Genomic DNA, 109,927 nt, shown 5'->3' on the forward strand with positions numbered 1-109,927 from the left:
AAGACGAAAAAGCGACCGTGCTCAGGCTGGTGTCATCCCTTGCCTCGCCCGAACTCGTGGCTCATGCACACAGCGAAGGGCTCATCCCACGAGCTGATGCGACCCTTCTGTCCACGTCGCTCTATGAGTTTCGCAACTCAATCGTGCACGCCAAGCAGGACCAGCGCGTGTCGGTAACAGTGGACTCCATCCTCACCACACCCAGTGCCACCATCGCTTGGCGAAACGTCCTTCGGCAGCTCGCCGGCAAGGCGCTCGAAGTTCACGCCTCGGTGCGTCAGGTCGGCCAAACAACGTAGCGTGCATGCCCGTCGTGTCTCGCCCAACACAAGACCTTCAGCACCCCGGCGATTCGGTCATGTACGTGTTCCTAGACACCGAATTCATCCCCGCGGATGCAGCCGAGCCTGCGTGGCTACTCAGCATTGCTCTCTGCTCCGAAGCGGGCCACGAGTTCTACCGGGAGGTCGTAGCGACCTCGAAAGTGCTCTGCCGTGCGAAGGCGAACGGGGTGATTCGGGCCGAGGTGCTGTCCCAGATGGGTAGGCAGCTGGGTTGCACTGCCGAACCGAAATGCATCGCTCGCGACTTGGTGGTTTGGCTGGACGGACTGGGCGTGTCAGCGATTGAGGTCTGCTACGACTTCCACGTCGACTACGACCTCCTTGAGGCGTTGCTGGCGCTGGCCGCATCGCCTACCGCGGCGACCCTCTATCCCACGCACGTCGGCTACCTGAATGAGGACGAGGAGTTGGAGGCAGCCGCGGCGGCGTGCTTCGCGTCACTTGAACTGGAACGCGGCCTACGGCGCCATCACGCGCTGGCCGACGCCCTCGCGTTGCGCGCGAAGTTCTGGGCGGCACACGGTCAGTAGCCGAACCCAATGCCGCCAGTGAGCCGCCTAATGCGCATTGGCGGTGTCGGTCGTTCCGAAAAGCCAACTAGTGGCATCGCCCAGTACTCTCGCGTCCCAATCTGCGGTCAGTCGGAGGAGAACAGCAGCGGCAAGGTCCGCCCGGCACGGTTCCCCCAACAGGGCGTAAACGCGGCCTGTCTCGGTCACGACGCACGGCGTAGAAGCGTTAACTCGGGTGATGGCGGATGAAACGCGGGACCGCCCTGTTTGGAGGTTTACTCCGACCACATGGAGCGAGGGTTCGCGCCCCGGCAATCTCAAGAGGAATGCAGCCCAGAGGCCAAGCGGGACGCGGTTTTCCCCCACGTGGGTCGCCGACATGGATTCGCCTCTCACACGGCTACAAGACTTCGGGACGCCTTGGCGCTCCGGCCGGCGCGGCACCGCGGGACATGACCCTTCAGATTCCTACCGGCGCTCCACCAGCTCCGCCCGCAGCACTACTGAGAGCCGTGAGAGGACGAGGCACCTGTAGACTTGCCCTTCCTCGAAAGCGATGAGGCCTCGCGATACCGGCGTCCTGCGATTGAAGGTCAGCATGGTCCCGCCAAGAGTGGTCAGCGAAACCAGGTCGCGGTCTGGATTAACCTCAAAGACTGTCGCTTCTGTCCATGCCGCCCGAGGTTCCGCGCGCCCTGAGTCGTCTCCCGGGTCTTTCGCGAGCGCCTTCCGCACCTTGCGGACCAAAGGCTGGTAGGCAACCTCTCGGTCTGGAGCCACCGAGACCATTAGCCGCATGATTTCGCCATCAGAAAGCAGGCTCTTGGTCGTCGTCTCGACCAAGTTATCGAGCAAGGTATTCGGGTCGTTGATGTCCACAAAGATGGCATTTGGGAGGCGACGCCGAACATCGTCGACCGCGAGCTCAACGGCTTCGCGACGCGAGGCCGCAGCGCGATAGAACTCGACGACAAGAATCGATTGCGGAAGCTCATACGTCGTCGCTTCGATGCAGCCGTCAGTTCCAATCCATTCCGCAAGCGCCTCGCGAGACATGCGCTCATCAATCGTCGCAACGAGGGTCACGTGGATAGGGCAGACATCAGACTCCGCGACATGCCTCGCCTCCTCGGCCATCCGGTCCACCAGCTCGGCCGATGCGAAGGGCCTATCCCTCCCATCGGTCCTCGCACGGGCAATAGCCTCGTCGATAAGCTGCTGCTGACGCTCGTCTGGTTCGAAGGGCTTCACCAAGTTGGGCTCCTCTTGCTCACCACCAGAGCGGTTTCACATAGGGCCTTCTCAGCGCCTGAATCGCCTTCGGCAGCAGACCGGCATGGAAGCCTCGGTCGACTTCACAAAGAATCTGGTGACCAGCCGCATCCCAGACCGACTCGATGAGGCTCTCGCCACTAGCTGGGTCATCCAGAATCAGCAGCGGCTCGGTGCTGTGGTGAACCTCGAGCCATCTGGCGATAGCGTCGCGTCTGGGCACGCCGAGGTTCTGCGGAATGTCCCAATGCTCGTGGAAGGACTCGGCTACGACGCCAAGGCCCGTCCGCTCGAAGACCTCGACGAATTGCTGCCGGTCCATGATGGCCAGCCAACTCGTGCTCAACGCAACTCTGGGCCTGGTCGCCAACATCAATTCCCGAAGAGCCTCCACAGCGTCGCGGCTGAAGAGCTTCTCCCAGATGTCCTTCGGCTCTTCCGCGGGACGCCAGAGGGCCGAGCGAGCCTGATAGCCGCCGTACGGATTCGACAGGCACAACGTGTCGTCCAAGTCGAGAATAAGGACCCCTTGCTGCGATGGCGCGTCCTGCGCAGCAACGTCTACGGCTTGCATGCGACAAGCGCTCCCTCTAGTCGCCTCACGGTGACTGGGTCCGTCACACCCACCTCGCCATCGCAAATCACCAAGTGCCGCCGGATTTCCGGAGCCTGGGGCCATCCGTCCTCGTCGTCAGCTAGCGCGACCCAATGCGTCAACACGTTGGCCTTCACGTAATTCTTGATGACCCCATAGCTTGTGTTGGACTTGCGAATCCAGTCGAGGGTTATTGGCACGTGCGTCGGTTGCGTGAAGCCTCTTAGACGCTGTCGCAGCCACGCTGGCATCTGCGACAGCAGGATGTCCTCGCGAACGAACGTTGTTGCGGAACTTCTGAGCACGATGTCCAGATTCCACTCCTCGATGACCGGCCGCAAGTGCTCCGACCAACAGAAGGGGCGAGGCTCGTCCGGAAGCTTGGCGTTGTAGATGTACCCAACATCCCAAGGGTGCACCGTCCCTTCCAGGTTCAAGAAGAGGGCCGGAGGCGTCAACACGCCTGGCAACGTCGGCCCTGCAAGAGCCGAGGTAGGTGTACTCAGTTCGTCCGCCATGCGTCAGCGCGGTAGAGAGGTTCGAAGTTGGTGGGGGTGAGTTGTTCGTCGTCGCCTGTTCGGCTCACCATGACGGAGAACCCATTTCCATATCGGACAAAGAAGCCGCCAGACGGCACAGAGCGAAGCACCTCAGTAACCTCGCCGAACACGAAACCGCTCGCTGCGTTAGGCGTGAAGACGCCAACGAACAGGCTGAAGTCAGAAACGTTCTCGCCACGGCCATAGCGCAAGGCTTCGTAGAAATCGCAGGTGAGCCACTGTCTTTGCTCAAGGTGTCCCAGTCCGGAAGTCTCCGTCCGCTTCGCCTGTATCCAGTACTTGCCTGGAAGCTCGACGGCGTTCCATGCGCGGACCCCACGACTTTCGGACGCGCCCGGGTCCGGGAGTTTGACTTCGTCTCTGAGAGACGTGCGGAGGACGTGACTTTGCATGGCGGCAGCTTCTAGGTCTGCGGAGGTTGGATGAAGCAGCGCGGGAGTGCCGGCAACGCCGGCTAGGAGTGCGCTGAGGGTGTCGGTGCAGTCTACGGCCTCGCCGGCTTTAGGGCAATATATTGGGTAGTTTGATGAATTGCGCGTCTAGACACTGGCGGGTTACTCGAATCCTGCCCGCATGAACTTCATCGCTGCCCTTGGTAAGACCCTGTTTGCCCTTCGCCAGGAGGCCAAGTTGTCTCAAGAGCAGCTTGCCCACGAGGCCGGCGTCTACCGGAACACGATTGGCCTCATTGAGCGGGGCGAGATGTCGGTGAGCGCCCAGACGCTCGACCAGATTTCTGATGCGCTGGGCTATCGGCCCTGGCAGCTGATGCTTGAGGCAGAGTTCCTCATGGAAGCAGCCGAGGCGCACGGCACGGCTAAGGCGAAGCGTCAGGTGGAAGTGACGGCGGTCGCTGTGAAGCAGGCTGCGATTAAGCTCAAGCGAACGGCGTCGCCCAATACGAAGCAGCAGGCCTCTGAACGCTGAGCGGCGCCGAGCTAATCAGCCGGTAGCTAGACGCTTACTGGTAGTGCCGCCGCGGGCTTTGCGTACACCTCAGCAGCCCTGCCGGACATGGGTTCCCGCATTTGCGGGCAACTACATTTCCCAGATTTTTGCCCCCGGACTCGGAGTTTGCGGGCAACTCAATTACCCAAGTTTTTTCTGAGCTGGGACGTTTTGAGGCCGTTTTCAGAGGAGAAACGCTCTTCTGGGTTCGCGGCTGACTTCATTACCCAGATACATCACCGCGCCCTGGTCGCCCAGGCTCAACGCGGCGAGCACGCCGGCACCGCGCCGGTCGCGGGTCTCGCCCAGCCGCCGGTCGATCGCATCGCGCAGCGCTTGGCGCAGCGCGTCGACGCCCCATCCGCCCTCGTCCAGGCGCCGCTGTCCCTTCGCCCGGCAGCCGCCGGCGGCTGGCAGATCCTGCTCCAGCATCCACAGCGCCTGATCGAAGCCATGCGGATTCGTGAGCCCATGCGGCCGGCGCAGCTTCGCCGCCAGCTCCCAGCGCTCACCCGCGCGCGGAGCGGAGGACATCTGGAAGCAGGACAGCAGCACGCGCGGCGGCGCGCCGTCCTCGCTCGCCGCCGCATCGACCTCGAGCACGAAGCGCCAGCCCTCGATGCCGCCCAGCCCCGCGGTCCGCTGCGGCAGGCTGGCGACGCGTCCCGTCAGGCGCATGACCTGGCCCTCGAGCGCGGCCGGAAGGACCTCGGCCATGCGCGCGTCCGCGCGGACGGCGGTGAGCCCGAAGCCCGCCAGCGCGGCCAGCAAGGCGCAGGCGAACCAGGCTGCCCGGCGGCGGACGCGGGTCCAGGCGGCCAGCGCGAGGGTCACGAGCAGCAGCGCCAGCCAGGCGGCCCACGCCCTGGACCCGGGCAGCGCGGGCATCGCCTGCACCAGCCCCATGCCCAGCAGGGCCGCCAGCGGCACCGTGGTCCAGCGCCAGGCCGGGGTGTAGGATTCGCGGCGATTTTTTCCACTTCCGTGCAGACCCTCATGAGCACTTCCGTCTACGACCGCCTGAAGCAACTGGGCATCGAACTCCCGCCCGTGGCGGTGCCCGCCGCGGCCTATGTCCCGTTCGTGCGCACCGGCAACCTGGTGTTCCTGTCCGGTCATATCGCGAAGAAGGACGGCAAGCCCTGGGTGGGCCAGTTGGGCAGGGACACCGACACGGCCACCGGCCAGCAGGCCGCGCGCGCGATCGCGATCGACCTGCTGGGCACGCTGCACGCGGCGGTGGGCGACCTGGACAAGGTCACGCGCGTCGTGAAGCTGATGAGCCTGGTCAACAGCACCGGCGATTTCACCGAACAGCACCTGGTGACCAACGGCGCGTCCGAGCTGATCGGCCAGGTCTTCGGCCCCGAGAAGGGCGCGCATGCGCGCAGCGCCTTCGGCGTCGCCCAGATTCCGCTCGGCGCCTGCGTCGAGATCGAGCTGATCGCCGAGATCGCCGGCTGATGCGCGCCCTGACCGCCTCGCGCGTGCTGGCCTTCAGCGCGCTGGCGTCGCTCGCCGCCGTGGCGGCGGCCCTTGTGGCGCAGTACCAGTTCGGGGTCAAGCCTTGCCCCTGGTGCGTGATGCAGCGCGGCCTCTTCCTGTTGATCGCGGCGGTGAGCGCGCTGGGCTGGCTGCTGCAGCGCGCGGGCTTCGCGCGCGTGCTGGCGCTGCTGCTGGCGGCGGCGCTGGGCGTGGCCGGGCTGATCGCGGCGGGCTACCAGCATGAGGTCGCCTCCAAGCTGGCCACCTGCGACATGACCTTCGCCGACCGCGTGCTGACGGCCCTGCAGCTGGAGGAGCGGTTCCCGAGCATCTTCATGGTCACGGCCAATTGCAGCGAGGCCTCCGCCTATGCGCTGCTCGGCCTGCCTTATGAGATCTGGAGCGGCGCGCTGTACACCCTGATCGCGCTGCTGTGCCTGCTGGCGCTCAAGCGCGGAGCCGTGCATCGTCGGTGAGCTGGCTCGCCGATGTCCTTGAGATCCATCAACCGCGTGAAGGAACCTTCATGAAGCGAGTCACAGGCATCGGCGGCATCTTCTTCAACGCCAAGGATCCGGCCGCGCTGCGGGCGTGGTACCAGAAGCACCTGGGCATCGACGTGCAGAACTGGGGCGGCGCGGCCTTCCCCTGGACCGGCGACGACGGCCAGCCCAGCGGCGGCACGACGGTCTGGTCGATCGGGTCGGCGGACCCGGACGGGTTTGGTCCGGCCAATCCGCCTTTCATGATCAATTACCGGGTGGCCGATCTCGCGTCGCTGCTGAAGGCGCTGCGCGAGGAAGGCTGCAACGTGCTCGACAAGACCGACGACTCGGAATACGGCAAGTTCGGCTGGGTCATCGATCCGGAAGGCCACAAGGTCGAGCTGTGGGAGCCGCCGGCGGGGCAATAAGCCCGGCGCGGCCCCGCGGTCAGTCCTGTCAGAAGTTCAATTGCCCGGGCCGGATGCCCAGGGCCTTCGCGATCCGCTCGCGCGACGAGCGTCGCGGCCTTCCGCTCGCCTCCAGCTGCGCATAGGCCCCCTGCGTGATTCCGAGCCGGTCGGCCACGACCTGCTGCGTGAGCCCGAGGTGCGTGCGCCACGCCTTCGCGCCAGTCATGTTCTCGTTGAACACGAGTTGCGCGACCGCGTCCGGGATCAGGTCACCCACGGCCTCGAAATGCCGCACGAACTCGTCGTAGGGCAAGACCACGAATGCCGGTGTGCCGTCGGCGCCCAGGATGGTCTGAAAGTCAATACGTTTGTTCATCGCGCTTCCTCACTTCCTCGATGGAGACGATCCGCACCTCGGCGGCGAAATCGAAGAACACCCGGTAGTCCCCCACCCGCAGCCGATAGGCATAGGGATGATTGAACAGTCGCTTCACGTTGCGGGCGTTCTTGAGGTCTGCGAGCTCGAGGACGACGGCGCCGGCAATCGCCTTCACCGCCTCGCGAGGCAACCTCAACATCTGCCGCATCGCCTTCTCGGTCCAATTGATGCGATTCATGAATGCTATACGGTTTGATTAGCTTCTGCGACGCTAATCTGATACCCGATCAGCAAGGTTGACCGCGATCAACATTGGATTTCAGTTCCCTCTCCGGCGGGAGGAGATGGGGGATGCGACGCGTTGCAAACGCGCCGACTGTCAGCTTGGGAGAAGGCGGTCACCACGCCGTCACGCCCTCCCGGCAGCATCGCGGACTTCGTCGACTCGCCGGGAGAACCCGCATGGACCGCCGCCGCTTCCTCCACGCCAGCGCCTTGTTCGGAGGCGCCTCGCTGCTGGCGCCGCATGGCGCGCACGCGCAGGCGCCCGCGGTCATCACCCGCGACGCGATGCGCCCGCAGATGCCGCACGGCATCCAGTCCGGCGACCCGGTGGCCGACGCCGCCGTCATCTGGACCCGCAGCGACCGCCCCGCCCGCCTCTGGCTCGAGTGGTCCACCACCGCCAGCTTCGCGGGCGCGCAGCGCGTGCGCGGCCCCCATCTGCTCGAGGACTCCGACTTCACCGGCCGCGTCGACCTGCGCGGCCTGCCCCCGGGACAGGAGGTCTTCTACCGCGTGCTGCTGCAGGACCTGCACAACGAACGCGTGATGTCCGAGCCGATGGCCGGCCATCTGCGCCTGCCGCCCGCGCCCGGCGCCAAGGGACTGCGCGACGTGCGCTTCGCGTGGAGCGGCGATACCTGCGGCCAGGGCTGGGGCATCAACGAGCAATGGGGCGGCATGAAGATCTACGAACAGATCCGCCGCATCAACCCCGACTTCTTCCTGCACTCCGGCGACACCATCTACGCCGACAGCCCCATCCCCGCCGAGATCAAGCTCCCCGACGGCTCGATCTGGCGCAACGTCATCACCGAGCAGACCAGCAAGGTCGCCGAGACGCTCGACGAATACCGCGGCCGCTACCGCTACAACCTGATGGACGCCAACATCCGCCGCATGGCCGCGGACGTGCCCCAGATCTGGCAGTGGGACGACCACGAGGTCAGCAACAACTATTCGGACTCGAAGGACGTCAGCGGCGACCCGCGCTACACCGAGAAGAACATCCCGCTGCTGGTCGCCCGCGCCACCAAGGCCTTCCAGGAATACGCGCCGATGCGCCGCTTCGGCGACGCCGAGGGCGAGCGCATCTACCGCCACCTGCCGCAGGGTCCGCTGCTGGACCTGTTCGTCGTCGACATGCGCAGCTACCGCGGCCCCAACAGCGCCAACCTGCAGACCGAGGAGACCGCCGAGAGCGCCTTCATGGGCCGCCCGCAGATCGCGTGGCTGCTCGAGGGCCTGAAGCGCTCGAAGGCGGTCTGGAAGGTCATCGCCGCGGACATGCCGATCGGCCTGCACGTCAATGACGGCAAGGACGCCGAGGGCCGCGACAAGTGGGAGGCCATCGCCAATGGCGACGACGGCCCGCCGCGCGGCCGCGAGATCGAGATCGCCCGCCTGCTCAGCGAGATCAAGAAGCACCGGCTGCACAACATCGTCTGGCTCACCGCCGACGTGCACTACACCGCCGCCCACTTCTTCGACCCCGCCAAGGCCAGGCACACGGACTTCCTGCCGTTCTGGGAATTCGTGTCCGGCCCGCTGCACGCCGGCGGTTTCGGCCCGAACCAGGCCGACGCCACCTTCGGCATGCAGGTCGTCTACCAGAAGGCGCCCGGCATCGCCAACGCGGCGCCGGCCGTGGGCACGCAGTTCTTCGGCCAGGTCGACATCGACGCCCGGACGCGCGCGATGACGGTCACGCTGAAGGACCTGGACGGCAACAGCCTGTTCGCCAAGACGCTGGAGCCCCAGCGCGCCTGACGCGCCCGCGCGGCCGCCCTACTTGGCGACCAGCACGCCCTTGTTGGCGAGCGCGTCGGCCCGTTCGTTGCCGGGATCGCCGGCATGGCCCTTGACCCAGCGCCATTCCACCGTGTGCAGCTTGCGCAGCGCGTCCAGGCGCTGCCACAGCTCGGCGTTCTTCACCGGCTTGCCGTCGGCGGTCTTCCAGCCGCGGCGCTGCCAGCCCGAGATCCACTCGGTCATGCCCTTGCGCACGTACTCGCTGTCCGTGTAGATCACGATGTTGCAGCTGCGCTTGAGCGAGGTCAGCGCCTCGATGACCGCCGTCAGCTCCATGCGGTTGTTGGTGGTGTTGCGCTCGCCGCCGAACAGCTCCTTCTCGTGGTCGCCGCTCTTGAGCCATGCGCCCCAGCCGCCCGGTCCCGGGTTGCCCTTGCAGGCGCCGTCGGTGTAGATGACGACGGGGGGCTTGGCGATCTTTGGCGCGGGAGTGGGAGTGGAAGAAGCAGTGGTATCGGTCATGAACGGAATGGGAGTCCAGGAAGGGCCAAGGTCAATCGACCTCGGCATCGTCAAGCTGATGGTGGTGATGGTGCACGGCCGCGACGGCCGGGGCCGGCTTGGCGACACGCTTGGCGCCGCGCGCCAGGCCGATCAGCCGCATGCCGTGCACGCGCTTGACCGCGATCACGCCGTACAGCGCGCCCAGCACCGTCCACCACTTGCCGCCGGGCTTCTCGATCCACTGCCAGCGCGCCAGCCAGGGATCGCTCAGCAGCGGCGGCCGGTAGCAGCCGAACTGCGCCCGCTCGACCTCGAAGGACAGCAGCCGCAGCCAGTCGCGCAGCCGCCAGTAGCCGATGTATTCGCGTTCGGCCGGCAGGTACAGCCGCGGCGCGCGGCCCAGCAGGCGGCCGTTGACGCGGGCCAGATTCTGCCTCACCGCCCAGAGGCTGGCCGGGTTCAGGCCCAGGATCACCACCCGGCCCTCCGGCCGCAGCACGCGCTCGACCTCGCGCAGACAGCGGTGCGGGTCCGCCGACTGCTCCAGCGTGTGCGGCAGCAGCACCAGGTCCAGGCTGTTGGCCTCGAAGGGCAGCGCGTCGAACTCGCAATAGACCGCCGTGCGCGCCGCGCCGTTCTGGCCGGGCGCGAACTCGGCGCGCGGCTCGGGCTGGTACTCGAGCGGATGGGCGGCCAGGCCAGGCACCGGCGGGCCGCTCATTTCCTCGAAGGGCCGGTGGTCGAGCGCCAGCCAGCGGTTCGTCATGCGGTTGGTGCGCAGCCCGTGCAGCTGCGGGAAGCCGAGCTGCAGCGCGTGATAGCCGAACCAGTCGATGACGGCGGCGTCGATGAAGCGTTGCTCCCAGGCCAGCAGGTAGCGCCCGGCGGGCGTGCGCAGCCAGTGGGCGAGCTCCGCCGCGGCGATGTCCGGCTGGAAGGGCGCCTCTACAATCGGCGCCTTTCGCCCGTCCATGCCGCCGGCCCGCTGGCCGCGGTCGTCGCGCCCGTCATCCTGACCCGGAGTCTTCATCGCTGGGACCCGATCCCCTTGCCTGCATGAACCTCGTCGCCGTCCCCGCCTTCACAGACAACTACCTCTGGCTGCTGCATGACGGCCGATCGGCGCTCGTCGTGGATCCGGGCGACGCGGCGCCGGTGAAGGATGCCCTTCGCTCGCTCGGCCTGGACCTGCGAGGCATTCTAGTGACCCACCACCATGCCGATCACGTCGGCGGACTGCGGGAATTGATACCCCTGCTGACGGACGGCGCGAAGGTCTGGGGACCAGCCACCGAAACGATGCCGGTGCCCGTGGTGCCGCTGCGCGAAGGCGACCGCGCCGAGCTGCTCGGCCAGGTCTTCGAGGTGCTGGATGTCCCTGGGCACACGGCCGGTCACATCGCTTTCGTGTTGAAGCATCCGAGCGATGGCGGCGCGCCGATCCTGTTCTGCGGCGACACGCTGTTCTCGGCCGGCTGCGGCCGGCTCTTCGAGGGCACGCCGGCGCAGATGCACGGCTCGCTGTCCAAGCTCGCGGCGCTCCCCGGGGAAACCCGCATCTGCTGTGCGCACGAGTACACCTTGTCGAATCTGCGATTTGCTCGCACAGTCGAGCCCCAGAACGAGGCGGTCGCGCGCCACGAGGCCTGGTGTCTGGCCCGGCGCGAGCAGTCGCTGCCCACCCTGCCCTCCACGATCGCCGTGGAGCTCCAGATCAACCCCTTCCTGCGCTGCGAGCACGCCGACGTCCGCGCGGCCGCGCAGCGCCACGATCCGAGCGTCACCGCGCAACCGGTCTCGGTCCTGGCCGGGCTGCGCCAATGGAAGAACGAATTTCGCTGAGCCTCCGATGCATCGACACCCGACCCTGACCGCCCCGCTCCTGTCTTCCTCCCGCGCCGCGCCGGCCGCGGACGCCGCCTCCTCCCCCTCGAAACGCCCTGCCCTGACGCTGCTGGCCGCGCTGCTGCCGCTGGTGCTGGCCGCCTGCGCCAACCGGCCAGTCGCCAGCGGCGACAACGACGCGGCGCAGGCCGTCGCGCAGCAGACCGTGCAGGCGGTGGAAGCCGCCGCGTCGGCCGTGCCTTCGCCGGCCACGCCGGTGGCGCGCGTCGCCACCGCGCCGGAGGACAAGCTGGACGTGCTGCTCGAGGACAACCTCAATCCCGGCGAGAAGGTCGACCTCGACGCCCCCAAGACCCATGTCGACCTGTGGGCGCGGATGCGCGCCGGCATGGCGATGCCCGAGCTCGACAACGAGTTGGTGCGCAAGGCCGAGGACTGGTACAGCAGCCGGCCCGACTACGTCGCGCGCATGACGGGCCGCGGCAGCCTGTACCTCTATCACGTGGTCGAGGAAGTGCACAAACGCGGCATGCCGATGGAGCTGGCGCTGCTGCCCTTCGTCGAGAGCGCGTTCCGCAACGACGCGCAGTCCAGCGCCAAGGCGGTGGGCATGTGGCAGTTCATGCCGGCCACGGGCCGCGACTTCGACCTGAAGCAGAACATCTTCCGCGACGACCGCCGCGACGTGCTGGCCTCGACCAAGGCGGCGCTGGACTACCTGCAGCGCCTGAACAAGATGTTCGACGGCGACTGGCAGCTGGCGCTGGCCGCCTACAACTGGGGCCAGGGCAATGTCAGCAAGGCGGTGGCGCGCAACCAGAAGGCCGGCCTGCCGATCGACTACGACAGCCTGCGCATGCCCGACGAGACGCGCTACTACCTGCCCAAGCTGCAGGCGGTGAAGAACATCGTGATGCGTCCCGAGGCCTTCGGCATCGAACTGCCGGCGGTGGCGAACCACCCGTACTTCCTGTCGGTCAACATCGACCGCGACATCGACGTCGCCCGCGCGGCGCAGTTGGCGGAGCTGGACGAGGAGACCTTCCGCCAGTTCAACCCGTCGATGAACAAGCCGGTGATCCTGGCCGCCAGCAGCGGCCAGCTGCTGCTGCCGTACGACAACGCCAGCACCTTCGTCGCCAACCTGGAGCGCCATCAAGGTCCGCTGGCATCGTGGACGGCCTGGGTGGTGCCGCGCACGATGAAGCCGGCGGAGGCCGCCAAGCAGGTGGGCATGAGCGAGACCGGCCTGCGCGAGATCAACCGCATCCCGGCGCGGATGCTGGTGACCAAGGGCTCGACGCTGCTGGTGCCGCGCACCGCGGGCCGGGACCGCGATGTCTCGGAGCATCTGGCCGACAACGCCAGCATCGGCTTCGCGCCCGACGTGCCGCCGATGCGCCGGGTGACGCTGAAGGCCGGCAAGGGCGACACGGTGGCGAGCGTCGCGCGCCGCTATCGCCTGGGCACCACGCAGGTGGCGCAGTGGAACCGCGTGAGCACCAAGGCCGCGTTCAAGCCGGGCCAGCAGATCGTGGCCTATGTGCGCGAGGGCCAGACGCTGGCGGCCGCGGAGCCGGCCGGCCAGGCGGCGAAGGCGGCGGCGGCGAAGCCGGCGCGCCCGGTCAAGACGACCAAGGTCGCGTCGAGCGCGACCAACAAGAAGTCCGGCGCGAAGACCCGCTCGGCCAAGGTCGCCGCCAGCGACGGCAAGCCCGTCCGCACCGTGGCCACCAAGACCGCGATGCGCTGACCTGGCCTGGCCTGGATCTGACCGGACTTCATCCGGCCGGACCTCCTTCGGCCGAACCTCATTCGGCCGACCTCATTCGGTGGCTTCGCCAAGGAACTCCCTCGCCCCAAGGGGGAGAGGGCGGGGGAGAGGGGGCGCTGCGCAGGGCAGCAGCGGTGTGGCACGAGCCCCCTCTCCCCTCCCTCTCCCCGAAGGGGCGAGGGGGTAATACCGGCCAGCGCGCCTTTCTTTCACCCTCTCCCGCGAAGTGGGAGAGGGAGGGGTGAGGGCCAGCGGCGGTGGCAGTGCAGAAGCACTGGACACGGTTGCTCTCCCCGAAGGGGCGAGGGGGAAGAGAGCCTCAAGCAAAGAACAGCGCGATCGACAGCGCGGTGCCGAGGGCCCAGACCCCGCTGCGCAGGGTCGGCCGGTCGGTGACATACAGCGCGATATAGACCAGCCGGGCGGCGATGAAGGCCATTGCCAGCGCGTCGATGCGTCCCTGGTCGTGCTGCATCTGCTGCGCCGCCAGCACGCCGGCGATGAACAGCGGCAGCGCCTCGAAGCTGTTCGCCTGCGCCGCGTTCGCGCGCGCCTGCCAGCCCGTCTGGCGGCCGAGCCAGCCACGCGGATCGTGGTTGTCGAAGCCGCCATCGCGGCGGCGCTTGCCGATGCCCTGGGACTTCGCCAGCCACGCGCACAGCAGCGGCAGCAGGCAGGCGGCGATCAGGCAGGTGTTGGCGATGGTCATCGAGGGCCCTTCCCGGCCAGCTCCGCGCTCAGGTCGAGCGCCGGTCCACCAGCGCGTGCGCGATGGTGCCCAGGTCCACGTATTCGAGCTCGCTGCCCACCGGCACGCCGCGCGCCAATCGCGTGCTGCGCAGGCCGCGCGCGCGCAGCGCCTCGGCCAGCACATGCGCCGTGGCCTCGCCCTCGGCGGTGAAGCTGGTGGCCAGGATCACCTCCTCGACCTGCCCGTCCGAGGCCCGCTCGAGCAGTTGCTCGACGCCGATCTCGCGCGTGGACACGCCATCCAGCGGGCTGATGCGCCCCTGCAGGACGAAGTAGAAGCCGAAGTACGAGGCGGTGCGCTCCATCGCCGCCTGGTCGGCCGGCGACTCGACGACGCACAGCAGCCGCGCGTCGCGGTGCCGGTCGGCGCAGATCGCGCACAGCGGCGTCTCGCTGAAGGTGTGGCAGCGCTCGCAATGGCGCACGTTGCGCGCCGCGTCCTGCAGCGCGCGGGCCAGCGCGTCGGCGCCGGCGCGGTCGTGCTGCAGCAGGTGGTAGGCCATGCGCTGGGCCGACTTCTGGCCCACGCCGGGCAGGCGCCGCAGGGCCTCGATCAACTGGTCGAGCGCGGTCACCGTCGTCCGATCAGAACGGGAACTTCATGCCCGGGGGCAGCGGCATGCCGGCGGTCAGCTTGGACATCTTCTCGGAGCTGACCTGCTCGGCGCGGCGCACGGCGTCGTTGAACGCGGCGGCGACGAGGTCCTCCAGCATGTCCTTGTCATCGGCCAGCAGGCTGGGATCGATGGCGACGCGCTTGACGTCATGCTTGCAGGTCATCGTGACCTTCACCAGGCCGGCGCCGGACTGGCCTTCGACCTCGATGTTGCCGAGTTCGTCCTGCGCCTTCTTCAGGTTGTCCTGCATCGCTTGCGCCTGCTTCATCAGGCCGGCGAGTTGACCCTTCATCATGATCGTGATTCCTTGTTCAGAGATTCAAAAACCGCGGGGAAGTGCGACCCGGAGGTCGATGCGATGGGCGCGATTGTCGCCGAGCGCGGGCGCGCGGTCCCGCCTGGCCACGCCCGCCCTCGCTTGCACGGGAGTCAGTCAGCAGGGCTTGATCGAGCCCGGCAGGATCCGCGCCGTCTTGAACTGCGCGAGCAGTTGCCGGACCTCGGGATCCTCCTGGATGATCGATTCGGCGCGCTGCTGGCGCAGCCGGGCCGCCATCGAGTCGCGCAGCGCCGGCGAATCGGTGGCGCGGCCGGCCTCGATCTCGACCCGCGCCGGCTTGCCCGACAGCGCTGTCAGCGCGGCCTGCAGCTTCTCCAGCAGGCCGGCCTGGCGCAGCGACTCCCGCTCGACGCGGAAGCGCCAGCGCTGCGGCTCGGTGGATTCGTCGATCTCCAGGCATTCGGCCTGCAGCGCCAGCTCGCGCGTCAGCGCGTTCAGGCCCAGTTGCGGCGCGATCGCGTACCAGCGCTCGCCCAGCGGCGTCGGCACCAGCGTGACCTCCTCGGCGGCGGTCGAGACATAAATGCCGTCGACGGCGGTGTCGGGCGCCGGATCGTCCATGTCCGGCATGGACATGCCGAGCGAGGCTTCCTCGTCCGAGGGCGGCGGCACATCCATCCAGGGCGGCGGACCGTCGTCATCGTGCGGCGGGGACAGGTCTTCCGGCTCCTCGGCATCGGCATTCGCGGCCGCCGGCGGCGCGGCACGCGGACGCAGCCGGTCGCTGAAGCGGGTCGCCGGGGCGCCGGCTGGTGCGGCACGCAACGGGCCGGAGGGCGCTGGCGCGCGAGGCGTTTCGTGCACGGGGGCAGCCATCGGCACGGGCGCGGGCGCGGGCGCGGGCTCTGGCGCCGGTGCGGCGGCGATGGGTTCGGGAGCCGCGGTGACCGGCTCTGGCGCCGGTTCCGGTTCCGGTTCGGGCGCCGATGCGAGTTCGGGCGCTGGCGCTGACGCCGGCTCGGGCTCGGGCTCAGGTTCGGGCGCGGCGGCTTCCGCCACGCGCGGCACGGCGGGCGCCGGGGCCGGCATCGCCGGCGCGGGCGCCGGTTCCACCTCGACCGGTGGCGCCATGCTCACCGGCGGGCGGGCGGGCGGCGCGGCGCTCGCCACCGGCGCTGGCACGGTCCGCGCCGCGGTGCCTTCCGGCGCGGACGGCTGACGCGCGCCCTGCCCGTTCGGCCGGAACGCCATCATCCGCAGCAGGACCATCGTCAGGCCGGCGTATTCGTCCGGCGCGAGCGGCAGTTCCTGCCGGCCATGCAGCGCCATGCTGTACATCAGCTGGATCTCGTCCGCGGGCAGTTGGCTCGCGAGGGGCAGCAACTCGGCCAGATCGGGATCGCCCGCGTCGAGCGCGCCCGGCGCCGCCTGCGCGACGGCCAGGTGCTGCAACGCGACGGCCAGGTCCTCCAGCGTGCCGCCGGCGGACAGGCCCATGTCGCGCAGCCGGTCCGACGCCGCGACCAGCGCGGCACCGTCGCCGGCGATCAGCGCGTTCAGGATGCCCAGCACATGGCCGCGATCCACGCTGCCCAGCATCTGGCGCACGCCGGCTTCCTTGAGCTCGCCCGAGCCGAAGGCGATCGCCTGGTCGGTCAGCGACAGCGCGTCGCGCATCGAGCCGCGCGCCGCGCGCGCCAGCAGGCGCAGCGCGCCGGGCTCGTTGGGCACGCGCTCGTTGGCGAGGACGCGGGTCAGGTGCTCCAGCACCGTCTGCGGGGCCATCGGCCGCAGGTTGAACTGCAGGCAGCGCGACAGCACGGTCACGGGCACCTTCTGCGGATCGGTGGTCGCGAGGACGAACTTCAGGTACTCGGGCGGCTCCTCCAGCGTCTTGAGCATCGCGTTGAAGGCGGTGTTCGAGAGCATGTGCACTTCGTCGATCATGTAGACCTTGAAGCGCCCGACGACCGGCTTGTAGACGGCCTGGTCCAGCAGCTGGGAGATCTCCTCGACACCGCGGTTGGAGGCGGCATCGAGTTCGACGTAGTCGACGAAGCGGCCGGCGTCGATGTCGCGGCAGACGTCGCAGACATTGCAGGGATGGGCGGTGATGCCGCCGGTGCCGTCCGGGCCGATGCAGTTCAGCGACTTGGCCAGGATCCGCGACACCGAGGTCTTGCCCACGCCGCGCGTGCCGGTGAACAGGTAGGCGTGATGCAGGCGCTGCTGCGTCAGCGCGTTGGCCAGGGCCTGCACGACGTGTTCCTGACCCATCAGCTCCTCGAACGTGCGGGAGCGGTACTTGCGTGCGAGGACCTGGTAACTCATGGCGGGGCATTCTACGGGGGCTGGCTCCGCCGCCGGGGCGGCCGGGCGGGGGCTGGCGTCCGGGTTTGTCAGGAGGGTCCGGTGGCGCTGAAGGATAATCCGCGCCCATGAGCACCCACGCCCCGCACGATCCTTCCTCCGGCACGCTGAGCTACGAACAGGCCGGCGTCAATTACGACCTGATCGACCCGCTGAAGATCAGCGCCCAGCGCGCCGCGGCCGCCACGGCCGTCCACATGAGCGCGCATGGTTTCACCGAGGTGAAGGCGTCGCGCGGCGAATCGGCGTACGTGGTGGACGTGGGTCCCTTCTACATCGCCTCGATCGTGGAATGCCTGGGGACGAAGACGCTGGTGGCCGACGAGATGGCGACGCTGACCGGTAAGAGCTACTACGACGGCATCGCGCAGGACACGATCGCGATGGCGGTGAACGACCTGATCACGGTGGGCGCGACGCCGCTGGTGGTGCAGGCCTACTGGGCCGCGGGCGGCTCGGACTGGTTCGGCGACGCGCAGCGCGCGCAGGCGCTGGTGGCGGGCTGGAAGAAGGCCTGCGACGTGTGCCAGGTGGCCTGGGGCGGCGGCGAGACGCCGGCGCTGGCGGGCATCGTCGAGGGTGGCCGCATCGACCTGGCGGCTTCGTGCACCGGCCTGATCAACCCGAAGGAACGCCTGTCGGTGGGCGACAAGCTGGGCGCGGGCGACGCGATCGTGCTGCTGGCCTCGTCGGGCATCCATGCCAACGGCCTGAGCCTGGCGCGCAAGCTGACCGAGCGCCTGCCCAAGGGCTACCTGACGGAAGTCCAGCCGGGCCTGACCTACGGTGACGCGCTGCTGGCGCCGACGACGCTGTACTCGCCGGTGACCGAGGCGCTGTACAAGGCCGGCATCACGCCGCACTACTGCGCGAACATCACCGGTCACGGCTGGCGCAAGCTGCTGCGGCATCCGGGCAAGTTCACGTACCGCATCCACACGGTGCCGCCGGTGACGCCGGTGCTGAAGTTCATGCAGGAGCATGCGCAGCAGGATGACCGCGAGGCGTATTCGACGCTGAACATGGGCGCGGGTTTCGCGATCTTCGTGAAGGCGGATCAGGCGGCGAAGGTGGTGGAAATCGCCAAGGGATGCGGCATCGAGGCCTGGGATGCCGGCCGCGTCGAGGACGGCGAGAAGCAGCTGTTGATCGAGCCGCTGAACATCCGCTTCGGGGATGACGACCTGCAGCTGCGCTGAGCGGGGCCAGGTCTTGAGGGAATGAAGGGCGCTGAGGCGCCCTTTTCCCATTCCGGGCCCATCAACTGGTTCGCGCCACCGTGGTCGCACGCGCCCTGTAACGCACGCGCCCCGCAGCCTGCTTGAGAGCTGCTCGAGTCTGCCGGCATTTCCGCAGGGCGCTCACGCATTGCCCGCGTGATACCGAGAGATTGGTTTTGTAGTCAGCGCGATTCCTGGTACGGCGCAGTTCCCAAAGACTGTCGGCGATATCCCGCTCCCCGTTGTCCTCGAAGTACCGCAGGGTCTGCGCGTGTACGGAAGGGCTCTCGTCATCGATCCCGGCAAGATCCCGTGCTATCAGGAACACACAGTAATACGCGCGTGAGATCGCACTGCGAGCGCTCGCCTCTCCATCCCGCATCAGGAGATGTTCTGCGACCTCCAGAAGGTCGTCCGGATCGAAGATGGGCGCCGGCATGGTGTCACCTCCAATCGCACGCGTGCCGGTCTTCAAAAATGCCAGATCGGGGAGACACCTCGACGACAAATCGGAGGTGACGCAGGTCCGCCCTGTCGCGCCACCACTGCCTGAACGCCTCCATCATGGCCTCTTCTTCGTCGGTTGGAAGACTCGCAAAGCCCCAGACGAGGAAGGTTGGAGATCGCTCCTGCGTGTCGATGTCGTGATAGATCTCGACGCTGATCTGACGTGGACCGACGCGGCGGATCAACTCGCCGATCAAGAGCTCAAGGTCATCTCGAGACACCTTCGGATGCCTCGCGCAGAACCAGGAAAGAATGTCGGCGTAGTCCTCAGTTCCACGCAGTGCCTGAAGGTTGTAAGGCCACTCCCGCGGCGAGCAGGGATCCGCCCACGGACGGAACTCGTACGGCGCCTGCGACTTGCTATAGACCCAAATCGACCTGGATCGGTTCGGCACTAGCGATCCCTTGGGCGGCGTCGTCGTCTCGGACCACAGGCCTTCATCGCACTCGACTTGATTCAACATCGCAACCGCCTTTCAGGATCACCGACCCACGTCGATGGAAGGCGCCCATTCTCGAAATCGTGACGCGTCCTGCCATGACTCAAAGTGGTTCCCGTCGGGGGGTTTGAAGTGGGACCTCTTTCGAGGGAAATCGCTGGGCCCCTGGAGGGCCCTGCCCCGCGTTCCCCGGATTGACATCCCCCGGCCGGGTGACGAAGCTCCGCGTTCATGGACTGGTTCTATGTCCCGATGGTCAAGATGCATGCGCTGCTCGCCTGGTGCAGCGTCGGGCTGTTCCTGGTCCGGGGACTGGCGCATCAGTTCGGCGCGGCGTGGGTGATGGACGAGCGGCTGCGCACGCTCGTGTTCAGCAGCCATGTGCTGATCGTGGTGTCCGGGCTGAGCCTCTGGGGCGCGATGCACTACGACCCGCGCTACGAGCCCTGGATGACGGCGAAGTTCATCGCGCTCGGCGCCTACTTCGCGCTCGGGCACTGGGGCATCGGACGCGGGGAATTCCGCGTGATCGGCTATCTGCTGGCGCTCATCGCGCTGGCCTATGTCGTGGCGGTGTCGATGACGCGCCAGGTCTTGCTCGGACTCTGAGCCACCGCGCGCACGCGGCGCCGACATGGCCTTGACGCCCGCCGGCCGGACCGGGCGTAGCATGGACCGATGACCTCGCCCCGCCCCATCCACGACGCCGCGCAGCGCGGCTACACCAGCGCCTCGGACAGCTACCAGCGTGGCCGCCCCGAGTACCCGGAAGCGCTCGCCGGATGGCTGGGCGCGACGCTCGGCGCCCGGGAGGGAGCGCGCGTCGTCGATCTCGGCGCGGGGACCGGGAAATTCACCAAGTTGCTGGCGCGCACGGGCGCGGAGGTCACGGCGGTCGAGCCGGTCGACGCGATGCGGGCGCGGCTCGCGGAAAGCCTGCCTGGCGTACGCGCGCTGGGCGGCACGGCGGAGGCGATCCCTCTAAAGGATGGCGTGGCGGACATCGTCGTCTGCGCACAGGCCTTCCATTGGTTCGCGAACGCGCAGGCGCTGCGCGAGATGCATCGCGTGCTGCGGCCGGGTGGGCGGCTGGGACTCGTGTGGAACGTCAGGGACGAATCCCGTGACTGGGTCGCCGCGATCACGGAAATCATCACCCCCTATGAGGGCGATGCGCCGCGCTTCTACAAGGGGACATGGAAGCAGCCTTTCGAGGGGCAATCGCTGTTTGGCCCGCTGCAGCGGACGGTGCTGCCGCACAGCCACGTCGGCACCTTCGAGCAGGTCGTGATCGACCGGATCCTGTCGGTGAGCTTCATCGCGGCACTGCCGGAGGCGGAGCGGCACGCGGTCGCCGAGCGGCTGCGCGCGCTGCGGGACCGGTTCGCCGAACTGAGAGCGCCGACGATCGCCTTCCCTTACGCGACGCAGGCCTGGCTGGCGGAGCGGCTCGCGTCGGTCTGACGGCGCGGGCGAGCGCTCCGCACGCGTTGGCGGATCAGCCGACCAGCTTCCAGCCCGATTGCCAGAGCTGACGGACGGCCGCGGCCTGGAGCGCGCGGCGCAGTTCGGCGGGACGCTCGCCCGGGCGCGCGGCGTGAGGCGCGCTGATCCACTGGGGGCCGACGTCGCGCGACACGCGGGCCTGGCCGTGGCGGTCGGCGCGCAGCAGCGCGAGGCGCCAGACGGCATTCAGGCGCTGGGCGTGGGCGTCGTCGGCGAGCGGGCCAATCCAGTCGTCGCCTTGCAGGCGATGGGCGGCCTTGAGCAGCTCGAGATCGGAGGGGAAGCGGGAGAACTCGGCGACCGGCTCGCCCCAGGGATCGCGCAGGGTGCGCAGGGGCTGGGCGGGCGCGGTGGTGGCGCGAGCGGCGCGGCGGCGGGTCAGCAGCGAGTCGAACTGAGCCAGACGAGCGGACATGAAAAAACTCCGAGAGCCCACAGAGATCACCGGCGTTTGCCGGCCCGGGGGCAGTCGGAGCCGCAACGCTTTAGCCGCATTTGTGAATCGCCCGCAAGTAGTTGGTAAATCGGCGATGGACTTGGAGGGGTGGCCCTCGAAGCGTGGGGCGGATTTAACCACAGGCGCGGACGGTGAGTCCACGGCGGGGCGGCGGTGTTCGCACGCGAGAGCGTGTGGAGAGGTGAGAGAGGGGGCGGCATGCCCGGAGGGCCTCGAAAGCTCGGCTAGAATCCGCCCCCGACGGGCCTCCTCGCATGGAAGCGCGGCCAACCGGGTCAGGTGGGGAACCAAGCAGCCCTAACCGTTGTGACCAGTGCCGAGGGTAAGGCTCGTCAACCTCATACCCAGAAAGAAACCGCCCGAGTGGCGGTTTTTTCGTTTCTGGAGCCCGCAGCGAGAGTTGCGGTTGGGCGCCTCGCTCGCTTCCGCCTGCCACGTGATCACCGCAGCGACGAGTGCCGCTGCGATAGCTGCAGGACGTAGAACAACTCCCCCTCTGGAAGACCGCCAAGCACCCCACCGCGACCAAGCCCGCCAGAGCCAGCGTCATGTCCGCTGCCGCCAAGACGAGGCCGTACATGCCAACCGACGTGTGCGCTGCGCATTCCTCGTTACATCGAGGCGTTCAGAACAACAGCAGCCAGCGCAGCCCAGCTGAGGAACTCGCCAGCATCACGCAGGCGAGGAGCAGGCGCTGAATCACTTGACCTCCCGGAACCATATCGTGTTCGCCTTGCCGAGATCGGAGAAGCCGGGCAGCGATGCTATGCCAAGGCGGAATCGGAGGAAGGTCACTGCAGCGCCCTCCAACCCGGAATCAGTCAAACGGCCCCAGCCTGAATCTTGGTGATCCGCAGGAATAGAGGCCAATCAGCCCATGGCCTACAGCGCGTCAACGTGCTTCGCGCCAACGATCAGACAGCGTCTGACTACTGGCTTTCAACGTAGAACTTTCGTTCTGCGCAAGATTGGATACATTTCGCGACATCGCCACCATCGCTATCTACTGCAATGAGCAGCCATCACAGCCGCATGGCCCACATTGGCTTTTGGACCGCTCCAAAAGAAGGCACCAGGGCTAGGAGGGAGCTAGAAGCGCATATGGAGGCGATGAAAGATGATCCTCGTTACCAACGAGCGCTACGTGAGAACTTTCAAAAAGCCGTCGCACTAGTGGAAGTGCAGAGCAAGAACGGCGCAGGCCTCGCGGCGGACGCGCAATTGCGCGAATACAACCGCGAATACAACGGCCGAGTTTTCAACGGATCTTTGCGCGATATGCCAAGCTCCTTTAATGTGGCCGAAGCATTTAACATATTTTTGCCTCCGACAGCCACGTTCAAACTGCGGGACGAACGGGACCATCTATTTTGTTTTCCGGACTTCATCGAGTGGGTCACCGACATTGACACGGACATCTCAGAACCCAACCTCACGCACCTCCTTCCCGAAGCGGAAATCCACTCATACAATTCCTTCTCAATCCCCTCTGATCTACTTTTCAGAATATCAGATGGGCTGGAATTTGGCATATCGTCTCTGTCGATGATCCGGCACGGCGACGAAGTGAGTGTAATGGTTTTGGCCGGGCGACGATGTGACCTAGACGAGAAAACAAAAGAAATCCTCGATTCAGCGGAGGAGGAAAGAATATTCTCACATCGCGAACACATAGTGGCCGCGCCCGAGTGGCCAAAAAGGGCAGAGCCGCTTTCCACGGATTCAACCCTGTGGAAGACGGTTTTACTTGCGCGATTTGACCTATCCGCCAAGACAATCGATGTTCGCTATGTCTTTGAAGATTGGGGCAACAGCTACGCTTGCAAATCGGATGACGTGTCGGCCTTTCTCGACGATGATGGAGAGTTTCTCTATCCGGATCTAAAAGAGCACTATGCGCAAGCGGTCGAGGGATTGAAGGACTACGACAGCCTGTTCGAGCTTTGCAAGACTTGTCTCCTCCTTCCTCGATTCATTTCAGAGCACGACGACGACATTCAGATCGAGCGTCACCCGACCGATTTTCGCGATTATCGAAAAGATCTAAAGAACAAGAAAACCATCGAGAAGGTCGAACCGAAACAATGGCTCACACATCGAGAGGTAAGAAAGCTCACTTCGAAGAAAGGAAATTTCCCGGATCAAAGAACGTTCGCGCCACCAAACTACCGCGTTGAAACGTCCGGATTTTGGAAAAAGCTTCCGATTGACAGTGAAGGATGCGATAAACACGGACGATCCATCCAAGGAAGAACTTGGGTGAACCAGACACACTCTTGGAGAGAATTTACCGATCAGACCCATTCATTGACCGCTAGCAATAACAAGCCTCCGCAGGCCGGAACCAATCCGGGGTTTATTTATGTAATGCGCTCGGCAGCCCATGCAAAGGACATTTTCAAAGTGGGACTCACACGCCGCTCCTCGGAGGAGCGCTCCTTGGAGTTAACAAGAACTACGAGTTCGCCGGATCACTTCTTGGTGGTGGAAGAGTGGAATACGAAAGATTGCGTCTTGGCTGAGAGATTGATTCACCAACGGCTGGGTGCCTTTAGGATGAATCAAGGACGCGAATTCTTTCACGCGCCTTATAGATCAATCCGGCAAGTAGTGGAGTCGGTTATCGAAGAGCTAAACGGCTCATCAGATTGAAAATACCGTTTAAAAGAACAAATGGAACGCTTTAGGTCCCATTCTTGAGCTCCGCGAGGATACGATTGTCTGCCGAGGCAACTGAGAGTGGCGTAAAGCTTGAAAATTTCCAAATAGCAGTACCTAACCTTCATGCACAACTTCTCTGAACTGATCAACCATTGCACAGCATTCACTTTACGCGCTCTCACAGAGGCGGAAATTCAGTCGGTTCAAGCTTTGAACGAGAGCGCGTCCACAGTACACGTCAAGACCCTTCAAATGGTACAACTCCAGAGGGTTGTTTCGGCAGTTGGAATGTTTTCCATTTTTGAAGCAATGCTCCAGGATGAACTCCAGTGCTCCAATGGATTCAAAGAGGCGAATGCACGACTGGAGGCAGCAAACGCGCCTGCTCTTCGGGCAAGATTCAACGACTTTTATTTCGCCATCAATGTGCTAAAACATGGTCGAGGCAGCAGCTATAACGCGTTAACAGCCCGCGCCGACGAGCTTCCATTTCGCGTCAAGCATGATGGTGAAGAGTTCTTTGATGAGGGCGATATATCAGAGGTCAGGACGCTGATTCAGGTGGATGACGCCTTTGTTTTGAACTGCGCAAAGACCATTCACGAAGTATCTGCGGTTATCGGTCTATGAAGGAGGCCACCGCTCCTGATACAAACTCGCGTACAGAGTCGAATGTGAGCCAATAACCCCAACCAAAATCCGATGAAGACTGGGGTCTCACCGCCACCTAGCAGGTTGCTGAAATACTGATTCCAGGACGTGGTGCCAAGAAATTGACCTCATAGAACAGCCTGCACGTGATTTGTTTGTACCTGCCAAGGGGTGAGGCACCCCTGCATGGACAACCTTCGAGGCGTCCGGCGAGGTATTTCAACAGCCTGCTAGGAGGAAAGGGAAGGTTCATCAGAACGAAACTGCCCGCGTGCCGGTTTCTCGCCTCTGAAGCGACTGAGACTTAGAACCACTGCTCACCGCATGAAATGCCAAATAGCGTCGCCTTGGGTTCCTAAAGAGTTGGAGCGCAAAGGCGAGGTGTGGCCGTCGCGCGCCCCAGAAGGGGCCTCGAAAGCTCGGCTAGAATCCGCCCCCCAACGGGCCTCCTCGCATGGAAGCGCGGCCAACCGGGTCAGGTGGGGAACCAAGCAGCCTTAACCGTTGTGACCAGTGCCGAGGGTAAGGCTCGTCAACCTCATACCCAGAAAGAAACCGCCCGAGTGGCGGTTTTTTCGTTTCTGCGGCCTGCCGCGAGAATTCGCAGCAGGCAAATTTCGGTGAGTCCAACCGAAAGAATTACTTCTTCCACCCGGGACATTTCCCGTTCTTATCGCGAGGCCCTCCCGGTCCTCCGCGCGAGCCGCAATCTCCGCCTCCACCGCCACTGCCCCCACGGCCACCGCGGCTACCGCCTCGTCCTCCCCCGCCTCGCCGTCCTTTCGCTTCCGCTGATCCAACGCCGAGCGCGAGCAATCCGCCGAGTACGAGCAAACGCCGAGAAATGATCTGCGCCATATGGGTCTCCTCCCTTTGAAAACTTCAGTCTGAAAGAGGCGCTACCCCGGGCGCATCGGAGGAACCCTCAAAAGACTGCGGAGTCTCATCAATCGTGAGGAGAACCACCGCCATTGGCGGAATACCTTCCACCAGATGGGTTCCCTCCGATTCAGGTGTCCCCCTTGCTAGAGTCCACGGAACCCACGCCCGTCCGGAACCGCCATGTCGGCCCCCTTCGACCTCGACCGCTTCCTCACCGCCCAATCCCCCCAGCTCGCCGACGTCCTCGACGAGCTGAAGCGCGGCCGCAAGGTCAGCCACTGGATGTGGTACTTCTTCCCTCAGCTCCGCGGCCTTGGTTTCAGCAGCACCGCCCAGTTCTACGGCATCGAATCCCTCGACGAAGCCGTCGCCTACCTGAACCACCCCATCCTCGGCTCACGCCTTCGCGAATGCGTGACGCTGATGAACTCCCACCGCACCCGATCCGCCGAACAGATCCTCGGCCACGTCGACGCCTTGAAGTTCCGCTCCTCGCTGACGCTCTTCGCGCGCGCCTCCGGCAGCGAGGCCGTCTTCCTCGAAGCCCTCGACCGCTTCTACGATGGCCAGCCCGATCCACGCACGCTGGAACTCCTCGATGGCCGCTGACTCCGCCCCTCGCGGCGGCGCCTTCACCCGCCTCCCCTGCCCGCTCCCCGGCGTCGACATCGTCCGCGCCGACACCGCGCGCGCCTTCTCCCGCCACATCCACGACGAGTTCGGCATCGGCCTGATCGATCGCGGCGCGCAGAAGTCCGCCAGCGGCCGCGGCATCGTCGAGGCCGGCCCCGGCGACCTCATCACCGTCAACCCGGGCGAGGTCCACGACGGCCTGCCCCTCGGCGACCACGGGCGCGCCTGGCGCATGCTCTACCTCGCGCCGGAGCTCGTGCTCGATCTCCTCGCCGACATCGCCGAGGACCATCCCGGCCGCGATGTCGAGTTCCACCACCCCACCCTTCACGACGCCCGCATCACCGTCCGCTTCGAGGCGCTCTTCCGCGCGGCGACCTCGGCCCCCGCCGCCACCGCCGACACGCTGCGCGCCGACTCCGCGCTCCTGCTGCTGCTCCAGGGCCTGCTCCACCCTCGAGCACCCGAGCCGGCCGTGATCCCTTCCAGCATCGCCTCCGCCCGTGCCCGCCTCGATGACGACCTCGCCTCCCCGGCGACCCTCGCCGACCTCGCCCGCGAGGCCGGCCTGAGCCGCTTCCAGTTCCTGCGCGCCTTCACCCGCGCGACCGGCCTGCCCCCGCATGCCTACCTCGTCCAGCGCCGCCTGCAGCGCGCGCGCCGGCTCATCGGCCTGGGCACCCCGCTCGCCGAGGCCGCCGCCGCCAGCGGCTTCTGCGACCAGAGCCACCTCACCCGCCACTTCGTCCGCTGCTTCGGCATCCCGCCCGGCGTCTACGCGGCCGCGCTGCGCTGAGCCTCGCGGCCCTGCAATTTCGTCCAAGACGCGCCGCTCCTCGCGGCCCGACCATGACCTCTCCGCAGCCAACGCACCGAGGTCCGCCGTGCCCTTCGCCTCCCTCTCCAATCCCGAGTTCCTGATCACTTCGCTGATCGTCGTCGCCTCGCCGGGCACCGGCGCGCTCGTGACGCTCGCCGCCGGCCTGTCCAGCGGCGCCCGCGCCTCGCTCGTCGCCGCCCTGGGCTGCACGCTCGGCATCGTTCCCCACATGCTCGCGGCCATCACCGGCCTGGCCGCGCTGCTGCACGCCAGCGCCGTCGCCTTCGACGCGGTCAAGTACGCCGGCGTCGCCTACCTGCTCTACATGGCCTGGATGTCGCTCCAGGAGCGCGGCGCCCTCGCCATCGACGCCACCAGCCCGCCCCGCACCGCGCGCGAGATCGTTGTCCACGCGGTGCTCGTGAACCTGCTCAACCCCAAGCTCTCGATCTTCTTCCTGGCCTTCCTGCCGCAGTTCATCGCCCGCGACGAGCCCCGCCCGACACACCTGATGCTCGAGCTCTCCCTCGTCTTCATGGCCATGACCTTCGCCGTCTTCGCGATCTACGGCGTCTTCGCCGCCGCGGTACGCGACCGTGTGCTCGCCCGCCCGCCCGTGCTGCGCTGGATGCGCCGCGGCTTCGCCGCCGCTTTCGTCGGCCTGGGCGCGAAGCTCGCGCTGGTGCAGCGCTGAGCCCTCCGCCATCGGGCCCGCACACCCCGCACCGGACGCTTGACCCTCACGTCACGTGAGGCTTCATCATCGCGTCCTTCTCCACGACCTCCGGCCGGATGCCCATCCCGGCCGGCCCTCCATGGACCACACCGTCGGCGATCTCGCCAAGCGCAGCGGACTGACCGTCCGGACCCTCCACCATTACGAGGAACTCGGCCTGCTCGTGCCCTCGGCGCGCACCGACAGCGGCTACCGCCTCTACACGGACGCCGACGTGCACACGCTGCATCGCATCCTCGCCTACCGCCACATGGGCCTGCCGCTGAAGGACATCGGCCCGCTCCTCGCGCCCGGCGCGCAGGCGCCGCTCGCGGAGCTGCTCGCACGCCAGATCACGGTCGTCGAGGCCCGGATCGCCGAGCAGCAGCGCCTGCTCTCGCTGCTGCAGCGCGTCGCCCGCCGCGCCCGCGCAGGCGACAACGTCGACGTCGAGGAACTGCTGCGCCTGATCACCGCGCAGCGCGTCATCGAGCAGCATTACTCCGACGACGAGATCGCCCGCATGCGCGCCATGCAGGACGCGATTCCGCCGGACACGCTCCGTCACCTGAAGGCCGAGATGCCGCAACTGCTGGCGGGTTTCCGCGCCGCGCATGACGCGGGCACCCCGGCGGGCGATGGCGAGGTCCTCGAGCTGTCACGCCGCTGGCTCGCGATGGAGCGCCTCGTCCCCATCGACGAAGACCTGCGATTGAAGGGCCGCCGCATGCTGGCCAGCGATGCCGGCTTCCAGCAGGTGAGCGGCATCGATGCCGCGCTGGCGCGCTACATCGACGCGGCCCTCGACGCCGCCAAGGCCGACGACGCCGCGAAGGCCGCGCCCGGGAGCCGCGCATGAACGGCGTGCCGTCCGCGATCAAGGCGGCCCCGGCCGCCGGCGCTTCCGAAGCGCCCATCCGGCTCTGGGACAACCGCAACCTGCGCTGGCTCGCGGGCGGCGGCCTGATCTCGATGCTCGGCGACCAGTTCACGCTGCTGGCGCTGCCCTGGCTCGTGCTGCGGCTCACCGGCGATCCGCTCGCCCTGGGCACCGTCATGGCTGCGATGGGATTGCCCCGCGCGCTGCTGATGCTCGTGGGCGGCGCCATCGTCGACCGGCATGCCCCCGCTCGGGTGCTGCAGGCCTCCCGCCTGGCCTGCGCGGCGCTGCTCGCCGCGCTTGCGTTCCTCGTGGCCACCGGCGCCGCGACGCTCCCCTGGATCCAGGCCTTCGCCGTGGCCATCGGCATCGCGACCGCCTTCGCCCATCCCGCCAGCAGCGCCATCCTCCCCCGCTGCGTGCCGCCAGCGCTGATCCGCCCCGCCAACGCGCTGCTGATGTCGATGCGCCAGGCGACCATGCTCGCCGGCCCGCTCCTGGGCGCCGCGCTGATCGCGGGAAGCGCCACGCGCGCCGGCCCCGGACCGGCCGGCCTCGTCGACGGTCCCGGCCTGGCCGCGGCTTTCGCGCTGGACGCGGCGAGCTTCATCGCCGCGGCGCTCGCGCTGCTGCCGGTGAAGGCCGTTGACGCCGCCCTCGCGCCCCGGCCGCAGTCGATCACGGCCTCGATCGCCGAAGGCCTGCGCGCGCTCTGGAACGATCCGCTGCTGCGCGCGCTGTGCCTCTACGTGACCGCGATCGGGCTGCTCGTCGGCGGGCCGCTGCAGGTGGCGCTGCCGGTGCTCGCCGCGCGCCAGCTGCACGGTGACGCGGCGACGCTCGGCCTGCTCACCGCTGGGCATGGCACCGGCATCCTGGCGGGCCTCGTGCTCGCCGGCCGCCTGGCGGGGCGACGCGCCGGCGCGCTGGGAACGCTCGGCACCGCGGTGCTCGTGATCGACGGTCTCGCCGGCCTCGTGTTCATCGCCTTGGGCCAGGCCACGAGCACCTGGCAGGCCATCGCGCTGCTGGCCCCCATCGGCGCCATGGCGGGCTTCGTCCAGGTCGCGGTGATGAGCTGGATCCAGGGCCGCGTGCCGCCCCAGATGCTGGGACGCGCGATGTCCGTGCTGATGGTCCTGATCCTCGGACTCGCGCCGCTGTCGTCCGCCGCGGCGGGATGGCTGCTGCGCTTCGTCCCGACGTCCGTCGTCTTCGCCGGCTGCGGTCTCGCCATGCTCGGTGTCGCCGCCGCGGGCGCGGCGCTCCTCCCGATCCGCCACATCGACGACGCGCCGTCTTCGACCTGAGCGCCCCGGACCGGCACGACGGACCTCGCGCCCGTCCGCGCTACCCGTCCGCGCCGTCCTTCACTTCGCCATCGAAGTCGAACAGCTCGACGCGCCGGGGCGCGGCTGAGCGCCGCTCCACCTTGTGCTGCGGCCCGATCGCCTTGCCCGTCCTGGCATCGATCAGCTGCAGTTCCACCGGCTCGCCGGTCTCCGTGTCGATGAGCCGCACCGGCTTGCCCTTCAGCGACGCGTGCCGGTTGCCCCAGTTCAGCAGCGCCAGCATCACCGGCCGCAGCTCGCGGCCCTTGGGCGTCAACACGTACTCGAAGCGCGGCGGCTTCTCGCTGTAGGGCCGCTTCTCCAGCAGCCCGCGATCCACCAGCTCCGCCAGCCGCCGCGTCAAGGTGTTAGACGGAATGCCGAGCTCCGTCACGAACTCGTCGAAGCGGTGATGTCCATAGAACACCTCCCGCAGGATCAGCACGCTCCAGCTGTCGCCCAGCATGTCGGCCGTGCGCGCCACCGGGCAGGCCATCTCCTCAAAGCTCGTGCGACGCATCCGGGTCTCCTTGGGTTGCCCCGCGATTCTCCATGACTTCCATCATGGAAGTCAGTTGACGAATCCGCAACAGTGCATTCCACCGCCACTCACTTCCATGATGAAAGTGACATTCCTATAGTCCGCTCCATCGCCCGCCACCCCGGCGGGCCCTCGATGCCGGAGCTCCGCCATGACCGCCCCTTCCCCCGACGCCACCACGACGGCCGCCACCACGGCCGCCACCCCGGCACCGGTTGCTCCCGCCGCCTCCCGCCGGCCGTTCGGCCGCGCGGCGCTGTCGTGGGCCGCCTTGACCGCCGCCGTGCTCGCGGCCGGCGCCTACGGCGCGCACTGGTGGACCACCGGCCGCTTCCACGAGGAAACCGACGACGCCTACGTCGGCGGCGACGTCACCGTGGTCGGCGCGAAGGTCGGCGGCTACATCGCCGAGCTGCCGGTCACCGACAACCAGTTCGTGCACGCCGGCGAGCTGCTGGCCCGCATCGACCCCCGCGACTACGAGGCCGCGCTGCAGCGCGCGGCCGGCGCCGTCCAGGCGCAGGAGGCCGCCATCGCCAACCTGGCCGCGAACGCCGCGCTGCAGCAGGCGGTGATCGCCAAGGCGAGCGCCGGCATCGCCGCCGCCGCCGCCGAGGAACAACGCGCCCGCGACGACTTCGCCCGCTACGAGGACCTGGTGCGGCGCTCGGCCGTCTCGGTCGAAAGCAGCCAGCGCGCCGAGGCCGCCTTCAAGACGGCGCAGGCCGGCTCCGCCCGCGCCCGTGCCGAGCAGCTCGCCGCGGAGCGCCAGCTCGACGTCATCGCGACGCAGAAGCGCCAGGCGCAGGCCGCGCTCGACCAGGCCCGCGCCGAGCACGAGCTCGCGCGGCTCAACGTCGGCTACACGGAACTGCGTGCGCCGCGCGACGGCTACGTCGGCAACCGCAAGGCGCGGCTGGGCACCTATGTCGGCGTCGGCACGCCGCTGATGTCGGTGGTCCCCGCGCAGGGACTCTGGGTCGACGCCAACTTCAAGGAAGACCAGCTCGCCCGCATGCAGGCCGGTCAGCCCGTGCGCATCCGCGCCGACGCCTGGCCCGGCGTCGTGATGCATGGCCGGCTCGGCAGCCTGGCGCCGGCGACGGGCGCGCAGTTCAGCGTGCTGCCGGCCGAGAACGCCACCGGCAACTTCACCAAGATCGTCCAGCGCGTGCCGGTGCGCATCCAGCTCGACGCCGCCGATGACCGCCTCGGCCGGCTGCGCCCCGGACTGTCCGTCGTGGTCGAGGTCGACACCGCCGCAGACACTGCCGCCGATGGCGCCTCCCCGGCCACCAAGACCGCGAGCCTGCCATGAACGCCGCGCTCGCCACCCCGCCGTCCACGCCGACGCCGGCGCCACCGCGGGCGCGTCCCGCCTTCTGGTCCAACGACGTCATCCCCATCGGCCAGCTGACGACGCGCGACAAGGTGCTGGCCTTCGCGACGATGTGCATCGGCATGTTCATCGCGCTGCTGGACATCCAGATCGTCTCGGCCTCGCTGCGCGACATCGGCGGCGGGCTCTCCGCCGGCGCCGACGACACGACCTGGGTCCAGACCAGCTACCTGATCGCGGAGATCATCGTCATCCCGCTGTCGGGCTGGCTGGCCAGCGTGATGTCCACGCGCTGGCTGTTCGCGGCCTCGGCGCTGGGCTTCACGCTGACCAGCCTGCTGTGCGGCCTGGCCTGGAACATCCAGAGCATGATCGCCTTCCGCGCGCTGCAGGGCTTCCTCGGCGGCTCCATGATCCCGATGGTCTTCACCACCGCCTTCATGTACTTCGACGGGAAGCAGCGCGTCGTGGCCGCGGCCACCATCGGCGCCATCGCCTCGCTCGCGCCGACGCTCGGGCCGGTGGTCGGCGGCTGGATCACCGATGTGCTGTCGTGGCAGTGGCTCTTCTACATCAACCTCCTGCCCGGCCTCGTCGTCACCGTCGTCGTGCCGCTGATGGTGCGCGTGGACAAGCCCGACCTCTCGCTGCTCAAGGGCGCCGACTACCTCTCCATGGCGCTGCTCGCCGCGTTCCTCGGCTGCCTCGAGTACACGCTCGAGGAAGGCCCGCGCTGGAACTGGTTCAGCGACACCACCATCACCGTCACCGCCTGGACCGCCGCGCTGACCGGCATCGCCTTCATCGCGCGCAGCCTGACCGTCGCGCGGCCGATCGTGGACCTGCGCGCGCTCAAGGACCGCAACTTCGCGCTGGGCAGCCTGTTCTCGTTCATCACCGGCATCGGCATCTTCGCCACCATCTACCTCACGCCGCTGTTCCTCGGCCGCGTGCGCGGCTACGGCGCGCTGGACATCGGCTTGGCCGTGTTCTCGACCGGCGTGTTCCAGGTGATGAGCATCCCGCTCTACGCCTTCCTCGCCAGCCGCTTCGACCTGCGCTGGATCCTCTTCGCCGGCCTCGCGCTGTTCGCGCTCTCGATGTGGGAGTTCATGCCGATCACCCACGACTGGGGCGCCCATCAGCTGCTGCTGCCGCAGGCGCTGCGCGGCATGGCGCAGCAGCTCAGCGTGCCGCCGGTGGTGACGCTGGCGCTCGGCGCGCTGCCGCCGGCGCGGCTCAAGCTCGCGTCGGGGCTGTTCAACCTGATGCGCAACCTGGGTGGCGCCATCGGCATCGCGGCTTGCGCGACCGTGCTCAACGACCGCACCAACCTGCACTTCCAGCGCCTGGCCGAGCGCCTGCACGGCGGCAACGAGGCGATGAACGGCTTCCTCGCCTCGGCCGGCGCGTCGCTGTCGTCGCTGCCCTCGGGCGAGGCGGCCACCGCGGCGCTGCGCCAGCTCTGGTCGCTAACCTACCGCGAGGCCCTGACGATGACCTTCTCCGATGCCTTCCTCCTCGTGATGGCCTGCTTCGTCGCGGCGCTGCTGTTCGTGCCGCTGCTGCGCAAGATCGCGCCGCCGTCCGCGCCGTCCGCCGATGCCCATTGAGATCCCGCGCCCTCCCCTTCCTTCGCGCCGCCCTTCCTGGAGTTCCGCCATGACGCTCCCCCTTTCCTCCACCGCCCGCCCATCGAGGCGCTCCGCCTCGCTGAACCTCGCGCTGGGCACGGTGCTCGCGGCGGCGCTCGCCGCCTGCGCGCCGATGACCGATCCCGCGGGACGCCCGCGCGCGCTCGACGAGCAGTTCGCCGGCCAGGCCCTGATCGCCCAGCATCAGACCGGCGACTCGCCCGCGGCGCTGGCCGCCTGGTGGCTGGCCTTCGACGATCCGGCGCTGAGCGCCATCGTCCAGCGCGCGCTGGACCAGAACCTGGACCTCGCGATCGCGCTCGCTCGCGCCCAGCAGGCGCGCGCCGCGGCGCAAGGCGCCGGGGCGAATCGGCTGCCACAGGGCGAGTTGCAGGGCCAGCTGCTGCATCAGCGCCAATCGCTGAAGGGTCCCGAAGGCAGGCTGGCGCGTGGCTTTCCCGGCTATGAACGCGAGCAGACGCTGCAGACGCTCGGCCTGGGCGCGAGCTGGGAAGCAGACCTGGCCGGCGGACTGCGCCAGGGCGAGGCAGCCGCCGTCGCCGAATGGCAGGCCGCCGAGGCCGCGCGGATGGGCGCGCGGGTGACCGTCGCCGCCGAAGCAGCCGATGCCTACTTCCGCGTGCGCGGCGCGCAGGCCCGCATCGCCGTCGCCGAGGCGCATCTGCGCAACCAGTCGCAGTTGCTGCGGCTGATCCAGGACCGCTTCAACGGCGGCCTGGCGGCGCAGCGCGAGGTCGCTGAAGCCCAGGCCCTGCAGTTGCAGGCGCGCGGCACGCTGCCGCCGCTGCGCACGGAGCTGTCGCAGCAACTGCATCGCCTGGACGTGCTGATGGGCGAGCAGGCCGGCACCTACGCGGCGAAGCTGATCGCGGACACGCCCGAGGCGCCGCGCGCGGCGGCGCTCTCCGCCACGCGCTCCTCCACCTACGTCGTGCCGTCGCTGCCCGGCGACCTCACGCCCGCGGCGCTGATGCGCCGCCGCCCCGATGTGATCGCCGCCGAACGCCAGCTCGACGCGAGCCAGGCGCGCATCGGCATCGCCACGGCCGAGTACTACCCGCGCCTGACGCTCGGCGGGGTGCTGGGCGCCTCGAGCCTCAATGGCGGGCTGTTCTCGGCGGCGGCCTTCCAGCCGCAGGCGCTGCTCGGCCTGCACTGGCGGCTGTTCGACTTCGGCCGCGTCGATGCCGAGGTCGCGCAGGCCCGCGGCGCGCGCGCCGAGGCGCTCGCCCAGGTGCGCCTGCGCATGCTGCGCGCCACCGAGGACGTCGAGAACGCGATCGTCAGCCTGTCCGAGCTGGAGCAGCAGCGCGGCGATCTGACGGAGGAAGTGCGCGCCCATCAGGTCGCGCGGGACGCGGCCGAGGACGCCTACAAGGGCGGCGCCGCCAGCCTGATCGAGGTGCTCCAGGAGGACCGGCTGCTGCTCGGCGCGCGCGACCAGTTGGCGCAGCTCGACGCGGCGCACGCGCGGGCGGCGGTCGCCGCCTTCCGGGCGTTTGGCGGCGGTTGGGACGCGCCCGCCACCATCGCGGCTCGGTAGCATCGGGGCCCTATGAGCCCGCCCGCCGCATCGCCCCCGCCCTCGCCCTCGCCCTCCGCCGCGCCCGGCGCGCCCGGCGCCGCGCGCGCCCCGTCCGTCAACGGGCTGCTGCCGCTGCTCTTCGTGGCCGTCTGGAGCACCGGCTTCATCGGCGCGAAGTTCGGCCTGCCCGATGCCGAGCCGCTGACCTTCCTCGCCTGGCGCTATGCCGCGGTCATCGTGCTGATGCTGCCGGTGGTCCTGCTGCTTCGCGCGCCCTGGCCGCGCTCGCCCGCGGCCTTCGGCCACATCGCGGTCACCGGGCTGCTGGTCCACGGCGTGTACCTGGGCGGCGTGTTCACCGCGATTGGCCATGGCCTGCCGGCGGGCATCACCGCGCTGGTCGTCGGCCTGCAGCCGCTGGTCACGGCACTCGGCGCGCGGGCCTTCCTCGGCGAACGCATCCAGCCGATGCAGTGGCTGGGCCTGGCGCTGGGCTTCGCGGGCGTGGGACTCGTCGTCGCGCAGAAGGTCGCGGCCGTCCCCGGCGGCGCCCTGATGGCGATGCTGGCGCCCGCGGTGATCGCGCTGATCGGCATTACCGCCGGCACGCTCTACCAGAAGAGGTTCTGCCCCTCCTTCGACCTGCGCACCGGCTCGGTCATCCAGTTCGTGCCCAGCCTCGTCGTCACCGGCGCCGCCGCCGCGATGACCGAGACGATGCAGGTGCACTGGAGCAGCCAGTTCGTCTTCGCGCTGGCCTGGCTGGTGCTCGTGCTGTCGCTGGGCGCGGTCAGCCTGCTGAACCTGCTGATCCGCCGCGGCAGCGCGGTCAACGTCGCCAGCCTCTTCTACCTGACGCCGCCCGCCACCGCACTGATCGCCTGGGCGCTGTTCGGCGAGACGCTGACCGGACTCGCCATGGCGGGCATGGCGCTGGTCGCGGTCGGCGTCTGGCTGGCGCGGCGGACGGCGGCGCGCTGAGCGGACCGGTCAGGTCCGACGCGGACGCCGCCTGAAGGCGGTTAGTCGCGGTCAGTCGCGGTCAGTTACGGTCGGCGCGCGCCGGCAGCGTGCTGTCGCGATTGGCGTTGTCGCTGCTGATCGACGAATCGCTCGAGGTGCCGTTGTTCATCGAGGACGAGTTGTCCTGAGGCATCGGCGCGGCCGGCGTGCGGACGCTGGGATCCTGGCGCTGCTCGGTCGTGGTGTTGTTGCCGTTGTATTGACTGCTGGTCGCGGGCTGCGTGTTCTGCATGTCCTGCGCGTTGGCGGGCTGGCCGGTGCTCGGATTGGCGGCGGGCGTCGCGGTGGACGGGCTGTTGGTCTGCGGCGGGTTGTTCTGGTTGTTGTTGTTGGACAGCGGATCGTTGGTCTGGTCGCGCGCGCCCACCGAGCCCGAGCTGCCGCCCTGCCCGCCGCTCTGGGCATGCAGGAAGCCGACGCCGGAAGCCAGTGCAATCGCCATCGCCACGGTGGTGATCTTGGAACGGGGGTTCATGTGGATCTCCTGAAAGCTGAGGATTGAGGTCGTGCCGGGAGCGGCCGCGGGTCGCGTCACATCGCGTCGAGCGGATCGCCCTGCGGGAAAGTACGGGCAAACCCGATACCCGCCTGCGCGCGGGCTCAGCCCCGGCGCGTCACGTTCGACGGGCGGGACGGCTCGAGTTCATCGAGCTCCGCGCGGATCGCCACCGGCGTCACCGGCGTCACCGGCGTGAAGGGCGCGCGCGATGCCGCCGGCGCCGCAGGCGGCCGCGCCAGCGCGCGCAGGCGTTCTCCCAAGGCATCGAGGCTGTCCGCCTGGGCGCTGGCCTCGCCGGCGGCATCGAAGGGCTCCAGGCTGATGCGCTCCGCGGCGATGCCCAGGCCCACGGCATGGAAGTACGCCGCCTCGCTGACGACGCTGAGCTGGCTCGCGACCAGGCGATGCACCTCCAGATCCGGCATGTCCAACTGCACGCCTTGCACCGTGCTCAGCACCGGCGTGCGCGTGATGCTGCCGGCCAGCCCGGCGAGCCGGTGCGCATTGGGCAGGTGCGCATGCAGCACATCCGCATGCCGATTGCGGATGAGCCCGACCAGCACCTGGATCGCGTGCCAGGCGGGGTCGTCGGGCATCGGCACCACGACGGTCTCCGCGCCCAGCGCGCGCAGCTGTTCCGCATAGGGGCCGTCGGCCGGACACAGCACGGTGAAGCGGAAGTCGTCGCCGGCGCCCAGGCGCTCGACCAGACGCTCCACCAGCAGCGAGGCCCCCTCGCCGTCCGGCGGCAGCGCGCCGACGATCTCCACGACGTGAAGCGCCTGCATCGGCGCTGGCGTGGCGGCGGCGGGTCGTGGACCGGGACGGATCATGGGGCGCCTTTCGCGGCCGCCCGGCGGGCGGTCACCGCGTTCGGCAAGCCCCATACCCGCGGCGGCGCCGATCAGGCGGGGTCACCTGGGATCACGCGGGATCACGCGGGATCACGCGGCATCAAGCGGCTTGAGCGATTGCAGGACCGTCGGCAGCAGTTCACTGACCGTCGGATGGATGCGCACGCCGCCGGCCAGCACCTCGGGATAGGGCCGCTTCAACGCGATCGCATCGAGCAGCGACTGCACCGCCTCGTCGCCATCGACGCCCAGCACCGTCGCGCCGAGGATCGCCTTGGACCCGGCATCGACCAGGATCTTGATGAAGCCTTCGGCCTCGCCCTTCTCGACCGCGCGGCCCACGCGCGTCATCGGCCGCGTGCCGATCAGCGCGGGCCGGCCGCTGGCGCGCACCTCGCGCTCGCCCAGGCCGATGCGCGCCAGCGGCGGGTCGGTGTACAGCGCATAGGTCACGACGCGGTCGCCGACGCCGCGATCGGCGCCGTCGAAGAGATTCGCCGCGGTGACCTCGAAGTCGTTCCACGCGGTGTGCGTGAACGCGCCGCGGCCGTTGCAATCGCCGAGCGCCCAGATGTGCGCCGCGCTGCTGCGCAGGCGGTCGTCGACGGCGACGTTGCCGCGTTCATCGAGCCGCACGCCCGCGCGGTCCAGGCCCAGGTCGTCGGTGTTGGGCCGGCGGCCGGTGGCGATCAGCACGTGGCTGCCGCGCACCTCGGGCTCGCCCGTCTGGCAGTTCACCCCCACCGCCACGCCCTCCGGCGCCGGCGCGAGGCGCACGCATTCGGCGCCGGTGCGGATCGTCAGGCCCTCGCGCTCGAGCAGGCCGCGCAGCGCCTCGGCGACGTCGGGATCCTCGCGCGGCACCAGCTGCGCGCCGCGCTGCACGACGGTCACCTCGGCGCCGAAGCGCCGGAACATCTGCGCGAACTCCAGTCCGATGTAGCTGCCGCCGACGACGACCAGGTGCCGGGGCAGCTCGCCCAACCGCATGATGGACGCGTTGGTGAGCCAGGGCACGGCGTCCAGCCCCTCGACGCCGGGCTGCGCCGGCCGGCCGCCGACGTTCAGGAAGAAGCGCTCGGCCCGCAGCTTGCGGCCGCCGACGTCGATGGTGTGCGGGTCCTCGAAGCGCGCATGGCCCAGGACCAGCTCGACCCCGGGCATGCCGCGCAGCCATTGCTCGACGCCCTGGCGCGACTGGCCGGAGATGCGGTCCTTGCGCGCGACGATCGCGGGGAAGTCGACGCCAAAGCGCTCGGGAGGCCGCACGCCCCAGCGCGCGGCCTCGCGCACGACCCAGGCCGCATGGGCGCTGGCGACCATCGCCTTGGTCGGGATGCAGCCGGTGTTGACGCAGGTGCCGCCCACGCGCGAGCGCTCGACGACCGCGACGCGCCAGCCCTCGCGCGACATGCGGTCGGCGAGCGCGGGACCCGCCTGTCCCGCGCCGATCACGATGGCATCGAAGGAATCGCTCATCGCCGCTCCTGGAATGGAATGAGCGCCGAGTCTGCCACCGGCGCATGACGCGGCTCAAGCCGGATCACCGCGGGTCGCTGCGCGTTAATGCGCGTCAATGCGCCTGGACGAGCGCGCGCAGCCGCGCGTCGCGGATCTCGAGGACATCGAAGAGGCCCAATTCCCGCAACGCGGGGATCGCTTCGACGATGTCCCGCTCCGCGTCGCCGCGGCGAGCGGCCTCGGCGGCCGGGTCGCTCCAGAGCCTGGCGTTGACGAGGAAAGCGCCGACGGTGCCCTTGCGGATCACGGTGCCGTTGCGTTCGATCTGGTTTTGCCCGTCGGGCAGCATGTCTTGAGCCTTCATGGAGGTGCTCCTGGTGGTGAATCGATGACTGAATCCTAGGAGCCGCGTCGTGGCTTCAGTACGCCATTCACGACATAAGATAGCTCGATCACGCCACGCCGGCATTTGTCCTGTTTGTCCCGTCCCCATGGCCAGACGCCTTCCAAAGACCTTCGAAACCGCGGCCGTCTCGCAGGATCCGCTGATCCGCGTCGTCGAGCAGGCGTCCACCGCCGGGCGCGTCACCCGGCGGCACAGCCACGCGAGCGGGCAGTTGCTCGGCGCGTCGCAGGGGCTGCTGACGGTCGAGGTCCACGATGGCCGCTGGGTGGTCCCGGCCACGCATGCGGTGTGGCTGCCGCCGCACACGCCGCATGGCCTGCGCTCACACGGTCCCTTCGCCGGCTGGAGCGTGTACGTGGACGAGCAGGCCTGCGCGGCCTTGCCGGCGGAGCCGCGCATCGCGGCCATCTCGAGCCTGCTGCGCGAGGCCGTCGCGCGCGCCGCAGGCTGGGACGACGATGGCGAGCCGCTGGACGCGGCGCGGAGCCGCCTGGCGGGCGTGATCCTCGATGAGATCGCGGCGGCGGAACCGGTGGCGCTCGGGCTGCCCATGCCCGCCGACGCACGCCTGCTCAAGATCGCCCGCGCGCTGTCGGAGCGGCCCAGCGACGAGCGCCGTCTGGAGGAATGGGCCGACTGGGCCGGCATCGCGCCGCGCACGCTGACGCGCCGCTTCGCCAGCGAAACCGGCTTCAGCTTCACCGAGTGGCGCCAGCGCGTGCGGCTGCTGCGCGGACTCGAATTGCTCGCGGCGGGCCAGCCGGTCACGGCCATCGCGCTCGAACTGGGCTATGACAACGTCAGCGCCTTCATCGCGCTGTTCAAACGGACCTTCGGCGTCACGCCCGGCAAGTACGGCGACGACCACCCGCGCGCGTGAGGGGCGGCGGGCCGTGACGCCGCGTCAGGCCGCGCCGTAGCGGCGGCGGATCGCCGCCAGCGCGCCGCGCTGCTCGAGCGCATGGATCGCCTGATCCAGGCGCGCGACGTCGGCCTCGTCGAGGCGGCGCCGGCTCAGCATCAGGCTCACCGGCTGCACGCTGTAGCCGAAGGGCTGACGGTTCAGCCGCTGGCCGGACAGCTTCGCCTGCGCCATCAGCTCGAGCTCGTCGCCCAGGATCAGCGGCGCGCGGCCGAGCCGCATCATGTCCAGGCCCTGGCGCGCGGTCTGATAGGGAATCAGCAGACCGGCTTCGGCCAGACGGGGCCGCCAGGTCTCGAAGTCCGCGCCCAGGCGCAACGCGTCGACGTGCAGCAGCGGGACATGACGCCGCAGCACATCCTCGAAACCATGCAGTCGATCGAGGCGGGCATCCCGCCGGTCCGCCGCCGCGACCAGGAAGGTCTCGCTGCGGTAGGGGCGGCTGTACAACACCACCCGCTCATGCGCGGGTGCCGGCGTGGCCGAGAAGATCACGTCGAACTGGTCATTCAGCAGTTCGCGAAAGCGCCGGCGCCGCCATTGCTGCGGACCGCGGACCCAATTGAGGTGGAAACCCGCCTGCTTGCAGATCGCCTGGAGCAGGTCGGCGTCGAGGCCCCGCATCGTGCCGTCCGCGCCGGGGATCAGGTAGGGCGCCCAGGATTCCACCAGGGCGCGGATCACGCGCGGCCGGTCCGCCGCCTGGAGGGCGCCCGCGCCCGTCGCCGCGGCTCCCAGCATGCCCAGCGCGAGGCGACGCGTGATCCGGCACGTGACGCGGTGTCTGGCGACCGACGAGCCGACGGAGCGGCGTGCCTCTTTGAAAGCGTTTGCGGGGGGCATCCGGATCAGTGTGCGTCACCCCTCGAAGGGCGGCAAGGCGGAGATTCGGGAGGCGCACGCGCTCCCCTTGAATGAGGGCGTCCCGCGGCCTCAAGCCAGGGCCGCCGTGCCGTCCTCGGGACGGGCCACCACCATCCGCAGTCCGGGCGACTCGCGCTCGGCGCGCAGTGTCCAGCCGTGGGCATCCGCGATCTCCTGGCAGATCGCCAGCCCCAGCCCCGCGCCATGGTCGCGCCGGTGCGCGCCGCGCCAGAAGCGCCCGAACATCCGCGACAACTGCTCCGGCGTCACGCCTGGACCGCGGTCGCGCACCGACACCGCCCGCGCGCCCACCTCGACGCTCAGCCGGCTGCCCGCCGGCGCATGCTGCAGCGCGTTCTCAAGCAGGTTCTTCAGCAGCGTGAACACCGCGCCGCGGTCCGCGTGCCAGGCCGTTCCTTCACCGGTCGCGCGGAGTTCGACCTCGACGCCCAGCGCATCGGCCATCCGGCGCAGGTAGCCGATCGCCTCCTGCGCGGCCGCCGCCATGTCGGTCGGCTGGAACTGGTAGTTCCGCACCTCGCTGGCCTCGGCCAGCAGCAGCAGTTGCTGCACCTGCCGCGTCATGTGCTCGACGTCCTGCAGCAGCGAGTCGTCGACCAGACCCTTCTCCATGAACTCGACCTGCGCCCGGATCAGCGACAGCGGCGTCTTCAGTTCATGCGCGGCCATCGCCAGGAACTCCTGCTGCACGCGGTACCCGCGCTCGAGCCGCTCCAGCACCCGGTTGAAGCTCTCCACCAGCGGCACGATCTCCGACGGGACGCGATCCGCCTGCAGCCGCGCGTGCAGCGAGCGCGGCGAGATCGCCGCCGCTGTCGCCGACACCTCGCGCAGCGGCTTGAGCACCCGCTTGAGCATCACGAACACGCACACGCCGAACAGCAGCAGCATCACCGAGCTGAACAGCACCATCCCCATGCCCATGAACGGCAGCGCGAAGTCCAGGCGGAAGAGCTCGAACACCCGCGCGCTGCCGGCCAGTTGCAGGTACCAGGTGCGGCCTTTGTGCCGCACCGCCTCGGTCGCGCCTTGCATGCGCTGGCCGCCGTAGGCGAACTCGAACTTGCCCGGGCGCAGCGCGCGGGCGCCCTCGCCGGCCGCCACCCAGATCGGGTTGGCCGGCGTGGGTTCGATCACGACGCGGCCCGACGCGTCGAGCAGCCGGTAGGCCAGGTCGTCCTTGAGCAGGTGGTAGAGCCATTCGCGGCGCAACTCGTCCTCGGCGAAGCCGACCGGCGCGCCCGAAGCGTCGAAGCGCAACTGCTCGCTGAACTCCTCGGCGAACTCGGTGATGTCCTCGTCGAAGAACAGCGGCCCGCGCAGCGTGGTCAGGCCGTTGAAGATCAGCGCCAGCGTGGCGATGGTCAGCAGCACGCCCGCCACGTAGGCCAGCATCACCTTCAGGGTCAGGCTACTCAGCCACGTGGGCATCGTGAAGGGCATATCCAAGGTTTCTCACGTTGACGATGCGCTGATTCGACCCGATCAGGGCCGTGCCGTTGCCCGCGCCGCGCAGGCGCTGCAGGCCGGCATCGTGCCGCCAGTCGACTTTCCTGACCCTTACCGCCGTCCTCACACCAAACATGGGGAACGGGATTTCGCGGCAATGAAAAAAGCCCCTGGCGATTCGCCAGGGGCTTGTTTCTTTGGAGGAGAGGGGGGGATTCGAACCCCCGAGACGTTTCCGTCCGCCTGATTTCGAGTCAGGTACATTCAACCACTCTGCCACCTCTCCGAATTCGGTGCTCGCTGTGGTTGTTAGCGAGTAAGCCTAAGAGTATAGCGAGCTTTTTGTCTTCAGCACAAGAAGTTCTTGCGCGACCGCCAAAGCCGTGCGTCAGGCGCGCAAAACGTCCTGGCCACCCAGGTACGGCCGCAGCGCCTGCGGCACCGTGATGCTGCCGTCGGCCTGCTGGTAGTTCTCCAGCACCGCCACCAGCGTCCGCCCCACCGCCAGGCCCGAGCCGTTGAGCGTGTGCACCAGCTCGTTCTTCCCTTCGGCGTTCTTGAAGCGCGCCAGCATGCGGCGCGCCTGGAAGGCGCCCATGTTCGAGCAGGAGCTGATCTCGCGGTAGGTGTTCTGCGCCGGCAGCCAGACCTCCAGGTCATAGGTCTTGGTCGAGCCGAAGCCCATGTCGCCCGCGCACAGCAGCATCGTGCGGTACGGCAGGCCCAGCTTCTGCAGCACGGCCTCGGCGTGGCCGGTCATCTCCTCCAGCGCGGCCATGCTGTGCTCGGGCTGCTCGATGCGGACCATCTCCACCTTGTCGAACTGATGCTGGCGAATCAGGCCACGGGTGTCACGGCCCGCCGATCCGGCCTCCGAGCGGAAGCACGGGCTGTGCGCCGTCAGCTTGATGGGCAGGTCCTCGGCCTTGAGCACGCTCTCGCGCACGGTGTTGGTCAGCGAGATCTCCGAGGTCGAGATCAGGTACTGCTCCTGCGCCTCGTCGTCGCCGCCGCGCAGCACCCAGAACATGTCTTCCTTGAACTTGGGCAACTGGCCCGTGCCCTCGAGGATCTCGCGGTTGACGATGTAGGGGGTGTAGCACTCGGTGTAGCCGTGCTGCTGCGTCTGCATGTCCAGCATGAACTGCGCCAGCGCCCGGTGCAGGCGCGCGGCCGGCCCCTTCAGGAAGGCGAAGCGCGAGCCCGACAGCCTGGCGCCCATCTCGAAGTCCAGGCCCAGCGGCGCGCCGAGGTCGACGTGGTCCTTGATCGCGAAGTCGAACGCGCGCGGCTGGCCCCAGCGGCGCACCTCGACGTTGCCGGTCTCGTCCGCGCCGGCCGGGACGCTGGCGTCCGGCAGGTTGGGCACGCCCATCAGCATCGCGTTGAGTTCCACCTGGATCGCGTCCAGCTGCTCGGCGCCGGCCTTCAGCTCATCGGCGATGCCGGCGACCTCGGCCATCACGGCGCTGGCGTCCTCGCCCTTGCCCTTCAACATGCCGATCTGCTTGGAGAGCTGGTTGCGACGAGCCTGCAGCTCCTCGGTACGGGTCTGCAGGCGCTTGCGATCGGCCTCCAGCGTCTTGAAGCGCTCCACGTCCAGGAACGGTTGCGGGTTCTTGCGCAGTTGCAGGCGCTCGATGACGGCGTCCAGGTCCTTGCGCAGCAGGGTGATGTCCAGCATGGGGGTGTCTTTCGTGTTCTGCGCCGGCAGCCTCCCCTTTCCGGGGGGCGCGTCGGCGATCGCATGGGGGGTCGGTCAGCGGGAGTTCAGCGGCCGGCCCGACCGTGACCGGGACCGGACCGCGCGGCGATCAAGATCGATCGCTGGTGACCTCGGCCATCGACTTGTCGCCCAGGCCCATCGGCAGCGGGAAGCGCACGTGCTCCTCGACGCCGGGCAGCGTGCGCACCGTCGTCGCGCCCAGCTCGCGCAATCGGGCGATGACGGCCTGCACCAGCACGTCGGGCGCCGAGGCGCCGGCGGTCAGGCCCACCCGCGAGCGGCCGTCCAGCCATTGGGCCTTCACGTCCTCGGCGGCGTCCACCATGTAGGCCGGCGTGCCCAGCCGCTCGGCCAGTTCGCGCAGGCGGTTGCTGTTGGAGCTGGTCGGGCTGCCGACCACGATCACCACCTCGACCTGCGGCGCCAGCACCTTCACCGCGTCCTGGCGGTTCTGCGTGGCGTAGCAGATGTCCTGCTTCTTGGGCTCGCGGATCTGCGGGAAGTGCCGCTTCACCGCGGCCAGGATCTCGGCCGCGTCGTCGACGCTCAGCGTGGTCTGCGTCACCACCGCCAGCTTGGCCGGGTTGTTGACCCGCACGTGCGGCACGTCCGACGCCTCCTCGACCAGGTAGATCCCGTCGCTGAGCTGGCCCATCGTGCCTTCGACCTCGGGGTGGCCCTTGTGGCCGATCATGATGAACTCGTAGCCCTCGCGATGCAGCTTGGCCACCTCGACATGCACCTTGGTCACCAGCGGGCAGGTCGCGTCGAAGATCTGGAAGCCGCGCGCCTGGGCCTCCTTGCGCACCGCCTGGCTGACGCCGTGCGCCGAGAACACCAGCGTCGCGCCGGCGGGCACCTCGGCCAGGTCCTCGATGAAGATCGCGCCCTTGGCCTTCAGGTCGTTGACGACGTAGGTGTTGTGCACGATCTCGTGCCGCACGTAGATCGGGGCGCCGAATTTCTTCAGCGCGCGCTCGACGATCTCGATCGCCCGGTCCACGCCGGCGCAGAAGCCGCGCGGCTCCGCCAGCACGATGTCCTTGTCCATGGTCATGTCCGTCATCACAGCACACCGATCAGCTGCACCTCGAAGCTGACGGGCTGTCCCGCCAACGGGTGATTGAAGTCGAACAGCAGCCAGTCCTCGCCCAGCTCGCGGACCACGCCGGCGTACTGGCCCTGGCCGTCCGGCGTGGGGAACTGCACCACGTCGCCGACGTGGTATTCCTCGTCCGGGTCGCCCAGCTCGCGCATCAGGCTGCGCTTCACGCGCTGCAGCAGCTCGGGATTGCGCTCGCCGAAGGCCTCGCCGGGCGCCAGCTCGAGGCGGGTGTGCGTGCCTTCGTCCAGGCCGATCAGGCGCGCCTCGATCGCGGGCGCCAGCTCGCCGGCGCCCAGCGTCAGCGTGGCCGGCAGCTTGTCGGCGAAGGTGTTGATCAGGTCCTGGCCGTCCGGCCCGCTGAGCCGGTAATGCAGGGTCAGGAAGGATCCTGGTTGAACGAGGTTCACTAGTCAGGGGGATTTTGGGAATCGAGGCGCGATTTTAGGCTGGAGCGCCGTGGTCCTTCCGCCGAAAGCCGCCATGACCGTCCTGACCGCCGCCTTCTCCCCGTCCGCCGACGCCCTTCCGCCCCCGCTCCGTCCGCGCGAGAAGCTGCGCGACCTCGGCCCCGGCGCCCTGGCCGACGCCGAGCTGCTGGCCATCCTGCTGCGCACCGGCCTGCCCGGCCGGCCGGTGCTGCGCCTGGCCTGCGAGCTGCTCGACGAGTTCGGCGGCCTGGACGGCCTGATGCGCGCCGGCCAGGGCGAGCTGGAAAGGGTCAAGGGCCTGGGGCCGTCCAAGCGCACCACGGTCCAGGCGGTTCTGGAGATCTCTCGCCGCGTGTTCCGCCGGCCCCTGTCCCGGGCAGCGGTCTTCGAGTCCGCCGCGGACGTGCGCGATTACCTCAGGGTCGCGTACGGCGGCCTTGAATCCGAGTGTTTCGCCGTGATGTTCCTCGACATCCGCCATCGGCTGATCGCCCTGGAGACCCTGTTCCAGGGCACCGTATCCCATACCATTGCCTACCCCCGCGAGGTGGTGAAGCGCGCGCTGGCCCTGAACGCCACGGCGGCCGTGCTGGTCCACAACCACCCTTCCGGCCACACCGACCCGTCGCCGCAGGACCTCACGCTGACACGCGTGCTGGCCCAGGCGCTGGCGCTGGTGGACGTGAAGGTGCTGGACCACTTCATCGTCGGCGCGGGCGATCCCGTATCGATGACCGACCTGGGCCTGCTGTGACCGACCGACTGCGCAGCCTGCAAGACCTGCAGACGCTGCATCGAGAACTGAAGCTCCGCCAGCGCGCGGAGGAAGAGCGGCGCGAGCGGGAAGCCGCGCTCGCGCGGCTGCGCGAGCATGAGGCGCGCATCTTCGAGCGCACCGTCGGCGACGTCATTCCGCTGCCCGACGCCAACCGCGTGCTCCTGCATGCCGGCCGCCCGGAGCCGGAGCCGCGTCAGCGCGAGCTCGACGAGCAGCGCGCCTGGCGGCAGGCGCTGTCGGATGATTTCGACGTCGACTCGCTGCTGGAGACCGACGAGACGCTGTCCTTCCGCCGCCCGGAGATCTCGGCGGAATCGGTGCGCAAGCTCAGACGCGGCCACTGGTCGCTGCAGGCGCAGATCGATCTGCACGGGCTGCGCCGCGATCAGGCGCGCGAGGCGCTCGGCCAGTTCATCCACGACAGCGCCCGGCGCGGGCTGCGCTGCGTGCGGGTGGTCCACGGCAAGGGGAATGGCTCGCCCGGCAAGGAGCCGGTGCTCAAGGCCCGCGTGCGGCGCTGGCTGGTGCAGAAGCAGGAAGTCCTGGCCTTCGTCCAGGCCCGCGCCAGCGATGGCGGCAGCGGCGCGCTGATGGTGCTGCTGAACGCGACCTGACGGTCGCGCCCTTCAATGCAGCATCAGGCTGCCGAAGGGGGAGGCCGGCGTCGTGAACGCCATCAGCAGGCGCTCCGGACGGAATTCGCCGACGGTGTCGGCGCCCTGCCAGTGGGTCTCGATCGCATGCTCCAGGCCCTTGAGCACGCAGAACGACATGAAGGCGTGCTCGGCCTCGTCGCCGTCCATGTCCACGTGCTGCAGCCGCACGCAGGCCGCGCGCAGGAAGTTCAGCATCTGGATCGGGCTGTCGGTGTCGGGGCAGTAGCCAGCGCAGACCTCGATGTCCTCGCGGGCATCCTCGGACAGCCAGAGGCGGCCGTCGTCGATCCTCACGTGCAGCAGGTCGGGATTGGCATCGATGCCGACCACATCGTCGTCGAGCAGGGTTTCCATCATGGATGCGACAGTAGACGAAGGCCCCCGGCCCGTGTTCACCGCGCCGGGAACGCGGCGGGCACCGGTGTCAGATATGCACGCTGCCCGCGCCGTTTACATCATTTCGGCCCGCCGGGAAGCGAACCGGAACCCGCGAGCCGCCACGCGGCGCGGGCCGGCGCGGCCTCAGACGTTGCGCATCCAGTCCGCCGTATGGGCGAAGGACGCGGCCAGGCGCCGCTGCAGCTCGACGTCGAGCTCGCACTCCGCCATCGCCTGCGTCATCGCCGACATCCACTGGTCGCGCTCGGCGATGCCGATGCGGTACGGCAGGTGCCGCGCGCGCAGGCGCGGGTGGCCGAAGCGCTCGACGAAGTGGTCCGGCCCGCCCAGCCAGCCGCACAGGAACCAGAACAGCTTGTCGCGCGAGCCGTCCAGCGTCGTCGGGTGGATCGCCCGCAGCTGCTCGAAACGCGGCTCCAGGTCCATCAGGTCATAGAAGCGGTCGACCAGGCGGCGCACCGCCGCCTCGCCGCCGACCCACTCGAAAGGGGTGGCGGGCGCGGCACCCGTCGGGGTGCCCTCGGCGCCGTCGGCGGCGCCGGTTTCAGGGGAATCGGACATCGGAAGGGGAATGCGGCCTGAGCGGCGCGCGGATCAAGGATGACCCGCGGATTGTTCCAGCACCTTGGCGGCCAGGCCGCGGATGCCCTGGGCGGCGTCGCTGCCCGGGTAGTGCTCCAGCAGCAGCTGGCGCTTGAGCACCGCCTGCCGGACCATCGCGTCGTTCTTGACCTCGCCCAGCAGCTCGAGCTTGAAGCTCTGTCCCGGCGTCGGTCCGACGAAGCGCTGCAGCACCTGCTGCAGCTGGCCGCAGATCAGCTTGCCCTCGCCCGGCCGGTTGGCCTGGTTGATGATCAGGTGCACCTGGCGGCGCTCCTGCTGGGTCGCCAGGACCTTGATCGTCGCGTACGCGTCCGTCAGCGAGGTGGGTTCCGGGGTCGCCACGACCAGCACGTCATGCGCCATCGAGACGGCGAACAGCACCACGTCCGAGATGCCCGCGCCGGTGTCCAGCAGCACGTAGTCGAAGCGCGGCCGCACCACCTCGAGGATGTGCAGCAGCTTGTCGCGCACGTCCGGGGTCAGGCGCGAATACTCCACCATGCCCGAACCCGCCAGCAGCACGTGGAAGCCGCCCGGCGCCGGCAGGATCGCCTGGTCCAGCGTGCAGCGCTCGGTGAAGACGTCATGCAGTGTCAGCTTGGGGTGCAGGTTCAGCACCACGTCCAGGTTGGCCAGGCCGAGGTCGGCATCCAGCACCAGCACGCGCTCGCCGCGCGCGGCCAGGGCCGCCGCCAGATTGGCGGTGACGAAGGTCTTGCCCACGCCGCCCTTGCCGCTCGTGACGGCCAAGGTGCGAGCGCCTGCGCGGGCTTTCGGTGCAGCAGGAGCTGTTGTCATGCTCATTCACTATCCTGTTGCGTTACGGCGAACAACATGCCTTTTTCCTCGGCGCTGACCAGCGAGTCGACATGGCTCTCCAGACAGGCGCGATTGCGGCCCTCGGCCTTCGCGCGGTAGAGCTGGCGGTCGGCCCGCTCGGTCCAGATCAGCGTCGACGACCGCACCCACTGCGGCGCGAAGGCCCCGCCGATGCTGATCGTGCAGGTCAGCGGCGGCTGGCCGCTGCCCATGCTCACGGCCAGCCCCTGCACCCGCTGCCGGATGCGCTCGGCCACCGTCACGCCATAGGAGGTCGGGCAGTTGGGCAGGATGATGGCGAATTCCTCCCCCCCGATCCGCGCCACCGTGTCCATCGGCCGCACCGTCTGGCCGATCGCCTGCGAGACCGCGCGGATCACCAGATCCCCGGCGGCATGCCCGTAGGTGTCGTTGACCGCCTTGAAGTGGTCGATGTCCAGGACCAGCAGCAGCGCCGGCTCCCCGGACCGCGCCACCCGGTCCACCTCGCGCCCCAGCGCCATCTCGAAGCTGCGGCGGTTGACCAGCCCGGTCAGCGCGTCCTTGCTCGAGAGGTCGCACAGGGCGTCGAGGATGCCTTGCAGCCAGGCCTCGGAGTAGGGCTCCGCGTCGGGCAGCATCGCCCCGGCCTGCTGCAGCAGTTGCAGGGCCAGGTCCAGGCGCAGCTTGTGCGCGGCAATGAGGCTGTGGGGAGCGTCCAAGATCGGATGGGGCAATTTCGGGCGGAGTCTAGCGGCTTCCCCCCCGAATGAGCGCGCAGAAAAGAGGGCTTCCCCCCACCTCTTTCACACATCATTCCGACCGAACACAATCAAACTAGCGATTGCCGACAATGGCGGCCATCCGGTGCTACGGCATCCCACCTTCGAAGAAGTCCAATACAGCCCCATGCGCCAAGGTCAACCGGTCTCGCCCGCGACTCCGTCGCACGTCGAGGCGATCGATCATGAGTTCAGCTTCAGCCGCGCGGACTTCGACCGCGTCCGCCAGCTGATCTATCAACACGCCGGCATCTCGCTGCACGACGGCAAGCATGCGATGGTCTACAGCCGGCTCTCGCGCCGGCTGCGCGACACCGGCCACAAGAGCTTCGCCGACTACCTCAACTGGCTGGAAGGCGTCAGCGGCCCGCAGGGCGACCAGGAGTGGCAGGAGTTCGTCAACTGCCTGACCACCAACCTGACCTCGTTCTTCCGCGAGGACCACCACTTCCTCTCGCTCAACGACGACCTGAAGGCGCTGACCGGCAAGCCGATCCGGATCTGGTGCTGCGCGGCCTCGACCGGCGAGGAGCCCTACTCCATCGCGATGACCTGCCAGGAGTCGCTGGGCAGCGGCTCCGGCGTGCAGATCGTCTCCAGCGACATCGACACCAACGTGCTGAACACGGCGCGGCGCGGCGTCTACGCGGCCGAGTCGCGCGGCCTGTCGCCGCAGCGGCTCAAGCAGTTCTTCCTGCGCGGCACCGGCGCCAACGAGGGCCGCATCCGCGTCAAGCCCGAGCTGGCGAAGATGATCGAGTTCAGGACGCTGAACCTGATGCACACCTCGTGGTCGCTGGGCGATCCCTTCCACATCGTGTTCTGCCGCAACGTGATGATCTATTTCGACGCGCCGACGCAGCGCAAGGTCCTGGAGCGCATCCACAAGGTGATGCGCCCGGGCGGGCTGCTGTTCGTCGGGCATTCCGAGAACTTCACCGATTCCCGCGATCTCTTCCGCCTGCGCGGCAAGACGATCTACGAGCGCGTTTAACGGAACCACCTCATGACCCTGCCTTCCGCCTCCTCCGCCCTGCAGCAAAGCGCGGCGATGGCCAGCGCCGGCGCGCAGCGCGTGGCCCAGTTGAAGTCGGTGTCCCGCAAGAACGGCGAGGCCTCGTTCTTCTTCTACGACGCCCACTTCAAGAACGCCGCCGTCAAGGTGCTGCCGGGCGAGTACTTCGTCGACAACGACGACCTGCTCGTCATGACGACGCTGGGCTCGTGCATCGCTGCCTGCCTGTGGGACCGCCACGCGCAGATCGGCGGCATGAACCACTTCATGCTGCCCGAGGGGCATGGCGACTCGGGCCGCTACGGCTCGTTCGCGATGGAACTGCTGATCAACGAGATGATGAAGCGCGGCGCCGCCAAGAGCCGCATGGAGGCCAAGATCTTCGGCGGCGGCGCGGTGATCTCCGGCATGAACACGATCAACGTGGGCGAGCGCAACACCAACTTCGTCATCGATTTCCTGAAGCTGGAGCGCATTCCCATCGTGTCCAAGGACGTGATGGACGTGTATCCGCGCAAGGTGTGCTTCCTGCCCAGGAGCGGCAAGGCCATGGTCAAGCGCCTGGCGCCGACCAACACCGACGCGCTGGTCCAGCAGGACAAGGCGGCCGCGCAGCGCGCGCAGCCGGTGGCGAGCAGCGGCGGCTCGATCGATCTGTTCTGAGACGGCCAGACGTCCCGAAGTTCCGAGGAGTAAGAAGAAATGGCCAAGACCACCGTCGTCGTCGTCGACGATTCCGCGCTGGTGCGCAGCATCCTGACCGAGATCATCAACCGGCAGCCCGACATGCAGTGCGTCGGCGCGGCCAGCGACCCGCTCGCGGCGCGCGAGATGATCCGCAACCTCAACCCCGACGTGATCACGCTGGACGTCGAGATGCCGAAGATGGACGGCCTGGACTTCCTGCAGCGGCTGATGCGGCTGCGGCCCATGCCGGTGGTGATGGTGTCGACGCTGACCGAGCGCGGCGCCGAGGTCACGCTCAAGGCGCTGGAGCTGGGCGCGGTGGACTTCGTCGCCAAGCCCAAGATCGGCGTGGCCGACGGCATCCGCGCGCTGGCGCAGGACATCACGGACAAGATCCGCATCGCGTCGAAGGCGCACATCCGCCGCCTCAACGCGCCGGGTCCGGCCGCGGCCCCCGGCGCCCCGGCGTCCGCCGGCGGCGCGACGCCGCCGCTCAAGCCGGCCGCGCCGATCGCGAGCCTGGGCCGGCTCTCGACCGAGAAGCTGATCTTCATCGGCGCCTCCACCGGCGGCACCGAGGCGACCAAGGACGTGCTGATCAACCTGCCGGCCGACTGCCCCGCGGTCTGCATCACGCAGCACATGCCGCCGGGCTTCACGCGCAGCTACGCGGCGCGGCTGGACGGCCTGTGCAAGATCCGCGTCAAGGAGGCCCAGGATGGCGAGCGCCTCCTGCCGGGCCACGGCTACATCGCGCCAGGGGGCATGCATTTCAGCGTCGAGCGCTCGGGCGCCAACTACATCGCGCGGGTGCAGGACGGCGAGCCGGTGAACCGGCACAAGCCCTCGGTCGAGGTGCTGTTCAATTCCGCCGCGCGCGTCGTCGGCCCGAACGCGCTGGGCATCATGCTGACCGGCATGGGCGCCGACGGCGCCAAGGCGATGAAGGCGATGAAGGACGCGGGCGCCTACAACCTCGTGCAGGACGAGGCCACCTGCGTCGTCTTCGGCATGCCGCGCGAGGCGATCAACGCCGGCGCGGCCGACGAGGTGCTGCCGCTGCACCAGATCGCCACGCGGCTGATCGAGCGCCTGCGCAGCACGGTGGGCGCGTCGCTGAACCGCGTCTGAAGCGGCGGGCGCGCCGCAGAGCGGCCCGCCCGCCAGGACCGCCTCATTGGGGACGCGCGTCCTTCTTGGCGGGCTCGGGCCGGGCGCGCAGGGCCGCCGCGGCCGCCTTGGTCTCCGCCGCGCTCGCCAGCAGCGCGGCCTGGCGCGCCGCCTGCGCGCGGGCGACGCGCTCCGCCTCCGCCTTCGCCAGGCGCTGCTCGCGCGCCGCGATCTGCAGCTCGGCATTGACGTCGTTGAAGGCGTTGGCATTCGAGACCAGGGCCAGCGCCCCCAGGATCGCGACCAGCACCATCAGCGCCGGACCGATCACGGGGAAGCGCTCCCAGGGCGAATACGCGTAGCAGGCCGTCGCGGGCAACAGGCCGGCGTCGGGACGGCAGGTGATGACGGGCTCGTTCATGGTCGTTCCTTCTGGCATCCGGGGACAGGGATCGATTCAGCGGAACAGGTCGTTTGAATCAGTGCTGGTAATGCTAGGTGCCCAACGAAGCGCTTCCAAACGCTATATCCTTGCCTCCTTGTGCAGACAGCCTTTCCAAGGACTCCCCACCGATGCGCAGCCCCCGCCTCCCGCTCCAGTACCTGGCCGCCTTTCGCGCCGCCGCGCTGCATCAGAACCTGCGCGCCGCGTCGGAGGAGCTGAACCTCACCCACAGCGCGGTCAGCCAGCAGATTCGCGCGCTGGAATTGCAGCTCGGCTTTCCGGTCTTCGATCGCCAGGGACGGCGCGTGGTGCTGAACGCGGCCGGCTCCGCGCTGCTGCGCGGCGTGGAGCGCGCCTACCAGGAGCTCGATCAGGGCCTGCGCGCCGCGACGGCCGCGCATGGCGTCGAGCAGCGCAGCCTGCGGGTCACGATGCTGCCCTCGTTCGCGCAGCGCTGGCTGCTGCCGCGGCTGGGCCGCTGGCACGCGCTGCATCCGGAGGTCACCATCGAGATCGAGTCCTCGCCGCGCGTCGTCGACCTGGAGCGCGAGGGCTTCGACATCGGCCTGCGCCAGGGCTTGGGTCCGTGGCCCGGACTGGCCAGCGAGCCGCTGTTCGACCTGTCCATGCTGCCGGTGGCCTCGCCGGCGCTGGCGCATCAGCTCATCGGGCAGCCGCTGGAGGCGCTCGCGCAGGCGCCGCTGCTCGGCGATGCCGAGCAATGGGAAGACTGGTTCGCGCAGGCGGGCCTGCGGCGCCAGGTGGTGCCGGTGGCGATCTTCAACGACTTCGGCATCCTGCTGCAGGCGGCCGAGCAAGGGATCGGCGTGGGCCTGACGCGCGAGCTGCTGGCCGCCGACGCGCTGCTGGACGGCCGGCTGGTGCGCGTCGCGCCGCGGCAGGCGATGCTCAAGGAGCCGCAGCGCTACCACATCGTCTATCCGCCGAAGGTGCGTGACGAGCCCGCCGTGCGTGCCTTCATCGCCTGGCTGCACGCGGAGATCGCGGAGTCGCGCGCCGCGCTCGACGGCGCGCGGACCTGCCTGTCCACCGGGATGGTGACCCCGATGGCGCGCGGCGACGCGCTCACGGCGCCAGGAACAGCTCCTGCAGATCGCTGAGGAAATCGAAGCCGCGCGGCGTCGCGCGGATCAGCGCCGGATCCGGATCGAGCAGGCCCTTGGCGCGGCCCTGCGCCATGGCCTTCGCGATCGCGGACGGCGGCAGGCCGGTGCGCTCCAGGAAGCTCTGCATCGTCACGCCCTCGCGCAGGCGCAGCGCGTTCAGCATGAACTCGAACGGCAGCTCGCCGCGCGCGACCTCGTGCTCGTTGGACACCGCCTGGCCTTCGGCGGCCTTCTGCATGAAGGTGGCCGGATCGCGCCAGCGCACCTGACGCAGCAGGCGGTGCGCGAAGCTCAGCTTGGTGTGCGCGCCGGCGCCGATGCCCAGGTAGTCGCCGAACTGCCAGTAGTTGGTGTTGTGCGTGCAGCGATGACCGTCGCGCGCGTAGGCCGACACTTCGTAGCGCGACATGCCCTTGGCGCCGGTGCGCGCGGTGATCAGGTCCAGCATCTCGCTGGCGAGATCGGGATCGGGCAGGTGCTCCGGCGGCGAATTCGCGAAGCGCGTGTTGGGCTCGATCGTCAGGTGATAGACCGACAGGTGCGGCGGCTCGAAGGACAGCGCCAGGCGCAGGTCCTCGTCCAGCTCCGCCAGCGTCTGCCCGGGCAGCGCGTACATCAGGTCGATGTTGAAGGTCGGGAAGGCGCGAGCCGCCTCCTCGATCGCGGCGCGCGCCTGCGTGCCGCTGTGGATGCGCCCCAGCGCCTGCAGCTTGTGATCGTCGAAGCTCTGCACCCCGATCGACAGCCGCGTCACGCCCGCCTGCGCGAAGCCGGCGAAACGCTCCTTCTCGAAGGTGCCGGGGTTGGCTTCCATCGTGATCTCGCAGCCGGGCTCCAGCGGCAGCCGTGCGCGCAGGTCGGAGATCAGCTCGGCGATCTGCTCCGGCGCGAACAGGCTGGGCGTGCCGCCGCCGATGAAGACCGACACGATGGGTCGGCCCCAGATCAGCGGCAGCGCCGCCTCCAGGTCCGATCGCAGCGCGGCCAGGTAGGCGCGCGCGGTGTCGGCGTCCAGTTCGCGGCCGTCACGGTATTCATGCGAGTTGAAGTCGCAGTACGGGCATTTGCGCAGGCACCACGGCAGGTGCACGTACAGCGACAGCGGCGGCAGCGCCGGCAGCGTCAGCGTGCCGGGCCGCATCATGCGGATGATGTCGGCCACGGGATCAGCCCAGGTGCCAGCTCTGGCGCATCTGGCGCAGCAGATCCTGCGACGCGAGCGCGCGATGGCTCAGACGGTTCTTGAGCTCGGGACCGAGCGCCGCGACGCTCTTGCCCAGCTCGGGAATGAACAGCAGCGGGTCGTAGCCGAAGCCGCCCTCGCCTTCCCCGGCGCGCAGGATCTCGCCCTGCCAGCGGCCCATCGCGATCAGCGGCTCGGGATCGTCGGCCGAGCGCACCGCGACCAGCGCGCAGACGAAGCGGCCGCGCCTATCCTCGATGCCATCGAGCTTCTCGAGCAGCACGCGGTTGTTCTCGGCATCGCTCTTCTCGCGGCCGAACAGCGTCGCGTAGCGCGCCGACAGCACGCCCGGCATGCCGCCGAGCGCCTCGACCGCCAGCCCCGAATCGTCGGCCAGCGCCGGCAGGCCGCTGGCCTTGGCGGCGTGGCGGGCCTTGGTCAGCGCGTTCTCGACGAAGGTGTGGAAGGGCTCTTCCGCTTCCGGGATGCCCAGGCTGCCCTGCGTGACGAGCTCGATGCCCAGCGGCTCGAACAGCGCCTGCAGTTCCTTCAGCTTCTTCGCGTTGTTGGAGGCCAGGACCAACTTCATCGCTTGCTCCACGCCGAACGGCGATTACTTGAGGCCGAGCGCTTCGCGCTGCGCCGCGAGCAGCTCGCGGATGCCCTTCTCGGCCAGGTCCAGCAGCACGTCGACCTCGGCTCGCGTGAAGGCGACGCCCTCGGCGGTGCCCTGCAGCTCGACGAAGTGTCCCGCGCCGGTCATGACCACGTTCATGTCGGTGTCGCAGGCGGAGTCCTCGACGTACTCGAGGTCCAGCAGCGCGCAGCCCTCATGGATGCCGACCGAGATCGCGGCGACCGCGTCCTTCAGCGGCGACGCGGCGATCTTGCCCTGCGACATCAGCCAGCTCACCGCGTCGTGCGCGGCCACGTAGGCGCCGGTGATGGCCGCGGTGCGGGTGCCGCCGTCGGCCTGGATCACGTCGCAATCGAGCTGGATGGTGCGCTCGCCCAGCCTGGACAGATCGAAGACGGCGCGCAGCGCGCGGCCGATCAGGCGCTGGATCTCCTGCGTGCGGCCGGTCTGCTTGCCGCGCGCGGCCTCGCGGTCGCTGCGGGTGTGGGTGGCGCGCGGCAGCATGCCGTACTCGGCGGTGACCCAGCCTTCGCCGCTGCCCTTCTTGTGCGGCGGCACCTTCTCCTCGACGGAGGCGGTGCACAGCACCTTGGTCTCGCCGAACTCGATCAGCACCGCGCCTTCGGCATGCCGGGTGTACTGGCGGGTGATGCGCACCGGACGCAGGGCGTCGGCCGCGCGCCCGTTCGGGCGGCTGGCATTGCTGCTCATGGGAACTTCCTTCAGTGGGGCTTCTTGCCGGCCTTGCGGATCGCGTCCTGGATCTCGCGCACGGCGGAATCGATCTCGGCTTCGTCGAGCTGCACGTCCTGGGTCGCGCCGTGGATCGTGGAGGCGAAGCCCTGGTCGTCGAGGTCCTGCGTGGAGATGGAATCGGGGGCATCGCCCTCGCCTTCCCATTCCACCGCCAGGGCGGTGACGTTGTCGCTGCGCGCGCCGGCCTGGCGCAGCGCCAGCTCGACCAGCTCCGGCACCGCGTCGCCGACCGAGCGGCTGTCCGACAGGTGGCGCAGGATGTCGGCGTCGCTGACCGAGCTCCACAGCCCGTCCGAGCACAGCAGCATGCGGTCGCCGTTCTGCAGCAGCACCGGGCCGTTGACGTCGATCATCGGCTTGCCGGGACTGCCCAGGCAGGTGAACAGCACGTGGCGGTTGAAGCGTTCGGCGCCGGTCGCGTGGCGGCCCAGCGCTTCCTGCAGCTCGCTGTAGGAGTGGTCGCGGGTGCGGGCGATCAACTCGGCGTCGCGCAGCAGGTACATGCGCGAGTCGCCGCAGTGGGCCCACCAGATCTGGCCCTGCTGCATCACGCCGACGACGATGGTCGTGCGCGGCGTGTCGTTCATGTTGCGCTCGGCGGCGTAGGCCAGCAGCTGCTGGTGCGCGAGCAGGACCGCCGTCTCGAGGAAGCGCGCCGGCTCCTTCAGCACGGGCTGCGCGTCGCGCTGGAACAGCGCGGCCACGTTCTGCAGCGCGAGGTGCGCGGCGACCTCCCCGTCGGGGTGGCCGCCCATGCCGTCGGCGAGCGCGAAGAGGCCGGCCTCGCGGGTATAGCAATACCCCATGCGGTCCTCGTTCTTCTCACGGCCGCCACGGCGGCTCACCTGGTAGACGGAGAACTTCACGCCTTCGCCCCGGTCTTCAGGTTCTCCAGCTGCAGCTTGAGGCGCTCGCTGAAGCTGAGCTTCGTGTAGCGGCGCTCGGTCTCGCGCGAGAGCTCCTTCTGCAGCGCGAAGACGCTCTGCGGCCGGGTCAGCGGGTCCAGCGACATGCACCACTCGGTGACCTCCAGGAGGTTGTCCGAGTAGACGTTGCGCAGCCGCGAGAGCGACAGCCCGAGGCGGTCCTTCTCCAGGCGCTGCGGCGCGTCGTTGGGCGGGTAGCCCTGCATGCAGGCGTAGATGCAGGCGCCGATCGCGTAGATGTCGGTCCACGGGCCCAGCGAGCCGTCGCGGCGGTACATCTCGGGCGCGGCGAAGCCGGGCGTGTACATCGGCCGGATGAAGTTGCCTTCCTTGGACAGCACTTCGCGCGCCGCGCCGAAATCGAGCAGCACCGCCTTGTTGTCGTTGGTGATGAAGATATTGGCCGGCTTGATGTCCAGGTGCAGCATCTTGTGCTGATGCACGATGCGCAGGCCTTTGAGAATTTCGTCGAACAGCGACCGGATGGTCGATTCGCGGAAGACCTTGTCGCGTTTCAAATCACGCGCGGTCACGATGAAATCCTGCAAGGTATCGCCTTGCAGGTAATTCATGACCATATAGACGGTCTCGTTCTCGCGCAGGAAATTCAGCACCGAGACGACGCTCGGATGCGAAATCTGCGCGAGGGAGCGGCCTTCCTCGAAAAAGCTCCGCAGCCCCAGGCGGTACAGGGGCTGCTTCTCTGGCTTCACTCGAGGCGTGAGTTCGCCTGGGGATCGTTCTGCAAGGGACGAGGGGAGGTATTCCTTCAGAGCCACCAAATGATGGTCGGGGTCTTCGGCGAGATAAACGACGCCGAATCCACCCGCAGCCAGCTTCTTGATGATCTGATAGCCCCCCACCACCGTGCCTGCGGGCAAGGGCGCCGGTTTCGGCTTTGACATAATCGCGGTTCGATTGTTCTACCGATAGCTGATGCCAGTTTACAGCATGACCGGTTATGCCAGCGCCACGGCACAAGCCGTGCACTCCGGCGAAACCCCTAGCCCGGCGTCCGCGCCGTCCGTCACGGTGGAGGCGCGCTCGGTGAACGGACGCTTCCTGGACCTGAGTTTCCGCATGCCGGACGAGCTGCGCGCGCTGGAGCCGGCGCTGCGCGAGCTGGTGGCGGGCAACGTCAAGCGCGGCAAGATCGAGTTGCGCATCAGCGCGCAGCGCGATGCCGACAGTTCGTGGCCGAACCCGCAGCCAGAGCAGCTGAACCGGCTCGCGCGGCTGGAATCGCAGGTGCAGACGTGGCTGCCGAAGGCGCAGGGATTGAGCGTCCAGGAGGCGCTGAACTGGTGCAAGACCGGCGCGACGGGCAGCAGCGCGAACGACGAGACGGTGCTCGAGGCGGCGCGCCAGTGCATCAAGGGATTCCTGGAAGCGCGCGAGCGCGAAGGCGGCAAATTGGTGACGATGCTCAAGCAGCGCGTCGCCACTTTGCGGGACCTCGCCACACAGGCCGAGCCGCTGATCCCGGCGGCGGTGCAGCGGCAGCGGGAGCGTTTCCTGGAGCGCTGGCAGGAGGCGCTGAGCGCCACCGGCGCGGCGCAGACGATCTCCGAGCAGACGCTGCAGGAGCGCGCGATCAACGAGGCGGCGGCCTATGCGCTGCGCATCGACGTGGCCGAGGAACTGACGCGGCTGCGCGCGCACCTGGACGAGGTCGAGCGGCTGCTGAAGAAGGGCGGCGAGATCGGCAAGCGGCTGGACTTCCTGATGCAGGAGCTGCACCGCGAGGCCAACACGCTGGGCTCCAAGGCGGTGGCGATCGAGCTGACCAACATCTCGGTGGAGATGAAGGTGGCGATCGAGCAGCTGCGGGAGCAGGTGCAGAACATCGAGTAGGCCCCTCCCGGGGTCCAAGCCGCGTCGAGAGGCGCGATGGGGATCCCTTCATCGCGCCATCGCCGAGCCCGCGTACCGCCGCAGATGCTCGGCCGTGTGGCCGGAGCCGGTGGCCACCATGTCCGCCACGGTGCCCTCGAACATCACGCGCCCGCCCCGCCGGCCCGCTTCCGGCCCCATGTCGATCAGCCAGTCCGCCCGGGCGATCACGTCGAGCTGGTGCTCGATCACGACGACCGTCGCGCCGCGTTCAATGAGCCGGTCGAACAAGCGGAGCAGGCGGTCGATGTCGGAGAGGTGCAGGCCCGAGGTGGGCTCGTCGAACACATGGATGCGGCCCGACCGGCCCAGCTCCGTGGCCAGCTTCAAGCGTTGACGCTCCCCGCCGGAAAGGCTGGACAAGGGCTGTCCGAGCGACAGGTAGGCGAGCCCCACCTCTTCGAGCCGCGCCAGCGCGGGCGCTATCTCCGGTTCACCGAAGAAGGCCTTCGCTTCGGCGACGCGCATCGCCAGGACCTCTCCGATGTTCCTGCCGCGCAGCCGGTACCGAAGGACGTCGTCGGTGAACCGCCGCCCTCGGCATCGCTCGCAGGTGCTGACGATCGGTTCCATGAACGCGAGGTCCGTCTCCGTGGTGCCCAGCCCCTTGCACACGGGGCATGCGCCTCCCGAGTTGGCGCTGAACAGCGAGGCGCTCGCGGCATTGGCCTGCGCGAACAGACTGCGGATGGGGTCGAGGATGCCGGTGTAGGTGGCGATGTTGGAGCGGCGCGAGCCGCCGATCGCCCCCTGGTCGATGCACACGGCCTCGGGATAGGCGCGCACGAAGACGCCGTTGATCAGGCTGCTCTTGCCCGAACCGGCCACGCCGGTCACGACCGTCATCACGCCGCTTGGAATCGACACGCTCACGTCCTTCAGGTTGTGCAGGGTCGCATGCGCGATCGGCAACCAGCCCGAAGGGCGGCGCGGCGCGGCGTTGATGCGCGCGGGCCGGGACAGGCAGCGCCCGGTCGGCGTGTCGGCCTGCCGCAGGGCCGCGACGCTGCCCTCGAAGACCACGCGGCCGCCTGCGTCGCCGGCTCCCGGGCCGATGTCGATGACGTGATCCGCCGCGACGATGATGTCCGGATCGTGCTCCACCACCAGCACGGTGTTGCCCTTGTCGCGAAGATGGCGCAGCAGCCCGGCCAGGCGCGCGACGTCGCGGGGATGCAGGCCGGCGCTGGGCTCGTCGAAGATGTAGCTCATGTCGCTGAGGCTGCTGCCCAGGTGGCGGACCATCTTCACGCGCTGGGATTCGCCGCCTGACAGGCTCGTCGTCTCGCGGCCGAGATTCAGATAGCCCAGGCCGATGTCCACGAGGTGCCGCACCCGGTCAGCCAGCGCCGGCACCATCGTGGCGGCCAGCGGCGCATCGACCTGGCCGATGACGCCCAGCAGTTCGTCCACCTCGAGCGCGCACCAGTCGGCGATGTTCCTGCCGTCGATGCGGCAGCTCAGCACCTTCTCGTTGAGGCGCGCCCCGTGGCACTGCGGGCAGGGTCCGGCCGTCACCAGCCGCTCCCACTCGGCGCGGTCCAGCCCCTTGATCTCGTCGATGTTGCGGCTCAGAAAGTTGCGCCGTATCCGCGGCAGCACCCCCTCGTACCTGCTGGTGGGCGGCCAGCCCGGCCCGGGATTCGTGATGGGCACGTCCTGCGCGTGCAGCAGCGTGTCCCATTCCTCTTCGGTGTAGTCCTTCAGCGGCTTGTCGTTGTCGAAAAGGCCGCTCTGCACGTAGCGCTTCCAGCGGTAGCCGCCGATCGCGAACGCGCTGAAGCGGATGGCCCCCTGGTTGAGCGAGCGCTGCCGGTCGAACAGCCGGTCGACGTCGATGGTGTCGACCTTTCCCAGTCCCTCGCACCGCGGGCACATGCCATCGGGATGATTGAACGAGAAGATGTTGGAGTAGCCGACGAAGGGCTGCCCCACGCGCGAGAACAGCAGGCGGACCAGCGCGAGGATGTCGGTGGCCGTGCCGACCGTGGAGCGCGCATTGCCGCCCAGGCGGCGTTGATCGACGACGATGGCCGCGCACAGGTTCTCCAGCGCGTCGGCATCGGGCTGCGCATGATGCGGCAGGCGATGCCTCACGAAGGTGGAGAAGGTGTCGTTCAGCTGCCGCTGCGACTCGGCGGCGATGGTGTCGAAGACGAGGGACGACTTGCCTGAGCCCGACACCCCGGTGAACACGGTGATGCGCTTTTTCGGGATGTCGACATGGACGTCGCGCAGGTTGTTCTCCCGGGCACCGGCGATGCGGATGACATCGGTGGGGCGCGGCGAGGCGGCCGGCACGGAAGGGACGGGAGCATGGTTCGCCTGCATGGTCGTGGGCGGCAATCAATGTGCCTGTGCCCACTTCCGCGAGATCGCCTGATCCTCCCGGCGACGGGGTCAGCCCTGCCCGCTGCCGCCGTGCCGGGGCGCGAGCGGCTCGGCGGCGGTCAGCAGGCCGGGGCTGATCCGCTCCGCGAGGAAGTCGATGAACGCTCGTACCCGGCGGGACATGTGCCGCTTGACCGGGAACACCGCATGCAGCTCCTCGACGTCGCCCGGGTTGAATTCCGCCAGCAGCTCGACGACCTGCCCGCCGCCGAGGAACCGGTCCACATGAAAGCGGCCAAGCCGCGCGATGCCCATCCCGTGCAGCACCAGGTCCAGCATGGTTTCGCCGTTGTTGGTGAAGACGCTGGCCTTGACCGGAAGTTCGGTGACCTGCCCGTCGATCTGGAACGGCCACTGTGACACCGAGCGCTTGAAGTTGAATCCGACGCAGGCGTGATGGACGAGGTCGCCGGGGCGGCGCGGCGTGCCATGCGCCTTCAGGTAGTCCGGGCTCGCGACCACCGCGTAGCGGCTTCTTCCAAGCACCCGCGCCTTGAAGTTCGCGTCCGCGAGTTTCCCGACTCTCACCGCCACATCCACGCGCTCTCGCGTGAGGTCGACCACCTGGTCGGTCAGCGACAGGTCGACCTGCACCTTCGGATACCGCTCCCGGAACTCCCGCAACAAGGGCACGAGCTGATGCGTGCCGAACGGGATGGAGGTGTTGATGCGCAAGAGGCCGGACGGCTCGAGCGACCCCGTTCCGACGGACTGCTCGGCCTCCTCGAGGTCCTCGAGTATCCGGCGCGAGGACTCGTAGAAGTCCTCGCCCTCGGTCGTGAGGGTCAGTTCCCGCGTCGATCTCAGGAACAGCACCGCGCCCAGTCGTTCTTCCAGGCGAGTCACCAGTTTGCTCACCGCCGAAGGCGACATGTCCAGCGTCTTTGCCGCCGCCGAAAAGCTGCCGTCCTCCACGACCCGCACAAAGACCGCCATCTCACCGCTTCGGTTATCCATTCCTGTCGTCCACCGCGATGCCGACCTTTGAACGGCATTCCAAATTGATGTTCCCTGGCGGGCCTGTTTGCCGCCGGATCGTCCTGACACAGTTCATCCAGGCGCCGCCATCGAGGACGGCGCGAATGACTCCAGCAACCGAGCAATAGTATGGACCTCCAACTGAAGAAGAAGACTGCCCTGGTGACCGGCGCGACGGCGGGCATCGGACTGGCCATCGCCAGGACGCTTGCCCAGGAGGGCGTCGAGGTGACGATCACGGGCCGCGGACCGGGCAAGCTGGCCGAAGCCGCGGCCGCGATCCAGGACGCGGCGCCGGCGGCCGTCGTCCACACCGTGGTGACCGACCTCGCGACGCCCGGAGGCGTCAAGACGCTGACCGCCTCCACGCCCGCGGTGGACATCCTGGTCAACAACCTCGGCTTCTACGAAGCCAAGCCGTTCGCCGAGATCACGGACGAGGACTGGACCCGCATGTTGGAACTCAACGTGATGTCGGGTGTCCGTCTCTCCCGCCACTACTTCCCCGCGATGCTGCAGCGGAACTGGGGCCGCGTGATCTTCATCTCCAGCGAGGTGGGCGCCTTCACCCCGCCCGACATGGTCCATTACGGGGTCAGCAAGTCGGCCCAACTGGCCGTCGCCCGGGGCATGGCGGAACTGACGCAGGGCACGCAGGTCACCGTCAACAGCGTCCTGCCGGCGGCGACCCGCTCCGAAGGCATCGTGGAGTACCTGCGCAGCACCGCGCCGCGAGCGGGCATGTCCGACGCGGAGATCGAGGCGCACTTCTTCAAGACGCACCGGCCCAGCTCGCTGATCGCTCGCATGATCGACGCCGACGAGATCGCCGCCATGGTGGCGCTGCTGGCCAGCCCGCTCGGCGCCGCGTCCAACGGCGCGGCGGTTCGCGTCGAAGGTGGCAGCTACCGCTCGATCCTGTAAAGCAATGACCCCTCACCTCTTCAAGCGCGCATCGGCGCTCGGGCTCATCGCCGTCGCCACCTTGGCCACGGCCGTCCACGCACAACCCGCCGGCCCGCGGCTCGAGCTGTGGCGCAGCTACGCCGGGGTGACCTGGGCCGCCCCGCGGCCTCACAACGACGTCGATGCCGATTCAGCGAGCGCGCCCATCGCCGGCGTCCACATGGACAGCAGATCGCGCGTGTTCGTGAGCACGCCGCGACTGCTGTCGGCGAAGGCGCCATCGACGCTGAGCCTCCTGGACACGCGCTATCCGGACGGTCCGGCGCGGCTGCGCGCCTTCCCTTCGGTGGACGGCAACGCCGTCGCCGCGGCGCCCGCGGCGCATCTCCGCAACGTGCTGGGCTTCCACGTGGACCACCGCAACGGCTGGCTGTGGGCGCTCGACATGGGCTTCGTGGCGGGCGAGCAGGAAGCGCCCGCGGGCGGCCAGAAGCTCGTCGTCTACGACCTCAGGAGCGGCCGCGTGGTGAAGCGCATCGCGCTGGACGCGGTGGCCGACCGGGCGGGCAGCTTCCTCAACGACGTCGCCGTCGACGAGGTGCGCAAGATCGCCTACATCTCGGACAGCGGCTTGCGCAGCGCGCCAAGGAACCAGGCCGGCATCATCGTGGCGGAGTTCGCGTCCGGCCGCGTCCGGCGCGTGCTGCATCAACACCGGTCGGTGATGCCGGCCGACGGCGTCAGCGTGGTGTCGCACGGCGAGGAGGTCTGGCCCGGCAACCCGCTGCGGCTGGGCATCAACGGCATCGCCCTGTCCCCGGATCGCCAGGCGCTGTACTGGGCGGTGACCACGGGGACCACGGTCTTCCGCATTCCGACGCAGGCGCTGCTGTCGCCGGCGCTCAGCGATGACGCGCGAGCCGCGGCGGTGGTCGCGGTGGGAGACATCGGCGGCAACTCCGATGGCATCGTGTTCGGGCGGGACGGCCACCTGTACATCACCGACGTCACCCGCAACGGCATCGTCCAGCTGAATGTCCGGACCGGTGAAGCGGCGCTCGTGGCCAGCAGCGACGACATCTTCTGGCCCGACACCGCCACGCTGGCGCCCGGCGGCGACATCGTCTTCAGCGCCAGCCGGCTGAACGGCCACTTCGCGGGGACCGTCAAGGCCGGATCCGAGCGCTATCAGCTGTGGCGCCTGCGTTCCCCGGGTCCGAAAAGATAAATCTCGCGATCGGCGGATCCGTGTTTCAATGGCCGGCACTGACATTCGCGCCCCTCGGTCGTCCGACCTTCGCGTCTGCGAGCACGCTTGGTCGCGCTGACGACCAACTCGCTCCCCCGCGGAGCCTGACCGAAGGAGGCGACATGTTCGTCAAGGCAAACCTGGCCAATCTCCGCGGCGTCAATCTCGCGTCATTCGACGTGATCTACGTCTGCCCTCACCGCTCGGAACTCGGAACGCTGATCTTCCGAAGGCGCCACACCCCGCCGCAGCGGGCGCTGTTCATCGAGCTTCCCCTCCATCCCCCGCGCGGTACGGTCGAGGGCATCCGGGACGAGCTCGATCCCCGGCAACTCCAAGACGGCTGGCTCCCCTGAACGGGCTCGTCCGGGCCGCGCCGCCGGCGCTCACCCGCCGGGTCGCTTCGAGCGCACAAGGAAATCACATGACCACAGAACTCGCACGCGCCGCTCACGATCCGGGGGCTCGCGATGCGGCCCCCGTGGCCGATTTCGATGTCGATGCCGCGCTCCTCGCCCGGGCCGATACGCGGCGCGAGCGCCCGGAGTGCCCGGAGCGCTTCGTCTCCGGCACCCATGCGCGAGGACAGGCCACCATCGGCTACAAGCTGTACACCCCGCCAGGCGACGTTCGCGCCGCCCGGCCGCTGCTTGTCATGCTGCATGGCGACGAACACGGGCTCGAGGACTTCGCCCTGAGCACCCAGATGAACGCCGCGGCCCGGCGGCTGGGCTGGATGGTGCTGTACCCCGAGAAGCCCGCACGCCACGGCGAGCAGGCCGGCTGGAGCTGGTACATGTACAGCCACCAGCAGCGCGGCCGCGGCGAGCCCGCCTTGCTCGCCAGCCTGACCCGCAGCGTCATCGCGCAGCATCAGATCGACGCGCGGCGCGTGCACGTCGCGGGCCTGTCGGCGGGCGGCGCGATGGCCGCGGTGCTGGGCCAGACCTATCCCGACCTGTTCGCCTCCGTGGGCATCCATTCGGGACTGCCCTACGGCGCCGTCGACGACGCCAGCGGCGCGCCCTCGCTCAAGCGCTACGGACGCACGGATCAAGAGGCACGCGCCGAGCGCCCGCTCAGGGACGCCACCCCGCCCACCATCGTCTTTCACGGCACCAGGGACATGACCGTCCACCCCAGCAACGGCGTGCGCATCTATGAGAACGCCGTCGCGGGGCTGGCCGGCGAGCATCGCTTCGAGAACGGCCGCGAGGGAGGCCGCGCCTACACGCGCCGCACGCACGTGGCCCCCGACGGCCGGACCAACGCCGAGCTGTGGTTGATCGAAGGCGCGGGTCACGCCTGGTCGGGCGGCGATCCGCAAGGCGCGCAGGCCGACTGGCAGGGCCCCGCGGCGTCCGAGCAGATGCTGTGCTTCTTCATGCATCACCCCGCGTCGCACTGAGCCGCCGGTCCCTATCCCCTTTGCCCTCGCGCCGCGACGGGCGCTCCCTGGCATGAGCCGATGACTGTATTTGCATACAGTATGATCGAGCGATTGTCTTTGGGACTTCGCTGCCATGTACACGGTCGCGGTTCGCGAGTTGTGCGAGTTCACCGCCAAGCAGGGCGATCTGGATCTGCGTTTCACGCCGGCGCCCACCGCTGAGGAAGGCGTGGCGGGCCACGCCCTGGTGCAGGCTCGCCGCGGTGAGCAGTACCGCAAGGAAGTGGCGCTGCAGGGCCAGCATGGTCCGCTGCTGGTACGCGGCAGGGCCGACGGCATCGATCCGTCGCGCCGACGCGTCGAGGAGATCAAGACCTTTCGCGGCTCGCTGGACCGGCAGCGGCCGACGCACCGGCATCTGCACTGGGCACAGGTCAAGATCTACGGCTGGCTGACCTGTCAGGCCGAGGGCTGGGACGAGGCCGAGGTGGCGCTGGTCTACCTGGATCTCGGCAGCCAGGAAGAGACGGTTCTCGTCGAGCGCTGCGGCGCCGGCGAACTCCGCGCGCATTTCGAGGACCACTGCGACCGCTTCCTGGCCTGGGCCGCGGCGGAGATGGCGCGGCGAGAGCGGCTGCATGCGGCGCTTCAGGCGCTGCGCTTTCCCTTCGGAGACTTCCGCACCGGCCAACGCCCGCTCGCGGAGGCGGTCTACCGCGCGGCGGCTCACGGCCGGTGTCTGCTCGCGCAGGCGCCCACGGGCATCGGCAAGACGATGGGCACGCTGTTCCCGCTGCTCAAGGCGGCTGCGTCGCAAAGGCTGGACCGCATCTTCTTCCTCACCGCGAAGACGTCCGGCCGCCAGGCGGCCCTGCAGACACTGGCGCGCCTGTCCCAACCCGATCAGGACGGCACGGCCGCCCCGCTTCGCGTGCTGGAACTGGTCGCGCGCGACAAGAGCTGCGAGCATCCCGACAAGGCCTGCCACGGTGACTCCTGCCCGCTTGCCAAGGGCTTCTACGATCGTCTGGCGGCCGCGCGCGCCACGGCGCTGCGCTCGCAGGCGGCGGGCGCCATCGCGCTGACCCAGGACGCGGTCCGCGACGCCGCGCTCGCCCACGGCGTGTGCCCGTACTACCTGAGCCAGGAACTGGCGCGGTGGGCGGATGTCGTGGTCGGCGACTACAACTACTACTTCGACCACGGCGGGCTCCTGCATGGCCTGACCTTGGCGAACCAATGGCGCGTCGGCCTGCTGGTGGACGAGGCCCACAACCTGATCGAGCGCGGCCGCAAGATGTTCAGCGCTTCGCTCTCACCGGAGCTGCTCCGGCTGGCGCGGCGCTCGCCGGCGGCCGGCGCGCCGCAGGTGCGCAAGGCCCTCGGCCAGGTGGCGAAGCAATGGCGCGCGCTCGACCAGGCGCAGGCCGAGCCGTATGCCACGTACGAGCGCGTTCCCGAGGCGCTGCTGGCGGCATTGGAGCGCTGCCATGCGGCGATCGGCGAGCACCTGGCCGAGCAGGCGGACGCCGCGGATCCGGCCTTGCTCGACTTCCACTTCGAAGCCCTCGCGATGAGCCGCGCGGCGGAGAGCTTTGGCGCGCATTCGCTGTTCGATGTCCAGCGGCCGCCAGGGGCTCAGCCAAAGCCGGGCACGTCGACGCTGTGCCTGCGCAACATCGTGCCGGCGCCGTTCCTCAAGCCGCGGATCCAGGCGGCGCAGTCTTGCACCCTGTTCTCCGCGACGCTGCTGCCGCGGACCTTTCATGCGGACCTGCTGGGCCTGCCTCAAGACCACCTGTGAGTCGATGTCGCGTCCCCGTTCCAGGCTGAACAGCTGCAGGTCCACCTGGCCACGCACATCTCGACGCGCTACCAGCGCAGGGCCGACTCGCTGCGTCCGATCGCGGACCTGATCGCCGGGCAGTACCACCGGGCGCCGGGGAACTACCTCGCCTTCCAGAGCAGCCACGACTATCTGCAGCAGGTCGCGGACCTGCTGGCGCAGCGGCATCCCGAAGTGCCGCAGTGGCGCCAGTCGCGGCGGATGAGCGAGACCGAGCAGCGCCAGTTCCTGGATCGATTCACCGAGGACGGCCGCGGTGTCGGCTTCGCGGTGCTGGGGGGCGCCTTCTCGGAGGGCGTGGACCTTCCGGGGCGCCGGCTCATCGGCGCGTTCGTGGCGACGCTGGGGATGCCGCAGATCAATGCGGTCAACGAGGCGATCCGCGCGCGGATGGAGACGCTTTTCGGCGCGGGATACGACTACACCTACCTCTACCCCGGATTGCAGAAGGTCGTCCAGGCCGCGGGGCGAGTGATTCGAACGACGGAAGACCGCGGGGTGGTCCACCTGATCGACGACCGCTTCGGCCATGCCGATGTGCGGCGGCTGCTTCCGCCCTGGTGGCCGCGCGAGCCCGGCGTGCGCGCGTCGGCGCGATCCCGGACGCCACCCGTCGGCAGCACGTCCGACACCATCACCGAACGCCGTCCCGCTGCCGCTCTGCTTCCCGCCAGCCCTTGGGCGAGCGCCCCGTGAGCCGCCGGAAGAATCGCGTGAAGTAGGCCGGGTCCGAGAAGCCCAGTCCATCCGAGATCTGCCGCACCTGCAGCGTCGTGTAGCCCAGCTCGCGTTTGGCCTCCAGCAGCAGGCGCTGGTGCAGCAGGTCCAGCGGCGAGCAATGCAGGTGCCGCCGGCACAGCCGGTTCAACTGGGTCGGCGTGATGCCCAGCGGCTCGGCCAGCACCGCGAGCGTCGGATGCTGCCGGAAGTGCCGCTCGACCTGCTCGCGAAAGCGGGCCAGATGCACCATGGCGCGCCCCTCGACCGCGCCCGCGGCGGCGGACTCCTCCACCAGCCGCGGCAGCCGCGCGACCAGGGCAGCCAGCATCAGCACGGCGCCATCCAGCGCCTGGCCGCGCCAGCGATGCAGCGCCGCGTACTCCGCCCGCAGCGCGTCGGTGACCGAGCGCAGCGCGCGCAGCGGCGGCGATCCCCGTCCCAGCGCGACCGCCCTGGCATGGCCCAGCTCCTCCCACAGGCCGCCGGCGTTTCCCAGCAACTCGCGCAGCCGCGCCTGGTCCAGCGTCACGACCTGCCCCTGCGTCTCCGGCGCGAAGCCGAATCCATGCACCGCGAAGGTCGGCACCCAGACGGCGGCCGGCCCGCGCAGCGTCAGCTCGCGGCCGTCGATCCCGACCCGGGCGCTCCCGCGCTCGATCAGCAGCAGCTGCAGCAGCGCCGCGTGCCGGTGCGGCCTGATTTCCCAATTGTGCAAGCGGCTGCGATCCGCGATCGATTCCAGGTGCAGACCGTCCAGCGCCGCATCCCGTCCTAGCTCGCCATAGAGCTCATACAGGGGCAGTTTCGAGGCAGCGGTGGGGCGCGACATGGTTCGGATTGTGCAATCACTGGTTCACTGCGTGCATTCCTTCGCCGTCCTCGCCGGCCTAGTCTCGCGGCCAGACCAACAGACCAACAAGCAGACGAACGGAGCGGGACATGAAGACATTGCGCACCCAGGTGCTCATCATCGGGGCCGGGCCGGCAGGGCTGCTGCTGGGGCAGCTGCTGCACAAGGCCGGCGTGGACAACCTCATCCTGGAGCGCCAGACCGGCGAGTACGTGCTGGGCCGCATCCGCGCCGGCGTGCTGGAGCAGACGACGGCGGACCTGCTGGATGAAGCCGGCGTCGGCGCCCGCATGCATGCCCAGGGCCTGGTGCACCACGGCTTCGAGCTGATGGTCCATGGCCAGCGCCACCACGTCGACCTGCACCGGCTGACCGGCGGCAAGTCGGTCGTGGTCTACGGCCAGACCGAGATCACGCGCGACCTGATGGAGGCCCGCGCCGCGGCCGGCCTGCCGACCTTCCATGGCGCGATGGACGTGCGGCTCTCCGGCTTCGACACCGGCCATCCGCTGGCCCGCTGCACGGTGGACGGCGAGGCCGTCGAGGTGCGCTGCGACTTCATCGCCGGCTGCGACGGCTACCACGGCGTCAGCCGCGCCAGCGTGCCGCCCGAGGCGATCCAGACCCATGAGAAGGTCTATCCCTTCGGCTGGCTGGGCCTGCTCAGCGACACGCCGCCGGTCTCGCACGAGCTGATCTACGGCCGGCACGAGCGCGGCTTCTCGCTGTGCAGCATGCGTTCCAGCACGCGCAGCCGCTACTACCTGCAGGTGCCGCCGACCGAGCAGGCGCACGCCTGGAGCGACGAACGCTTCTGGGACGAGTTGCGCCGGCGCCTGGATCCCGCCACCGCCGAGGCCCTCGTCACCGGCCCGTCGCTCGAGAAGAGCATCGCGCCGCTGCGCAGCTTCGTCGCCGAGCCAATGCGCTTCGGCCGCCTGTTCCTGGCCGGCGACGCCGCCCACATCGTGCCGCCGACCGGCGCCAAGGGGCTGAACCTGGCCGCCTCCGACGTGCGCTACCTGTCGCAGGCGCTGATCGAGCACTACCGCGAGCGCAGCGAGGCCGGCATCGAGCATTACTCGGCACGCTGCCTGTCCCGCGTCTGGAAGGCCGAGCGCTTCTCGTGGTGGTTCACCGGCCTGATGCATCCGCTGCCGGACGAGCCCGCGATCGATGCCCGGCTGCGCCGCGCCGAGCTGGACTACCTCGTCGGCTCCGAGGCCGCGATGACGGCCATGGCCGAGAACTATGTCGGCCTGCCCTGGTGATTCAGCGGACCGGGGCTGGCTCCTGGCGCGCCAGCCGCATCAGCAAGGCCGCCGTCCGCTGCGTCAGCGGCGTCGACCGCTTGAGCGCCGGCGTCACCAGGCACAGCGTCATGCGCACGTCGACATCCGCGAAGGGCGTGACGGCCAGACGCTCCGGATGCTCGAAGGCGCGCAGCACGTCCTCGCTCAGCGCGGCATGGCCCAGGCCCGCGCCCACCAGCTCCAGGATCGCCGGCACGCTCGACACCTCCCAGTCCACGCGCAGCTGCACGCCCGCCATCGCGGCGGCCTCCTCCATGCGCTTGCGGAACACATGGCCGCGCTGCGGCATCACGAGCGGATAGCGCGACAGCCCGGCCAGCGTGAGCGGCTCGCGCGGCGCCGCGCCGGCGGGACTGAGCAGGCGCAGCGACTCCTCGCGCAGCGGCAGGATCTCCAGCGCCGGCAGCGGTTCGGGGTTGTAGACCAGGGCCAGGTCGGCGCGGCCCGACACCAGCCATTCGGTCAGGTGGACCGAGAACCCCTCCATGACGACCAGCCGCGCGCGCGGACAGGCGACGCGGAAGGCCTCGATCAAGGGCAGCGTGTGCAGCCGCGCCTGCGTCGGCGGCATCGCCACGACGATCTGTCCCAGCGGCTCATGGCGATGGGCCGACAGATCGTCCCGGGCCTGCGCCACCAGGTGCAGGATGCCCTGCCCGTGCTCCAGCAGGCGGCGTCCCGCCTCGGTCAGCGCCACGCCGCGGCCGTTGCGCAGGAACAGGGTCTCGTGGAGTTCCGTCTCCAGCGCCCTCACCTGCCGGCTCAGCGCGGGCTGGGCCACGCCCAGCACCAGCGCCGCCTTGCTGAAGCTGCCGTGTTCGGCCACCTGGATGAAGTACTCGAGCTGGTTCAAGGTCATGGCGCCATCTTGGCAGAAGCCATGCCGATTCGATATAGCAGCTAACCCGAGCCAGACCTGGCGTGATGGATCCGGACGGCGAAGAATCGCGCCCATCCCACTCCTCCGGCGAGCGCATGAGCACCGCACTGACCCTCATCTCCTCCATGGCCACGCGGCACCTGCTCGCCGACCTGGCCCAGGCCCATGCGAAGGACGGCGGGCCGGAGACCCGGATCGAATCGGTCGGCGGCGTGGATGCCGCCCGGCGGGTGCGCGGCGGCGAGGTCTTCGACGCCGTCGTGCTGGCCAGCGACGCGATCGCGCGGCTCGACGCGGAGGGCCGGCTGCGGCCCGGCAGCATCCGGCCCATCGCCGATTCCAGCGTCGCCATCGCCGTGCGGGCCGGTGCGCCGCGGCCCGATGTCGGCAGCGAAGCGGCGCTGCGCGACGCCGTCCTGCGGGCCCGCGCCATCGGCTATTCCACCGGCCCGAGCGGCACGGCGCTCCTGTCGCTCTTCGAGCGCTGGGGCCTGGCCGACACGCTGAAGGACGCCCTCGTCCAGGCCCGCCCCGGCGTGCCGGTGGGCAGCCTGGTGGCCAGCGGCGAGGTCGAACTCGGCTTCCAGCAGCTCAGCGAACTGATGGACCTGCCCGGCATCACGCTGCTCGGCGGCATGCCGCCGGGGCTCGAGATCGTCAGCCGCTTCAGCGGCGCCGTCCCGGTCAACGCGGCCCGGCCCGACGCGGCGCAGGCGCTGCTCGACTTCATGGCGAGCCCGGCCGCCGACGACTCCAAACGGCGACACGGCATGCAAGCCGTGCGCGATCCCCATGACGGGCGCTGACCCGTCCAACCGCCAGGAGACAACCTTGGACCCTCGACCGATCGCCTCCGCCGGCGTCCGCACGGTGGACGTGCAGCGCCTCATCGACGACCACCCGCTGACCGGCTGGCAGTGGCTGGTCTTCGCGATGTGTTTCGTCATCGTGCTGCTGGACGGCTTCGACACCGCCGCCATCGGCTACATCGCCCCGTCCCTGATCAAGGAGTGGGGCGTCACCAAGCCGATGCTGGGCCCGGTGCTCAGCGCGGCGCTCTTCGGCCTGGCCGCCGGGGCGCTCTCGGCCGGCCCGGCGGCCGACCGCCTCGGCCGCAAGCGCGTGCTGACGATCGCGGTGCTGGTCTTCGGTCTGGCATCGCTGGCCTCGGCCTTCGCCGCCGACCTGTCGCAGCTCGCCGCGCTGCGCTTCATCACCGGACTGGGCCTGGGCGCCGCCATGCCCAACGCCGTGACGCTGATGAGCGAGTACTGTCCGACCTCGCGGCGCTCCACGCTGACCAACCTGATGTTCTGCGGCTTCCCGCTGGGCGCGGCCTGCGGCGGCTTCCTGGCCGCGTGGATGATTCCGCAGTGGGGCTGGCGCAGCGTGCTGGTGCTGGGCGGCGTCGCGCCGCTGCTGCTGACGCTGGCCATGCTGGTCCTGCTGCCCGAGTCGGTGCGCTTCCTGGTGACGCGCCGCCAGAGCGTCGAGCGCATCCGCGCCGCGCTGGCCCGCATCGCCGGCGCGCGCGTCAACGACTACGACCGCTTCACGCTCAGCGAGACCCGCGTCGTCACCAACGAGCGCGGCGGGCTGGCCCAGGTGCTGGCGCGGCCCTACCGCCTGGGCACGCTGATGCTCTGGACCGCGTACTTCATGGGCCTGGTCATCTTCTACGGCCTGATCAACTGGATGCCGCTGCTGCTGAAGGAAGCCGGGCTCGAGCCCCGCACGGCGACGCTGATCTCCGCCCTCTTCCCGCTGGGCGGCATCGGCGCCGTGTTCTTCGGCTGGCTGATGGACCGCTTCGAGCCCAACCGGCTGCTGGCGCTGGGCTGGGCGTTGACCTCGGTGGCGATCTTCTCGATCGGCCAGCTGGTCGGCCAGGTCGGCCTGCTCGTCGTCAGCGTCTTCCTGGCCGGCGTGCTGATGAACACCTCGCAGTCCTCGCTGGCGCCGCTGGCCGCGGCCTTCTATCCCACCAACGGCCGCGCGACCGGCGTGGCCTGGATGATGGGCGTGGGCCGCTTCGGCGGCATCGCGGGCTCCTTCCTGGTGGCCCAGCTCAACCTGATGCAGGCCAGCATCGCCACGGTCTTCACGGTCGTCGCCATTCCCGCCCTGATCGCCGCCGCGGCGCTGTGGATCAAGCGCGGCGCCGACCGGGCCACCGATCCCGACGACGAGCCCGGCGACGCGCCCGCCGCCCGCGTGCTCGCCCACTGACCCTCCCGGACCTCTCCCATGATCATCGACATCCACGGCCACTACACCACCGCCCCCAAGGCGCTGGAGACCTGGCGCCTCCAGCAGATCGCCGGCATCAAGGATCCATCGCTCAAGCCCCGGGCCGCCGACCTGAGGATCAGCGACGACGAGCTGCGCGAGACCATCGAGAGCAACCAGCTGCGGCTGATGCGCCAGCGCGGCTCGGACCTGACGCTCTTCAGCCCGCGCGCCAGCTTCATGGCCCATCACATCGGGGACTTCGAGGTCTCCAGCACCTGGGCCGCGATCTGCAACGAGCTGTGCTTCCGCGTCAGCGAGCTCTTCCCCGAGCACTTCATCCCGGCCGCGATGCTGCCGCAGTCGCCGGGCGTCGCGCCCGAGACCTGCATCCCCGAACTGGTCAAGTGCGTGGAGCAGTACGGCAACGTCGCGATCAACCTCAACCCCGATCCCTCCGGCGGCCACTGGACCAGCCCGCCGCTGACCGACCGCCACTGGTACCCCATCTACGAGAAGATGGTCGAGTACGACATCCCCGCGATGGTCCATGTCAGCACCAGCTGCAACGCCTGCTTCCACACCACCGGCGCGCACTACATCAACGCCGACACGACGGCCTTCATGCAGCTGCTCCAGGGCGACCTGTTCAAGGACTTCCCGGCGCTGAAATTCATCATCCCGCACGGCGGCGGCGCCGCGCCCTACCACTGGGGCCGCTACCGCGGGCTCGCGCAGGAGCTGAAGAAGCCGCTGCTGACCGAGCACCTGCTGGACAACGTCTTCTTCGACACCTGCGTCTACCACCAGCCCGGCATCGACCTGCTGACGAAGGTGGTGCCGGTGAAGAACATCCTCTTCGCCAGCGAGATGATCGGCGCGGTGCGCGGCATCGACCCGGAGACCGGCTTCCACTACGACGACACGAAGCGCTACATCGAGGCCAGCACCCAGCTCACGGCCGGCGAGAAGCACGCGATCTACGAAGGCAACGCGCGCCGCGTCTACCCGCGGCTCGATGCGCGGCTCAAGGCAAGGGGGCTCTGAGATGTACGAACTCGGTGTGGTCCATCGCAACATCCGGCGCGCCGACCGCGAGGCGGCCGATGCGCTCGCCGCGCTCGGCTCGGCCACGGTGCACGAGGCCATGGGCCGCGTCGGCCTGCTCAAGCCCTACATGCGCCCCATCTATCCGGGGGCGCAGGTCTCGGGCACGGCCGTGACCGTGCTGCTGCAGCCCGGCGACAACTGGATGATGCATGTCGCGGCGGAGCAGATCCAGGCCGGCGACATCGTGGTGGCGGCCGTCACCGCCGAGTGCAGCGACGGCTACTTCGGGGACCTGCTCGCCACCTCCTTCCAGGCGCGCGGGGCGCGCGCGCTCGTCATCGACGCCGGCGTGCGCGACGTCAGGACGCTGCAGCAGATGGGCTTCCCCGTCTGGAGCAAGGCCATCAGCAGCAAGGGCACCATCAAGGCCACGCTGGGCTCGGTCAACATCCCGGTCGTCTGCGCCGGCATGTGGGTCACGCCGGGCGACGTGATCGTCGCGGACGACGACGGCGTCGTCTGCGTGCCGGCCGCCCGCGCCCTCCAGACGCTGGAGGCCGCCCGCCAGCGCGAGAGCCTGGAAGGCGAGAAGCGCGCCAGGCTCGCGGCCGGCGTGCTCGGCCTGGACATGTACAAGATGCGCGAGCCCCTCGAGAAGGCCGGCCTGCGCTACATCGACTGAACCCCGAGGCCGCCGTGGCATTCACCAAGACCCCTGGCTGGCTGGACTGGCACGCCCACCCGAGCCGCCCCCGCTTCCAGCTGCCGCCGGGCAGCGTCGACGCCCACTGCCACGTGTTCGGCCCGGGCGGCGAATTCCCCTACGCGCCCGAGCGCAAGTACACGCCCTGCGACGCGGGCAAGGCGCAGCTCTTCGCGCTGCGCGACCACCTCGGCTTCGCGCGCAACGTCGTCGTGCAGGCCACCTGCCACGGCGCCGACAACCGCGCGATGGTCGATGCCTGCCTGGCCTCGGGCGGCAAGGCGCGCGGCGTGGCCACCGTGCGGCGCGACATCGGCGACGGCGAGCTGCAGCGCCTGCACGCGGCCGGCGTGCGCGGCGTGCGCTTCAACTTCGTCAAGCGGCTCGTCGACTTCACGCCCCGGGACGAGCTGATGGAGATCGCCGGGCGCATCGCCCGGCTGGGCTGGCATGTCGTCATCTACTTCGAGGCCGTCGACCTGCCCGAGCTGTGGGACTTCTTCAGCGCGCTGCCCACCACGGTGGTCGTCGACCACATGGGCCGGCCGGATGTCTCCCAGCCGGTCGACGGTCCCGAGTTCGCCCTCTTCCTGAAGTTCATGCGCGAGCACCCGAACGTCTGGAGCAAGGTCAGCTGCCCCGAGCGCCTGTCCGTCACCGGACCGCGCGCGCTGGACGGCGAGCAGGCCGCCTACCGGGACGTCGTGCCCTTCGCGCGGCGCGTCGTCGAGACCTTCCCCGACCGCGTCCTCTGGGGCACCGACTGGCCTCATCCCAACCTGAAGGACCACATGCCCGACGACGGCCTGCTGGTCGACTTCATCCCGCACATCGCGCCCACGGCCGCGTTGCAGCGCAAACTGCTGGTCGACAACCCGATGCGTCTCTACTGGCCTGAAGAGCTCTGACCCCATGGCACTCGACAAACCGTACAAGGACATTCCCGGCACGACCATCTTCGATGCCGACCAGTCCCGCAAGGGCTACTGGCTGAACCAGTTCTGCATGTCGCTGATGAAGGCCGACAACCGCGTCCGCTTCAAGGCCGGCGAGCGCGCCTACCTGGACGAATGGCCGATGACCGAGGCGCAGAAGGCGGCCGTGCTGGCGCGCGACCTGAACGAATGCATCCGGCTGGGCGGCAACATCTACTTCCTGGCCAAGATCGGCGCCACCGACGGGCGCAGCTTCCAGCAGATGGCCGGCAGCATGACCGGCATGACCGAGACCGAATACCGCGACATGATGATCGGCGGCGGCCGCTCCATCGAGGGCAACCGCCGCATCGGCGAGGACGGCGACGCGCAGGCCCGGCACCAGCCCCAGGGCAACGCAGCGAAGGACGCCTGACCGTGGCACGCATCACCGCATCCGTCTACACCTCGCACGTGCCCGCCATCGGCGCCGCCCTCGACCAGGGCCGGGCCGGCGACCCTTATTGGCAGCCGCTGTTCCGCGGCTTCGACTATTCCAGGCAGTGGATGGCCGAGCACAGGCCCGACGTCGTCCTGCTGGTCTACAACGATCACGCCACGGCCTTCAGCCTGGACTTCATCCCGACCTTCGCGCTGGGCACGGCGGCGCGCTACGCGCCAGCCGATGAAGGCTACGGCGCCCGCCCGGTGCCCGAGGTGCTGGGCCATCCCGAACTCGCCTCCCACATCGCGCAGAGCGTCATCCAGGACGACTTCGACCTCACGCTGGTCAACCGGATGGACGTGGACCACGGCCTGACCGTGCCGCTGTCGCTGATGTGCGGACAGCCGCGGGCCTGGCCCTGCCCGGTCATCCCGCTCGCGGTCAACGTCGTGCAGTACCCGGCGCCGTCCGGCCGCCGCTGCTTCCAGCTCGGGCAGGCGATCCGCCGCGCGGTGGAAAGCTTCGACGCCGACCTGAAGGTGCAGATCTGGGGCACCGGCGGCATGAGCCACCAGCTTCAGGGGCCGCGCGCCGGCCTCATCAACCGCGAGTGGGACAACGCCTGGCTCGACCAGCTCATCGACGACCCCGTGGCCTGCAGCCAGATCCCGCACATCGACTACGTGCGCGAGGCCGGCAGCGAAGCCATCGAACTCGTCATGTGGCTCATCGCGCGCGGCGCGATGGCCGATGTCGCCGGCGGCGCCAGGCCGGTCGTCAAGCACCGCTTCTATCACGTGCCGGCCTCCAACACGGCCGTCGGTCACCTCATCCTGGAGAACTCGTAAATGAGCAGCAAGATCAGGGTCGCGCTCGCGGGCGCCGGCGCCTTCGGCATCAAGCACCTGGACGGCATCCGCAACATCGCCGATGTCGAGGTCGTCTCGCTGGTCAGCCGCGACCTGGCCAAGACCCGCGAGGTGGCCGGACGCTACGGCATCGCGCATGTCACCACCGAGCTGGCCGACAGCCTCGCGCTGCCCCAGGTCGATGCCGTCATCCTGTGCACGCCCACGCAGATGCATGCGAGCCAGACGCTGGCCTGCCTGAAGGCCGGCAAGCACGTGCAGGTGGAGATCCCGCTGTGCGACGTGCTGAGCGAGGGCGAGGCCGTCGTGGAACTCGCCGCGCGCAGCGGCAAGGTCGCGATGTGCGGCCACACGCGCCGCTTCAATCCCAGCCACCAATGGGTGCACCGGCGCGTCCAGGCCGGCGGCTTCGCGCTGCAGCAGATGGACGTGCAGACCTATTTCTTCCGCCGCACCAACATGAACGCGCTGGGCCAGCCGCGCAGCTGGACCGACCATCTGCTGTGGCACCACGCCGCGCACACGGTCGACCTCTTCGCCTACCAGGCGCGCAGCCCGGTCGTGCGGGCCCACGCGCTGCAGGGACCCCTCCATCCGGAGCTGGGCATCGCGATGGACATGAGCATCCAGCTCAAGGCGGCGAGCGGCGCGATCTGCACGCTCAGCCTGTCCTTCAACAATGACGGGCCGCTGGGCACCTTCTTCCGCTACATCGGCGACACCGGCACCTACATCGCCCGCTATGACGACCTGTTCACCGGCAAGGACGAGCGGGTGGATGTGTCGGCCGTCGACGTCTCGATGAACGGCATCGAGTTGCAGGACCGCGAGTTCTTCGCCGCCATCCGCGAGGGCCGCGAGCCCAATGCCAGCGTCGCCCAGGTGCTGCCCTGCTACCAGGTGCTGCACCGGCTGGAGCAGGAACTGCGCGCCGCATGAGGCGTCGCATGAGGCGCCACATGAGGCGCCTCAGATCACGTCCCGCAGGATCTCCACCACGTCGTTGAGCTTGGGCAGCAGCCGCTCGATAGCTTCATCGCGGCTGAGCGGCTGCATCGGCACCGTCGTGCCGATCGCGCCGACGCAGTTGCCCTTGCGATCCTTCACCGGCACCGCGATGCCGCGCAGGCCCGGCGTGTACTGCTGCTCGGTCATCCAGTAGCCCAGCCGGCGCGCCGCCCGCACGTTGCGGCGGAAGTCCTCCGGCGAGGTGACCGTCAGCGGCGTGAAGGCGCCGAATTCGTGCTCGGCGGTCCAGGCGTCCAGCCAGGCCTCCGTCCTGGTCGACAGGATGACCAGCCCCGGCGTCGCCACGTGCGCCGGCACCCGCGCGCCCACCGGAAATCCGATCGTGATCAGCCGCGGGTTGTTGCTGCGCACGACGTAGACCACCTCATGGCCGTCGAGCACGCAGAAGCTGAAGTTCTCCTGGCACTCCGCGGCCAGCCGCTGCAGGAACGGCTGGATGACGCGCGGCAGGCGCGCCGCGTGCAGGTAGCTCTGCCCCAGCCGCAGCACGCGCGGCAGCAGCCAGAAGCGCTTGCCATCGGTCTGCGCGTAGCCGAAGTGCACCAGGCTCAACAGATAGCGCCGCGCCGCCGTGCGCGTGATGCCCACGCGCTCGGCCGTCTCCGTGGCCGTCAGGCGCGGATGGTCCGAGTCGAAGGCCTCGATGACCTGCAGGCCCTTGCCCAATCCCTCGATCACGTCCTTGCGCTGGATCTCCATCGCCACCTCCGGGTTCGCGTTGCCGCCGCGCGTCCACGTGCAAACCCGAGCTTCGGATCCTGTGCGCGCAAGCGGCGCGATTATCGCGCGCATCGCCGGTTTCCGCTTTGCTGATGCGGGTTCTGCTCTCTATCGTTGCATCCACGCGAGCCGCCCATGAGCTTCGCGGCCACCCGAGGCCCATCGGCGCCCGGGACGACAACAAAGGAGACCACCGATGCCCCGCATCCTTCGCACGCTGGCCTGCGCCGGCGCCCTGGCCGCCGCCGGCGCCGCCCAGGCGCAGTCGAGCAGCGTCACGATCTACGGCTCGATCGATCAATACCTCAACTACCTGCACAGCAGCTCCGGCGCCACGATCAAGAGCCTGGAGGACGGCGCCTGGCTGCGCAGCCGGATCGGCGTGCGCGGCGTCGAGGACCTGGGCGGCGGCCTGTCCGCGAAGTTCCAGATGGAGGGAGGCTTCAGCGCCGACAACGGCACGCAGGCCGACGGCTCGCGCTTCTGGGACCGCCAGGCCTGGGTGGGCCTGGCCAGCAAGGACTTCGGCGAGCTGCGCGTGGGCCGTCAGAACGGTCCGATCCAGACCCGGGGCGGCTACATCGATTTCACGGCGCGCACGCTGGGTTCGGTGATCAACAACTTCGGCGTGCCATCGCGCTACGACAACGACCTGGCCTACTTGTCGCCGCGACTGCACGGCCTGCAGGTCGAGGCCCATGTCGCGTTGCCCGAGGCCCCCAGCGGCAACCGCGCCCTCGTCTACCAGCTGGGGCTGGACTACGCCAGCGAGCGCTGCCGCCTGGGCTACCTGGGCCTGCGCGGCCGCCCGCAGGCCGGCGCCGCCGTGAACAAGGACGTGGTCTACGACAACCTCTACGCCAACTGGATGTATGGCAAGGGCACGGTCTACCTCGCCTACCTGCGCAGCAACAACAACACCGCCACGGCGGTGAGCAACAACGCCGGCACGATCCTGGGCAACGTCGGCGGCTTCAACGCGGGCAGCAGCGCGGACCTCGACCACTTCTACGACATCGTGCAGATCTCCGCCGACTACCAGCTCAGCGCGCGCCTGCGCGTGGGCGCGCTGTGGGGAACGATCGACGACCGGTCGGGCCGCGGCCGGGGCGGCAGCGGCGGCGCCATCGGCGCGTACTACGACCTGTCCAAACGCACCCTGCTGCTCGCGCTGCTGGACACGCAGCGCAACGACGCCGGCGGCGGCTGGCGCCCGTCCGGCTCGGCCGGTCTCAAGACCACCTTCAGTTCGCCCGGCGACATCAACGGCCGCACGATCAACGGCCTGCAGCTGGGCATCGTCCACCGCTTCTGACGCGTCAGCCCCTCGCGACCGCGTCCGCCGGTGCCGCGAGGGCAAGGAGAGAACCGCCATGACCCTCATGCCTCCCGATTCCCGTGAAGCCCTGAGCCGGCCCGACAACCCGCTGGCCCTGCAGGGCATCGAGTTCGTCGAGTACACGACCGCCCGTCCACAGACCTTCGGCCAGAGCCTGGAACGGCTGGGCTTCCGGCCGGTGGCCCGGCACCGCTCGCGCGAGGTGCTGCTCTACCGCCAGGGCGGCATGAACATCATCGTCAACGCCCATCGCGACCCCGACCAGCCGGTGCTGCCCGACACCGCCGAGATCGCCGCCGTGGCGCTGCGCGTGCGCGACGCGGGCCGCGCCTACCGCCGCGTGCTCGAGCTGGGCGCCTGGGGCCTGCCCACCCGCGTCGAGGTCATGGAGCTCAACATCCCCGCCATCCATGGCGTGGGCAACAGCCGCGTCTACTTCGTGGACCGCTGTGGCGACTTCTCGATCTACGACGTCGACTTCATCCCCATCCCCACCGTCGATCCGCATCCGCCGGCCCTGGGCGGCCTGCGCTTCTTCGGCCTGGTGCAGTACATCGGCCCGGACCGCATGGCCGACTGGATCGCGTTCTACCGCGAGCTGCTGGGCTTCCGCGAGCTGCCCGCCGGCCACCGCTTCGGCATCCTGCCCCGCGGCTGCATCCTGGCCAGTCCCTGCGGCAGCCTGTACTGGCAGCTCATCGAACCGCCGCTCGATGCCTGGCCGGACCTGGCGGTCAGCGAGTCGCTGGCCCGCCTGGCCCTGGCCTGCGCCGACGTGCCCGCGACGGTGGCCGAGCTGCGCCGCCGCGGCGTGGACTTCGTCCCGCCGGCCGCGTCCGCCGGGGACGCGAGCCTGGGCGCGCTGACGACGCCGAGCGACCTCGGCCCCGCCTTCGAGCTCGTGCGCGAGCCGCGCTGAGCGCCGCAGGAGACCGCGATGCATCGCTACACCACGCCGCCGCGCGCCTCGGCGCACATCGTCGACTTCGGCCTCGACACGATCACGCTGGCCGGGCCGCTGGAGGCCAAGCTCGAGGCCGCCCGCCGCGCCGGCTTCAGCCAGATCATGCTGGCCGCGCGCGACATCGCCGGCCATCCGCTGGGCGCGGACGCCGCCATCGCGGCCGTGCGCGCCAGCGGCCTGCGCGTCACCGGCTTCCAGGTGCTGCGCGACTTCGAGGGGCTGAGCGGCCACCTGCACGACTACAAGGTCGACATCGCCCGGCAGATGATCGGCATGGCCGGCGCCCTGGGGGCGCGCGTGCTGCTGGCCTGCAGCTCCACGTCGCCGCATGCCGGCGGCGAGCGCGCGGCGCTGGTGCGCGACCTGCGCAAGCTCGCCATGCTCGCGCTGCCGCATGGCATCCGCGTCGCCTACGAGGCGCTGTCCTGGGGCCGCCATGTCAACGAGGTCGATGCCGCCTGGTCCCTGGTCGAGGAGGCCGACTTCCCCAACCTCGGCCTGGGCGTGGACTCGTATCACATCTTCGCCACCGGCACGCCGCTGAGCGCGCTCGAGGCCATCGACCCGGCCAAGATCTTCCTGGTGCAGCTCGCCGACTTCATGTGGCAGGAGACCCGCACGCCCGAGGAGCGCATCGACACCGCGCGCCACTTCCGCGTCTTTCCCGGCGAGGGCGTGCACAGCCAGGCGCTGGCCACGCTGGTGCGCCGGCTCGACGCGCTGGGCTACCGCGGCGACTACAGCTTCGAGGTCTTCAACGACGACTACCAGCAGCTGCCACTGCCCTTCGTCGCCGCGCGCGCCCATGCCAGCGCGCTATGGCTGGCCGAGGAGGTGCTGCGCCGCGGCGTGCCGCTGCCGGGCGCGGCCCGCGCCCTTCCCTTTTCATCACAACAAACGTCGAATCACGACAGGAGACAAGCATGACCACGGACACGGACCACGAGCCCGGCGGGACCCGCCAGGTCAGGAAGGCCACCGCCAGCGGCTGGATCGGCTCGGTGCTGGAGTACTACGACTTCTTCATCTACGCCACCGCCGCCTCGCTGGTCTTTCCCCAGCTCTTCTTCCCCTCCGGCAATCCGCGCATCGCCATCATCGCCTCGCTCGCCACCTACGGCGTGGGCTACGTCGCGCGGCCCATCGGCGCCTTCGTGCTCGGTCATTGGGGCGACACCCACGGCCGCAAGCACGTGCTGATCGTGTGCATGTTCCTGATGGGCTTCTCCACGATGGCCGTCGGCCTGCTGCCCACCTACGCCCAGGCCGGCCTGCTCGCCCCGGCGCTGCTGGTCGCGCTGCGGCTGGTCCAGGGCTTCGCGGTCGCCGGCGAGATCTCCGGCGCCAGTTCGATGATCCTGGAGCACGCGCCCTTCGGCCGGCGCGGCTTCTTCGCCAGCTTCACGCTGCAGGGCGTGCAGGCCGGACAGATCCTCGCCGCGGCCGTCTTCCTGCCGCTGGCGGCCTTCCTGCCCAAGGAGGACTTCAACGCCTGGGGCTGGCGAGTCCCCTTCCTGCTGAGCTTCGTGGTCATCCTCGTGGCCTACTACATCCGGCGCGAAGTGCAGGAGCCGCCGGCCTTCGCCCGCCAGGCCGCGCGCGGCGGGCCGGTCCGCTCGCCGGTGCTGCTGGCCATCGGCCAGAGCTGGCCCGACATGCTGCGCGTGGTCTGCATGGCGCTGATGAACGTCATCCCCGTGGTCACCACCGTCTTCGGCGCCGCCTACGCGGTGCAGGCCGGCTATGGCATCGGCTTCGACAAGTCGGTCTACCTGTGGATCCCGGTGCTCGGCAACGCGCTGGCCGTGCTCGTCATCCCCTTCGTCGGCAACTGGTCGGACAGGATCGGGCGCCGCCCGCTCATCATCGGCGGCGCGCTGCTGTCGGGCCTGCTGTCCTTCGCCTACCTGCATGCGATCAGCATCGGCAGCGTGCCGCTGGCCATCGTGTGCTCGCTGCTGATGTGGGGCGTCGCCTACCAGGGCTACAACGCGGTCTTCCCGAGCTTCTATCCCGAGCTGTTCCCGACGCGCTCCCGCGTCTCGGCGATGGCGATCGCGCAGAACATCGGCACGATGATCACGGCCATGCTGCCCGCGCTGTTCGCGACCGTCGCGCCGCCGGGAACGGACGGTGTGCCCTGGATCGTCGGCGGCATCGCCTTCGGCATCACGGCCGTCGCCGCGGCGGCCGCGTTCTCCGCCCGCGAGACCTTCCGCGTGCGCATCGACGACCTGGGCCGGCCCGGCGCCGAGCCGGTCCCGCCGCAGGAGTACGAGCGCCAGCGCCGCCAGTCGGTGACGCAGTCGCACGGCTCCCGGATGTTCACCTGAACGGGCGCCCTGCTCCCGTCCACCATCGCCCTCGCCACTTCCCCACCATCCCAGGAGATTCCCAGTGATCACCGGCACCACGGAGCTCATCGCCCACATCGGATTCCCGACCGGCGCCTTCAAGTCTCCGATGATCTACAACCCCTGGTTCGAGCGCCAGGGCATCGATGCCGTCGTCGTCCCCTTCGGCATCCAGGCCGGGCATCTCCCGGCGGCGCTGCGCGCGCTGCGCCACCTGACCAACCTGCGCGGCGCGCTCATCACGATGCCGCACAAGGTCGCGGTGATGGACCTGGTGGACGAGCTCACGCCCGCCGCGCGGGTGGCCGGCGCCTGCAACGCGGTGCTGCGCCGCGCCGACGGCAGCCTGCTGGGCGACCAGTTCGACGGCGCCGGATTCGTGCGCGGCGTGCGGCGCAAGGGCTTCGACCCGCGCGGCCGGCGCGTGCTGATCACCGGCGCCGGCGGCGTGGGCTCGGCCATCGCGGCCTCGCTGGCCGCGGCACAGGCGGCGGCGATGACGCTCCACGACACGCGGCCGGACGCCGCGCTGGGGCTGGCCGCCCGGCTGCGCGAGCACTACCCGGCGCTGCGGGTCGAGGTGGGCGGCAACGACCCGGCCGGCCACGACCTCATCGTGAACGCGACCCCGCTGGGCATGCGCGACGGCGACCCGCTGCCCTTCGACATGGCGCGCGCCGATCCGGCGGCCATGGTGGGCGAGGTCGTCATGCGCCAGGACGTCACGCCGCTGCTGGCCGCGGCGCTGGCGCGCGGCTGCCGCGTGCAGGCGGGCAAGGACATGCTGTTCGAGATGATCCCGGCCTACCTGGAGTTCTTCGGCTACGGCAGCGCCACGCCGGAGGAACTGCGGGCGGTGGCGCGCTTCGAGCTCGCGCCGGACGAATAGCGCTTATCCTGCTCGCCCATGAGCGCGCCGCGTGAAAAAAACCCTCCCCTCGACCAGTCCCGCCTGGCCCACACGCTGGGCTACGCCATCGCCCGGGCGGCGGTCACCACCAACCAGCTGTTCAACCAGGGCGTCGGTGACCCGCTGGGCCTGCGGCCCGTGGAATTCACGCTGCTGCAGCTGATCCTGGCCAACCCCGACACCACGCAGAAGCGCCTGTGCGACCTGCTGCGCGTGCCGGCGCCGCAGATGACGCTGATCCTGGACCGGCTGCAGGAACGCGGCTGGGTCAAGCGCGAGCGCTCCGCCAACGACCGCCGCGCGCTGCACCTGCGGCTCTCGCCCGCCGGCGCCCGCCTGGCCGAGAAAAGCCTGGCGGCGCTGCAGGAGACCGAGCAGGCCATCGACGGCATCCTGACCAGCGGCGAGCGCCAGCTGCTGCAGGAGCTGCTCGCCAAGGTCGCGCGCTGACGCCGGCGCGGCTCAGCCGCCCAGCGCCTGCTTCAGCGCGGCGGCCATCTGCCCCAGCGCCAGGCGCGCGGCCGGCACGGCGCCGGCCACGCTGATGAAGCCGTGCGCCAGGCCGTGGTACTCGACCACGGTGACGGCATTGCCGGCCGCGTCCAGCGCCTCGCCGTAGGCCATCGCCTCGTCGCGCAGCGCGTCATGGGCCGCGAGCACCAGCAGCGCCGGCGGCAGGCCGGCCAGGCTGGGCGCGCGCAGCGGCGCCCCGCGCCAGTCGGGCGCCTTCGCCGCGGGGCCGAAATAGTGACGGCTGAAGTAGTCCATCGTCCGGCGCGTCAGCGTGGGGCCCGCGGCATGCCGCTCGCGGGACGGGTAGTCGCCGTCGTGTCCGCCGGCGGCCGGCGGGTAGACCAGCAGCTGGAACGCGATCGCCGGCCCGCCCGCGTCGCGCGCCATCAGCGCGGTGCTCGCGGCCAGCGCCGCGCCGGCGCTGTCGCCCGCGACAGCCAGCCGGGCCGGGTCGCCGCCGAAGCCGCCGATGGCTGCGGCGGTCCAGCCCAGCGCGGCGACGCAGTCCTCGATCGCCGCTGGATAGGGATGCTCGGGCGCGAGGCGATAGGCGGCGGAGACGATCATGACGCCGCTGTCGGCGCAGAGCTGGCGGCACACCGCGTCATAGCCCTCGAGGTCGCCCAGCACGAAGCCGCCGCCGTGGAAGTAGAGCGTCACCGGCAGCGGCCCCTGGGTGCCGCGCGGTCTGTAGACCCGCACGCGCACGGCCTGGCCGCCGAAGCGGGTCTCGTGCGGCGTGACCTCGACGTCGGCGGGCAGCACGGTGGCGGCCGTGCAGATCTGGCGGTACAGGCCGCGGCCGGCTTCGGGCGGCAGGTCGCACAGGTCGGGCGCGCCGGCCGCCTGGGCGAGCAGGCGCTTCAAGTGCTGGTCGAGCATGCGGGTCTCCGGTGGGGGGTGAGCAGCCAGTACGCCAGCGCCGGCAGCAGCACCAGCGCGCCGACCATGTTCCAGACGAACATGAAGGCCAGCAGGAGGCCCATGTCGGCCTGGAACTTGATGGGGGACAGGGCCCAGGTGCCCACCGCCAGCGCGAGCGTGACGCCGGTGAGCATGACCACGCGGCCGGTGAACTGCAGCGCGTGCAGGTAGGCCGCCGACAGGCTCTCGCCCGCGCGCAGCCGGGCGAGCATGACGCTGAGCACGTAGAGCGCGTAATCCACGCCGATGCCCACGCCCAGCGCGATCACCGGCAGCGTGGCGACCTTGACGCCCATGCCCAGGCCCACCATCAGCGCCTCGCACAGGAGGGAGGTCAGCACCAGCGGCAGCACCGCGACGACGACGGCCCGCCAGGAGCGGAAGGTCACCCAGCACAGCACGACGACGGCGCCGTAGACCCACCACAGCATCTCGCGCATCGCCTGCTTGACGACGATGTTGGTGGCCGCGGCGATGCCGGCCGAGCCGGCGGCGAGCATGAAGCGCTCGTCCTTGGCGGACTGCGCCTTCATGAAGGCTTCGACCGTGTCGACGACGGCCGTCAGCGTCCCGGCCTTGTGGTCCTTCAGGTAGACGTACAGCGAGAGGAAGGAGCAGCCCTGGTTGAACAGCTCGCGCGGCGCGCGCGTCTGCACGCCGCCGAGCGCGCTGTCGTTGGGGATCAGCTCGTACCACTTCAGCTGGCCCTCGTTGTAGCCCACCATCGCGAGCTTGGAGAGCGCCGCCATGGAGTTGGTGGACTCCACGCCGGGCAGCTGCTCCAGCCGCCAGGCGAGCTGGTCGACCCGGGCCAGCGTGCCGTAGCGCGTGCACTGGTCCTCGGGCGTGGACACCATCACGACCAGGATGTCGCTGGAGGCGGCGTAGTGCCGGGTGACGTAGTCGTTGTCGCGGTTGTAGCGCGAGTCCGCGCGCAGCTCGGGCGCGCCGGGATCCAGGTCGCCCACGTGCAGCCGCGTGCTGACAGCGTAGCCCGCCACCGCCAGCACGGCCGCGAGGCCCAGCGCGATCGCGGCCGGCCCGCGCCGGGTGAAGCGGTCGAGCTGGCGCCACAGCCCGGCGCTACCGGCGCTACCGGCGCTACCGGCCCCGGGGTTGAACACCGGGTCGTCGCGCAGGCTGCGCCTGGCCGCGGCCGGGCTCACGCCGACGTAGGACAGCAGGATGGGCAGCAGCACGAGGTTGGTGAAGATCAGCACCGCCACGCCGATGCTGGCCACCAGCGCCAGATCCTGGATGGCCTGGATGCGGATCAGCGCCAGCACCGCGAAGCCGACGGCGTCGCACAGCAGCGCGGTCAGGCCTGCGACGAACAGGCGGCGGAAGGTGTAGCGCGCCGCCACCACGCGATGGATGCCCCGGCCGACGTCCTGCATGATCCCGTTCATCTTCTGCGCGCCATGGCTCATGCCGATCGCGAAGACCAGGAAGGGCACCAGCACCGAGTACGGATCCAGCGCGTAGCCCAGCAGCGCCAGCAGCCCGAACTGCCACACCACGGCGATGAGCGAGCAGGCCACCACCAGCGCGGTGCTGCGCACGCAGCGCGTGTAGGCCCACAGCACGCCGGCGCAGATGAGCAGGGCCAGGCCGAAGAACACCAGCACCTGGCGCAGCCCCTGGATGAGATCGCCCACGACCTTGGCGAAGCCGGTCACATGCAGCGTGACGATGTCGCCGTCGTACTTCGCGCGCAGCGCCTCGATCTGCCGGCCCAGCGCGCCGTAGTCCAGCGCCTGGCCGGTCTGGGGATTCACGTCCAGCAGCGGCGCGAAGACGATGCTGGACCGCGCGTCGCCGGCGACGATCTGGCCGATCTCGCCGGAGCGCTCGACGTTGGCGCGGACCTCGGCCAGCGCCGCGGGCGAGCCGTCGTAGCTGTCGCCCATGACGGTGTTGCCGTCCAGCCCCTCCTCCGTCACCGCCACCCAGCGCGTGTTGGCCGTCCACAGCGACTTCATGAAGGGGCGGTCCACGCCCGGCATCAGGTAGACCTCGTCGCTGATCTTCTGCAGCAGGTCGAGGTAGCGCCGGTCGTAGATCGTGCCCTGCCGCGCCTCGACGGCGATGCGCAGCGCGTTGCCCTGGCCGCCGAGATCGCCCTTGTGCGCCAGGTAGTTGGCGATGTAGGGATGCAGGGTCGGGATGGTCTTCTCGAAGCTGGCGTTGAGCGTCAGGCGCCAGGCCTGCTGGCCCAGCCACAGCGTGGCCAGCAGGCACAGCAGCATGACCCAGGGCCGGTGGTTGAAGAGCAGCCGCTCGGCCCAGGAGCCGGAGCGGGTGTCGAAGTCGTCGAGCCGGGTCACCACGGGTGAGGTGCCGGCCAGGTTGGTGGCGGCGTGCATCGTCGGTGTCAGGGAGTGGGTCAGGGAGCGGGTGGGGCTCGGCGGGTGCCGCGCAGGCTGGCGATGACCCAGGCGCCGTCGGGCGCGGCGGCCAGGCCGGCGGCAGGCAGGGGCCCGGCGGGCGGGGGACGGCGCGTGAAAGTGCGGCCGTCGTCGGCGCTGACGAAGAGCTCGCCGTTCTGCGCCAGCAGCGTGAGCTCCCCGCGTTCGGTGCGCTCGATGCCGGCCTGCAGGCTGACCGGCGTGCCGAGCTCGACCTTGTCCCAGCTCGCGCCGGCATCGCCGGAGCGGTAGACGCTGCCGCGCAGGCCGTAGGCCAGCAGCGCGCCGCCGCGCGAGGCCAGCAGGCCGAAGAAGCTGCCCTTGTACGGCGAGGCCAGCGCCGAGAACGTGGCGCCGTCATCGCTGGAGCGCAGCAGCAGGCCCTGCTCGCCGGCGATGACCCAGTGCCCGCCGACGGCGCGCACGCCGTACAGGTGCAGGCCGCGCGGATTGACCGCGCGCAGCGGCAGCGGGTCCCAGGTCCTGCCGCCGTCGCGCGTGGCCATGGCCAGGCCGTAGGCGCCCACGGCGATGGCCCGCTGCGCATCGAGGGCCTCCAGGTCGAACCAGGGCTTGTCGGCGCCCTCCTCCACCAGGCGGCGCGCGGCGCGGCGGCTGGCGTCGTCGGCCGCGGCCGCCAGCATCGCCTGGGCCACGCGCAGCCCGTCCAGTTGCAGCGTCCAGGTCTTGCCGCCGTCCTCCGTCTTCAGGATGACGCCGAGGTGGCCGGCGGCCCAGCCATGGCGGGCGTCGACGAAACGCAGCGCCGTCAGCCCGGCGCGCACCGGCACCCGGGCCTGCTGCCAGGTCTTGCCGCCGTCGTCGGACCACAGCACGGTGCCGCGCTCGCCGGCGGCCACCAGGCGATCGCCGGCGCGCGCCACGGCCAGCGTGGCCGCGCCCAGCGCCTTGGGGCTGGGCAGCGCGGGCTCGGCCAGCGCGGCCGGCAGGACCGGCGCGGAGGCTGCCGGCGTGGCCGGTGCGATGGACGCGGGCGCGGCGGCCTGCGCCGACACGGCGCAGGCCAGCGCCCAGGCGGCCAGCCCGCGCATCACCGCGCTCCTTCGTTGGCCAGCTCCTCGGGGCTGAAGAAGCTGCGCGGCAGCGGCGCGACGACCTTGTACTGGCTGGGCAGCTCGTTGCTGGCCATGTTCAGGTAGTAGGCGCCGGTCTGCAGGTCGTAGCCGCCCCAGTACATGTTGCCGACCAGGGCCGGGATGTCCGGCGCCAGCAGCGTCAGCGTGTAGTTGGTGCGCCAGAGGTCACCCTTGGCGTCCCAACCGTCGAACAGGATGATCTGCCAGCTGTCCTCGTCGATGTAGTACTTGCGCTTGGGCACCACGTGGCGCTTGCCCTCGGCGAGCGTCGCCTCGACCTCCCAGACGCGGTGCAGTTCCCAGCGCACCAGGCCCGGATTGAGCGTCCCCGGCGTCACCAGGTCCGCCACCTTGGCCGAGGCCGCGCGGTTGTTGTTGTAGGGAATGTAGAGCTCGCGCTTGCCGACCAGCTTCAGCGTGTGCTTGTCGATGGGCCCGAAGAGGTTGAAGGCCTCATCGAACAGGCCGATGCCCGAGGTCACCGAGTCCGGCGTGTCGTAGGCCACCGACGGCGCCTTGCGCACGCGGCGCTGGCCCACCAGGTACTGCCACAGGCCGCGCGGGTTGGCCGCATTCAGGTTGTCGTGCGCGAGGATGGCCTCGCCGGTCTTGGAGCCGGGCTCGCTGACGGCGAACTTGCCGAGCTGGTAGTAGCCGTCGAATTTCTCGAGGCTGCCCTCGGGGTCATAGAACTGCTTGCGAAAGCTCTGCGTGCCGCCCGAGGCCATCGCGCGCTTGCCGTCGGCCGTCACGACCCACACGCGCACCGGCGCCTGGATGTAGGTGCCGGTCCAGGCCAGGCGATGGTTCTGGAACACCTCGTAGCCGTCCTTGGGGATGGGGAACGGCGTGCCGCCATAGGCGCCCTCGGTGCCGTGGCCGTTGTCGACCAGCCTGGCCCGCGTCGCGTTCCTGAAGGTGTTGTCGTAGACCCATTGCGGCGCCGCGGCGGTGCGATGGGTCGGGTAGACCTCGATGCGGAAATCGGGGTACTTCTTCATCAGCGCCTTCACGCCGTCGCTGAGCCTGGCCTCGTACGGGGCCATGTTCTTCGCGCTGATCGCATACAGCGGCTTCTCGCCGGGGAAGGGATCGGGCCGGGCGTCTCCGGCCTTGAAGCCGGCGGGTGCCTTGGTCATGCCGCCGTCCCAGGCCGGGATGCTGCCGTCCTTGTTGGCGCCGCGCTCGGCCCCCAGCGGGGTCAGCGTGGTCTTGAGCCGGGCGGCCTCCTCCGCTGTGACGGCGGCGAACGCGGGACCGGCCAGCAGCATGGCGGCGATGGCAGTGGCGGTGGCGGCAGCGGTGGCGAGCAGTCCCGCCTGGACATGGATGCGGTTCATGGCAGGTCTTTCCTGGAGCATCAGAAGGTGCGCGAGACGGCGAGGCTGACGTAGGCGCGATCGCGCAGCGTCTGGCCGAAGCTGAGCTGGCGCGGCGAGCCGCTGCCGGCGACGAGGGTCTCGGTGAAGGTCTTGGCGGTGCCGAAGAAATCGCTGTAGGTCAGCGCCACGTTCCAGGCGTTCTGGTACTTGCCCTTCAGCCCGACGCTGTAGTCGCCCGCGCTGGAGGCGCCGCCGGCGAAGTTGGCGACGGCCGAGGAACGGCCGCCGAAATTCCAGCCCAGCCCCAGGGGCACGGACAGGTCCAGGCCCGGCAGCACCTGGAAGTACTGCGGCTCGAACAGCACGCGCAGCGCGAAGGCGCCCTTGGTGGTGTTCGGGTCCAGGCCGCCGATGCCCTGGCTGGCGCCGGTGCTGGAGGCGAAGATGTCCTTGCTCACGCTGAGCCGGCGGTTGTAGGCCAGCTCGGCCAGCACCGCGCCGCCCTGCCACAGCGCGCCGGGCTGCAGCACGTAGATGCCGGAGGCCTGCAGGTGGGCCGTGCGGCCCACCGCGAAACAGGGCGCGTCGCTGCCGCCGCAGCTCAGCACCGGGCCCAGGCCCAGCACGGCGGGATCGCTGTTGAGCGGCGCGTTCCAGCGCAGCGAGCCCTCGACGGCCCAGTTCAACTGGCCGATCGACGAGGTGACGCTCGCGCCGATGGTGCGGATGTCGTCGCCATAGGCCAGGTGCACGTCGCCGTTGACGAAGTCGAACACCGGCACCGCCGGCGTCTTGTCGTGGTACTGCGCGGCGTAGAGGCCGAACTCGTAGTCGCTGCCCGTCGGGCTGATGCGCAGCTGCAGGCCGCCCTGCCCCGAATCGCGCGGACGCAGGTCGCGGCGCTTGTCGTAGGTCAGCGCGATGGGGCTGCCGTCGGGCGCCTGGCCGAAGTTGACGCTGCCCGTGCCGACGTAGTCCTGGTTGGAGAAGTAGCTGCCGACGCCCGGGATCTTGCTCGGCCGCCACTTGAGCTGGTAGTAGGCGCCGAGCGAGAGGCCATCGGCGATCTGCAGCGAGCCCGAGACCTGCTCGACCGGCAGCAGCACCTCCTTGAACTGCCAGCCAGGCACCGACATGATCCTGGCCACGTCCACCGGTCCCTGCGCGTTGGCGATGCCGTTCTGGCCGAAGAACAGGCTCTCGCCCCACTGCAGCGTGTGGCGTCCGACGCGCACCGTGCCCTTCATGCCGGCGATCTCGCCCTTGACGTAGACGAAGGCGTCGAGGAACTCGCCGCCGCGTCCATGCTGGCGGCGCGTGTCGGGCAGGAACTCGTTGCCGGCCTGGCCGGGGAAGCCGTTGGACGTCGACACGGCGCTGCCCAGGTCGTTGCCGCCGGCCTGGACCTCGGTGCCGGCGTAGCGGTTGCGGCGCAGGTAGACCGCGTCGTGCCAGGCGTTGCCACTGAGCCGCGCGCCGAAGTTCTGACTCGTGAGGTCCAGCTCGGCCAGCAGGTCGAAGCGATTGGAGATCTGTCCGCGCTTGAAGTTGTGGTCGCCGTCGTCCTCGTTGACGGTGCCGGGGTCGACGGCCACGTCCAGCCGCGTCAGCGCGGCGGACGGCTGCTTGAGCCGCACGGCGGTGCTGTACTTGGGCGTCAGGTCCAGGCGCAGCTTGTAGTCGCTGCTGGGCAGGTCGATGTCGAAGGCGTGGGCGGCCGGCAGGGCAAAGCCTGCCGCCGCTGCCGCCACCGACAGCCCGAGGCGGGTGGGTCTTGTCATGGTGTCTCCTCGAGGGGATGCGGGCTCACCGGCCCGCTTGGACGAATCAGAGGTAGGTCGAGGCCAGCCCGCCGTCCACCGGCAGGTTGACGCCGCTGATCCAGCGCGACTCATCGGCGCACAGGAAGGCGATCACGGGCGCGACCTCGTCCGCCAGCGCGGGGCGCTTGATGCGGTGGGCGTCCTGCTGCACGCGCTCCTCGCCGAGCATCCGCACGAAGTCCCCGAGGATGGGCGTCATCACCGGACCGGGCGCGACGCAGTTCATCCGCACGCCCTGCGCGAGGAACCACTTCTGCGACTGCGTGACGGTCCACACGATCAGCGCTTCCTTGAAGTACTGGTAGCAGCTGTCCTGCGGCACCGGCTTCTTCGCGAGGAAGGCCAGGCCCGCCTCGAAGCTGGGCGTCTCCGCCAGCGCCTTGTGCAGCGCCAGCCGCGCGGGCCATTCGGCACCGAGGATGGAGGCGATGTTGACGATGGCGCCGCCTTGATTCCCATGAGGCAGGCGCTCGACGGCGCGCGTGCACAGGTGGCGCAGCCCGAGGTAGTTGACCCGCGCGACCAGGTCCGCCGGCGCGGTGCCGGGCACGCCGGCGATGTTGCACAGCGCGTCGAAGCGCTCGGGCAGCTGCTTGAAGGCGGCGTCGATGGCGGCCTGCTCCGACAGGTCGGCCTTGACGAAGCCGTCCAGCGTCAGCGCGGGCTCGTTGCGGTCCACGCCGATGACGCGGGCGCCCTTGAGGCGCAGGAAGCGCGCGGTCTCGGCGCCGATGCCGGAGCTCGCGCCGGTGATGACGATGGTCTTGCCGTGAAAGTTCATGCTTGTCTCCTTGGTCTTGTGATGTCCGCGGCCGCCGTCTCAGAACGGGAACTGCGGCGGCGTATCCCGGACGGTCAGCCACTGCCAGGTGCTGAACTGCTCCCAGTCGCCGGGTCCGCCATGCGAGTTGCCGTTGCCGGCGATGCCGGGCCCGCCGAAGGGATTGACCGCGTCGTCGTTGACGGTCTGGTCGTTGATGTGGACCATGCCGGCGCGCAGTTGCCGGCCCAGCGCCAGCGCGCGGCCCACCGAGCGCGAGATCACGCCCGCCGCCAGGGCGCCCGGGTTGTCGTTGGCCAGGGCCACGGCTTCCTCGTCCGTCTTGAACGTGACCAGGTTGACGACGGGGCCGAAGGTCTCGTGGTCGAAGGCCGGCATGCCGGGCCGCACGCCCGCCAGCACGGTGGGCCGGTAGAAGAGGCGCTCGAAGGTGCCGCCGGCCAGCAGCTGGGCGCCGGCCCGCACGCTGGCTTGCACCGCCGCGTGCACGCGGTCGCGCTGGCGCTCGTCGATCAGCGGTCCCAGCGCGACCTGCCCGGTGGCGCCGTCGCCCACCGGCAGTTGATTGGCCTTGGCCACCAGGCGCTCGGTGATGGCCGGGGCGACGGCCTCGTGCACCAGCACGCGGTTGCTGGCCATGCAGATCTGGCCCTGATGCAGCCAGGCGCCCCAGGCGATGTTGCTGGCGGCCAGGTCGAGGTCGGCGTCGTCGAGCACGACGAGGGCATTGCTGCCGCCGAGCTCCAGCGACACCTTCTTCAGGTGGCGGCCCGCCAGCTCGCCGATGCGGCGCCCCACGCCGGCCGAGCCGGTGAAGGAGATCATCGCGACGGCCGGGTCCTGGACCAGCGCCTCGCCCACGGCCGCGCCGCCGGGCAGCACGTGCAGCAGTCCCGCGGGCAGGCCCGCGGCCTCGAAGACGCGGGCGATCAGGAGGCCGCCGCTGACCGGCGTGCGCGGATCGGGCTTGATGACGACGGCATTGCCCGCGGCCAGCGCCGGGGCCACGACGCGCAGCGTCAGCACCAGCGGGAAGTTGAAGGGCGAGATCACGCCCACCACGCCGAGCGGCACGCGCCGCGCCAGGGACAGTCGCCCCGGCGCGCTGGGCAACACCTGGCCCTGGGACTGCAGCGGCATCGCGGCCGCGAGCTGGCAGAACGCGATGGCCTCGCGCACCTCGTGCTGGCCCTTGGGCAGGATGGCGCCGCTCTCGCGGGTGACGAAGAGCGCCAGCTCGTCGAAGTGGTCCTGCAGCAGCTGCGCCGCGCGCAGGAACACGGCGGCGCGCTCGCGCGGCGGCGTGGCCGTCCAGCCCGCCTGGGCCAGCGCGGCGGCCCGCGCGGCGGGCGCCACGTCGGCGGCCACGGCGATGCCGGTGCGCGTCAGCACCGCGCCGGTGGCGGGCTCGATCAGGTCGGCGGCCTCGGCGGCGGCGCGCCAGCCGCCGCTGTACACGTGCTCACGCCACAAGGCGGGATCGAGGAAGGGTCGAGAGGTCATGTCAGGCCACGCTGAAGAGGTTGAAAGGCACGAACCCGGTGTTCGCTCGCCCTCTTGCAGTGCAACGCCCGTGCCGCGCCGCGCCAGGGCGGCGCGCCGCCGCGGTGCATCGATGCGCCTTCCTGGATCGATTTCAGAGTGGAACCATCTCCCACCCTGGGACTTTCCCTCACCCCAATGCGGGTGCCGCCGTCACGGGTTATCCCGGGTCATCGATATTTATGAAATGAAAACAATTTGGGGACCGGATCCGTCGCCGATCTGCTCAATTGATCAAGCCATGACCAAGCCGCCTCGCATCTCCCTGGCCGAAGTGGCCCGCCAGACCGGCGCGATGCTGCGCCGCGGCGACAGCCGGCACTTCGTCGAGGCGCAGCAGCCGACGATGGACGACCTGACCGAGTCGCTGTTCTTCTCGCCCGGCGACGGCCGCATCTGGCTCAACGACCAGCGCATGCTGCTGCTGCACAGCTCCGCCGTCGGCCACCTGCGGCGCGAGCTAATCGACACCCTGGGCCTGGAGCGCGCGCGCGGCCTGCTCACGCGCGCCGGCTACGTGTCCGGCGCGCGCGACGCGCAGCTGGTGCGCGAGCGCTGGCCACAGGCCGACGCGGCCAACGTCTTCATGGCGGGCACGCGGCTGCATGCGCTCGAGGGCGTGGTCAAGGTGACGCCGCTGGCCTTCGACTTCGACATCGACCGCGGCACCTACGAGGGCGAGTTCCTGTGGGAGCACTCCAGCGAGGACGACGAGCACATCAGCGCCTATGGCCTGGGCACCGAGGCGGCCTGCTGGTCGCAGGTGGGCTACGCCACCGGCTACGTGACCAGCCTGTTCGGCCAGCTCGTCATCTTCCGCGAGGTGGAGTGCCGCGCCATGGGCGCGGCCGCGTGCCGCGTGATCGGCCGCCACGCCGCGGCCTGGGGCGACATCAGCGAAGACCTGCGCTACCTGGAGGCCAAGGACTTCCGCCGCATCGGCGCCGCGGCGGAGCCCGCCCAGCCGCCGCCAGCCGCGCCGTCCGAGGCCGGCGGCGAGCCGCCCGCCGAACGTCACGGGGAACGTCACGCTGAACGTCACGCCGAACGCCACGCTGAACGTCACGACATCGTGGGCGCCTCCTCGGCCTTCAACTCGGCCTGCCATCAGCTCGCGCGCGTGGCCGGCACGCGCGCCACCGTGCTCTTCACCGGCGAGTCGGGCGTGGGCAAGGAGGCCTTCGCGCGCCGGCTGCACCGCGTCAGTCCGCGCGCGGCCGGCGCGTTCATGGCCGTGAACTGCGCCGCCATCCCGGAGACGCTGATCGAGAGCGAGCTCTTCGGCGTCGAACGCGGCGCCTTCACCGGGGCCAGCCAGTCGCGCCCCGGGCGCTTCGAGCGGGCGCACGGCGGCACGCTGTTCCTGGACGAGATCGGCACGCTGAGCCTGGTGAGCCAGGGCAAGCTGCTGCGCGCGCTGCAGGAGGGCGAGATCGAGCGCGTGGGCGGCACGCGCGTCCTGGAGGTCGATGTGCGCGTGGTCGCCGCCACCAACGTGGACCTGCAGGCCGAGGTGCGCGCCGGGCGCTTCCGCGAGGACCTCTACTACCGCCTCAACGTCTATCCCATCCACCTGCCGCCGCTGCGCGAGCGGCGCGACGACATCCCGCTGCTGATGGCGCACTTCCTGCGGCGCGAGGCGCAGCGGCATGGCCGCCATCCGACCGGCTTCACCCCGCGCGCGGTGCGGGCCATGCTGCACTACGCCTTCCCGGGCAACATCCGCGAGCTGCAGAACCTGGTCGAGCGCGGCGTCATCTCGGCCGAGGACGGCCAGGCCATCGACGTGGCCCACATGTTCCGGCGCGAGCAGCTCAGCGACGAGGCGCTGCTGGCCATCGGCGCCCACGGCACGCTGCGCAAGGGCGCCGCGCCCGCGCCGCGCCTGCTGGACCTGCTGGGCGAGGCGCTGCATCCCGGCAGCGACGGCCACGTGGCGCTGGACGCCATCGAGCGCCAGCTGCTGCGCGAGGCCACCGAGGCGGAGCACGGCAACCTCGCCGCCGCCGCCCGCCGCCTGGGCCTGACGCGCGCGCAGCTGGCCTACCGGCTGCAGCGCGCGGCTCAGCCGCCGGCGCCCGCGGGCTGAGACGCGGTGCTCCGCCTCGTCATCAATTCACTTCGCTAATCAATCCATCGCTTCGCGGCTGGAGGCGGCATCGCCGCTGGCCGCGTCGTCTCGCATTACTTCTTCGATCCTGTGCCTATCAATCCGTCGATGGCGGCCAGAATATCCGTGCAAACCCTGAATGTCTCCTCGCACCTTTAGTTAATACTGTTAATCATCAGCACGCAAGAAGCTGGCCCCGCCAGACATTCCCATGCCCGACTTCTCCGCCCGATTCGACGATCACTGGCTCATCGATGGCGCGCGCACGCCGCTGGTCGACTACTGCGGCGCGCTGGCCGAGGTCTCGCCCATCGACCTGGGCATCAAGGCGGCCCGCGCCGCGCTGGCGCGCGCCGGGGTGCCGGGCTCGGCCATCGACTCGGTCGTCACCGCCTCGATGGCGCAGGCCTCCTTCGACGCCTACATGCTGCCGCGCCACGTCGGCCTGTATGCCGGCGTGCCCATCGCGGTGCCGGCCATCCTGGTACAGCGCATCTGCGGCAGCGGCTTCGAGATCATCCGGCAGGCCGCCGACCAGATCACGCTGGGCTACGCCAGCCTGGCGCTGGTGGTGGGCGCGGAGTCGATGTCGCGCAACCCGATCTGCGCCTACACCCACCGCGGCGGTTTCCGGCTCGGCGCGCCGGTCGAGTTCAAGGACTTCCTGTGGGAGGCGCTCGACGACCCGGCCGCCAAGGTCTCGATGATCCAGACGGCCGAGAACCTCGCCCGCCAGTACGGCATCACGCGCGCCGAGGTCGACGCCTATGCCGCGGCCTCCTTCGAACGCGCGCTGCGGGCGCAGGCCGACGGCTTCCATGCCGGCGAGATCGTGCCGGTGACGAGCGAGCGCTTCGAGCTCGACGGCTATGAAGCGCGCGGCATCCAGCTGCCGCGCAAGGTCGCCATCGCCGACCGCGACACCCATCCGCGCCCCTCCTCGCCCGAGGCGCTGGCCGCGCTGCGGCCGGTCTACGACGGCGGCGTGCAGACGGCGGGCAACTCCTCGGCGCTGGTCGACGGTGCGGCGGCCGTGGTGGTGGCCTCCGGCGCCCAGGCGCGCGATCGCGGGCTGCGGCCGCTGGCCCGCCTGCGCGGCGCGGCGGCGGCCGGCGTGCCGCCCGAGATCATGGGCATCGGCCCCGTGCCGGCCATCCGCGCGCTGCTGTCGCGCTGCGGCCTGAGGCTGGCCGACATCGACCTCGTCGAGATCAACGAGGCCCAGGGCGCCCAGACCCTGGCCTGCGCGAAGGAGCTCGGCCTGGACCTGGACCGGCTCAACGTCAATGGCGGCGCCATCGCGCTGGGGCATCCGCTCGCCGCCACCGGCGTGCGCCTCACGCTGACCGCCGCGCGCGAGCTGCGCCGCCGCGGCGGCCGCCACGCCGTGGTCTCCGCCTGCGTCGGCGGCGGCCAGGGCATGGCGCTGCTCATCGAGAACCCTGACGCCTGAGGCCCGCATGAAGATCATCACCGCCGACCAGGTCGGCCCCCTCGTCCAGGACGGCGCGACCGTCTTCCTCGGCGGCCTGGCCATGATGGGCCTGGCCGAGGAAGCGCTGCAGGGCCTGGAGCGCCACTTCCTGGCCACCGGCCATCCGCGCCAGCTCACCACCTGGGCCTGCGGCGCCATCGGCAACGCCGGCAGCGGCGGCATGACCCACCTGGCCCACCCGGGCATGGTCAGGCGCGTCGTCGCCGGCCACTTCGGGCAGACCGGCAAGGCGATGATGGCCATGGTCCAGGCCGGCGAGGTCGAGGCCTACAACTTCCCGCAAGGCTCGCTGTCCAGCCTCACGCGGCACATCGCCAGCCGCTCGCCCGGGCTGCTGACCAAGGTGGGCCTGGGCACCTTCGTGGACCCGCGGCAGGAGGGCGGCCGGCTCAACGCGGCCTCGCGCGAGGACCTGGTGCGCCTGGTCGAGTTCGAGGGCGAGGAGTGGCTCTTCCATCCGGCGCCGCGCATCGATGTCGCCTTCATCCGCGCCACCTATGCCGATGAGCGGGGCAACCTCAGCATGGACAAGGAAGGCGTGCTGCTGGAGCAGCTCGCCATCGCGCAGGCCGCGCGCGCCTGCGGCGGCATCGTCGTGGCGCAGGTCGAGGCCGTGGTGGCCGCCGGCAGCCTGCATCCCAAGAGCGTCAAGGTGCCCGGCCTGGTGGTGGACTACGTGCTCGTCGCCAGGCCGGAGAACCACCTGCAGACCATCACCACGGCCTTCAATCCCGCCTTCAGCGGCGACGTGCGCGTGCCGCTGGACAGCGTGCCGGCGCTGCCGCTGGACGAGCGCAAGGTCATCGCCCGCCGCGCCGCGATGGAGCTGCGGCCCGGCGCGGTCACCAACCTGGGCATCGGCATCCCGGCCGGCGTGCCCTCGGTGGCCGCCGAGGAAGGCGTGGCGGGCCTGCTCACGCTGAGCGTCGAATGCGGCGTGAACGGCGGCGTGCCGGCCCAGGGCGGCGACTTCGGCCTGGCCTACAACCCCGAGTCCATCATCGAGCAGTCCTCGCAGTTCGACTTCTACGACGGCGGCGGCCTGGACTGCAGCTTCCTGGGCCTGGCCCAGACCGACCGCCACGGCAACGTCAACGTCAGCAAGTTCAACGGACGCCCGGTGGGCTGCGGCGGCTTCATCAACATCACGGCCGCGACGCCGCGCCTGGTGTTCTGCGGCAGCTTCACCGCCGGCGGCGCGGAGCTCGCCGTCACCGGCGGCGAGCTGCGCATCCGCCAGGAAGGCCGCGCGCGCAAGTTCGTCGAGCAGGTCGAGCAGATCACCTTCAACGGCCGCGATGCCGCGCGGCGCGGCCAGGAGGTGCTCTTCGTCACCGAGCGCGCCGTCTTCGCGCTGCGCGAGGAGGGCCTGGAGCTGACCGAGATCGCGCCCGGCATCGACCTCGAGCGCGACGTGCTAGCCCACATGGAATTCCGTCCGCTGATGCGCGGCGTGAAGACCATGGATGCCGGACTCTTCCGCGAGCACTGGGGCGGCCTGGCCGCCGTCCTCGCCCCGCCGACCCCGCCTGACCTCCGCATGACCTCCGCATGACCTCCGCATGAACGCCGCCACCGACTTCCTCCCCGCCAGCGGCCTGCTGGCCCAGCTCGAGCTGCTGCTCATCGAGCATGCCGGCGCCATCACCCGGGTGCGCCTGAACCGCCCGGCCAAGCGCAACGCCATCAACGAGGCGCTGATGCGCCAGCTGCACACCGCCCTGCTCAACCTGCCGGCGTCGACGCGGGCGCTGGTCATCAGCGGCGAGGGCGAGCACTTCTGCGCCGGCCTGGACCTGTCCGACCTGAGCGAGCGCAGCGTGGCCGAAGGCGTGCTGCACTCGCGCGGCTGGCATGTGGTCATGGACGCGCTGCAGTTCTGCAGCGTGCCGGTGGTGGTCGCGCTGCATGGCGCCGTCGTCGGCGGCGGGCTGGAGCTGGCCGCCGCCGCCCACATCCGCGTCGCCGACGAGACCGCCTACTTCGGCCTGCCCGAGGGCCAGCGCGGCATCTTCGTCGGCGGCGGCGGCTCGGCCCGCATCCCGCGCCTGGCCGGCGTGGCCTGCATGACCGACATGATGCTCACCGGCCGCGTCCTGGATGCCCACGAGGGCGAGCGGCGCGGCCTGGCGCAGTACGTGGTGCCGGCCGGACAGGCCGCCGCCAAGGCCATCGAGCTGGCCGGCCGCATCGCGCAGAATGCGCCGCTGTCCAACTTCGCCGTGACGCAGGCGCTGCCGCGCATCGCCGACCTGCCGCAGGCCGATGGCCTCTTCATGGAATCGCTGATGGCCGCCATCGCGCAGGGTGACGAGGTGGCCAAGCAACGGCTGCAGGACTTCCTGCAGAAACGCAGCCCCAAGATCGTCAAGTCATGAAGCCGCGCTATCGCCCCGTCGCCATCGGCGGCTGCCTGGAACACGCCCTCGTCGAGCACCGCGCCGACGGCGGCCTGGTGCTGCGCTCGCCCGAGGCGCTGGCGGCCTATCCCCGGCACATGGGCGAGCGCCTCGCGCACTGGGCACGGACCGCGCCGGACCGTCTCTTCGCCGCGAAGCGCGGCCCGGACGGCGCGTGGCGCCGCCTCGGCTACGCGGACATGCTCGCGCGGGCGCGCTCGCTGGGACAGGCGCTGCTGGACCGCGGCCTGGGCGTCGAACGGCCGCTGGTCATCCTGTCCGACAACGACCTCGAGCACCTGAGCCTGATGCTCGGCGCGATGTGGGCCGGCATCCCGAGCGTCAGCATCTCGCCGGCCTACTCGCTGGTGTCGACCGATTTCGGCCGGCTGCGCCACATCGTGGCCAAGGCCACGCCGGGCGCCCTCTACGCGTCGGATGCCGGCTACGGGCCGGCCATCGAGGCCGCGCTGGCGGTCGCGGGCGAGGACACGCGCCTGCTGCTCGGCCAAGGCCGGCTGGCGGGCCGGGCCGCGGAGCGCTTCGACGAGCTGCTGGACACCGCGCCGGGGCCGGGACTGGACGCCGCCCACGCGCGCGTCGGTCCCGACACCATCGTCAAGCTGATGTTCACCTCGGGCTCGACCAAGGCGCCCAAGGGCGTGATCGTGACCCAGCGCATGTGGAGCGCCAACCAGCAGATGACGCTGCAGACGCTGCCCTTCCTGGCGGAGGAGCCGCCGGTGGCGCTGGACTGGCTGCCGTGGAATCACACCTTCGGCGGCAATCACAACCTGGGCATCGTGCTCTACAACGGCGGCAGCCTGTACGTCGACGACGGCAAGCCGGCGCCGGGCCGCTTCGAGGAGACGCTGCGCAACCTGCGCGAGGTCGCGCCGACGATCTTCTTCAACGTGCCCAAGGGCTATGACGAGCTGGTCTCGGCGCTGCGGACCGACGCCGCGCTGCGCGAGCGATTCTTCAGCCGGCTGCGCCTGGCCGAATGCGGCGGCGCCGGGCTGTCGGCCAAGACGCTGGACGCCTTCAACCAGCTCGCCGAGTCCGCCATCGGCGAGCGCATCCGCCTCGCCGCGGGCCTGGGCATGACCGAGACGGCCCCGACCTGCACCTTCGCCATCCCGGAGGACGCGCGCCCCGGCTTCATCGGCTGCCCGATCCCCGGCGTGGACGTGAAGCTGGTGCCCGCGGGCGACAAGCGCGAGGTGCGCTTCCGCGGCCCCAACGTGATGCCCGGCTACTGGCGCGAGCCCGAGCTGACGCGCGAGGCCTTCGACGACGAGGGCTACTACCGCACCGGCGACGCGGCGCGCTTCGCCGACCCGGCCGATCCGGCGCGGGGACTGATGTTCGACGGCCGCCTCGCCGAGGACTTCAAGCTGTCCACCGGCACCTTCGTCAGCGTGGGCCCGCTGCGCGCGCGCGTGATCGCGCTGGGCTTCCCCTGCGTGCACGACGCCGTCGTCACCGGCCTGGACCGCGACGAGATCGGCCTGCTGATCGTGCCGCGCCTGGGCGAGGCGCGCCGGCTGGCCGGGCTGCCCGACACCGCGCCGGCCGCCGAGGTGCTGGCGCATGCGCTGGTGCGCGGCTTCTTCCAGGAGCTGGCCGACCAGCTCTGGGCCGGCGGCACGGGCAGCGCCAATCGCCCGGCGCGGCTGCTGCTGCTCGCCGAGCCGCCGTCCATCGACGGCGGCGAGATCACCGACAAGGGCTCGATCAACCAGCGCGCGGTGCTGAGCCGCCGCGCGGCCCTGGTCAAGCTGCTGCACGAGGCGGCCGACGGCCACCCCGACGTCATCACCCCCAACCGCTGAGCTCCCATGAACATCTCTGGACAAGCCGCCCTCGTCACCGGCGCCGGCTCCGGCCTTGGCGAAGCCGTCGCCCGCGCGCTGGCCGCGCAGGGCGCCCGCGTCGCGCTGCTCGACATCAACGAAGCCGGCGCCCGGCGCGTGGCCGACGGCATCGGCGCCGAACGCGCGCTGCCGCTGCGCTGCGACATCACCGACAGCGCCTCCGTCACCGCCGCGCTGGACGCGGCCGCGGCCGCCCACGGCCCGGCCCGCATCCTGATGAACGTCGCCGGCATCGGCACCGCCAAGCGCCTGGTGCAGCGCGACGGCTCGCCGGCGCCGCTGGAGGACTTCGAGCGCGTGGTGCGCATCAACCTGATCGGCACCTACAACATGACGCGCCTGGCGGCGAGCCGCATCGCGGCGCTGACGCCGCTGGACGACGGCGAGCGCGGCGTCATCGTCAACACCGCCTCGGTCGCCGCCTTCGACGGACAGGTCGGCCAGGAGGCCTACTCGGCGTCCAAGGGCGGCATCGTCGGCATGACGCTGCCGCTGGCGCGCGACCTCGCGCAGTTCGGCGTGCGCGTGTGCACCATCGCGCCCGGCCTGTTCGCGACGCCGCTGATGAAGGAGCTGCCCGAGGAGGTGCAGCAGAACCTGGCCGCGTCCATCCCCTTCCCCAAGCGGCTGGGCCTGCCCGAGGAATTCGCCGCGCTGGCCGCGCACATCGTCGCCAACGGCCACCTCAATGGCGAGGTCATCCGCCTCGATGGCGCGCTGCGCATGGCGCCGCGCTGACGCCGCAAGGACCTCCGCCATGTTCCTCACCAACACCTGGTACGTCGCGGCGCGCAGCGACGAGGTCGGCGCGGACCAGCCGCTGGGCCGCAGGATCTGCAACCACGCGATGGCCTTCTTCCGCGACAGCGCCGGCGCCGTCCACGCGGTGGAGGACTTCTGCCCGCACCGCGGCGCGCCGCTGTCGCTGGGCCGCGTGGCCGGCGACACGCTGGTCTGCGGCTATCACGGCCTGGCCATGGGCGGCGATGGCCGGACCGTGTCCATGCCCTGCCAGCGCGTGCGCGGCTTTCCGGCCATCCGCGGCTTTCCGGTCCATGAGGCGCACGGCTTCATCTGGGTCTGGCCGGGCGACGCCGCGCGGGCCGATCCGGCCGCGCTGCCGGCCTTCGAATGGCTGGGCAATCCGGCCTTCGGCTATGGCGGCGGCCTGTACCGCATCGCCTGCGACTACCGGCTGATGATCGACAACCTGATGGACCTGACGCACGAGACCTACGTGCATGCGGGCAGCATCGGCCAGAAGGAGATCGACGAGATCCCCTGCACCACGCGCGTGGATGGCGACCATGTCATCACCGAGCGCCACATGCAGGGCATCGAGGCGCCGCCGTTCTGGCAGATGGCGCTGCGCATGAACGGCCTGCCGCACGACCAGCCGGTGGACCGCTGGCAGATCTGCCACTTCACGCCGCCCAGCCACATCATGATCGAGGTCGGCGTGGCGCTGGCGGGCCACGGCGGCCACGAGGCGCCCGACGAGGTCAAGGCGGCGAGCTGGGTGGTGGACTTCATCACCCCGGAGAGCGACACGTCCATCCACTACTTCTGGGGCATGGCGCGCCGGTTCAAGCCGCGGGACGCGGCACTCACCGAGCAGATCCGCGAAGGCCAGGGCCGGATCTTCGCGGAGGACCAGGAGATGCTGGAGCGCCAGCAGCAGAACCTGCTGGCCTGGCCGGGGCGCCAACTGCTGATGCTGAACATCGACGGCGGCGGCGTGCAGTCGCGCAAGGTCATCGAGCGCCTGATGGCGGCGCAGGCATGAGCGACCTGATCCGCGTCCGCGTCCTGGCGAAGACCGCCGCCGCGCGGGACGTCTGCGCGCTCACGCTGGTGGCGGAGGACGGCGGCGCCCTGCCCGCCTTCACGGCCGGCGCGCACGTGGACGTCCATCTGCCGGGCGGCCTGGTGCGCCAGTACTCCATCAGCAACGACCCCGCCGAGACCCGCGAGTACGTGCTCGGCGTGCAGCTGGCGGCGGACTCGCGCGGAGGCTCGCTCGCGGTGCATGAGCAGCTGGCGCCGGGCCAGACGCTGAAGATCAGCGCGCCGCGCAATCACTTCGCGCTGGTGCCGGCGGTGCGCCACAGCCTGCTGATCGCCGGCGGCATCGGCATCACGCCGCTGCTGGCGATGGCGCGCCAGCTCGCGCGCGAGGAGGCGGCCTTCGCGCTGCACTACGCGGCGCGCGACGCCGGGCGCGCCGCGTTCCGCGCGGACATCGAGGCCAGCGCCTGGGCCGGGGCGGCCCGCTTCCATGTCGGCGAGGATCGGCTGGACGTGCGCGCGCTGCTGGCGGCGCAGACGGCCGGCACGCATGTCTACGTCTGCGGTCCCCGGCGCCTGATCGATGCCGTCACCGACGCCGCCGAGCAACTGGGCTGGACCGGCGAGCGGGTGCATCACGAGTTCTTCGCCGGCGCCCAGGCGGCGCCGCCGGACCAGGACCGCCCATTCGAGATCGAGTTGCGCTCGGGCCGCGTCATTCCCGTGGCGGCGGGACAGAGCGCCGCGCAGGCGCTCATCGCCGCGGGCGTGCCGCTGCTGACCTCCTGCGAGCAGGGCGTCTGCGGCACCTGCCTGACGCGCGTGGTGGCGGGAGAGCCGGAGCACCGGGATCTCTACCTCACCCCCGAGGAGCAGGCGGCCAACGACCAGTTCCTGCCGTGCTGCTCGCGGGCGCGCGGTCCCCGGCTGGTGGTGGATCTGGGCTGAAGCGGGCGTTCCCGGCAACCCGTCATTCCACCGAGACGTTGCGCTCCTTGATGAGGGTCGCCATGCGCTGCAGCTCCGCATCGACGAACTTCTCGGACTCCTTCGCTCCGCCATGAAACACCTCGCCGCCGAGCTCGGCGATGCGCGCCTTCACCTCGGGTGAGGCCAGGGCCTGCTGCACGGCCTTGGCCAGGCGGTCCATCACGGGCGCGGGCGTGCCGGCGGGGGCAAAGAGACCGTTCCATTCGTACATCTCGAAGCCGGGGAGCCCCGCCTCCGCGCCGGTCGGCACATCGGGGAGCGCCGAGGACCGCTTGCGTCCGCTCACCACCAGCGGGCGGAGCTTGCCCTGCTTCACGTACTGCAGCGTGGACGCCACGTTGCCGAAGAACACGGGCACCTGACCGCCGATGACGTCCGTCAGGGCCGGGCCGCCTCCCTTGTAGGGGACATGCATCATCTCGACCTTGGCGGACTGCTCGAACAGCACCCCGGCGATGTGCTGCGCCGATCCGTTGCCCGACGAGGCGAAGGCCACCTGGTCCTTCTTCACCTTGGCGGCGGCAACGAGCTCCGCCACCGTCCTGGCCGGGAACTGCGAGTTCACGAGGACCACGTTGGGAAACAGCGCCGTCACGGCGATCGGCTTGAACGCCTTGCCGTGCTGGTAGGGCGAGTTGGGGAACAGCGTCGGGGTCACCGCATACGACGAGGCATCGAACAGCAGGGTGTAGCCATCGGCGGGGGCTCGCGAGACCGCGCCCGCGGCGATCTGGCCGCTACCGCCCGGCCGGTTCTCGATGATGACGGTCTGACCGAGCACTTCGCCCACCTTGGGCGCGATCAGGCGCGCCACCAGATCCGCGCCGCCTCCGGGCGGATAGCTGACCATGAAGGTCACCGGCTTGGTCGGCCAGGTCTGGGCCCAGGCGCCCGCGGAAATGGCCGAGGCGGCCAGCGCGAGGGCCGCCAGCGTGGCTTGGCGTCGTTGGATCATCGTGTGTCTCCTGAAAGGATTCAGCGCACCTCGGCGCTGTAGTGGAAAGCGGTGGCGTCGCCCCAGGTGGTGCGGAGCTCGATGCATTGGCCGGCCAGATCGAAGGCCTGACGCTCGACACGGATGGCGGGCGCGCCTTCCGGCAAGGCCAGCAGCGCCGCGGTGGCCGCGTCCAGGCATCCGAAGCTGAGCTCGTCATTGGCGCGGGCGACGGTGACCCCGCAGACCCGCGCGAGCATCGGATAGAGCAGAGCTTCCCACTGCGCCGTCGCGATGTCGCGCAGCGCGGCGAAGCGCGGCAGCGGGAGAAGGATCTCTTCCGCGAGCACCGGCTTGTGCTCGATCAGACGAACGCGCCGGATCTTCAATCCCTGACTGCCCCGCTCCTGTCCAAGCGCCTCGGCCTGCGCCGCGCTGAGCTTCACGGCCTGGCACCGGTGAATGCGGGAAGCCGGGATCTCGCGGGCGGGGCCGCGGAAACGGAAGAACCGCATCAGCGAGGCCCCGGTCAAGCCCTGGGTCACGAAGGTGCCCTTGCCGTGGATCCGCTGCACGAGGCCTTCGGCCGCCAGCATGGCGATGGCCTGTCGGACCGTGCCCAGGGCAACGCCGAACTGCTGCGCGAGGTCGGTCTCGGCCGGGATTGGCGTCCCCGCCCCCCATTCGCCGCCCACGATGCGTTGACGAAGCTCGCCGGCCAGCTGCGCGTAGCGGCTGACGCCGGATGCGGAGACTTTCGAAGGAATCAAGCCATTTCCTTTAGTCCTCTATAGGACTAGAATTCGTCCGCATGATGCCGACGCCCTCCCCTGACGTCAACCCCATGGCCCGCGCCGGCGTGGTGGACGCACATTTCCACGCCTTCCCACGGGTCTCGTCCGGCGTCGAAGGGGCCCGGTACGTGCCCGGCTATGCCGCCCCGCTGCAGGATTGGCGAGCGGCCGTGAGGCCACACGGCGTGACACGGGGCGTGCTCGTCCAGCCGAGCTTTCTTGGCGTGGACAACACCCACCTCCTGGATCTGCTTGGCGCATTCCCTGAGGAGCTGCGCGCGGTGGCGGTCGTGGCGCCGGACGTCGATTCCGAGACGCTGCGCCGCATGGACGCCCAGGGCGTGCGGGGCATCCGGCTGAACCTGGCCGGCCAGAGCCCGCTTCTTGGCCGCGGGCAGCTGCGGCTGCTCGAGCGCCTCGTGGCGCTCGACTGGCATGTGCAGATCCACACCGAGCCGGGCCGCATGACCGAGGTGCTCGAGCAGATCCCGCCAGAACTGATCGTCGTCGTCGATCACTTTGGCAAGCCCGCGGCGATCGACGAGTTGGGCAGGCTGTCCGCGAGCCAGGCGGACCGGCTCCATGTGAAGCTCAGCGCGCCCTATCGGCTCGCAGCCGGCGCCTCCGCCCTGCAGCTTGCCAACCGATGGCGCGATCTCGTCGGGACGAAACGGCTGGTGTGGGGAAGCGACTGGCCCTGCACGGCCCACGAGCAGGAAAGGCCCAGGTCGGCCTCGCCGGCATGGATCGCCGAATGGCTGCCTTCAGCCGAAGAGCGCGAGGACGTGTTCCGGCGCAACGCCGAGCGGCTCTACCGCTTCTGACCCGCGGCCCCGCGCTGCAAGCCTCCGCGCCGCCGGGACGGTCTGGGTGGCGGCTCAGCGATCCTTGTGGATCGCCGCATCGATCGCCTGCAGCAGGTCGCCGTGCCCGAAGGGCTTGGCGACGCGGCGGAACCACGGGATGGCGGCATCGCTGGCCGCCGCGGTTTCCGCGCCGGCGCTGACGGCGACGACCGGGATGCCGGCCGTGCGCGGGTCTTGCGCGAGCAGCTCGAAGGCCTGACGGCCGGTGAGCTCGGGCATGCAGTTGTCCATGAGGATGACCGCGGGCCGATGGGCGATGGCCAGGGCCACGCCTTCGCGGCCGTTGCTGGCGGTGATGAGGCGCAGGTCTTCGCGCGGCGACAGCTGCGCGCGCACGAGCTCCTGGCTGGGGAGATCGTCCTCCACCAGCAGCACGGTGTGGTGGCCGGGCAGGTCGGCGGCGGGCTGCGGCAGCCGGGCCACGGGCGCGGCGGTCACTGCGGCGTCCTCGCCGCCCTCCTTGACGACGAGGTCGATCCAGAAGTTGCTGCCCTCGCCGGGCGTGCTGTCCACGCCGATGCGGCCACCCATCAGCTCCACGAGATGCTTGCTGACCACCAGCCCCAGGCCGGTGCCCTCGATGGCGCCCGGGCCTTCCTGGCTGCGGCCCAGGCGGTTGAAGGGCTCGAAGAGATGGGCGACCTGCTCGGGCGTGAGCCCGCGGCCGCTGTCGCCCACCTCGATGCGCACGTGCTGGCGGCCGGCGGGCCGCAAGGTCAGCGTCAGCTCGCCCTC

Annotated in this window: 110 protein-coding genes, 1 tRNA gene, 2 other RNA genes and 1 pseudogene (2 of these 114 running past the window's edge); 62 read left to right on the forward strand and 52 right to left on the reverse strand. The window is 69.7% G+C overall.

Translation table 11 applies throughout. The features are described from left to right. Positions 1–299: the end of a hypothetical protein gene (locus tag ACEN96_RS19550; protein ID WP_495584737.1), read on the forward strand. 736 nt of this gene lie to the left of the window's left edge; 299 of the gene's 1,035 nt are visible here — the last part of the coding sequence; the start codon falls outside the window, past its left edge; its stop codon occupies positions 297–299. A gap of 59 nt (positions 300–358) precedes the next feature. Further along, positions 359–874 (forward strand): hypothetical protein, encoded by a 516-nt coding sequence (locus ACEN96_RS19555; RefSeq protein WP_495584738.1) that lies wholly within the window; start codon positions 359–361, stop codon positions 872–874. Between the two features lie 450 nt (positions 875–1,324). Here ACEN96_RS19555 and ACEN96_RS19560 read toward each other — a convergent pair whose 3' ends face one another. The 4 genes from ACEN96_RS19560 to ACEN96_RS19575 are packed head-to-tail and all read right to left on the reverse strand — an operon-like array spanning position 1,325 to position 3,675. Then, entirely contained in the window at positions 1,325–2,110 is a 786-nt protein-coding gene (locus ACEN96_RS19560) for a hypothetical protein (RefSeq protein WP_495584739.1), read from the reverse strand. A 16-nt stretch (positions 2,111–2,126) separates the two neighbouring features. After that, on the reverse strand, positions 2,127–2,702 hold the full coding sequence (locus ACEN96_RS19565) for an HAD domain-containing protein (protein ID WP_495584740.1): 576 nt from the start codon (positions 2,700–2,702) through the stop codon (positions 2,127–2,129). Then, complete coding sequence (locus tag ACEN96_RS19570) at positions 2,690–3,241, reverse strand: HAD domain-containing protein (protein WP_495584741.1); 552 nt, start codon at positions 3,239–3,241, stop codon at positions 2,690–2,692. Before ACEN96_RS19570 ends, ACEN96_RS19565 begins: the two co-directional genes overlap by 13 nt. Continuing rightward, complete coding sequence (locus ACEN96_RS19575; protein ID WP_495584742.1) at positions 3,226–3,675, reverse strand: hypothetical protein; 450 nt, start codon at positions 3,673–3,675, stop codon at positions 3,226–3,228. The genes ACEN96_RS19570 and ACEN96_RS19575 overlap by 16 nt, the downstream gene beginning before the upstream one ends. A 181-nt stretch (positions 3,676–3,856) precedes the next feature. Here ACEN96_RS19575 and ACEN96_RS19580 point away from each other — a divergent pair, with 181 nt between their 5' ends. Next, positions 3,857–4,210, forward strand: coding sequence for a helix-turn-helix domain-containing protein (locus ACEN96_RS19580; RefSeq protein WP_495584743.1), 354 nt, complete (start codon positions 3,857–3,859; stop codon positions 4,208–4,210). A 204-nt stretch (positions 4,211–4,414) separates the two neighbouring features. Here the strand turns inward: ACEN96_RS19580 and ACEN96_RS19585 are convergent, their stop codons facing one another. Next, entirely contained in the window at positions 4,415–5,161 is a 747-nt protein-coding gene (locus ACEN96_RS19585) for a ComEC/Rec2 family competence protein (protein ID WP_495584744.1), read from the reverse strand. Between the two features lie 66 nt (positions 5,162–5,227). Here ACEN96_RS19585 and ACEN96_RS19590 point away from each other — a divergent pair, with 66 nt between their 5' ends. The 3 genes from ACEN96_RS19590 to ACEN96_RS19600 are packed head-to-tail and all read left to right on the forward strand — an operon-like array spanning position 5,228 to position 6,629. After that, entirely contained in the window at positions 5,228–5,695 is a 468-nt protein-coding gene (locus ACEN96_RS19590; protein ID WP_495584745.1) for a RidA family protein, read from the forward strand. Next, positions 5,695–6,192 carry a disulfide bond formation protein B gene (locus tag ACEN96_RS19595; protein WP_495584746.1) on the forward strand — a complete coding sequence of 166 codons (498 nt, stop codon included), beginning with the start codon at positions 5,695–5,697 and terminating at the stop codon, positions 6,190–6,192. The genes ACEN96_RS19590 and ACEN96_RS19595 overlap by 1 nt, the downstream gene beginning before the upstream one ends. Positions 6,193–6,242: 50 nt before the next feature. Next, positions 6,243–6,629, forward strand: a complete 387-nt coding sequence (locus tag ACEN96_RS19600; protein WP_495584747.1) for a VOC family protein — start codon at positions 6,243–6,245, stop codon at positions 6,627–6,629. Positions 6,630–6,657: 28 nt separating this feature from the next. Here the strand turns inward: ACEN96_RS19600 and ACEN96_RS19605 are convergent, their stop codons facing one another. Both ACEN96_RS19605 and ACEN96_RS19610 read right to left on the reverse strand, forming a co-directional pair. After that, positions 6,658–6,987, reverse strand: coding sequence for a helix-turn-helix domain-containing protein (locus tag ACEN96_RS19605; protein ID WP_495584748.1), 330 nt, complete (start codon positions 6,985–6,987; stop codon positions 6,658–6,660). Next, positions 6,971–7,228, reverse strand: a complete 258-nt coding sequence (locus ACEN96_RS19610) for a type II toxin-antitoxin system RelE family toxin (protein ID WP_495584749.1) — start codon at positions 7,226–7,228, stop codon at positions 6,971–6,973. Before ACEN96_RS19610 ends, ACEN96_RS19605 begins: the two co-directional genes overlap by 17 nt. A gap of 224 nt (positions 7,229–7,452) precedes the next feature. Between ACEN96_RS19610 and ACEN96_RS19615 the strand changes: the two genes are divergently transcribed. Further along, positions 7,453–9,042 (forward strand): alkaline phosphatase D family protein, encoded by a 1,590-nt coding sequence (locus tag ACEN96_RS19615; protein WP_495584750.1) that lies wholly within the window; start codon positions 7,453–7,455, stop codon positions 9,040–9,042. Between the two features lie 18 nt (positions 9,043–9,060). On the opposite strand, the gene rnhA is transcribed toward ACEN96_RS19615, so the two are convergent. Together rnhA and ACEN96_RS19625 are read right to left on the reverse strand one after the other, a co-directional pair. Next, the gene (rnhA, locus tag ACEN96_RS19620; protein ID WP_495584751.1) at positions 9,061–9,546 is read right to left on the reverse strand and encodes a ribonuclease HI; all 486 of its coding nucleotides are present in this window, start codon (positions 9,544–9,546) and stop codon (positions 9,061–9,063) included. 31 nt (positions 9,547–9,577) lie between these two features. Continuing rightward, on the reverse strand, positions 9,578–10,558 hold the full coding sequence (locus tag ACEN96_RS19625; protein ID WP_495584752.1) for a class I SAM-dependent methyltransferase: 981 nt from the start codon (positions 10,556–10,558) through the stop codon (positions 9,578–9,580). Between the two features lie 26 nt (positions 10,559–10,584). On the opposite strand from ACEN96_RS19625, the gene gloB reads away from it, so the two are divergent. Both gloB and ACEN96_RS19635 read left to right on the forward strand, forming a co-directional pair. Continuing rightward, a complete protein-coding gene (gene gloB / locus ACEN96_RS19630) occupies positions 10,585–11,370 on the forward strand; it encodes a hydroxyacylglutathione hydrolase (RefSeq protein ID WP_495584753.1) in 786 nt (261 codons plus the stop codon). A gap of 7 nt (positions 11,371–11,377) precedes the next feature. Further along, positions 11,378–13,126, forward strand: a complete 1,749-nt coding sequence (locus ACEN96_RS19635; RefSeq protein WP_495584754.1) for a transglycosylase SLT domain-containing protein — start codon at positions 11,378–11,380, stop codon at positions 13,124–13,126. Positions 13,127–13,466: 340 nt separating this feature from the next. Here the strand turns inward: ACEN96_RS19635 and ACEN96_RS19640 are convergent, their stop codons facing one another. The 4 genes from ACEN96_RS19640 to dnaX all read right to left on the reverse strand — a co-directional run bounded on the left by ACEN96_RS19640 (position 13,467) and on the right by dnaX (position 17,125). Continuing rightward, positions 13,467–13,856 (reverse strand): MAPEG family protein, encoded by a 390-nt coding sequence (locus tag ACEN96_RS19640; RefSeq protein WP_495584755.1) that lies wholly within the window; start codon positions 13,854–13,856, stop codon positions 13,467–13,469. Between the two features lie 28 nt (positions 13,857–13,884). After that, a complete protein-coding gene (gene recR, locus ACEN96_RS19645; protein ID WP_495584756.1) occupies positions 13,885–14,472 on the reverse strand; it encodes a recombination mediator RecR in 588 nt (195 codons plus the stop codon). Positions 14,473–14,482: 10 nt separating this feature from the next. Then, a complete protein-coding gene (locus tag ACEN96_RS19650) occupies positions 14,483–14,812 on the reverse strand; it encodes a YbaB/EbfC family nucleoid-associated protein (RefSeq protein ID WP_091723332.1) in 330 nt (109 codons plus the stop codon). Positions 14,813–14,947: 135 nt separating this feature from the next. Beyond that, positions 14,948–17,125, reverse strand: a complete 2,178-nt coding sequence (dnaX, locus tag ACEN96_RS19655; protein WP_495584757.1) for a DNA polymerase III subunit gamma/tau — start codon at positions 17,123–17,125, stop codon at positions 14,948–14,950. A 107-nt stretch (positions 17,126–17,232) separates the two neighbouring features. Here dnaX and ACEN96_RS19660 point away from each other — a divergent pair, with 107 nt between their 5' ends. Continuing rightward, positions 17,233–18,363, forward strand: coding sequence for an AIR synthase-related protein (locus tag ACEN96_RS19660; protein WP_495584758.1), 1,131 nt, complete (start codon positions 17,233–17,235; stop codon positions 18,361–18,363). A gap of 61 nt (positions 18,364–18,424) precedes the next feature. Here the strand turns inward: ACEN96_RS19660 and ACEN96_RS19665 are convergent, their stop codons facing one another. After that, the gene (locus ACEN96_RS19665) at positions 18,425–18,823 is read right to left on the reverse strand and encodes a hypothetical protein (protein WP_495584759.1); all 399 of its coding nucleotides are present in this window, start codon (positions 18,821–18,823) and stop codon (positions 18,425–18,427) included. Between the two features lie 4 nt (positions 18,824–18,827). Beyond that, positions 18,828–19,355, reverse strand: coding sequence for a hypothetical protein (locus ACEN96_RS19670; protein WP_495584760.1), 528 nt, complete (start codon positions 19,353–19,355; stop codon positions 18,828–18,830). Between the two features lie 207 nt (positions 19,356–19,562). On the opposite strand from ACEN96_RS19670, the gene ACEN96_RS19675 reads away from it, so the two are divergent. Further along, positions 19,563–19,940 carry a SirB2 family protein gene (locus ACEN96_RS19675; RefSeq protein ID WP_495584761.1) on the forward strand — a complete coding sequence of 126 codons (378 nt, stop codon included), beginning with the start codon at positions 19,563–19,565 and terminating at the stop codon, positions 19,938–19,940. Positions 19,941–20,009: 69 nt separating this feature from the next. Beyond that, a complete protein-coding gene (locus ACEN96_RS19680; protein ID WP_495584762.1) occupies positions 20,010–20,795 on the forward strand; it encodes a class I SAM-dependent methyltransferase in 786 nt (261 codons plus the stop codon). Positions 20,796–20,829: 34 nt separating this feature from the next. Here the strand turns inward: ACEN96_RS19680 and ACEN96_RS19685 are convergent, their stop codons facing one another. Then, the gene (locus ACEN96_RS19685) at positions 20,830–21,252 is read right to left on the reverse strand and encodes a hypothetical protein (RefSeq protein ID WP_495584763.1); all 423 of its coding nucleotides are present in this window, start codon (positions 21,250–21,252) and stop codon (positions 20,830–20,832) included. A 281-nt stretch (positions 21,253–21,533) separates the two neighbouring features. Between ACEN96_RS19685 and ffs (ACEN96_RS19690) the strand changes: the two genes are divergently transcribed. The 9 genes from ffs (ACEN96_RS19690) (at position 21,534) to ACEN96_RS19730 (ending at position 29,846) form a co-directional block, all read left to right on the forward strand. Beyond that, positions 21,534–21,631, forward strand: an RNA gene (ffs, locus tag ACEN96_RS19690) — signal recognition particle sRNA small type. Between the two features lie 674 nt (positions 21,632–22,305). After that, a complete protein-coding gene (locus tag ACEN96_RS19695) occupies positions 22,306–23,946 on the forward strand; it encodes a GIY-YIG nuclease family protein (RefSeq protein WP_495584764.1) in 1,641 nt (546 codons plus the stop codon). 132 nt (positions 23,947–24,078) lie between these two features. Beyond that, positions 24,079–24,585: a hypothetical protein gene (locus ACEN96_RS19700; protein ID WP_495584765.1), complete on the forward strand. Its 507-nt coding sequence runs from the start codon at positions 24,079–24,081 to the stop codon at positions 24,583–24,585. Positions 24,586–25,045: 460 nt separating this feature from the next. Beyond that, positions 25,046–25,143, forward strand: an RNA gene (ffs, locus tag ACEN96_RS19705) — signal recognition particle sRNA small type. Positions 25,144–25,668: 525 nt separating this feature from the next. Further along, positions 25,669–26,097 (forward strand): DUF1810 domain-containing protein, encoded by a 429-nt coding sequence (locus ACEN96_RS19710; protein ID WP_495584766.1) that lies wholly within the window; start codon positions 25,669–25,671, stop codon positions 26,095–26,097. Then, entirely contained in the window at positions 26,087–26,917 is an 831-nt protein-coding gene (locus ACEN96_RS19715) for an AraC family transcriptional regulator (protein WP_495584767.1), read from the forward strand. The genes ACEN96_RS19710 and ACEN96_RS19715 overlap by 11 nt, the downstream gene beginning before the upstream one ends. Positions 26,918–27,005: 88 nt before the next feature. Continuing rightward, the gene (locus ACEN96_RS19720; RefSeq protein WP_495584768.1) at positions 27,006–27,635 is read left to right on the forward strand and encodes a LysE family translocator; all 630 of its coding nucleotides are present in this window, start codon (positions 27,006–27,008) and stop codon (positions 27,633–27,635) included. A 121-nt stretch (positions 27,636–27,756) separates the two neighbouring features. Next, the gene (locus ACEN96_RS19725; protein WP_495584769.1) at positions 27,757–28,515 is read left to right on the forward strand and encodes a MerR family transcriptional regulator; all 759 of its coding nucleotides are present in this window, start codon (positions 27,757–27,759) and stop codon (positions 28,513–28,515) included. Further along, positions 28,512–29,846 carry an MFS transporter gene (locus ACEN96_RS19730; protein ID WP_495584770.1) on the forward strand — a complete coding sequence of 445 codons (1,335 nt, stop codon included), beginning with the start codon at positions 28,512–28,514 and terminating at the stop codon, positions 29,844–29,846. The genes ACEN96_RS19725 and ACEN96_RS19730 overlap by 4 nt, the downstream gene beginning before the upstream one ends. A 40-nt stretch (positions 29,847–29,886) precedes the next feature. Here the strand turns inward: ACEN96_RS19730 and ACEN96_RS19735 are convergent, their stop codons facing one another. After that, positions 29,887–30,387 (reverse strand): winged helix-turn-helix transcriptional regulator, encoded by a 501-nt coding sequence (locus ACEN96_RS19735; RefSeq protein WP_495584771.1) that lies wholly within the window; start codon positions 30,385–30,387, stop codon positions 29,887–29,889. Positions 30,388–30,559: 172 nt separating this feature from the next. Between ACEN96_RS19735 and ACEN96_RS19740 the strand changes: the two genes are divergently transcribed. The 4 genes from ACEN96_RS19740 to ACEN96_RS19755 are packed head-to-tail and all read left to right on the forward strand — an operon-like array spanning position 30,560 to position 35,908. Beyond that, the gene (locus ACEN96_RS19740) at positions 30,560–31,726 is read left to right on the forward strand and encodes an HlyD family secretion protein (RefSeq protein WP_495584772.1); all 1,167 of its coding nucleotides are present in this window, start codon (positions 30,560–30,562) and stop codon (positions 31,724–31,726) included. Further along, positions 31,723–33,360, forward strand: a complete 1,638-nt coding sequence (locus ACEN96_RS19745) for a DHA2 family efflux MFS transporter permease subunit (RefSeq protein ID WP_495584773.1) — start codon at positions 31,723–31,725, stop codon at positions 33,358–33,360. The genes ACEN96_RS19740 and ACEN96_RS19745 overlap by 4 nt, the downstream gene beginning before the upstream one ends. A 49-nt stretch (positions 33,361–33,409) precedes the next feature. Further along, positions 33,410–34,945: a TolC family protein gene (locus ACEN96_RS19750; RefSeq protein ID WP_495584774.1), complete on the forward strand. Its 1,536-nt coding sequence runs from the start codon at positions 33,410–33,412 to the stop codon at positions 34,943–34,945. A 12-nt stretch (positions 34,946–34,957) separates the two neighbouring features. Continuing rightward, positions 34,958–35,908, forward strand: a complete 951-nt coding sequence (locus tag ACEN96_RS19755) for a DMT family transporter (RefSeq protein WP_495584775.1) — start codon at positions 34,958–34,960, stop codon at positions 35,906–35,908. 61 nt (positions 35,909–35,969) lie between these two features. Here the strand turns inward: ACEN96_RS19755 and ACEN96_RS19760 are convergent, their stop codons facing one another. The 4 genes from ACEN96_RS19760 to ACEN96_RS19775 all read right to left on the reverse strand — a co-directional run bounded on the left by ACEN96_RS19760 (position 35,970) and on the right by ACEN96_RS19775 (position 39,128). Continuing rightward, positions 35,970–36,425, reverse strand: coding sequence for a hypothetical protein (locus ACEN96_RS19760; protein ID WP_495584776.1), 456 nt, complete (start codon positions 36,423–36,425; stop codon positions 35,970–35,972). A 125-nt stretch (positions 36,426–36,550) separates the two neighbouring features. Next, positions 36,551–37,282, reverse strand: coding sequence for a glycosyltransferase (locus tag ACEN96_RS19765; protein WP_495584777.1), 732 nt, complete (start codon positions 37,280–37,282; stop codon positions 36,551–36,553). Positions 37,283–37,393: 111 nt separating this feature from the next. Beyond that, positions 37,394–38,782, reverse strand: coding sequence for an FAD-containing oxidoreductase (locus ACEN96_RS19770; protein WP_495584778.1), 1,389 nt, complete (start codon positions 38,780–38,782; stop codon positions 37,394–37,396). Between the two features lie 94 nt (positions 38,783–38,876). Then, entirely contained in the window at positions 38,877–39,128 is a 252-nt protein-coding gene (locus ACEN96_RS19775; RefSeq protein WP_495584779.1) for a hypothetical protein, read from the reverse strand. A gap of 127 nt (positions 39,129–39,255) precedes the next feature. Here ACEN96_RS19775 and ACEN96_RS19780 point away from each other — a divergent pair, with 127 nt between their 5' ends. After that, positions 39,256–40,050: an AraC family transcriptional regulator gene (locus tag ACEN96_RS19780; RefSeq protein WP_495584780.1), complete on the forward strand. Its 795-nt coding sequence runs from the start codon at positions 39,256–39,258 to the stop codon at positions 40,048–40,050. A 24-nt stretch (positions 40,051–40,074) separates the two neighbouring features. Here the strand turns inward: ACEN96_RS19780 and ACEN96_RS19785 are convergent, their stop codons facing one another. The 6 genes from ACEN96_RS19785 to ACEN96_RS19810 form a co-directional block, all read right to left on the reverse strand. Beyond that, positions 40,075–40,833: a substrate-binding periplasmic protein gene (locus ACEN96_RS19785; RefSeq protein ID WP_495584781.1), complete on the reverse strand. Its 759-nt coding sequence runs from the start codon at positions 40,831–40,833 to the stop codon at positions 40,075–40,077. A 192-nt stretch (positions 40,834–41,025) separates the two neighbouring features. Further along, positions 41,026–42,408, reverse strand: a complete 1,383-nt coding sequence (locus ACEN96_RS19790; protein WP_495584782.1) for an ATP-binding protein — start codon at positions 42,406–42,408, stop codon at positions 41,026–41,028. 216 nt (positions 42,409–42,624) lie between these two features. Next, a tRNA-Ser gene (locus tag ACEN96_RS19795) sits at positions 42,625–42,712 on the reverse strand. 102 nt (positions 42,713–42,814) lie between these two features. Beyond that, positions 42,815–44,110 (reverse strand): serine--tRNA ligase, encoded by a 1,296-nt coding sequence (serS, locus tag ACEN96_RS19800; protein ID WP_495584783.1) that lies wholly within the window; start codon positions 44,108–44,110, stop codon positions 42,815–42,817. Positions 44,111–44,240: 130 nt separating this feature from the next. Then, positions 44,241–45,209, reverse strand: coding sequence for a 4-hydroxy-3-methylbut-2-enyl diphosphate reductase (gene ispH, locus ACEN96_RS19805; RefSeq protein ID WP_495588645.1), 969 nt, complete (start codon positions 45,207–45,209; stop codon positions 44,241–44,243). Positions 45,210–45,217: 8 nt separating this feature from the next. Further along, positions 45,218–45,664: an FKBP-type peptidyl-prolyl cis-trans isomerase gene (locus ACEN96_RS19810; protein WP_495584784.1), complete on the reverse strand. Its 447-nt coding sequence runs from the start codon at positions 45,662–45,664 to the stop codon at positions 45,218–45,220. 73 nt (positions 45,665–45,737) lie between these two features. Here ACEN96_RS19810 and radC point away from each other — a divergent pair, with 73 nt between their 5' ends. Both radC and ACEN96_RS19820 read left to right on the forward strand, forming a co-directional pair. Beyond that, positions 45,738–46,439 carry a RadC family protein gene (radC, locus tag ACEN96_RS19815; RefSeq protein ID WP_495584785.1) on the forward strand — a complete coding sequence of 234 codons (702 nt, stop codon included), beginning with the start codon at positions 45,738–45,740 and terminating at the stop codon, positions 46,437–46,439. Further along, on the forward strand, positions 46,436–47,077 hold the full coding sequence (locus ACEN96_RS19820; protein ID WP_495584786.1) for a Smr/MutS family protein: 642 nt from the start codon (positions 46,436–46,438) through the stop codon (positions 47,075–47,077). The genes radC and ACEN96_RS19820 overlap by 4 nt, the downstream gene beginning before the upstream one ends. A gap of 12 nt (positions 47,078–47,089) precedes the next feature. Here the strand turns inward: ACEN96_RS19820 and ACEN96_RS19825 are convergent, their stop codons facing one another. The 4 genes from ACEN96_RS19825 to ACEN96_RS19840 all read right to left on the reverse strand — a co-directional run bounded on the left by ACEN96_RS19825 (position 47,090) and on the right by ACEN96_RS19840 (position 49,641). Beyond that, entirely contained in the window at positions 47,090–47,473 is a 384-nt protein-coding gene (locus ACEN96_RS19825) for a hypothetical protein (RefSeq protein WP_495584787.1), read from the reverse strand. 168 nt (positions 47,474–47,641) lie between these two features. Then, positions 47,642–48,079, reverse strand: a complete 438-nt coding sequence (locus ACEN96_RS19830; protein WP_495584788.1) for a group II truncated hemoglobin — start codon at positions 48,077–48,079, stop codon at positions 47,642–47,644. 33 nt (positions 48,080–48,112) lie between these two features. Continuing rightward, positions 48,113–48,925, reverse strand: a complete 813-nt coding sequence (locus ACEN96_RS19835) for a MinD/ParA family protein (protein ID WP_495584789.1) — start codon at positions 48,923–48,925, stop codon at positions 48,113–48,115. Beyond that, positions 48,922–49,641: a GGDEF domain-containing protein gene (locus ACEN96_RS19840; RefSeq protein WP_495584790.1), complete on the reverse strand. Its 720-nt coding sequence runs from the start codon at positions 49,639–49,641 to the stop codon at positions 48,922–48,924. The genes ACEN96_RS19835 and ACEN96_RS19840 overlap by 4 nt, the downstream gene beginning before the upstream one ends. A gap of 187 nt (positions 49,642–49,828) precedes the next feature. Here ACEN96_RS19840 and ACEN96_RS19845 point away from each other — a divergent pair, with 187 nt between their 5' ends. Genes ACEN96_RS19845 through ACEN96_RS19855 form a run of 3 tightly spaced genes read left to right on the forward strand, consistent with a single transcriptional unit; the run spans position 49,829 to position 52,534 of the window. Continuing rightward, positions 49,829–50,695, forward strand: coding sequence for a CheR family methyltransferase (locus ACEN96_RS19845; protein WP_495584791.1), 867 nt, complete (start codon positions 49,829–49,831; stop codon positions 50,693–50,695). 12 nt (positions 50,696–50,707) lie between these two features. Then, entirely contained in the window at positions 50,708–51,379 is a 672-nt protein-coding gene (gene cheD, locus ACEN96_RS19850; protein ID WP_495584792.1) for a chemoreceptor glutamine deamidase CheD, read from the forward strand. A 39-nt stretch (positions 51,380–51,418) separates the two neighbouring features. After that, positions 51,419–52,534 (forward strand): protein-glutamate methylesterase/protein-glutamine glutaminase, encoded by a 1,116-nt coding sequence (locus tag ACEN96_RS19855; RefSeq protein WP_495584793.1) that lies wholly within the window; start codon positions 51,419–51,421, stop codon positions 52,532–52,534. Between the two features lie 43 nt (positions 52,535–52,577). On the opposite strand, the gene ACEN96_RS19860 is transcribed toward ACEN96_RS19855, so the two are convergent. Then, positions 52,578–52,934: a hypothetical protein gene (locus ACEN96_RS19860; RefSeq protein ID WP_495584794.1), complete on the reverse strand. Its 357-nt coding sequence runs from the start codon at positions 52,932–52,934 to the stop codon at positions 52,578–52,580. A 152-nt stretch (positions 52,935–53,086) separates the two neighbouring features. Between ACEN96_RS19860 and ACEN96_RS19865 the strand changes: the two genes are divergently transcribed. Next, positions 53,087–54,079, forward strand: coding sequence for a LysR substrate-binding domain-containing protein (locus ACEN96_RS19865; RefSeq protein WP_495584795.1), 993 nt, complete (start codon positions 53,087–53,089; stop codon positions 54,077–54,079). Here the strand turns inward: ACEN96_RS19865 and hemW are convergent. Genes hemW through ACEN96_RS19890 form a run of 5 tightly spaced genes read right to left on the reverse strand, consistent with a single transcriptional unit; the run spans position 54,045 to position 58,492 of the window. Continuing rightward, entirely contained in the window at positions 54,045–55,229 is a 1,185-nt protein-coding gene (gene hemW, locus ACEN96_RS19870; protein ID WP_495588646.1) for a radical SAM family heme chaperone HemW, read from the reverse strand. The genes ACEN96_RS19865 and hemW overlap by 35 nt on opposite strands. 22 nt (positions 55,230–55,251) lie before the next feature. Next, entirely contained in the window at positions 55,252–55,857 is a 606-nt protein-coding gene (gene rdgB, locus ACEN96_RS19875) for an RdgB/HAM1 family non-canonical purine NTP pyrophosphatase (protein WP_495584796.1), read from the reverse strand. A gap of 24 nt (positions 55,858–55,881) precedes the next feature. Beyond that, positions 55,882–56,616 (reverse strand): ribonuclease PH, encoded by a 735-nt coding sequence (gene rph, locus ACEN96_RS19880; RefSeq protein ID WP_495584797.1) that lies wholly within the window; start codon positions 56,614–56,616, stop codon positions 55,882–55,884. An 11-nt stretch (positions 56,617–56,627) separates the two neighbouring features. Further along, complete coding sequence (locus tag ACEN96_RS19885; protein ID WP_495584798.1) at positions 56,628–57,527, reverse strand: PP2C family protein-serine/threonine phosphatase; 900 nt, start codon at positions 57,525–57,527, stop codon at positions 56,628–56,630. Then, a complete protein-coding gene (locus ACEN96_RS19890) occupies positions 57,524–58,492 on the reverse strand; it encodes a serine/threonine protein kinase (RefSeq protein ID WP_058936168.1) in 969 nt (322 codons plus the stop codon). Before ACEN96_RS19890 ends, ACEN96_RS19885 begins: the two co-directional genes overlap by 4 nt. Before the next feature lie 31 nt (positions 58,493–58,523). On the opposite strand from ACEN96_RS19890, the gene ACEN96_RS19895 reads away from it, so the two are divergent. Further along, a complete protein-coding gene (locus ACEN96_RS19895) occupies positions 58,524–59,441 on the forward strand; it encodes a YicC/YloC family endoribonuclease (RefSeq protein WP_495584799.1) in 918 nt (305 codons plus the stop codon). Between the two features lie 48 nt (positions 59,442–59,489). On the opposite strand, the gene ACEN96_RS19900 is transcribed toward ACEN96_RS19895, so the two are convergent. Beyond that, the gene (locus tag ACEN96_RS19900) at positions 59,490–61,826 is read right to left on the reverse strand and encodes an ATP-binding cassette domain-containing protein (RefSeq protein WP_495584800.1); all 2,337 of its coding nucleotides are present in this window, start codon (positions 61,824–61,826) and stop codon (positions 59,490–59,492) included. Positions 61,827–61,880: 54 nt separating this feature from the next. Then, on the reverse strand, positions 61,881–62,828 hold the full coding sequence (locus ACEN96_RS19905) for a LysR family transcriptional regulator (RefSeq protein ID WP_495584801.1): 948 nt from the start codon (positions 62,826–62,828) through the stop codon (positions 61,881–61,883). 150 nt (positions 62,829–62,978) lie between these two features. On the opposite strand from ACEN96_RS19905, the gene ACEN96_RS19910 reads away from it, so the two are divergent. From ACEN96_RS19910 to ACEN96_RS19930, 5 genes and pseudogenes are all read left to right on the forward strand, one after another. Beyond that, entirely contained in the window at positions 62,979–63,773 is a 795-nt protein-coding gene (locus ACEN96_RS19910) for an SDR family NAD(P)-dependent oxidoreductase (RefSeq protein ID WP_495584802.1), read from the forward strand. A 4-nt stretch (positions 63,774–63,777) separates the two neighbouring features. Next, positions 63,778–64,983 carry an L-dopachrome tautomerase-related protein gene (locus tag ACEN96_RS19915; protein ID WP_495584803.1) on the forward strand — a complete coding sequence of 402 codons (1,206 nt, stop codon included), beginning with the start codon at positions 63,778–63,780 and terminating at the stop codon, positions 64,981–64,983. A gap of 143 nt (positions 64,984–65,126) precedes the next feature. Then, a complete protein-coding gene (locus ACEN96_RS19920; protein ID WP_495584804.1) occupies positions 65,127–65,360 on the forward strand; it encodes a hypothetical protein in 234 nt (77 codons plus the stop codon). Positions 65,361–65,428: 68 nt separating this feature from the next. After that, positions 65,429–66,412 carry an extracellular catalytic domain type 1 short-chain-length polyhydroxyalkanoate depolymerase gene (locus tag ACEN96_RS19925; protein WP_495584805.1) on the forward strand — a complete coding sequence of 328 codons (984 nt, stop codon included), beginning with the start codon at positions 65,429–65,431 and terminating at the stop codon, positions 66,410–66,412. A gap of 115 nt (positions 66,413–66,527) precedes the next feature. Then, positions 66,528–68,936 (forward strand): annotated as a pseudogene (locus ACEN96_RS19930) (ATP-dependent DNA helicase). Here ACEN96_RS19930 and ACEN96_RS19935 read toward each other — a convergent pair. Next, positions 68,875–69,789: a helix-turn-helix domain-containing protein gene (locus ACEN96_RS19935; RefSeq protein WP_495584806.1), complete on the reverse strand. Its 915-nt coding sequence runs from the start codon at positions 69,787–69,789 to the stop codon at positions 68,875–68,877. The pseudogene ACEN96_RS19930 and the gene ACEN96_RS19935 overlap by 62 nt on opposite strands. Before the next feature lie 119 nt (positions 69,790–69,908). Between ACEN96_RS19935 and pobA the strand changes: the two genes are divergently transcribed. After that, positions 69,909–71,081, forward strand: coding sequence for a 4-hydroxybenzoate 3-monooxygenase (gene pobA, locus ACEN96_RS19940; protein ID WP_495588647.1), 1,173 nt, complete (start codon positions 69,909–69,911; stop codon positions 71,079–71,081). Position 71,082: 1 nt separating this feature from the next. On the opposite strand, the gene ACEN96_RS19945 is transcribed toward pobA, so the two are convergent. Continuing rightward, the gene (locus ACEN96_RS19945) at positions 71,083–71,982 is read right to left on the reverse strand and encodes a LysR family transcriptional regulator (protein ID WP_495584807.1); all 900 of its coding nucleotides are present in this window, start codon (positions 71,980–71,982) and stop codon (positions 71,083–71,085) included. Between the two features lie 116 nt (positions 71,983–72,098). Between ACEN96_RS19945 and ACEN96_RS19950 the strand changes: the two genes are divergently transcribed. Genes ACEN96_RS19950 through ACEN96_RS19985 form a run of 8 tightly spaced genes read left to right on the forward strand, consistent with a single transcriptional unit; the run spans position 72,099 to position 79,152 of the window. After that, a complete protein-coding gene (locus ACEN96_RS19950; RefSeq protein WP_495584808.1) occupies positions 72,099–72,809 on the forward strand; it encodes a substrate-binding domain-containing protein in 711 nt (236 codons plus the stop codon). A gap of 25 nt (positions 72,810–72,834) precedes the next feature. Next, positions 72,835–74,232, forward strand: coding sequence for an MFS transporter (locus ACEN96_RS19955; protein WP_495584809.1), 1,398 nt, complete (start codon positions 72,835–72,837; stop codon positions 74,230–74,232). 18 nt (positions 74,233–74,250) lie between these two features. Next, on the forward strand, positions 74,251–75,279 hold the full coding sequence (locus ACEN96_RS19960) for an amidohydrolase family protein (protein ID WP_495584810.1): 1,029 nt from the start codon (positions 74,251–74,253) through the stop codon (positions 75,277–75,279). Position 75,280: 1 nt separating this feature from the next. After that, on the forward strand, positions 75,281–75,964 hold the full coding sequence (gene ligK / locus ACEN96_RS19965) for a 4-carboxy-4-hydroxy-2-oxoadipate aldolase/oxaloacetate decarboxylase (protein ID WP_495584811.1): 684 nt from the start codon (positions 75,281–75,283) through the stop codon (positions 75,962–75,964). 14 nt (positions 75,965–75,978) lie between these two features. Next, positions 75,979–76,893 (forward strand): amidohydrolase family protein, encoded by a 915-nt coding sequence (locus tag ACEN96_RS19970; protein ID WP_495584812.1) that lies wholly within the window; start codon positions 75,979–75,981, stop codon positions 76,891–76,893. Positions 76,894–76,897: 4 nt separating this feature from the next. Continuing rightward, complete coding sequence (gene ligA, locus ACEN96_RS19975; RefSeq protein WP_495584813.1) at positions 76,898–77,335, forward strand: protocatechuate 4,5-dioxygenase subunit alpha; 438 nt, start codon at positions 76,898–76,900, stop codon at positions 77,333–77,335. A 2-nt stretch (positions 77,336–77,337) separates the two neighbouring features. Next, entirely contained in the window at positions 77,338–78,192 is an 855-nt protein-coding gene (locus ACEN96_RS19980; RefSeq protein ID WP_495584814.1) for a class III extradiol dioxygenase subunit beta, read from the forward strand. Next, positions 78,193–79,152: a Gfo/Idh/MocA family oxidoreductase gene (locus ACEN96_RS19985; RefSeq protein ID WP_495584815.1), complete on the forward strand. Its 960-nt coding sequence runs from the start codon at positions 78,193–78,195 to the stop codon at positions 79,150–79,152. 30 nt (positions 79,153–79,182) lie between these two features. Here the strand turns inward: ACEN96_RS19985 and ACEN96_RS19990 are convergent, their stop codons facing one another. After that, positions 79,183–79,941: an IclR family transcriptional regulator domain-containing protein gene (locus tag ACEN96_RS19990; RefSeq protein WP_495584816.1), complete on the reverse strand. Its 759-nt coding sequence runs from the start codon at positions 79,939–79,941 to the stop codon at positions 79,183–79,185. Positions 79,942–80,158: 217 nt separating this feature from the next. Here ACEN96_RS19990 and ACEN96_RS19995 point away from each other — a divergent pair, with 217 nt between their 5' ends. The 6 genes from ACEN96_RS19995 (at position 80,159) to ACEN96_RS20020 (ending at position 85,979) form a co-directional block, all read left to right on the forward strand. After that, complete coding sequence (locus tag ACEN96_RS19995) at positions 80,159–81,277, forward strand: porin (protein WP_495584817.1); 1,119 nt, start codon at positions 80,159–80,161, stop codon at positions 81,275–81,277. Between the two features lie 58 nt (positions 81,278–81,335). Further along, on the forward strand, positions 81,336–82,220 hold the full coding sequence (locus ACEN96_RS20000) for a 4-hydroxyphenylpyruvate dioxygenase (RefSeq protein ID WP_495584818.1): 885 nt from the start codon (positions 81,336–81,338) through the stop codon (positions 82,218–82,220). A gap of 18 nt (positions 82,221–82,238) precedes the next feature. Further along, positions 82,239–83,192 (forward strand): sugar phosphate isomerase/epimerase family protein, encoded by a 954-nt coding sequence (locus ACEN96_RS20005; RefSeq protein ID WP_495584819.1) that lies wholly within the window; start codon positions 82,239–82,241, stop codon positions 83,190–83,192. Beyond that, positions 83,189–84,598: an MFS transporter gene (locus ACEN96_RS20010; RefSeq protein ID WP_495584820.1), complete on the forward strand. Its 1,410-nt coding sequence runs from the start codon at positions 83,189–83,191 to the stop codon at positions 84,596–84,598. The genes ACEN96_RS20005 and ACEN96_RS20010 overlap by 4 nt, the downstream gene beginning before the upstream one ends. 64 nt (positions 84,599–84,662) lie before the next feature. Then, positions 84,663–85,508: a shikimate dehydrogenase family protein gene (locus ACEN96_RS20015; RefSeq protein WP_495584821.1), complete on the forward strand. Its 846-nt coding sequence runs from the start codon at positions 84,663–84,665 to the stop codon at positions 85,506–85,508. Positions 85,509–85,526: 18 nt separating this feature from the next. Further along, positions 85,527–85,979, forward strand: coding sequence for a MarR family winged helix-turn-helix transcriptional regulator (locus ACEN96_RS20020; protein WP_495584822.1), 453 nt, complete (start codon positions 85,527–85,529; stop codon positions 85,977–85,979). Between the two features lie 12 nt (positions 85,980–85,991). Here ACEN96_RS20020 and ACEN96_RS20025 read toward each other — a convergent pair whose 3' ends face one another. Genes ACEN96_RS20025 through ACEN96_RS20055 form a run of 7 tightly spaced genes read right to left on the reverse strand, consistent with a single transcriptional unit; the run spans position 85,992 to position 95,900 of the window. Further along, positions 85,992–86,924, reverse strand: a complete 933-nt coding sequence (locus ACEN96_RS20025) for an alpha/beta hydrolase (RefSeq protein ID WP_495584823.1) — start codon at positions 86,922–86,924, stop codon at positions 85,992–85,994. Beyond that, entirely contained in the window at positions 86,906–89,332 is a 2,427-nt protein-coding gene (locus ACEN96_RS20030) for an efflux RND transporter permease subunit (RefSeq protein ID WP_495584824.1), read from the reverse strand. Before ACEN96_RS20030 ends, ACEN96_RS20025 begins: the two co-directional genes overlap by 19 nt. Before the next feature lie 20 nt (positions 89,333–89,352). Further along, positions 89,353–90,426, reverse strand: coding sequence for a WD40/YVTN/BNR-like repeat-containing protein (locus ACEN96_RS20035; RefSeq protein ID WP_495584825.1), 1,074 nt, complete (start codon positions 90,424–90,426; stop codon positions 89,353–89,355). Then, entirely contained in the window at positions 90,426–91,811 is a 1,386-nt protein-coding gene (locus tag ACEN96_RS20040) for a DUF1329 domain-containing protein (protein WP_495584826.1), read from the reverse strand. The genes ACEN96_RS20035 and ACEN96_RS20040 overlap by 1 nt, the downstream gene beginning before the upstream one ends. 20 nt (positions 91,812–91,831) lie before the next feature. Continuing rightward, positions 91,832–93,574 (reverse strand): DUF1302 domain-containing protein, encoded by a 1,743-nt coding sequence (locus ACEN96_RS20045; RefSeq protein WP_495584827.1) that lies wholly within the window; start codon positions 93,572–93,574, stop codon positions 91,832–91,834. A gap of 46 nt (positions 93,575–93,620) precedes the next feature. Next, complete coding sequence (locus tag ACEN96_RS20050) at positions 93,621–94,397, reverse strand: coniferyl-alcohol dehydrogenase (protein ID WP_495584828.1); 777 nt, start codon at positions 94,395–94,397, stop codon at positions 93,621–93,623. 39 nt (positions 94,398–94,436) lie between these two features. Next, positions 94,437–95,900, reverse strand: coding sequence for a benzaldehyde dehydrogenase (locus ACEN96_RS20055; RefSeq protein ID WP_495584829.1), 1,464 nt, complete (start codon positions 95,898–95,900; stop codon positions 94,437–94,439). A 280-nt stretch (positions 95,901–96,180) separates the two neighbouring features. Here ACEN96_RS20055 and ACEN96_RS20060 point away from each other — a divergent pair, with 280 nt between their 5' ends. From ACEN96_RS20060 to ACEN96_RS20095, 8 genes are all read left to right on the forward strand, one after another. Beyond that, positions 96,181–98,028, forward strand: coding sequence for a sigma 54-interacting transcriptional regulator (locus tag ACEN96_RS20060; RefSeq protein WP_495584830.1), 1,848 nt, complete (start codon positions 96,181–96,183; stop codon positions 98,026–98,028). Positions 98,029–98,260: 232 nt separating this feature from the next. Further along, positions 98,261–99,502, forward strand: a complete 1,242-nt coding sequence (locus ACEN96_RS20065; protein WP_495584831.1) for a thiolase family protein — start codon at positions 98,261–98,263, stop codon at positions 99,500–99,502. Between the two features lie 7 nt (positions 99,503–99,509). Continuing rightward, a complete protein-coding gene (locus tag ACEN96_RS20070) occupies positions 99,510–101,099 on the forward strand; it encodes an acyl CoA:acetate/3-ketoacid CoA transferase (RefSeq protein ID WP_495584832.1) in 1,590 nt (529 codons plus the stop codon). A gap of 7 nt (positions 101,100–101,106) precedes the next feature. Next, the gene (locus ACEN96_RS20075; RefSeq protein ID WP_495584833.1) at positions 101,107–101,922 is read left to right on the forward strand and encodes a crotonase/enoyl-CoA hydratase family protein; all 816 of its coding nucleotides are present in this window, start codon (positions 101,107–101,109) and stop codon (positions 101,920–101,922) included. Continuing rightward, complete coding sequence (locus ACEN96_RS20080; protein WP_495584834.1) at positions 101,919–103,778, forward strand: feruloyl-CoA synthase; 1,860 nt, start codon at positions 101,919–101,921, stop codon at positions 103,776–103,778. Before ACEN96_RS20075 ends, ACEN96_RS20080 begins: the two co-directional genes overlap by 4 nt. A 6-nt stretch (positions 103,779–103,784) precedes the next feature. After that, positions 103,785–104,558: an SDR family NAD(P)-dependent oxidoreductase gene (locus ACEN96_RS20085; protein ID WP_495584835.1), complete on the forward strand. Its 774-nt coding sequence runs from the start codon at positions 103,785–103,787 to the stop codon at positions 104,556–104,558. 19 nt (positions 104,559–104,577) lie between these two features. Continuing rightward, positions 104,578–105,606: an aromatic ring-hydroxylating dioxygenase subunit alpha gene (locus tag ACEN96_RS20090; protein WP_495584836.1), complete on the forward strand. Its 1,029-nt coding sequence runs from the start codon at positions 104,578–104,580 to the stop codon at positions 105,604–105,606. Then, positions 105,603–106,556 carry a PDR/VanB family oxidoreductase gene (locus ACEN96_RS20095; RefSeq protein WP_495584837.1) on the forward strand — a complete coding sequence of 318 codons (954 nt, stop codon included), beginning with the start codon at positions 105,603–105,605 and terminating at the stop codon, positions 106,554–106,556. The genes ACEN96_RS20090 and ACEN96_RS20095 overlap by 4 nt, the downstream gene beginning before the upstream one ends. Positions 106,557–106,578: 22 nt before the next feature. Here the strand turns inward: ACEN96_RS20095 and ACEN96_RS20100 are convergent, their stop codons facing one another. After that, entirely contained in the window at positions 106,579–107,553 is a 975-nt protein-coding gene (locus ACEN96_RS20100; RefSeq protein ID WP_495584838.1) for a tripartite tricarboxylate transporter substrate binding protein, read from the reverse strand. A gap of 20 nt (positions 107,554–107,573) precedes the next feature. Then, positions 107,574–108,302 (reverse strand): GntR family transcriptional regulator, encoded by a 729-nt coding sequence (locus ACEN96_RS20105; RefSeq protein WP_495584839.1) that lies wholly within the window; start codon positions 108,300–108,302, stop codon positions 107,574–107,576. A gap of 41 nt (positions 108,303–108,343) precedes the next feature. Between ACEN96_RS20105 and ACEN96_RS20110 the strand changes: the two genes are divergently transcribed. Continuing rightward, the gene (locus tag ACEN96_RS20110; protein WP_495584840.1) at positions 108,344–109,150 is read left to right on the forward strand and encodes an amidohydrolase family protein; all 807 of its coding nucleotides are present in this window, start codon (positions 108,344–108,346) and stop codon (positions 109,148–109,150) included. Between the two features lie 54 nt (positions 109,151–109,204). Here ACEN96_RS20110 and ACEN96_RS20115 read toward each other — a convergent pair whose 3' ends face one another. Continuing rightward, positions 109,205–109,927, reverse strand: partial view of a hybrid sensor histidine kinase/response regulator gene (locus ACEN96_RS20115; RefSeq protein WP_495584841.1) — the end only. Its footprint extends 1,308 nt past the window's final position; 723 of the gene's 2,031 nt are visible here — the last part of the coding sequence; its start codon lies beyond the right edge, outside the window; the stop codon is at positions 109,205–109,207.

It is taken from the genome of Roseateles sp. Mitsp63, assembly GCF_059491535.1.

Coding starts and splice junctions, on each gene's coding strand:
- ACEN96_RS19555 (WP_495584738.1), top strand. CDS start 359: ATGTACGTGTTCCTAGACACCGAATTCATCCCCGCGGATGCAGCCGAG.
- ACEN96_RS19565 (WP_495584740.1), bottom strand. CDS start 2,702: ATGCAAGCCGTAGACGTTGCTGCGCAGGACGCGCCATCGCAGCAAGGG.
- ACEN96_RS19570 (WP_495584741.1), bottom strand. CDS start 3,241: ATGGCGGACGAACTGAGTACACCTACCTCGGCTCTTGCAGGGCCGACG.
- ACEN96_RS19575 (WP_495584742.1), bottom strand. CDS start 3,675: ATGCAAAGTCACGTCCTCCGCACGTCTCTCAGAGACGAAGTCAAACTC.
- ACEN96_RS19580 (WP_495584743.1), top strand. CDS start 3,857: ATGAACTTCATCGCTGCCCTTGGTAAGACCCTGTTTGCCCTTCGCCAG.
- ACEN96_RS19590 (WP_495584745.1), top strand. CDS start 5,228: ATGAGCACTTCCGTCTACGACCGCCTGAAGCAACTGGGCATCGAACTC.
- ACEN96_RS19595 (WP_495584746.1), top strand. CDS start 5,695: ATGCGCGCCCTGACCGCCTCGCGCGTGCTGGCCTTCAGCGCGCTGGCG.
- ACEN96_RS19600 (WP_495584747.1), top strand. CDS start 6,243: ATGAAGCGAGTCACAGGCATCGGCGGCATCTTCTTCAACGCCAAGGAT.
- ACEN96_RS19605 (WP_495584748.1), bottom strand. CDS start 6,987: ATGAACAAACGTATTGACTTTCAGACCATCCTGGGCGCCGACGGCACA.
- ACEN96_RS19610 (WP_495584749.1), bottom strand. CDS start 7,228: ATGAATCGCATCAATTGGACCGAGAAGGCGATGCGGCAGATGTTGAGG.
- ACEN96_RS19615 (WP_495584750.1), top strand. CDS start 7,453: ATGGACCGCCGCCGCTTCCTCCACGCCAGCGCCTTGTTCGGAGGCGCC.
- rnhA (WP_495584751.1), bottom strand. CDS start 9,546: ATGACCGATACCACTGCTTCTTCCACTCCCACTCCCGCGCCAAAGATC.
- ACEN96_RS19625 (WP_495584752.1), bottom strand. CDS start 10,558: ATGAAGACTCCGGGTCAGGATGACGGGCGCGACGACCGCGGCCAGCGG.
- gloB (WP_495584753.1), top strand. CDS start 10,585: ATGAACCTCGTCGCCGTCCCCGCCTTCACAGACAACTACCTCTGGCTG.
- ACEN96_RS19635 (WP_495584754.1), top strand. CDS start 11,378: ATGCATCGACACCCGACCCTGACCGCCCCGCTCCTGTCTTCCTCCCGC.
- ACEN96_RS19640 (WP_495584755.1), bottom strand. CDS start 13,856: ATGACCATCGCCAACACCTGCCTGATCGCCGCCTGCCTGCTGCCGCTG.
- dnaX (WP_495584757.1), bottom strand. CDS start 17,125: ATGAGTTACCAGGTCCTCGCACGCAAGTACCGCTCCCGCACGTTCGAG.
- ACEN96_RS19660 (WP_495584758.1), top strand. CDS start 17,233: ATGAGCACCCACGCCCCGCACGATCCTTCCTCCGGCACGCTGAGCTAC.
- ACEN96_RS19665 (WP_495584759.1), bottom strand. CDS start 18,823: ATGCCGGCGCCCATCTTCGATCCGGACGACCTTCTGGAGGTCGCAGAA.
- ACEN96_RS19670 (WP_495584760.1), bottom strand. CDS start 19,355: ATGTTGAATCAAGTCGAGTGCGATGAAGGCCTGTGGTCCGAGACGACG.
- ACEN96_RS19675 (WP_495584761.1), top strand. CDS start 19,563: ATGGACTGGTTCTATGTCCCGATGGTCAAGATGCATGCGCTGCTCGCC.
- ACEN96_RS19680 (WP_495584762.1), top strand. CDS start 20,010: ATGACCTCGCCCCGCCCCATCCACGACGCCGCGCAGCGCGGCTACACC.
- ACEN96_RS19685 (WP_495584763.1), bottom strand. CDS start 21,252: ATGTCCGCTCGTCTGGCTCAGTTCGACTCGCTGCTGACCCGCCGCCGC.
- ACEN96_RS19695 (WP_495584764.1), top strand. CDS start 22,306: ATGAGCAGCCATCACAGCCGCATGGCCCACATTGGCTTTTGGACCGCT.
- ACEN96_RS19700 (WP_495584765.1), top strand. CDS start 24,079: ATGCACAACTTCTCTGAACTGATCAACCATTGCACAGCATTCACTTTA.
- ACEN96_RS19710 (WP_495584766.1), top strand. CDS start 25,669: ATGTCGGCCCCCTTCGACCTCGACCGCTTCCTCACCGCCCAATCCCCC.
- ACEN96_RS19715 (WP_495584767.1), top strand. CDS start 26,087: ATGGCCGCTGACTCCGCCCCTCGCGGCGGCGCCTTCACCCGCCTCCCC.
- ACEN96_RS19725 (WP_495584769.1), top strand. CDS start 27,757: ATGGACCACACCGTCGGCGATCTCGCCAAGCGCAGCGGACTGACCGTC.
- ACEN96_RS19730 (WP_495584770.1), top strand. CDS start 28,512: ATGAACGGCGTGCCGTCCGCGATCAAGGCGGCCCCGGCCGCCGGCGCT.
- ACEN96_RS19735 (WP_495584771.1), bottom strand. CDS start 30,387: ATGCGTCGCACGAGCTTTGAGGAGATGGCCTGCCCGGTGGCGCGCACG.
- ACEN96_RS19740 (WP_495584772.1), top strand. CDS start 30,560: ATGACCGCCCCTTCCCCCGACGCCACCACGACGGCCGCCACCACGGCC.
- ACEN96_RS19745 (WP_495584773.1), top strand. CDS start 31,723: ATGAACGCCGCGCTCGCCACCCCGCCGTCCACGCCGACGCCGGCGCCA.
- ACEN96_RS19750 (WP_495584774.1), top strand. CDS start 33,410: ATGACGCTCCCCCTTTCCTCCACCGCCCGCCCATCGAGGCGCTCCGCC.
- ACEN96_RS19755 (WP_495584775.1), top strand. CDS start 34,958: ATGAGCCCGCCCGCCGCATCGCCCCCGCCCTCGCCCTCGCCCTCCGCC.
- ACEN96_RS19760 (WP_495584776.1), bottom strand. CDS start 36,425: ATGAACCCCCGTTCCAAGATCACCACCGTGGCGATGGCGATTGCACTG.
- ACEN96_RS19765 (WP_495584777.1), bottom strand. CDS start 37,282: ATGATCCGTCCCGGTCCACGACCCGCCGCCGCCACGCCAGCGCCGATG.
- ACEN96_RS19770 (WP_495584778.1), bottom strand. CDS start 38,782: ATGAGCGATTCCTTCGATGCCATCGTGATCGGCGCGGGACAGGCGGGT.
- ACEN96_RS19775 (WP_495584779.1), bottom strand. CDS start 39,128: ATGAAGGCTCAAGACATGCTGCCCGACGGGCAAAACCAGATCGAACGC.
- ACEN96_RS19780 (WP_495584780.1), top strand. CDS start 39,256: ATGGCCAGACGCCTTCCAAAGACCTTCGAAACCGCGGCCGTCTCGCAG.
- ACEN96_RS19785 (WP_495584781.1), bottom strand. CDS start 40,833: ATGCTGGGAGCCGCGGCGACGGGCGCGGGCGCCCTCCAGGCGGCGGAC.
- ACEN96_RS19790 (WP_495584782.1), bottom strand. CDS start 42,408: ATGCCCACGTGGCTGAGTAGCCTGACCCTGAAGGTGATGCTGGCCTAC.
- serS (WP_495584783.1), bottom strand. CDS start 44,110: ATGCTGGACATCACCCTGCTGCGCAAGGACCTGGACGCCGTCATCGAG.
- ispH (WP_495588645.1), bottom strand. CDS start 45,209: ATGACCATGGACAAGGACATCGTGCTGGCGGAGCCGCGCGGCTTCTGC.
- radC (WP_495584785.1), top strand. CDS start 45,738: ATGACCGTCCTGACCGCCGCCTTCTCCCCGTCCGCCGACGCCCTTCCG.
- ACEN96_RS19825 (WP_495584787.1), bottom strand. CDS start 47,473: ATGGAAACCCTGCTCGACGACGATGTGGTCGGCATCGATGCCAATCCC.
- ACEN96_RS19830 (WP_495584788.1), bottom strand. CDS start 48,079: ATGTCCGATTCCCCTGAAACCGGCGCCGCCGACGGCGCCGAGGGCACC.
- ACEN96_RS19835 (WP_495584789.1), bottom strand. CDS start 48,925: ATGAGCATGACAACAGCTCCTGCTGCACCGAAAGCCCGCGCAGGCGCT.
- ACEN96_RS19845 (WP_495584791.1), top strand. CDS start 49,829: ATGCGCCAAGGTCAACCGGTCTCGCCCGCGACTCCGTCGCACGTCGAG.
- cheD (WP_495584792.1), top strand. CDS start 50,708: ATGACCCTGCCTTCCGCCTCCTCCGCCCTGCAGCAAAGCGCGGCGATG.
- ACEN96_RS19855 (WP_495584793.1), top strand. CDS start 51,419: ATGGCCAAGACCACCGTCGTCGTCGTCGACGATTCCGCGCTGGTGCGC.
- ACEN96_RS19860 (WP_495584794.1), bottom strand. CDS start 52,934: ATGAACGAGCCCGTCATCACCTGCCGTCCCGACGCCGGCCTGTTGCCC.
- ACEN96_RS19865 (WP_495584795.1), top strand. CDS start 53,087: ATGCGCAGCCCCCGCCTCCCGCTCCAGTACCTGGCCGCCTTTCGCGCC.
- hemW (WP_495588646.1), bottom strand. CDS start 55,229: ATGATGCGGCCCGGCACGCTGACGCTGCCGGCGCTGCCGCCGCTGTCG.
- rdgB (WP_495584796.1), bottom strand. CDS start 55,857: ATGAAGTTGGTCCTGGCCTCCAACAACGCGAAGAAGCTGAAGGAACTG.
- rph (WP_495584797.1), bottom strand. CDS start 56,616: ATGAGCAGCAATGCCAGCCGCCCGAACGGGCGCGCGGCCGACGCCCTG.
- ACEN96_RS19890 (WP_058936168.1), bottom strand. CDS start 58,492: ATGTCAAAGCCGAAACCGGCGCCCTTGCCCGCAGGCACGGTGGTGGGG.
- ACEN96_RS19895 (WP_495584799.1), top strand. CDS start 58,524: ATGCCAGTTTACAGCATGACCGGTTATGCCAGCGCCACGGCACAAGCC.
- ACEN96_RS19905 (WP_495584801.1), bottom strand. CDS start 62,828: ATGGATAACCGAAGCGGTGAGATGGCGGTCTTTGTGCGGGTCGTGGAG.
- ACEN96_RS19910 (WP_495584802.1), top strand. CDS start 62,979: ATGGACCTCCAACTGAAGAAGAAGACTGCCCTGGTGACCGGCGCGACG.
- ACEN96_RS19915 (WP_495584803.1), top strand. CDS start 63,778: ATGACCCCTCACCTCTTCAAGCGCGCATCGGCGCTCGGGCTCATCGCC.
- ACEN96_RS19920 (WP_495584804.1), top strand. CDS start 65,127: ATGTTCGTCAAGGCAAACCTGGCCAATCTCCGCGGCGTCAATCTCGCG.
- ACEN96_RS19925 (WP_495584805.1), top strand. CDS start 65,429: ATGACCACAGAACTCGCACGCGCCGCTCACGATCCGGGGGCTCGCGAT.
- ACEN96_RS19935 (WP_495584806.1), bottom strand. CDS start 69,789: ATGTCGCGCCCCACCGCTGCCTCGAAACTGCCCCTGTATGAGCTCTAT.
- ACEN96_RS19945 (WP_495584807.1), bottom strand. CDS start 71,982: ATGACCTTGAACCAGCTCGAGTACTTCATCCAGGTGGCCGAACACGGC.
- ACEN96_RS19950 (WP_495584808.1), top strand. CDS start 72,099: ATGAGCACCGCACTGACCCTCATCTCCTCCATGGCCACGCGGCACCTG.
- ACEN96_RS19960 (WP_495584810.1), top strand. CDS start 74,251: ATGATCATCGACATCCACGGCCACTACACCACCGCCCCCAAGGCGCTG.
- ligK (WP_495584811.1), top strand. CDS start 75,281: ATGTACGAACTCGGTGTGGTCCATCGCAACATCCGGCGCGCCGACCGC.
- ligA (WP_495584813.1), top strand. CDS start 76,898: ATGGCACTCGACAAACCGTACAAGGACATTCCCGGCACGACCATCTTC.
- ACEN96_RS19985 (WP_495584815.1), top strand. CDS start 78,193: ATGAGCAGCAAGATCAGGGTCGCGCTCGCGGGCGCCGGCGCCTTCGGC.
- ACEN96_RS19990 (WP_495584816.1), bottom strand. CDS start 79,941: ATGGAGATCCAGCGCAAGGACGTGATCGAGGGATTGGGCAAGGGCCTG.
- ACEN96_RS19995 (WP_495584817.1), top strand. CDS start 80,159: ATGCCCCGCATCCTTCGCACGCTGGCCTGCGCCGGCGCCCTGGCCGCC.
- ACEN96_RS20000 (WP_495584818.1), top strand. CDS start 81,336: ATGACCCTCATGCCTCCCGATTCCCGTGAAGCCCTGAGCCGGCCCGAC.
- ACEN96_RS20005 (WP_495584819.1), top strand. CDS start 82,239: ATGCATCGCTACACCACGCCGCCGCGCGCCTCGGCGCACATCGTCGAC.
- ACEN96_RS20010 (WP_495584820.1), top strand. CDS start 83,189: ATGACCACGGACACGGACCACGAGCCCGGCGGGACCCGCCAGGTCAGG.
- ACEN96_RS20020 (WP_495584822.1), top strand. CDS start 85,527: ATGAGCGCGCCGCGTGAAAAAAACCCTCCCCTCGACCAGTCCCGCCTG.
- ACEN96_RS20025 (WP_495584823.1), bottom strand. CDS start 86,924: ATGCTCGACCAGCACTTGAAGCGCCTGCTCGCCCAGGCGGCCGGCGCG.
- ACEN96_RS20030 (WP_495584824.1), bottom strand. CDS start 89,332: ATGCACGCCGCCACCAACCTGGCCGGCACCTCACCCGTGGTGACCCGG.
- ACEN96_RS20035 (WP_495584825.1), bottom strand. CDS start 90,426: ATGCGCGGGCTGGCCGCCTGGGCGCTGGCCTGCGCCGTGTCGGCGCAG.
- ACEN96_RS20040 (WP_495584826.1), bottom strand. CDS start 91,811: ATGAACCGCATCCATGTCCAGGCGGGACTGCTCGCCACCGCTGCCGCC.
- ACEN96_RS20045 (WP_495584827.1), bottom strand. CDS start 93,574: ATGACAAGACCCACCCGCCTCGGGCTGTCGGTGGCGGCAGCGGCGGCA.
- ACEN96_RS20050 (WP_495584828.1), bottom strand. CDS start 94,397: ATGAACTTTCACGGCAAGACCATCGTCATCACCGGCGCGAGCTCCGGC.
- ACEN96_RS20055 (WP_495584829.1), bottom strand. CDS start 95,900: ATGACCTCTCGACCCTTCCTCGATCCCGCCTTGTGGCGTGAGCACGTG.
- ACEN96_RS20060 (WP_495584830.1), top strand. CDS start 96,181: ATGACCAAGCCGCCTCGCATCTCCCTGGCCGAAGTGGCCCGCCAGACC.
- ACEN96_RS20065 (WP_495584831.1), top strand. CDS start 98,261: ATGCCCGACTTCTCCGCCCGATTCGACGATCACTGGCTCATCGATGGC.
- ACEN96_RS20070 (WP_495584832.1), top strand. CDS start 99,510: ATGAAGATCATCACCGCCGACCAGGTCGGCCCCCTCGTCCAGGACGGC.
- ACEN96_RS20075 (WP_495584833.1), top strand. CDS start 101,107: ATGAACGCCGCCACCGACTTCCTCCCCGCCAGCGGCCTGCTGGCCCAG.
- ACEN96_RS20080 (WP_495584834.1), top strand. CDS start 101,919: ATGAAGCCGCGCTATCGCCCCGTCGCCATCGGCGGCTGCCTGGAACAC.
- ACEN96_RS20085 (WP_495584835.1), top strand. CDS start 103,785: ATGAACATCTCTGGACAAGCCGCCCTCGTCACCGGCGCCGGCTCCGGC.
- ACEN96_RS20090 (WP_495584836.1), top strand. CDS start 104,578: ATGTTCCTCACCAACACCTGGTACGTCGCGGCGCGCAGCGACGAGGTC.
- ACEN96_RS20095 (WP_495584837.1), top strand. CDS start 105,603: ATGAGCGACCTGATCCGCGTCCGCGTCCTGGCGAAGACCGCCGCCGCG.
- ACEN96_RS20100 (WP_495584838.1), bottom strand. CDS start 107,553: ATGATCCAACGACGCCAAGCCACGCTGGCGGCCCTCGCGCTGGCCGCC.
- ACEN96_RS20110 (WP_495584840.1), top strand. CDS start 108,344: ATGATGCCGACGCCCTCCCCTGACGTCAACCCCATGGCCCGCGCCGGC.